Here is a 115,343-nt window from a genome sequence, read left to right as displayed (position 1 = left end):
TGGTCTGCTGACCCGCTGAGACGCGCAGAGCCCGAGGTTCGTCAGGCAGCCGGGAGCGGGCTGCCTGACGGACCTCGGAGTTCACCTGGCACCCGGCGTGCGACTCGTCCCGAGACCGCGGGGTCGACCTGCCGCGAAGTGAGCAGGTGCCCCTGACCCGACCGGATCAGGGGCACCTGCTCACTTCGCGGCCAGGCCGCTCGGCCAGGGGGGCCGCTCAGCCCCGCATCATTCGGCCAGGAGGGGCCGCTCAGCCCCGCATCAGGCGGCGTCGGGGAACGGGATCCCCGTCGTCGCGTGGCAGCGGTAGCCGTTGGGGTTCTTGTCGAGGTACTGCTGGTGGTAGTCCTCGGCGTAGTAGAACGTGCGTCCCTCGGCCGGGGCGACCTCGGTGGTGATGGGGTCGAGGCCTCTCGCGGTCAGGACCTTCTGGTACCGCTCCTCGGTCTCACGGACCGCGGCCTCCTGCTCGGGCGTCGTCCAGTAGACCGCCGAGCGGTACTGGGTGCCGACGTCGTTTCCCTGCCGGTAGCCCTGCGTGGGGTCGTGGCGCTCCCAGAAGATCTTGAGCAGCTCCTCCTCGCTCACGACCGACGGGTCGTACGCGACGAGCGCGGTCTCGGTGTGCCCGGTCCGCGCGGTGCAGACCTCCTCGTACGTGGGGTTGGGCGTGGTGCCGCCCATGTAGCCGACGGCGGTGGAGATCACTCCGGGCACCTGCCAGAAGATCTCCTCGGCGCCCCAGAAACAGCCCATCGCGAGGTACAGCACGCGCGTGCCCTCGGGCCACGGGCCGGTGATCGACGTCCCGAGCACGGTGTGCGGTCGGGCGGCGGGGAGCACGGGCTGGTCCCGCCCGGCGAGCGCCTTCTCGGGCGCGACCATCTGGGTCTTCATCGAGGACCCGAACAACGACTCGAACATCTTTACCTCCACCTGTAGCCGACATCTGGGCAACACCTCGCCGTCGTCGCCTGTTCCCCGGCCGCCTCGGATCCGTCCCGCCCCGACGGTCCGTCCCGCCCCGCCACGACACCTCGCACCGTCCCGCCAGGACCGTCCGCGCGAAATGTCCACATCCGCTCTGCGAGAACCGTCGTGTTCCGCAGGAACACGCGGCCCCCGGGCACGTAGGCTCACAGGATGAGCAGCGCGAGCACTCCCTCCCACCCCGACTGGTCGAGCACCGGCTTCGCGACCCGCGCCATCCACGCGGGACAGGACCCGGACGCGACGACGGGGGCCGTCGTGCCCCCGATCTACCAGGTCTCCACCTACAAGCAGGACGGCGTCGGCGGTCTGCGCGGGGGGTACGAGTACTCCCGGTCCGCGAACCCGACCCGGACGGCGCTCGAGGAGGCGCTCGGCGCCGTCGAGACGCCTGCGGGAGCCGAGCAGGCGCGCGGCTTCGCGTTCGCGTCGGGCCTCGCGGCGGAGGACACGCTGCTGCGTGCGACGCTGCGCCCGGGCGACCACGTCCTGGTGCCCGACGACGCGTACGGCGGCACGTACCGGCTCGTCGCACGGGTGTTCGGCCCGTGGGGCATCGAGCACACGGCCGTGGACCTGACGGACCTGGACGCCGTGCGGGCCGCGGTCCAGCCGGGCCGCACGCGGGTCCTGTGGGTCGAGACCCCGACCAACCCGCTGCTCGGCATCAGCGACATCGCCGCGCTCGCGGAGATCGCGCACGAGCACGGTGCGACCCTCGTGGTCGACAACACGTTCGCGACGCCCTACCTGCAGCAGCCGATCGGCCTGGGCGCCGACGTCGTCGTGCACTCGACGACGAAGTACATCGGTGGGCACAGCGACGTCGTCGGGGGTGCGCTCGTCGTGGCCGACGGCGCCGAGCTCCCGGGCGACCTCGTCTCGCCTGCGGGGACGCGTGGCCTGGCCGACGCGGTCGGGTTCCACCAGAACTCGTCGGGCGCGGTCGCGGGGCCGTTCGACGCGTGGCTCACGCTGCGCGGTCTCAAGACGCTCGCGGTGCGCATGGACCGGCACTCGGCCAACGCGGCCGCGGTCGCGGAGTTCCTCGCGTCGCACCCCGCGGTGTCCGAGGTCGTCTACCCCGGCCTCGCGTCGCACCCCGGGCACGAGCTCGCGAAGCGGCAGATGCGCGGCTTCGGCGGCATGGTGTCCTTCCGTGCGGGGAGCGAGGAGAAGGCGCTCGCAGTCTGCGCGCGCACCCAGGTGTTCACGCTCGCGGAGTCGCTCGGTGGGGTGGAGTCGTTGATCGAGCACCCGGGGCGCATGACGCACGCGTCGGTCGCGGGGTCGGCTCTCGAGGTCCCTGACGACCTCGTGCGGCTGTCGGTCGGCATCGAGGACGCGGCGGACCTGATCGCGGACCTCACCCGGGCTCTCGCGTGAGCGCGGCGTCCCGCAGGGGCCGCGCCCAGAAGGCACAGGGCCCGACGACGTCGCCCGCCCCCGCGGGAGCGGTCGCCACTGCGGTGGAACCGACGCCCGCGGCGAACGCCAAGGCACGCTACGACAGGCCGCAGGGAGCTGACGCCGTCCCGCCCTCGATCCAGACCGCCGCGGCCTGGTCGTGGCGCCTGCTCCTGATCGGCGCGCTCGTCACGGCGAGCCTGTACGTCACGGCGCTCTTCAAGGTGATCGTGGTCCCGGTCGCGATCGCGCTGCTCCTCACGGTCCTGCTCACGCCGGTGCGCCGGTTCCTCGAGAACCGTCTGCGCTTCTCCCGCGGGCTGGCCTCGATCTCGGCGCTGCTGGGGATGCTCCTGGTCGTGGGTGGGCTCATCACGGTCGCGGGCAGCACGATCGTCAGCGGGATCTCGGAGCTCCGCGAGAAGGCCATCGACGGCTTCAACGAGTTCATGGACTGGCTGCAGGCGGGGCCGTTCGGGATCGGTGTGGAGCAGGTCAACGGCTACCTCAAGGAGCTCGAGAAGTTCATCAGCTCGAGCCAGGACAGCATCGTGTCCGGTGCGCTGGGGGCGGCGACGACCGTCGGCCACGTGGCCGCCGGCGCCGTGATCGCGCTGTTCTGCACGTTCTTCTTCCTGCTCGACGGCCGGACGATCTGGTCCTGGTGCGTGGGCCTGTTCCCGGCGCGGTCGCGGGACACGATCCACCAGGCGGGGCGTCGCGGCATCGTCACGCTGTCCGCCTACACGCGGACCCAGATCCTCGTGGCGCTCGTCGACGCGGTCGGTATCGGTGTCGGTGCGGCGTTCTTCGTGCCGTCGCTCGCGCTGCCCCTCGGCATCCTGGTGTTCGTGGGGTCGTTCATCCCGATCGTGGGTGCCGTCGTCACGGGTGCCGTCGCCGTGCTGGTCGTCCTGGTCGCGAACGGGTGGGTCGCGGCGCTCATCATGCTGGGCATCGTGCTCGCCGTCCAGCAGATCGAGAGCCACGCGCTCCAGCCGTTCCTCATGGGGCACGCGGTCTCGCTGCACCCCGTCGCGGTGCTGCTCGTGGTCGCGGCCGGCGGGTTCGCCGCCGGGATCGTGGGCGCCCTGTTCGCGGTGCCGCTCGCCGCCCTGATCAACACCGTGGTCCTGTACTTCAACGGGCACGACAAGTTCCCCGACCTCGGCACCGACGACACGCTCGTGATACGTGGCAAGCCCGCGCTCCCGGTCATGGTCCGGCGCGCCGAGGAGGACCTCGCCGACGACGAGAAGGTGCCCGCCTCGGCGCGCACCACCGGACGCAGGGCGACGCGCCGCGGGGGAGCGGCGTCGTCGGGCAGCGGGGCGAGCACGGGCGGGGACGCGTGACCCTCCCTCAGCCCGCCGTGACGCTCGACAGCATCCGCGACGCCGCCCGCATGCTCGACGGCGTCGCGTACCGGACCCCCGTCCAGACGAGCCGCGCGATCAGCCAGGTCACGGGCGTGCCCGTGGCGCTCAAGTGCGAGAACCTCCAGCGCGCCGGGTCGTTCAAGATCCGCGGTGCGTACATCCGTATGGCCCGGCTCTCGGCCGAGGAGAAGGCGCGCGGCGTCGTCGCGGCGAGCGCCGGGAACCACGCCCAGGGTGTCGCGTTCGCGGCGGGGCTGCTCGGGATCCAGGCGGTCGTCTACATGCCGGTCGACGCCGCGCTGCCCAAGGTCGCCGCGACCCGGGAGTACGGGGCCGAGGTGCGCCTGGTCGGCGTCGACGTCGACGAGACGCTCGCTGCCGCGAAGGCCGAGGCCGAGCGCACGGGGGCGGTGTTCATCCACCCGTTCGACCACCCCGACGTCGTCGCGGGCCAGGGCACGATCGCGCTCGAGATCCTCGAGCAGGTGCCCGACGTCCGCACGGTCGTCATGCCGCTCGGCGGCGGAGGCCTGGTCGCGGGGGTCGCGGCGGCCATGGCCGAGGTCGCGCCGCACGTCAAGGTCGTGGGGGTCCAGGCGGCGCGCGCGGCGGCGTACCCGGGCTCGCTCGCCGCAGGCGTCCCGACGACGTCGCTCGCCCGCTCGACCATGGCCGACGGCATCGCGGTGGGCACCCCGGGCCCGGTGCCGTTCTCGATCGTGTCCACCCTGGGCGCCGAGGTGCGCACCGTGACCGAGGACGAGCTGTCGAGGGCGTTGCTGATGATCACCGAGCGGGCCAAGCTCGTCGTCGAGCCGGCCGGGGCCGCCGGCGTCGCGGCGCTGCTCGCCGACCCGACCGGGTGGGAGGGCCCGGTCGTGGTGATCCTGTCCGGGGGGAACATCGACCCTCTGGTGCTGCTGCGCGTGCTGCGGCACGGGCTCGCGGCTGCGGGCCGGTACATGCAGATGCAGGTCCTGCTCGACGACCGGCCCGGGGCGCTCGCGCAGATGCTCGACGTGATCGCAGGGGTCGGCGGCTCGATCATGCACATCGACCACGACCGCACCGACGTGCACCTCGCGATCGGCGAGGCGTGGGTGCGCCTCCAGGTCGAGACCAAGGGGCAGGAGCACTGCGAGGCGCTCGTCGCTCAGCTGCGGGGCGCGGGGTACCGGGTCCTGACGGGCTAGGGCTGCTGCTCGCCGCGGAGGTGGGTAGCGCGATGTGCGCCGACCGCGACGGGTGGCGAGCGCGACGTCCGACCAGCGCGGCGCCGGCGTGACGTGCGGCGCTGCGACGTGCGGCGACGCCGAGATGCGGCCAGGTGGGGTCCGGGCGCCGTCTCGACCCCCGTTGGCCGCACCTCGTCGATCTCCGGCCCCCTGACCTGGCGACGTCGACGCCCGAGGCGCGCGCCGCCGTCGGGCCGTCACCGCCGAGCCACGACGATGCGGGGGCGCACCGAGGCGTCGGAGGCGTGCGCGACCGAGCCCGGGTCCACGCCCTGGTCCCCGAACGCGGTGAGCAGCCGCCCGCAGGTCGCGTCCCAGGCCGTGAGCACGTCCTGGGAGTAGATCACGATCACCCGCCAGCCCAGGCGCTCCAAGTTCTCCCGCCGAGCGACGTCGCTGCGCATCTGATGCTGGGACGAGTAGTGGTGGGCGCCGTCGTACTCGATCGCGATGCGGGCCTGGGGCCAGCACAGGTCCGGTCGTGCGACCCACTGGTCCTCCGCGAACAGGTCGGCGCCGACCACCGGGCAGGGGAACCCGGCCGCGACCAGCAGGAGCCGGACCCGGGTCTCCATGGGCGAGTCGACGAACGCCCGGGAGGCGGCGAGCGCGGTGCGCAGAGCCGCCCGCCCCCTTCCACCGACGAACCATGCCAGTGCACGCTCCAGCTCGAGCCGAGGCGTAGCCGGGTGGCGCAGGCCGAGGACCGCGTCCGTCAGGACGACGAGGTCCTCCATGGTCAGGACCGCCCCCGCACCGGTACCGGTCGCGTTCCCCAGGTCCAACCAGGTACGAGCCGGGATGGTGACAGGGACCCGGCGATGCTGGAACACATGCCGGGCCACCGCCCCGGAGTGCCCGACGAGCAGCGACGCTTCCCGCGCGCGCACCCCGGCGGTGCTCGAGACGTGCAGCCTGTCGAGCGGTCGATGGCCGCTCGGCAGGGGCAGCCCCAGCAGTGCGGCGGCCGTGAGGTGCGAGAAGGTGTCCCCCGGTCGGAAGGTCAGGGCGACGGCCCGGCAGACCGCCTCGAGGTCGCCCGTCGACCCGGCCGCCATGCGGACCCCACGCACCGGCGTGTGCAGTGCCGGACTGCGGAGCTGGTCCGCCGTGCAGCCCGCGGCGAGGGCGTCGGCCACACGGAACGGGGTGGGCGGGAGCGGGACACGGGTGGTGGGCACGAGGAGAGGGTGGCAGGTCCGCACGCCCACGTGGGGCCCGATGGCGGCACCTGTGGACGACGGGTGCCCAGGGGGCTGCTGGGGCCGCCTGCTGCGGCTCCGGCGAGATGCGGCCAACTGGGGTAGATCGGTTGGCTGGACCCCAGAACGCCGCATCTCGCCGGTGGGCGACGATGGCGCCTGTCCGGGGTGCGGCGGCCCGGCGGTGCGGCAACCCCGCAGCGCGGGCGGCTCCCCGGCCGTCGCACCCCGGACGCACGCAGGCCCGGGAACCCTGAGGTTCCCGGGCCTGCATGGTCGTGACGCGCGTGCCCCGTGCGGGGCGGCCACCGCCGGTGGTGGCCCGGTGCGTCAGCGGTGGGTCACGCCTCGAACGGCTTGGCCGCGAGGATCTCCACCTGGATCTGGTTCCCGTTGGGGGCGGCGTACGAGACCTTGTCGCCGATCGAGGTGCCGTTGATGGCCTCGCCGAGCGGGGACGTCGGGGAGTAGACGCGGATGTCCGTGCCGCCCGCGATCTCGCGCGAGCCGAGCAGGAACGCCATCTCCTCGCCGGCCACGAGGGCCGTGACGACCATGCCGGGCTCGACCTTGCCGTCGTCCGGCGGCGTGCCGATCTGCACGTTGCGGAGCTTCGCGGTCAGCTCGCGGATGCGTGCCTCGTTCTTGGCCTGCTCCTCGCGGGCGGCGTGGTAGCCGCCGTTCTCCTTGAGGTCACCCTCGTCGCGGGCGGCAGCGATGCGCTCGGCGATGTCGGTGCGGCCGGCACCGGACAGGTGAGCCAACTCGGCCTGAAGCCTGTCGTGTGCCTCCTGGGTCAGCCAGGTGACGCTGGTCTCGGTCACGGTTCGCTCCTTCCTTTCCTTGCGTTCCTGCGGTCGACGTCGGTGGACGCGACCGCACAGGGTGAGGCAGTGGGTGCGGGTGAGAGCGACTCCGCTGCCTGCCCGGGGTGGTGACGTCGGCGGGTCGCCGACGCCGCGTGGCGGGTTTCGCTGGACCTGATGCTTCTGGGGCAGCGTGAATCCCTCAGGATACCAAATGTCCGCTGCATCACACCGCCGTCCCCCCGTCGAGGTGCTCGGTCAGGGCAGGGCGCGGCAGCTCTCGACGATGCCGGTCGTGGCGAGCTCGGACGTCGCGACGCTCACGGTGTAGCGCCCCTCGAGCTGGTCGCTCGGTCCGACGACGACGTCGACCGTCCCGACCTGGGCGTAGCTCTCGGCGAGGGCGTCGATCGTGCACTCGGCCTGGGTGCCCGGCTCCATCGAGACCTGGAACGTCACGTCGATCTGCTCGGAGCTGATGACCTTGAACCCGAAGTCGTCGTAGCGCACCGGGGTCGAGGCCTGCCCGAGCCCGATCCAGATCGTGATCCCGACCCCGACGACCGCGGCGGCGACGATGCCCGCGATCGCCAGGCGGCGACGGGCGGGCGTCGGCGCGGGGCCGTAGCGCCCCGCGGGCGGCTGCGGTCCCGGGGTCTGCGGTGCGAGCCCGATCGGGTTCTCGTGCTCGTCGAGCGCGTCGGGGCCGACCTGCGGGGTTGTTCCCGACGGGGGAGTGCTGTTCGTCATGGTGAATCGAGGTCCAGGGGTTGGGTGGACTACCTGCTCATGAGACATCATTGTCTCTGAACTTCTTCGCCCCGGAGTACCCCCTGGAGGACCTGTGACCGAATCGACGGCGCGCCCGCTGACAGCATCGGCGCCCGGGACGGTCGACGGCGCGCCGCTGCGCCTCCTGGCCGTCCACGCGCACCCTGACGACGAGTCGAGCAAGGGCGCCGCGACGTCGGCCCGCTACGCCGCGGAAGGCGTGGAGGTCCTCGTCGTGAGCTGCACGGGCGGCGAGCGCGGCGACGTGCTCAACCCGAGCTTCGGCGAGGTCCCCTCGACCCCCGAGGGCATGGCCGAGCTGCGCCGCGCGGAGATGGTGGCGGCGGCCAGGGCGCTCGGCGTGAGCCACCGCTGGCTGGGGTTCGTGGACTCGGGCCTCCCGGAGGGCGACCCGCTGCCTCCGCTGCCCGAGGGGTGCTTCGCGCTCGTCCCGCTCGAGGAGGCCGCGGCGCCGCTCGTCGAGCTGGTGCGCGAGTTCCGCCCGCACGTCATCACGACGTACGACCCGAGCGGCGGCTACCCGCACCCGGACCACATCATGTGCCACAAGGTCGCGTTCGAGGCGTTCCACGCCGCGGGCGACCCGGAGCGCTACCAGGTCGAGGGCGGTGCGCCCGCGTGGGAGCCCCTCAAGCTGTACTACAACCACGACTTCTCGATGAACCGCATCCGCACGATCCACGAGGCCGTGGTGGACGCCGGTCTCGAGTCGCCGTTCAGCGACTGGGTCGAGTCGCGCGCGGCTCGCGAGATCCCCGAGCGCGAGGTCACGACGCGCGTCGAGGTCGCCCCGTACTTCCCGCAGCGCGACGCGGCGCTGATCGCGCACGCGACGCAGATCGACCCCGACGGCTTCTTCTTCGCGATCCCGCGCGACCTCGAGGTCGCGGTGTGGCCGATCGAGGAGTTCGAGCTCGCCGAGTCGCGCGTCCCGACCACGCTTCCGGAGGACGACCTGTTCGCCGGCATCCGCACCGAGGAAGGCCCCGCATGAGCCCGACGCCGCAGCTCGCGGTCGACCTGTCGTCCCACCTCGCCGGAGGGCCCGGTTGGGCCGCCGGCGTGACGGCCGAGACGACACCGTCCCCCGCTCCGACGGGTGGTGAGCTGCGCCCGGGCCTCGAGCCGACCGACGTGTCTCCTGGCCTGCCGGGGTTCCTCACGATCTTCGCGGTCGCGCTCGCGTGCGTCGCGCTGTTCCTGTCGATGAACAAGCAGCTCCGCAAGGTCCGGCACGACGAGCGGTCGGTCCGCTCCGGCGGCGGGACGGGCGGCTCGTCGGACGGCGGCTCCGCCACCGGCGGCTCGCGCCCGGACGACGGCCCGAGCGACAGCTCGAGCAGCTCGAGCAGCTCGGGCGACTCGGGCAGCTCGGGCGGCGACTCCGGTGGCGGCGGCGACTGACATGACGGGTTCGTCGCGTGGTCCGGTGCGGGTCACGATCGCCCAGGTCGAGGTCTCGAACGACCATGCGGCGAACCTGCTCGTGGTGCGGTCGGCCTTCGCGGAGGCGCAGCGGCTCGGGGCCGACCTCCTGGTCCTGCCCGAGTACGCCTCGGGCTTCGACCCGCGCGGCGTCGGGATCGAGCACGCCGAGCCCCTCGACGGCCCGTTCGTCACGACCCTCCAGCGCTGGGCCGCGGAGACCGGGGTCGCGGTGATCGCGGGCACGACGCTCCCGGCCACGCCTGCGGCCACGGACACGCCCGCAGCCACGGCCACGTCCGCGGAGAGGGTCACGGGCGCGACCCGTGCCGTCAACGCCGTCGTCGCGATCGACGGGGGCGGGCACGTGGTCGGGGTGTACCGCAAGGTGCACCTCTACGACGCGTTCGGGCATCGCGAGTCGGACCGGCTGGTGCCGGGCCCTGCCGACGCCGCCCCGACCACGATGACCGTGGGGGGCCTGACGTTCGGGGTCATGACCTGCTACGACCTGCGGTTCCCCGAGTCGGCGCGCCGGTTGGTCGACGCCGGTGCGGACGTCCTCGTGGTGCCCGCCGCCTGGGCTGCGGGCGACCTCAAGGCCGACCACTGGCGCACGCTGGCCCGTGCCCGGGCGATCGAGAACACGTCGGTGGTGCTCGCCGTCGGGCAGGCAGGGAAGGGCGTGACCGGGAGGTCGCTGCTCGTCGGTCCCGACGGGCAGGTCGGGCTCGAGCTCGACGAGCGGGCGGGTCTGCGGACCGCAGACGTCGACCCTGATGCCCTCGGTGCGGTGCGCGCGGCGAACCCGTCGCTCGCGAACCGTCGTTACGCCGTCGTACCCCTGGAGCAGCAGGAACGCTGAGTGCGGAGCACCTGTCGCGGATCGAGGCGATCGGCGACAGGTACTCCGCACCCAGCGGACGGCAGAGGGGTCAGGCGTTGAGCGCCGCGATCATGATCGCCGCGTAGTGGCACCCGAAACCCACGACCGTCAGCACGTGGAAGATCTCGTGGAAACCGAACCAGCGCGGGCTCGGGTTGGGGCGCTTGAGCCCGTAGACCACCGCGCCGAGCGTGTACGCCAGGCCACCGATCGCGACGAGCCAGACGATCGCGGGGCCGGACGGCGTCGTCCAGAACTGGGGCATGTACCCGACCGCGACCCAGCCGAGCGCGACGTAGATCGGCACGTAGACCCAGCGCGGGGCGCCCAGCCAGATGATGCGCGCCGCGAGCCCCAGCAGGGCGCCGGCCCACACGATCACCAGCAGGATCGTCGCGGTCTGCTGCGGCAGGAGCAGCACCGCGAGCGGCGTGTACGTGCCGGCGATGATGAGGAAGATGTTCGAGTGGTCGGCCCGGCGCAGGATCCCCGCGACCTTCGGTGACCAGGTGCCGCGGTGGTAGACGGCGCTCGTGCCGAACAGCAAGCACGCGCTCAGGCCGAAGATCGCGCACGACACCTTGCCCGCGACAGGGGGAGCGAGGATCACGAGGACGATGCTGGCGACGAGGGCGACGGGGAACGTGCCGGCGTGGATCCAGCCACGCAGCCGGGGCTTGATGGCCTCTGCGACCTTCGCGCTCGCGGTGGACACGGCGTCTGCGGCCGTGTCCAGGGCGTTCTCGACGGCGTCGCCCGAGGTCGGGCGGTTGTCGGAGGGTCGTGCCACGGAGGTGCTCCTACTCGTTCGGCGGTCGGGCGTGGGGACGAGGTGTCCCCGGCCCGGAGGACTGCGCGTGAGTCGACGTGCGTGGCTCAGGAACAACCTACGCCATCGTAAGTTACGTGACCGTAGGTTGCTGCGCGCGACTGTGAAGATCCTGCGCAAAGGCGTCTCCCGGACCGGACCCCGGGACAAATCGACTGTTGCCTCCGGTACCGTTTGGCGAGCGACGCCCCCCGAGCGCTCCTCGGTGCCGTGTCGTCCGTGCGACGCTCCCAGGCCCTGCCCGGCCCCGTCGCCGCTCATCCATTACACACCGCGAAGGACCCCACGTGCGCATGCCCCACCTGCTCTACGGGCTGTACGAACGACGGCTCGCGAACTCCCTGCCCCGCGAGGCGATGCCGCGTCACGTCGGCGTGATCCTCGACGGGAACCGGCGCTGGGCGAAGTCCTTCGGCGAGACGGCCGCCACCGGTCACCGTCGCGGTGCCGACAAGATCGCCGAGTTCCTCACCTGGAGCGAGGACCTCGGGATCGAGGTCGTCACGCTCTGGATGCTCTCCACGGACAACCTCTCGCGCTCGCGCGAGGAGCTCAGCGCCCTGCTCGACATCATCGAGGACGCCGTGTGCGACCTGGCCGAGACCGGTCGCTGGCGCCTGCGCGTCATGGGTCGGCTCGACCTCCTGCCCGAGCGGCTCGCCAAGGCGCTGCGCGACGCGGAGGACCGGACCGCCGGGGTCGACGGCCTCCAGGTCAACGTCGCGATCGGGTACGGCGGCAGGCACGAGATCGCCGACGCCGTGCGCTCCTACCTGAGCGAGCAGGCAGCGAGCGGCGCCTCGCTCCAGGAGCTCGCCGAGAACCTCGACGTCGAGCACATCGAGGAGCACCTCTACACCAAGGGTCAGCCGGACCCCGAGCTCGTGATCCGCACGTCGGGCGAGCAACGCCTGGGCGGGTTCCTGCTGTGGCAGAGCGCGCACGCCGAGTTCTACTTCTGCGAGGCGTACTGGCCGAGCTTCCGCCGGGTCGACTACCTGCGTGCCCTGCGGTCGTACTCGCAGCGCGAGCGGCGGCTCGGCAGGTAGGTCGCTCCCTTGCGCCGAGGGTCGGCGGAGGCGTCCGGAATACACCTCTCGCCCCGCCGGTTGTACCGCTCGAGTTCATACGAACGCATCTACCCGGGTGCTGTGCGCCGACGAGGCGAGCGCCGCCGTCGGGCCGGTGCACCCCGCAGGATCGAGAGACACATGACCAGCAGCACCGCCGCACCCCCCACCGTCCACGAGCGCGCCACCACCCGCGAGGCCGCCGAGACGTGGGAGTCGCTCTTCCGCACCCAGGTCGCCCTCATGCGCCGCTTCCAGGCCGACGACATCTGGGAAGAGCTGACGATGCGCGAGTACGACGTGCTCTTCACGCTCGCCGGCTGCCCCGAGGGCGGCACCCGCCTGCGAGACCTCAACGAGTACGTCCTCATCAGCCAGCCCTCGCTCAGCCGCATGGCCGAGCGCCTCGAGCAGCGCGGCCTCGTCGAGCGCGTCCCCGCGCCCGACGACGCACGCGGCACGATCGTCCGCCTCACCCCCGAGGGAGCGCGGCTGCAGAAGGAGATCGGGCGCAAGCACGTCCGCACCATCGGCGCCTACGTGGGTGGCGCGCTCGACGCTGTCGAGCTCGCGACGCTCAAGGGCTTGCTCGACAAGCTCCGCAGCGCCCAGGGCGACATCCCCGCGCGCGACGGGAGCGCGGCGTGAGCGTCGGCCCGCAGGACGCAGGAACGCCCGCCGCACCCCGCCTGCTGAGCGTCGTCGCCGTGACCGGCGGGGTCAGCTTCCCCTCGACCACGCGCGCCCTGACCGACCTCCTGCTCGACAAGACCGTCGCGCGGCTCGCGGCCACCGGGACCCGGGTCGACGCCCGCACGATCGAGGTCCGCGACCACGCGCAGGACGTCGCGACCGCGACCGTGATCGGCATGCGCAGCGAAGAGCTCGAGCTCGCGCTCAAGACCGTCGAGCAGGCCGACCTGCTGATCGTCGCGAGCCCCGTGTTCCGCGGCTCCTACTCCGGGATCTTCAAGGCCTTCTTCGACCTCGTCGACTCGCTCGCGATGGCCGACAAGCCCGTGCTGCTCGCCGCGACGGGCGGCACCGCCCGGCACACCCTCGTGATCGACCAGGCGCTGCGCCCCCTGTTCGCGTTCATGGGAGACCTGATCGTGCCCACGGGCGTGTTCGCGTCCAAGGAGGACTGGACGATCGAGCTCTTCCCCATGCCGTGGCTGGACGAGCGCGCCGAGCGGGCCGTGGGACAGCTCGTGCGGTTCGCGGACCTGCCCGCGCCGGGCTGAGGGGGCGCCCCCAGCGCCGGCCTGACGCGGCGCGCCCGCGCCGGGCCCTGTCTCGGCGCGTCTCCCCGCGACGCGCTCTGTTCCGGCGCGTCTCACCGCGACGCGCTCTGTCTCGGCGCGTCTCCCCGCGACGCGCCGGCCGGGGCGGACATTTACCCCATCCGCCCTCGCGCGGTCCTTCGCCGTTCACCCCCTCGCCACCTCTGACCGCTTGGCTCTGACGTGCCGGCCGGAACTCGACTCCGGACCGGACTAGACCTCGACAGGGAAGAGACCATGACTTCACGTGTACCGATGAAGTGGCTGCGGGTCGCCGGCACGGGCGTCCTCGCGGCGGGTATCACGATCTCCTCGACCACGCCGGCGCTCGCCGCGCCGTCCGCCGACCCCGGGGCGCCGGGACCGAAGAACATCATCCACCTCATCGGTGACGGGATGGGGTTCAACCAGGTCGACCTCGGCAGCCAGTTCGAGCACGGCCGTACGGCCTACCAGACGACCGTGAAGCCCGGCGGCGTCTCGACCCCCGTCCCCGGGCAGGCGGGCACGCAGGTGTACCAGGAGTTCCCGGTCGCCCTCGCGATGTCGACGTACCAGTTCGGCAACACGTACGACCCGGCCCAGAACTGGAGCAGCTTCGCGGCGCCGCTGAAGAGCTCGACCGACTCGGCGGCGGCCGCCACGACCCTCGCGACGGGCGTCAAGACGCTCAACAACGTGATCGGTCAGGACGAGAACCACGAGGACCTCAGGACGGTCGCCGAGCGCGCGCTCGAGCTGGGCAAGGCCACGGGCGTCGTCACCTCGGTGCCGTGGACCCACGCGACGCCCGCGTCCTACCTGGCGCACAACGAGCACCGCAACAACTACCACGACATCGCGGCCGACATGATGGACTCGGGCGCCAACGTGATCTTCGGCGCGGGCAACCCCTGGTACGACGACAACGGCGACAAGCGCGCGACCCCGAAGTACGACTACATCGGCGAGACCGAGTGGAACGCGCTGGTCGACGGCCAGTCGGCGTTCGACCTGGTCGAGTCGAAGGACGACTTCCTCGCGCTCGCCGAGGGCGACACGCCCACGCACGTGCTCGGCACCGCGCAGGTCGCGGGCACCCTGCAGGCAGACCGCACGGCCCTGAAGCCGGGCGACGTGCCCTTCACCGCCCCGCAGAACGACAACGTGCCCTCGCTCCCGCAGATGACGGACGCTGCGCTCAACGTGCTGTCCAACGCCTCGGACGAGGGCTTCTTCGTCATGATCGAGGGCGGCGCGATCGACTGGGCCTCGCACGACAACAACACCGCGGGCGCGGTCGAGGAGCAGGTCGACTTCAACCGGACCATCGAGACGGTCGTGGACTGGGTCGAGGAGAACTCGAGCTGGGACGAGACCCTCGTCGTCATCACGGCCGACCACGAGTGCGGCTACCTCTCCGGTCCGGCGGCGAACCCGGCCTGGACCCCGGTCCAGGGCGTGCAGGGCGGGGCCCCGCAGGTGAGCTGGAACAGCGGCGGCCACACCAACCACCTCGTGCCGGTGTACGCCAAGGGCCCCGGCTCCGAGCTGCTCGCGGCCGCTGCGACGGGCACCGACCCGGTGCGTGGCGCATACCTCGACAACGCCGACGTGGGCCGCGTCTCGAACGAGCTGTGGGCCGTCACCGACGCGGACGGCATCCCGCTCGTCGCGACCGTGCCCGAGGCCGGCGAGGTGGGTGGCAAGCTCACGCTGTCGGTCGCGGGTGCCGGTGCGGGCGTCGCGCTCACGGGCGGCGAGAACGTGGGCGACCGTCTGCGCTTCGCGGGACGGCTCCCCGAGGTCTCGGTGACCGACTCGCGCGCTGCCGCCACGGTCGGTGCGGGCGGCTGGACGGTGTCCGGCCAGTCGAGCGACCTGACGTCGGGCCCGCGCACGCTGCGCGCCCAGAACCTGGGCTGGACGCCGGGGCTGGTCTCGGCCAAGGACGGCGTGAGCGCGGGTTCGCCGGTCGCGTCGCTCCTGGGGGGAGGCACGGGTCTCGCGGCCCCGGCCACGCTCGCGACCGCGACCGCCGACGGACGCCTGGGCACCACGACGGTCTCGGCCGACCTGGCGCTCGAGGTCCCCGTCGACACGCGTGCGGGCGACTACGCGGGAGCCCTGACGGTCTCGCTCTTCCCGGTCGACTGAACGTCGTCACCTGACGAGCCGTCGGGCCCTGGTGCGCTCTCGTGGCGCGCCGGGGTCCGGCGGCCCTTGTCCGTCCGTGCTCCCGCCCTGCGGGTAGTCCCTTCCGTCCTCCCGCCCGACGGCGTCGCGCGCCCCGTGCGCGCAGTCCCCGACCGGAGCGGGTCGTCCTCCTTCCCTGCTCGGAGCTCCCCGATGACCGTCCTTCCTCGATCCGCGGCCCGTGCCCCTGGCTCGACAGCCTGTCCGACCGCCCGTCCGACCGTCCGTCCGACCGCCCGTCGGACCGCCCGCCGGGCCCCCCGCCGGGCCACGGTGGCCGGTGCCGTCCTGCTCGCGACCACCCTCCTGGCCGGTGTGCTCGCCGTGCCCGCGTCGGCGCTCGCCGCGACGGGACTCCCCACCGCCGCACTCCCAGCCGTGGCGCTCCCCACAGCCGCGCTCCCCACAGCCGCACTCCCCGCCGTCCGGACCCACGCCACGGCCGGACCCGGCTCCGCGACCGGTGCGACGCCGTCGGGCACGGGGCTGGCGGGCGTGGCAGGCGTGGCGGGCGCGCCGGCCACGACGCCAGACCCCGCTCCCGCGAGGACCACGTGGGCCGTCGAGCCCGCGACGGCCGACGGGCCCGACGGGCGCGTGTCGTTCCGCCTGAACGTCGACCCCGGCGGACTGGCGAGCGACCACGTGACCGTGACCAACTTCAGCGACCACCCGGCGACGTTCGACGTGTACGCGAGCGACGGCGTCGTGACCGCGGACGGGCAGTTCGACCTGCTCCCCGCGGGCACGACCCCGGTCGACGGCGGCGCCTGGATCACGCTCGGCGAGGGCGACTCCGCCGGGGCGACCCAGCGCGTCGAGATCGCCGCCGAGTCGTCGGTGACCGTGCCGTTCACGCTCGCGGTCCCCGCCGACGCGACACCGGGGGACCACCCGGCGGGAGTCGTCGCAGCCCTGGCCCACCCTGAGGGTGACGGGTCGGCCGTCACGTTCGACACGCGCGTCGGGGCGCGCGTGCACCTGCGGGTCGCGGGCGACCTGGCGCCGGCACTCGCGCTCACGGGCGTCCGCGCGACCTACGAGCCCAGCTGGAACCCGTTCGCGCCGGGCGCGGTGCGCGTCGACTACACGGTCGCGAACGAGGGCAACGTGCGTCTCGGCGCGGACACCCAGGTCGTGGGATCCGGCCTCTTCGGCTGGAACGCCCGCGACGTCGTGGCCCCCGCCCAGCGCGAGGTGCTGCCCGGCCAGGAGGCGAGCGGGAGCGTCGTGCTCGACGGCGTCTGGCCGCTCGGCAAGGTTGCGGGCGACCTGACCACGACCCCGCTCGTCGTGGGCGACGACGTGGTCGAGGTCGCGCTCGCCCCCGCGACGGGGACCTATGCGGCGTGGACGCTGCCGTGGGTCCAGCTCGGGACGCTCCTCGTCCTGGTCGGTGCGGTGCTCGCGGTCCTGCGCGCACGCCGGCGCCGCGAGGCGCGCACGCAGGCGCGGATCGACGCTGCGGTCGCGGCGCGGACGGGCACCGCGGGTGCCACGGATCCCGCGACGGCGTCCTCCTGACCAGGCGCTCCACCCGGCGCGGGCCGGACCCCCTGGCTACGATCGGGGCGTGCCTCCGACGACGAACGCCGCCCCGACCGTCGACCCCGCGCGCACCGGCCTGCGACCGTTGCGCGTCGTGATCGCACCCGACGCGTTCAAGGGGTCGGCGACCGCCACGGACGTGGCCCGGCACCTCGCGGACGGCGTCCTGGCCGCTGCCCCGGACGCCGAGGTCAGGCTCCTGCCCATGGCCGACGGCGGTGAGGGCACGCTCGACGCACTCCTGTCCGTGTGGGGGGTCGAGGCTCGCGAGGTCGCGACGGTCGACGCGATCGGGCGCCCCCACCGCGCCCGGTACGGGGTGTCGGACGACGGTCGCATCGGCGTGGTCGAGCTCGCGTCGGCGAGCGGGCTGCCCGGCGTGAGCGACGTCGTCCTCCAGCCGCTCCACGCGCACACGCGGGGCACGGGAGCGGCGTGCGCGGCGGTCCTGGACGCCGGGGTCGAGGAAGTCGTCCTGTGCCTCGGCGGGTCCGCCTCGACCGACGGTGGCGCGGGCGTCCTCACGGGCCTCGGGGCCCGGCTCCTCGCACGCTCGCCCGCGACGGTCGCCACGTCGACGGACGGGGAGCTCGCCGGGACCCTCGTGCCCGACGGCGGCGAGGGGCTCGCGCGCGTCGTCGGCCTCGACCTCGGGGGACTGCACCCACGGGCCCGCGAGGTGCGGTGGCGGCTGGCGGTCGACGTCACGAACCCTCTCGTGGGCGAGCGCGGGGCGGCGGCGGTGTTCGGGCCGCAGAAGGGGGCCAGCGAAGCCGACGTCGCCTTCCTCGACGCGGCGCTCGTGCGCTGGGCCGACCTGCTCGAGCGCGAGACCGGGGTCCGCACGCACGACCTCTCGGGGGCCGGCGCCGCCGGTGGGGTTCCCGCGGCCCTCGTCGCGGTGCTCGGCGCCGAGCTCGAGCACGGCGCGACCCTGGTCGCGCAGGCGATCGGGCTGCCCGCTGCCGTCGCGGACGCCGACCTCGTGCTCACGGGCGAGGGCTCGTTCGACTCGCAGTCCGTCAACGGGAAGGTCGCCGACGGGATCGGCGCGCTCGCGGCGGCCGCACCGGGGCACCCGCCCGTCGTGGTGGTCGCCGGACAGGTCCTCCTGCCCGTACGCCAGGCGCGTGCTGCGGGGATCACGGCCGCGTTCTCGATCGCTCCCGGGCCGATCGACCTCGAGGAGCTCGTGGGGCGCACCGCGAGCCGGTTGACGGAGGTCGCCGCGTCGGTCACGAGCCTGTACCTGGGGTCCGTCCACCGCTGATCCCGGCCCGCTGAGTGCATGATCCGGCTGCGACACGCCCGGCGAGTCGCGGCCGGATCATGCGCTCAGCGCTTGGGCCAGTGCCACTGCGGCTCGTCGAGCAGACCCTCGCGGCCCTCGACGGTCGTCTCGCCGAGCTCCTTGACGAGCTCGACGTGCACGAGCCCCGGGGAGGCGACCCGTGAGCCCCGCGCCGCGTCCTCCATGGCCCGGACCAGCGCCCGCGAGTGCGTCACGACCACGACCTGCGTGCGACGCGCCGCCCCGGCGATCAGGGCCCCGAGCGCGGGCAGCAGGTCGGGGTGCAGGCTCGTCTCGGGCTCGTTGAGGACGAGCAGCTCGGGCGGACGGGGCGTGAGCAGGGCAGCGACCCACAGCAGGTAGCGCAGCGTGCCGTCGGACAGCTCGGCGCTGCCCAGCGGGCGCAGCAGGCCGTGCTGGCGCAGCTCGAGCGAGAACCGGCCGTCGTCCGTGACCCGGACGCGCACGCTCGACCCGGGGAACGCGTCCTCGACCGCGGCGTCCAGGTCGTCGGCCAGGCCCAGCTCGCGGATCGTCTCGAGGGCAGCCGCCAGGTCGGCGCCGTCGTGCGCGAGGACCGGCGTGCGGGTACCGACGTGCGAGGCGCGGGCGGGAGCCAGGGCGTCGGTGCGGAACTGGTCGTAGAAGCGCCAGGAGCGCAGGCGCTCGCGCACCAGCACGAGCTCGGGAGCACCCACGGGGTCCACGACCTCCGAGAGCATGCTGTCGAAGGACCGCAGCCGCCGCCCCGACGACCGCCACGCCCCGTCCTCGTCACGCAGCCGGACCGAGGGGCCGTGCCGGTCCGCGACCAGCGTCGCCGGCCGCAGCACAGGTCCCGACCAGACGACCTCGGTCTTGATCTCGGGGTCCAGGCCGAACGACGCGCCGCCGTCCTGCGGCAGCCCCAGGTCGATCGCGTACCCGTAGGCACCGGTGAGAGGCGCACCCGCGGGTGCGGCGCCGTCGGGCAGGGGGTCCGGGCCGCTCGCGAAGCCCAGCCGCAGCGCGACCGGACCGCGGCGCACCGTGCCCTGCACGGGGTGCACGCCCTCGCGCACCGAACGCCCGACGACCTCGGGCCCGGCCCACAGCGTCGAGGGCAGCCCGCCCTCGCGGGCCAGCGCCCCGACGGCGCCGCCCAGCGCGCACTCGGCCAGCAGGCGCAGCGAGCGGTACAGGCTCGACTTGCCCACGCCGTTGGCGCCCGTCACGACCGTGAGGCGGCCCAGGGGCAGGACGAGGTGGCGCAGCGAGCGGTAGCCCTCGATGGCGAGCGTCTCGATCATCCCGCCAGGCTAGGTGCGCCCACCCACGGCGTGCGCCCGCCGGGTGCATGGTTCGGCCGCGACACGCCTGGCGAGTCGCGGCCGAACCATGCACCCAGCGGCAGCGGGCCGTCAGTCCGTGATCGCGAGCCCGTCGATCTCGACCAGCATCTCCTCGCGGGGCAGGCCCGTGAAGACCGTCGTGCGGGCCGGCAGGACGCCACCCGGGCAGTTGGCCTCGACGAACGCGCCGTACGCGTCGTTCATGATCGGGAAGTCCTCGCGCTTGGTGAGGTAGACGCGCAGCATCACGACGTCGTCGAACGTGGCGCCCGCGCCCTCGACGATGGCCTTGACGTTCTCCAGGGTGCGCGTGGTCTGCGCCGCGACGTCCCCGGGGTACAGGTACTCGCTCGTCGCGGGGTCGACCGGGCCCTGACCCGAGACCTGGACGAACGGGCCCTTGCGCACACCCTGGTGGAAGGTGTGGGCCGGTGCCGGTGCGTGCGGGGTGCTGATCGGGGTCTTGGGGGTGCTCATCGTGTCTCTTTCTCTCGGGATGCTGCGGGTGGTCCGGGGACCGGGGTCAGAACTCGGTGCCGACGATGTCGACGACCTGGTCGTCGTCGCCCACGACGGCGGCCACGCGCCACTTGTCGAACAGCGTGCACGGGTGCGAGATCCCGAACCCGACGACGTCGCCGGGCCGGATCCGCGTCGTGACCGGGGCGCTGCCCGCGGGCGTGGGGTCGATCGTGAGGTACAGGTGCTGGTCGTTGAGGCCCGTGACGCGGGCGCCCGCGAGGTCGTGCGCGGGGCGCAGGTCCCCGTTCTCGTCGAGCGTGCGCAGCCACAGGGCCGTGGGCAGGTCGATGTCGTAGGACACGTCGCGCCGCCCGACCCCGCACAGCACGAGCCCGGGCTCGGGGACCGAGAGCACCTGCCCCCACACGACCGCGGCCGCGTGCATGGGCTCGCCGCCGGGGATGCGGTCCCACGGGTCCATGCGGGCGCAGAAGCCGTGGTCGTGCGTGACGTACGCGCCCGAGCGCACCACGACGCGCACGTCGCGCGTGACCGGGGCGCCGTCGGGGCCGTCGGTCCCGGTGCCGCCCGCGACCGTGAGCGGCCCGGGGAGCTCGGCGAGCACGACGTCGAGGAACGAGCTGCCGCCCGCGGTCACGACCACGGGCTCGTCGTCGGGCACGAGGCCCTCGCGGACGAACGCGGCCGCGACGTCGCGCAGGCCCCGGCAGTAGGCCGTGACCTTCGCGAGGTCCTCGGGCGTGGTGCCGCCCGCGGCCGAGCCCTCGTACCCGGCGATGCCCGGCACGCGCAGGCCCGCGGCGCGGACGGCGCGGGCCAGGCCCAGCGCGTCGGCCGTGCTGCGCACGCCCGTGCGCCCGGCCGGGACGCCGACCTCGACGAGCACGCCGAGCCCCGCGACGACCTCCCGGGAGGCCCCCGCGAAGCCGCGCGTGAGGAGCCCGACGCCCTCGATCGAGTCGACGTACACCCACGCCTCGAACGGCGTGCCGCCGGGCGCGACCGACGCCTCGAGCTCGCGGCGCAGCCACGCGATGTCGCGGGGGTCCATGAGCTCGTTCGCGAGGAACACCCGCTCGACCCCCCAGGTACGCACGACACGCAGCTGGGACGGGTTCGCGACGGTCGCGCCCCACGCCCCGGCGCGCGCCTGGCGTGCGTAGAGCGAGCGGGACATCGCGGTCTTGACGTGCGGTGCGTGCTCGACGCCGTGCTCGGCGCACAGGCGCGCCATGAGCGCGACGTTGTGGTCGAGCGCCGCGTCGTCGAGCGTCAGCAGCGGCCAGGAGAAGACGTCGTCGGTGATGCGCGGGGAGTCCGCGAGGACGTCGGCGACGGTCCGTCCGGCGTCGAGCCGCAGGCCCTTCGTCGCAGGCCCGACGACGGCGCTCGCCGCCGCGACGCCGGTCGCGGGGGTGGACGGCTGGGTGGGGTGGGTCATGCGTTCCTCCCGGTGGGTTCGTAGCCGCAGCGCACGGAGCCCATCCCGGCGGAGACCGCACGAGCGGCCTGCACGACGAGCGGGCCCAGCTCGCGCACCCGTGCGGGCGGCATGTGCGAGGCGAGGGCGGAGACGGAGAGCGCGCCGATCGCGGTCTCCGTGTGGTCGACGACGGCGGCCGCGACGCAGCGCACCTCGGCCTCGTTCTCGCGGTCGTCGATCGCGTAGCCGCGCTGGGCGACCGTGCGGATCTCGGCCCGCAGGTGCTCGGGCTCCGTGACGGTGCGTGCGGTGACGGCGGGCATGGGGTGCTCGAGCACGGCGTCGAGGAGGTCGACGTCGCTCGCCGCGAGGATCGCCTTGCCGACGCCCGTGCAGTACAGCGGCATGCGGCGCCCGATGCGCGATGCCATGCGCACGACCGCGGTGTTCTCCTTCTTGTCGATGTAGACGACGTCGAGCCCGTCGTGCACGACGAGGTGGCACGTGGCACCCGAGGCGCGCATGAGCGCCGCGAGGTGCGGCTCGGCGACCGTGCGCAGGTCGAGCCCTTCGAGGTACGCCTGGCCGAGGCGCAGCGTGCCCGCGCCCAGCACGAAGCGCCCGGTCGGTGTGCGCCGGACGAGGTGGACCTCGACGAGCGGCGCGAGCAGGCGCGAGACCGTGCTCTTGTGCGTCCCCAGGACGTCCGCGAGCTCGACGAGGCTCAGTCCGCGCGCCGCGTCGTGGCGCAGCGCGTCGAGGATCCCGAGGGCGCGCCGGAGCGACTGGGACGAGTTCCTGCTCGCGGCGTCGGAGGTCGCGGCGGTGGAGGCGGTGGCCGCGGCGGCCCGCGGGCCGACGGTCACGTGCGGTCCGCCGGGACGGTCGGTCGCAGCGCCCGCCCGGGGGTGGCGCCGGTGGGCAGGCCGCCCGCGAGCACGGGGACGCCGGCGACGAGGACGTCGTCGATCCCGGTCGCGGGGCGGCGCGGGTCCTCGTAGGTCGCGACGTCCTGCACGGTCGCGGGGTCGAGCAGCACGACGTCCGCGCGCACGCCGGGCACCAGGCGGCCCCGGTCGGTGAACCCGAAGCGTTCGGCGGCCGCCGTCGACAGGTGCCGCTCGGCGTCGTGCCACGTCCAGTCCTCGAGCGTGCGCACGTGCTCGGCGAGGAACCGCGCGAACGCCCCCCAGCCACGCGGGTGGGGGCGCCCGCCCTGGTAGATCGCGTCCGACCCGCCCATCTGCGCCGGGTGGCGCAGGAGCGTGCGGACGGAGTCGGGGGAGTTGGTCGGCGGCTGGGCGAACACGCAGCCCGCGCGCAGGTGGGTCGAGACGAGGATGCGCAGCGTCGTGTCCACGGGGTCGAGGCCCAGGCGGTCCGCGACCTCGAGCAGGGCCATGCCCTCGCTCCACCGCAGCTCGCCGGGGACGGCAGCCATGGTCACGCGCTCCCAGAGGTCGGTGAGCCCGGGGAAGTGCTCGGCCTTCAGGCGCGCGACGACGTCGGGGTCCTGGAGCATCGCGACCGTGGCGTCGGGGTCCGCGATGGGCAGCCACGTGGGCAGCGAGACCATCGAGAGGATCGACGCGCCGCGCAGGTACGGGTAGGAGTCGAACGTGACGTCGAGCCCGGCCGCGTGCGCGTCCTCGACGTAGCCCACGAGCTCGGCCGCGGGGCCGTGGTAGTGCGAGACGTGGGTCGCGACGCCCGACGCCCGGGCGACCCGGACGAGCTCGGCCATCGCGGTCCCGGCCTTGTCCTCGTAGCCGCGCATGTGGCTCACGTGGGGCAGGCCGCGCTCGGCGAGGACACGGGCCAGGGCGACGAGCTCGTCGTCGGTCGCGTTCGAGGCCGGGGCGTACTCGAGGCCCGTGGACATGCCGCACGCGCCGTCGTCGAGCGCCTCGCGCAGCAGGGCGACCATGCGGCCGGTCTCCTCGGGCGTCGTGGGGCGGGCCGCCCCGCCCAGGACGCCGTAGCGCAGCGTGCCGTGCGGCACGAGGTAGGCGACGTTGAGCGGCGTGGTGCCCTCGTAGGTCGCGAGCAGGTCCGCGACCGAGCCGCCCCGGAACGTCGGGTGCTCGCCGTTGATCGCGCTGAAGTAGCCCGTGGCCCAGGTGTGCGCGTCGGGGGTCCCGTCCGCGACGGGCAGCGGCGCGGAGGGCGCGTACGACACGCCGTCCTGCCCGACGACGATGCTCGTGACGCCCTGGCGCAGCATCGCGAGCTGCACGTCGGGGTCCAGGACCGCGGCCTCGCCGTGGACGTGGGAGTCGATGAAGCCGGGGAACGCGATGCGCCCCGCGGCCTCGATCAGATGCGCCCCCGCGGGCACGGGCACGGTGCCCGTCGGGACGACGTCGTCGACCAGGTCGCCCGCGACCAGCAGGTCGACCGGCTCCGACAGGCCCTCCGGGGTCGTGAGCCGCGCGCCGCGCACGACGAGGGTCACGCCCGTCGTCCTGCGGGCGCCCGCGTCGCTCGTGCCGTCAGGCTGGTCCGTGGTGCTCATGCCTGTCCCTCCGAGTGCTCGTCGCGTCCCTCGACCCAGCCGCCCACGCCCGCCCAGCCACCGGCCGCCATCTCCTGGTCGAGGTGGCGCAGGAAGCCGTGCACGCCCGGACGCTGCTGCCAGGGCTTCGGCCCGTCGAGCGGGCGGTACTCGACCCCGGCCGCGTCGAGGCGCGGCAGGTGGTCGTGCTCGAGCCGCGCGAGGAACTCGGCCGAGGCCGACCCGCCGGGGGTACGCTCCGCCGTCGGGCTCCAGACGACCTCCGCGAACGCCGCGAGGCGCGGGAACGCCGCGTAGTCGACGCGGCGCGGGGAGTCGAGGTGCTCGGACCAGACCTCGGCCTGCGCGCCCAGCAGGCGGCCCGGCGCGGCATCGAGACCCGGGTGCTGCGCGAGGACCTCGGGCGGGAACGGGTCGAACGCGTAGACGTCCTCGACCGTGCGCAGGAAGCCGACGGGCACGGGCTCGTCCGCGCCGTCGCCCGCGCGGTGGTCCAGGTAGACGACCTGCTCGGGGGCCATGACGACGTCGTTGCCCGCCTCGAGCGCGTCCGCGCCGACCGTGAAGCCCCGCCACGCGGTCACGACGACGTCGCGCGGGAGCTGCTCGCCGAAGCCCTCGTCCCACACGACCGCCCGGCGCCCCCTGGCCGTGACGTGCTCGCTCAGGCGGGCCAGGAACCAGCCCGCGAGGTCGGCGACGTCCGCGAGGCCGCGCTGCTCGGCGAGGGCCACGATCGCTGGGTTCTCGCGCCACAGCGTCGTGGGGACCTCGTCGCCGCCGATCGCGACCCAGGGGGAGTCGAAGACGCTGCACACCTCGTCCAGCACGTTCTTGAAGAACTCGAGCGCCTCGTCCGACGGGTCGAGCACCTCGGTGCTCACGCCCCACGTGGTGCGCACCGCGTGCGGCGCCTTGCGGGTCCCGAGGAACGGGTAGGCCGCGACGGCCGCCTCGACGTGCCCGGGCGCGTCGATCTCCGGCACGACGACGACGCCCCGCTCGCGTGCGTAGGCGACGATCTCGCGCAGGTCGTCCTGGGAGTAGAAGCCGCCGTGCGGGCGACCGTCGAAGACCCCCGTGCGCCACGTCCCGACGTTCGACTCGGTGCGCCACCCGCCGACCTCCGTGAGCAGCGGGTAGCGGTGGACCTGCATGCGCCAGCCCTGGTCGTCCGTGAGGTGGAGCTGCACGACGTTGAGCTTGTGCGCCGCCGCGAGGTCGACGAACCGCAGCACCTCGCGCTTGGGCAGGAAGTGCCGGGCGACGTCGAGCAGGACGCCGCGCCAGCCGAAGCGCGGACGGTCCTCGATCGTGAGGGCGGGCAGGTGGGCGACCGCGGTGCGCCCCTGCAGCTCGCCCGGTCCCGCCGTGACGAGCGGGGAGCCTCGGTAGGCCTGCGGGCCCGCGAGCTGGCGCAGCGTCTGCACGCCCGCGTGGGCGCCGGCCGCGTCGGCGGCCGTGAGCAGCACCGCACCTGGTGTGATCTCGAGGCGGTAGCCGCCCGCGGGGCGCGACGCGTCGAGGGCGAGGGTCACGCCGGCGGGGGCGGCGCCGCCGGGCAGGGCCGTCGGGCTGGGCGCCTGGTTGCCGGGGACCGCCGGGTCGACGGTGCTGGCGGTGCTGGCGGTGCTGCTGGGGCTGACGGGGCTGGCGGTGCTGACGGGGCTGGCGGTGCTGACCGCGAACGGCAGGTCGAGGCCGAACGCGTCCTCGGTGACCCGGCGCCACCAGCGCGCGGCGGCGGCCAGGGCCGGGTCCGTGCGGACCGGGGTGCCGTCGGTCAGCGGGAACGAGCCGGCCGCAGGCTGCAGGCTCACGGGTGCGGGCAGGAGCCCGGGTGTGGGGGTGGGGGCGCTCACGCGTCGAGCCTAACCACGGCCAGACGCTCGGACTGTGCCGCGCACACGAGTTGTTGTGCACTGCACGACACCTGTCCTGGGCGATTCGTGCGTTCCGCGTGTCGGTGGCGCGGCCTAGGCTCGCGGGCATGTCCGCGCAGAAGCTCCGCCTCCTCGACTCGTTCTTCACGCTCGCGCACGAGCCCCACGCGTCCTTCCCCGACGACGACGAGTGGGTCGCGCTCGTCCGTGCACCCGAGGGCCTGACCGTCCTGCGCGAGGCCTCGCCCTTCGGCGGCGGTGGCGACCGGTGGGCCGGTTTCTACGGTGACCCCCACGGGCTCGGCAAGCCCGGCATGCTCGCGGCGATCGTCGGCCCGCTAGCCGAGGCGAGGATCGCGGTCTTCGTCGCGTCGACCTTCCACGCCGACCTGGTGCTGGTCCCCGAGGACTCGGTCGAGTCCGCCGCGGACGTGCTCACCGACGCGGGGCACACGGTCACGCGGGGGCGCTGACGGCGCTGGCGGCGCTGGCGGCCGACGCGGCCGACGCGGCCGACACGGCCGAGGCCGCCCACGCGGCCGACGCCGCAGACGCCGCCGACGCGGCGGACGGGTGGCCCGACGTGCCCCCCCGGGAGGCGCTCAAGATTGCGCAAGCGAACGCAAGCCGCTTGCGCTCTGCGTATAGTCAGGAGCATGTCCAGACGACTTGCCGAGGTGGCCAAGAAGGTCGGCGTCAGCGAGGCCACGGTCAGCCGCGTGCTCAACGGCAAGCCCGGGGTCTCCCAGGCGACGCGCGACTCCGTCCTCACGGCCCTCGACGTGCTCGGGTACGAGCGCCCCACCAAGCTGCGCGGTGAGCGAGGACGGCTCGTCGGCCTCGTGCTCCCCGAGCTCGCCAACCCGATCTTCCCGGCGTTCGCCGAGGTCATCGGCGGTGCGCTCGCGCAGCAGGGGTTCACGCCCGTCCTCTGCACACGGACCGCGGGCGGCATCACCGAGTCCGAGTACATCGACCTGCTGCTCGGCCAGCAGGTCTCGGGCGTGCTCTTCGCCGGTGGCTTCTACGCCCAGCGTGAGGCCGACCACGAGCCGTACCGGCGCCTCGCCGAGCGCAACCTGCCCGTGGTCCTCATGAACGCCTCGATCGAGTCGCTCGACTTCCCGCGGGTCTCGTGCGACGACGTCGTCGCCATGAACCAGGCGCTCGGCCACCTCCTCTCGTTGGGACACCGCCGGATCGGGCTCCTCCTCGGGCCGACCGACCACATCCCGTCCGAGCGCAAGCTCGCCGCGGCCCACACGCTCGCGGCGCGCCACGGCGTGACCATCGACCCCGCGCTCGTCCAGCACAGCCAGTACTCGCTCGAGAGCGGCCAGGCCGCCTCGGTGCGGCTCCTCGAGGCCGGGGCCACGGCGATCGTGTGCGCGAGCGACCCGCTCGCGCTCGGCGCGATCCGGGCGGTGCGCCGGGCCGGCAAGCAGGTGCCGACCGACGTCTCGGTCGTGGGCTACGACGACTCGGCCCTCATGAACTCGACCGACCCCGCGCTCACGACCGTCCGCCAGCCCATCGAGCCCATGGGGCGCGCGGCCGTCGACCTGCTCGCGAGCATGATCGCCGGGGCGGACGTGTCGCGCGACGAGCTGCTGTTCGAGCCCGAGCTCGTGGTGCGCGGCTCCACGGCGCCGCTGCGGAGCGCCGCGACCGACTAGCAGGCGCCGCCGCCGACGAGGGCGCCGTTCCCGGGACTCCGGGGGCGGCGCCCTCTGTGCTGCCCGGGGAGCCGCCCCCGGCCTGGCGCCGGCCCCGCCCCCGGCGCCGGCCCCGCCTGCCCCGCCCGCCCCTGCCCCGACCCCCGCCCCCCGCCTGCCGCTGGGTGCGGAGCAGTTGCCCCGTTCGTGGCCCCACGGGTGCAACTACTCCGCACCCAGCGATGCCCCCATGCAAGGTCGCGTTTTGATAACGCTCCTGTCGAGTTCTTGCGTGATTGCTGTCGACTGATTACGTTGTTGCTCACGACGACGGATCTACGGATCGGGAGTCCAGCGGCACACCCACCCGGGACGCCGCGCTCGACGAGGAGCACCCGTTCATGGCTGAACGGGACGGACGGAAGACGAGGACACGGTGCGCGAGGACGACTCGACCCGAAGGACCGACGCCACCTGGTGGCGCGACGCGGTCATCTACCAGGTGTACGTACGCAGCTTCGCGGACGGCGACGGCGACGGCACCGGCGACCTGGCCGGCGTCCGGCAGCACCTGCCATACCTGCGCGACCTGGGCGTCGACGCCATCTGGTTCACGCCCTGGTACCTGTCCCCGCTCGCCGACGGCGGCTACGACGTCGCGGACTACCGCGAGATCGACCCGCAGTTCGGCACGCTCGCCGAGGCCGAGCAGCTCATCGCGGAGGCCCGCGACCTGGGCATCCGCACCATCGTCGACGTCGTCCCCAACCACGTCTCGGCCGCGCACCGCTGGTTCCAGGCCGCGCTCGCCGCAGGTCCCGGCTCGCCCGAGCGCGAGCGCTTCTGGTTCCACCCCGGCAAGGGCCCGGGCGGCGACGAGATGCCCACGCACTGGGTCTCCGACTTCCAGGGCACCACCTGGACCCGCACCACCAACCCCGACGGCACGCCCGGCGAGTGGTACCTGCACCTGTTCACGCCCGAGCAGCCCGACCTCAACTGGAACCACCCCGACGTCCGGCGCGAGCACGAGGACATCCTGCGGTTCTGGTTCGACCGTGGCGCGGCCGGCATCCGCATCGACTCCGCCGCGCTGCTCGTCAAGGACGCCACGCTCCCCGAGGTCCCCGCCCACCCCGGCCCCGGCGAGCACCCGCACGTCGACCGTGACGAGATCCACGACGTCTACCGCGGCTGGCGCGCCGTCGCCGAGTCCTACGACGAGCCACGCGTCCTCGTCGGGGAGGTCTGGCTCGCCGACCGCGCCCGGTTCGCGCAGTACCTGCGCCGCGACGAGATGCACACCGCGTTCAACTTCGACTTCATGGCCCGCCCCTGGGACGCCAAGGCCCTGCGCGAGTCCGTCCAGACCACGCTCGACGCGCACGCCCCCGTCGGAGCCCCCGCCACCTGGGTCCTGTCCAACCACGACGTGACCCGCCCCGTGACGCGGTACGGCCGCGAGGACAGCGCGTTCGCCTTCCCGACCAAGCGCTTCGGGACGCCGACCGACCTGGCCGCGGGCCGCCGTCGGGCACGGGCCGCCGCCCTGCTCTCCGCCGCCCTGCCCGGCTCGCTGTACGTCTACCAGGGCGACGAGCTCGGCCTGCCAGAGGTCGAGGACCTCCCGCTCGACGTCATCAACGACCCCATGCACTTCCGGTCCGGGGGAGTGGACCCCGGCCGAGACGGCTGCCGCGTCCCCCTGCCGTGGACGCGCGGCGGCAGCAGCCACGGGTTCGGGCCCGACGGCGGCACGCACCCCTGGCTGCCCCAGCCCGCCGGGTGGGGCGATCTGTCCGTCGAGGCGCAGACGGGCGACGACGCGTCGATGCTCAGCCTCTACCGCCGCGTCCTCGCGCTGCGCCACACCGAGCCCGCGTTCCGCGGCGACTTCGCGTGGGCCGACGACGTCCTGGCCGGCGAGGCGACCGAGGTCCTCGCGTTCACGCGGGGAGACCTGCTGTGCGTCGTCAACCTCGGCCCCGCCGTCCCGCTGCCCTCCGGGCACGAGGTGCTCCTCGCGAGCGCCGACCTCGAGCAGGGCCCCACGGGCCCCTGGCTCCCCACCGACACGGCCGCATGGCTCCGGCGCACCCCGCCCGGCCACGCGACCGGCGCCACCCCCGCCTGACAGCACCACCCGACACGCACCACCCGACACGCACGACCCGCACACCCGCCCGACAAGGAGCAGAGACAATGAAGTCCACACGCCGCGCGATCGCCCTCACCCTCGTGGGGGCCCTCACCGCCACCGCCCTCGCCGCCTGCTCGAGCTCCGGCTCGGGCGACGACGAGTCCGCCGACGGGAAGACCACCCTCAAGGTCGTCTCCCTCCTGCCCGGCTCCGAGCCCGAAGCCATCGACGCCTTCAACGAGCAGGTCAAGCAGTTCGAGGACGCCAACCCCGACATCGACGTCGTGCCCGAGGAGTACGAGTGGAAGGCGACCACGTTCGCCGCCCAGCTCGCCGGCGGCACCCTGCCCGACGTGTTCGAGATCCCGTTCACCGACGCCAAGACCCTCGTCGAGAACAAGCAGATCGCCGACCTCGACACCCAGTTCCGCACCCTGCCCTACGCCGACAAGTTCAACCCCGCCATCATCGACGCCGGGACCGGCCCCGACGGCCACGTCTACGCGATCCCCGCCAAGAACGTCTACGGCGTCGGCCTCCACTACAACCGGGCCCTGTTCGAGTCCGCAGGCCTCGACCCCGACTCCCCACCCACCACCTGGGACCAGGTCCGCGAGTACGCCAAGAAGATCGCCGACGCCAACCCCGGCGTCGCGGGCTACGCCCAGATGACCCAGAACAACACGGGCGGCTGGCAGCTCACCGTCAACACCTACTCGCGCGGCGGCCGCGTCCAGGACGTCGCCGACGACGGCAAGGCCACCGAGTCGCTCGACAACGACGGCACCAAGGAAGCCCTCGAGTTCCTCAAGACGCTGCGCTGGGAGGACAACTCCATGGGCAGCAACTTCCTCCTCGACTGGGGCACCATGAACGAGGCCTTCGCCGCCGGACAGGTCGGCATGTACACGTCGGGCTCCGACGTCTACACCTCCATGGTCCAGTCCAACGGTCTCGACCCCGCGACCTACGGCCTCACCGCGCTGCCCCTCGACGGCGGCGAGGCCGGCGTCCTCACGGGCGGCACCCTCGCCGCCATGCCCGCCAAGGCCACCGACGAGAAGAAGGCCGCCGCCGTCAAGTGGATCGACTTCTTCTACCTCAACAAGCTCGTCGACCAGGACGCCGCCGTCAAGGACGCCCAGACGCTCGTCGCGAGCGACCAGCCCGTCGGCACGCCCGTGCTCCCCATGTTCAGCAAGGAGCAGTACCTCGAGAACCAGACGTGGATCAAGGACTACATCAACGTCCCCCTGGACCAGATGACCGGGTACACCGACACCATGTTCGACCTGCCCCTCGTCGGTGAGCCCTCGCAGAAGACCCAGGAGATCTACGCGCTCATGGACCCCGTCGTCCAGGCCGTGCTGACCGACAAGAACGCCGACGTCGACAAGCTGCTGGCGGACGCGAACAAGCAGGCCCAGGCGCTGCTCGACCAGGGGTGATTCCCTTCGTGGGGTGAGGCGGGGGACGGGGCCGGGCCTACCATCCGGCCTCGTTCCTCGGCCTCCCGCCTGGCCCCACCACTGCCCGTCCCCGTCCCCCGCCCCACCCCGGGACCCCGCCCCTGTCTCGCCGGTGCTCGCCCGGTGCTCGTGAGGGCGGGCCGGGGGTCCGTCCCCGTCTCCCTGGCCCTCACCCCGAGCTCGTGAGTGCGGGCAGCCCGGCTCCTCGTTCTCCCGGTCGGTCGCGAGCCCCCTCTGGCGACCGACCGGGGACACCCCTCCTCTCCTCGACCCCGAAGGACCTTCCGTGACCGCCACCAGTGCACCGGCGCGCAGACGCCACGAAGCGCCGGCCGACAAGCCCGCCCGACGACGGTCGCCCGCGACCTGGGTGCGCGGCGGCGGGCTCAGCAACCTGATCTTCATGCTGCCCGTGATCGTGATCTTCGGGGTCTTCTCGTGGTTCCCCATCGTGCGGGCCCTGATCATGAGCGTGCAGGAGACGAACCTCGTCGACACGCAGTTCGTGGGGCTCGACAACTTCCGGTACGTGCTCGCCGACCCGCTGCTGTGGACCGCGGTCAAGAACACGGCCTACTTCGCGTTCCTCGCGCTGCTGTTCGGCTACCCGATCCCGCTCGTGGCCGCGGTGCTGATGAGCGAGGTCCGGCGGTACAAGGGGCTGTACTCGGCCCTCGCGTACCTGCCGGTCGTCGTTCCGCCCGTCGTGGCCGTGCTGCTGTGGAAGTTCTTCTACGACGGCAGCCCCAACGGGGTGTTCAACACGATCCTCGGCTGGGTGGGTCTCGGCCCCTACCCGTGGTTGCAGGACGCGACCACGGCCATGCCGTCGCTCGTGCTCGCGGCCACGTGGGCCGGGGCCGGCGGCACGATCATCATCTACCTCGCGGCGCTCACGAGCGTCCCGCCCGAGCTCTACGACGCCGCCGAGGTCGACGGCGCGGGCGTGTGGCGCAAGGTGTGGCACGTGACCATGCCCCAGCTCCGCGGGGTCCTGTTCATCACCCTGATCCTGCAGATCATCGGGACCGCGCAGGTGTTCCTCGAGCCGTACCTGTTCACGGGCGGCGGCCCCGCGAACTCGACCATCACGATCCTGCTGCTCATCTACAACTACGCGTTCGCGAACAGCCTGGGCGGCAACTACGGCGCGGCGACCGCGCTGTCGCTCATGCTCGCGCTCGCCCTCGCGGCCTTCTCCGCCCTGTACTTCCGCCTGACCCGGTCCTGGAGCACCTCATGACGACCCCGCGCACCGACCGTCCTGCCGCCGTCCCGCCAGGAGCGCCTGGCGGCGCGCCGGACCTCGCCCCGGCCACCGGGCCCGACGGCGCCGCCCGCCCCGGCGGGTACCCCTCGCCCGTGGAGATCTCGGCCCAGGGCGGCGGCTCCATGGCGGGGCTCGCCGAGAGGGCCTACCTGACCCGTCGCGAGGGCGACGCGGCGCGCGAACGCAGGCGGCGCCGTCGGGCCATGGATGCCGTGGCCGACCGCGGCGCCGTGTCCGTCGCGGACTGGCGACGCCCGTCGGTGCGGTTCGGGATGGGTGGGACGCACGTCCTGCTGCTCGTCCTGCTCGTGGTCGCGGGGCTCGGGCCCATGCTGCTGCTCGCGAAGTTCGCGGTCACGCCCACGCAGGACATCCTGCGCACGCCCATGGCGATCTTCCCGAACGGCATCGCGTGGGACAACCTCGACAAGGCGTGGAACGAGGTCCAGGTCAGCAAGTACTTCTTCAACACGATCTGGCTCGCGCTGGGCTCGTGGGCCGTGCAGATGGTCGTCGCGACGACCGCGGGCTACGGGCTGTCGGTGCTGCGCCCGCGCTACGGCAAGGCGGTCCAGGCCGCCGTGCTGTCGACCATGTTCATCCCGGCGGTCGTGCTCCTCGTGCCCCTCTACCTGACGATCCTGGACCCGCCGCTGCTGGGCACCTCGCTCATCAACAGCTTCTGGGCCGTGTGGCTGCCCGCTGGGGCGAGCGCGTTCAACGTGCTGCTGGTGCAGCGGTTCTTCGACAACCTGCCGCGCGAGGTCTTCGAGGCCGCGCGCGTCGACGGCGCCGGCCCCTACCGGCTGTTCTGGTCGATCGTGCTGCCCATGTCCAAGCCCATCCTGGGCGTGGTGTCGGTGTTCGCGATCATCGCGAGCTGGAAGGACTTCCTCTGGCCGCTCCTGGTCCTCAAGGACCCGCTGATCCAGCCGCTGTCGGTGCGCCTGCCCGCGATCGCGGCCACGACCGACAAGGGCGTGTTCCTCGCGGCGCTCGCGATCTCGACCATCATCCCGGTGCTGCTGTTCCTCGTGTTCCAGCGCACGTTCCTGCAGGGCGCGGGGCTCGGGGGAGCGGTCAAGGGGTAGCCGGAGGCGCGGGGTGCGCCAGGTGGGTCACCTGGTGCTGACCGCCGTGCGCTCGCCCGGTCGCACAGCCGAGCCGGCGCACGGGCGGGTCGTTCGCGAGATGCGGCGGACCGGGGTCGGAGGACGCCTTCCACCCCCCCGTCCGCCGCATCTCGTGGACGCTCGGGCGCTCGCACGACCCTTCCCGCACCGTGGGCCGCGCCCTCGCAGACCGCCCGCAGCCGTTCTGACGAACTGTCCCGTCAATGTCACGTCCGCGTCGCAGCCCTCCGGGGATGAACCCCCAGGTGCGGCTGAGATGATGCGGACATGCCCTCGTTCTCGCCCCAGACGACGGCCGCCGGAACCGGTGCACGGACCAGCACCGCTCCTGCCGCTGCCGCAGAAGTCCGCCCCTACGACGCCCTCCTCCTCTACTCGTTCGGAGGGCCCAACAAGCCCGAGGACGTCGTGCCGTTCCTGCGCAACGTCACGGTCGGCAAGGGGATCCCCGACTCGCGCCTCGAGGAGGTCGGCGAGCACTACTACGGGTTCGGTGGCAAGAGCCCCATCAACGAGCAGAACCTCGCCCTCAAGGCCGCGCTCGAGGAAGAGCTCGCGGACCGCGGGATCGACCTGCCCGTCGTGTGGGGCAACCGCAACTGGGAGCCCTACACGCGCGACGCCGTCGAGCAGCTCGCGCAGGACGGCGCCCAGCGGGTCGTCGCCCTCGTGACCTCGGCCTTCTCGTCCTACTCCGGGTGCCGCCAGTACCGCGAGGACCTCGCGCTCACGCTCGACGCGCGCGGCGACCTCGGTCCTGACGGCTCGACCGGCATCGAGTTCGACAAGGTGCGCTCCTACTTCAACCACCCCGGCTTCGCGCAGGCGAACATCGACGCCGTGCTCGAGGGCTACGAGGCCCTCGCCGCCAAGGGGGGCGACGTGCGCGAGGCCCGCCTCGTGTTCGTCACGCACTCGATCCCGCTGACCATGGAGGCCGCGTCGCGCATCTCGCACGCGACCTACTCGCGCCAGCACCTCGACCTGGCCAGGGTCGTCGCCGAGGAGGTCTCGGCGCGCCTCGGTCACGAGGTCGAGTGGAACCTGACGTTCTGCTCGCGCTCGGGCCCGCCCGCGCAGCCGTGGCTCGAGCCGGACGTCAACGACCACCTGGAGTCGCTGGCCGCCGACGACGTCACGAACGTCGTGCTCTCGCCGATCGGCTTCGTGTCGGACCACATGGAGGTCGCGTACGACCTCGACACCGAGGCCATGGAGACGGCGACGCGCCTCGGGATCACCGCGGTGCGCGCCGGGACCGTCGGCACCCGGGCGCCCTTCGTCAAGGGTCTGGTGGACCTGGTCCTCGAGCGGGCGGCCATCGCGCGCGACGAGAAGTTCACCGAGGCCGTGGTCGGAGAGCTCGGCGCGTTCCGCTCGGTGTGCGCACCGGACTGCTGCCTGCGCCGCGACGGGGAGCCCAGCGGCATCCCGGCGCTGTGCAGCACCGACCTGCACCGCTGACCCGCCGACCCGCACGACTCCCGGGACGTCGACGGACCGGGAGCACGCACACCAGAGAGGCACGACGATGAACGACGCGCACCGCGTCCCCGTGGACCACGAGCAGATCAACGACTCGATCCGCTACACGATGTGGTCGGTCTTCGCGCTGGCCGAGTCCCTGCCGGCCGACGCCGCCGAGCGCACCGAGATGGTCGAGGCGGCGCTCGCGGCAGTCGGCGGCGGCGACGACCCGGCGGCCGTCGAGGGCGACCTCGTGGTCCGTGGCTGGTACGACCTGGGCGGCCTCCGCTCCGACGCCGACCTCATGGTCTGGTGGCACGGGCCGACCATCGAATCCGTCCAGGGCGCCTACCAGCGCCTGCGTGCCAGCGAGCTCGGGCGCCACCTCGAGCCCGTCTGGTCGAACGCAGCCCTGCACCGTCCGGCCGAGTTCAACCGCGGTCACGTCCCGGCGTTCCTCATGCACGAGGAGCCGTCGGCGTACCTGTGCGTGTACCCGTTCGTGCGGTCGTACGACTGGTACCTCCTGCCCGACGCCGAGCGCCGCACCATGCTGCGCGACCACGGCCTGGCGGCACGCGACTACCCGGACGTGCGCGCCAACACGGTCGCGTCGTTCGCGCTCGGCGACTACGAGTGGCTGCTGGCGTTCGAGGCCCAGGAGCTGCACCGCATCGTCGACCTGATGCGCGAGCTGCGCGCGACCGAGGCGCGTCGCCACGTGCGCGAGGAGACGCCGTTCTTCACCGGTCCCCGGACCACGCTCATCGAGTGGGCGGGACGCCAGCCCCTGTCCTGACCTCGTGACCTGCCGCTGAGTGCGGAGCAGCTGTCGCCGATCCGCCCGATCCGCGACAGCTACTCCGCACTCGGCGTCTCCGGGGTGCCCGGGGGCCCCGGGGTGCCCGGGGAGGTGGCGGGGGCTCGGGCGTCGAGGACCCGGGCGAAGGCCCCGAACAGGTCGACCGACATCGGCACGTGGCCGTGCTCCCACGCCGGGGCGACGTACTGCTGCTCGGCGAAGGTCCGGTCCGCCGTCGCCACAGGCTCCGCCGTCGCCACAGGCTCCGTCGACGTCGACGTCGACGCCGACGCCGACGCCGACGCCGACGCCGATGCCCTGGTCGACGCCGCCCGGTCGCCGTCCGCCGCGACCCCCGGGGCGAGGACGTGGACGAGTGCGCCGAGCGCCGCTCGCAGCGTGCTGTTCATGTGGTTCTCCGACGGCGGGCCGCGTCGCGGCGATCTGCTGGCGCCGGAGCGTAACCGGTCGAGGGTGTCCGGCGCCAGCGGGGCGTCCACAAGATGCTCAGCATGCTGAGCGTTGGCATGCTGGGGTCATGAGCACCACCCGAGCGACCACCTCTGCCCAGCCCGCCGCAGCCCCCACGACCGCCGACCGGGTCCGCCAGGTCACGGTCCTCGTCGGGGCGGCGGTCGCGATCGTCGGCGCGGCGTTCGGCTCCGGAGCGTTCGGCGGCCAGGCGATCCAGGACGCCGCCGGGGGAGCCCTGGCCGCCGACGCGACCCCCGTCGCGCCCGACGGCCCCGCGTTCTCGATCTGGTCGGTGATCTACCTGGGGCTCGCGGCCTTCGCGATCTACCAGGCCCTCCCGCGCCAGGCCACCGATCCCCGGCTGCGGGCCGTGTCGTGGTGGGTCCTGGCCTCGATGCTGCTCAACGCGGCCTGGATCGGCGTGGTCCAGACGGGCGTTCTGCCGCTCAGCGTCGTCGTGATCGGCGCCCTCGTCGCGGTCCTCGCCGTGATCCTCGTCCGGCTCGTCCGCACGCCGCCCACGAGCGCGCTCCAGGCCGTGGTCCTCGACGGCACGGTCGGCCTCTACCTGGGCTGGGCCAGCGTCGCGACGCTCGCGAACGTCGCCGCCGCGCTCACCGACGCGGGCGTGGGCGACCTGGGCCTCGGGGAGACCGGCTGGGCGGTCGTGGTCGTCGTGGCGGGAGCTGTCCTGGCCGTCGCCTACGCCCTGTTCGCGGCCCGGCGGCCCGTGGTGGCGATCGCGACCGGCGCGGCCATGGCCTGGGGGCTCGGCTGGATCGCCGCCGGCCGGGCGAACGGCCCCCTGCTCGACGGCACCGTCGCGGTAGCGGCCGGCGTCGCCGCAGGCATCGCGCTCCTGGCTCCCGTCGTGACCACGCTGCGCGCACGACGCGGCTGACGCGGCGCCGTCGGGCCGCACCGCGTGGACGCCCCCGACGGCCCTGCCAGGACGCACCGCAGGGCGGCCCTCGCCTCGCGAGGACCGCCCTGCCGCTGCCGAACGAGACCGCTACGGGTAGAGACCCCGGATCTGGTGCGCCTCCGCCGTGCGCTGGATGCCGATGACGAGCGCGGCGTCGCGCAGGCTCAGCTCCTCGCGACGAGCCAGCGACGACACACCCTGGTAGGCCACGTGCATGCGGTGCTCGAGCTTCTCGCCGATCTCCTGCTCGGTCCACCAGTACGCCTGGTTCGCCTGGACCCACTCGAAGTAGGACACGACGACGCCGCCCGCGTTCGCGAGGATGTCCGGCACCACGGTCACGCCGTTCTTCGCGAGGATGCGGTCGCCCGCGGCCGTCGTCGGGCCGTTCGCTCCCTCGACGACCCAGCGGGCCTTGACGGTGTGCGCCGTCTCGTCGTCGAGCACGCCCTCCACCGCCGCCGGGATGAGGACGTCCACGGGCAGCGCGAGCAGCGCGTGGTTGTCGATCGCCTCGGCGTCCTCGAAGCCGACCACCGTCCCGGTCTCGGCGACGTGCCGGAACAGGGCGGCGACGTCGAGCCCGTCCTCGTCGTGGATACCGCCGTACTGGTCGCTCACCGCGACCACGCGGGCACCCTGGCCCGCGAGGATCGCGGCGGCGTGCGAGCCCACCTTGCCGAAGCCCTGGACCGCGACCGACGCGTCCGAGACCTCGAGCCCCGCCTCCGCGAGCGCGGCCTTGGTCGTGTGGACCACGCCCTGCGACGTCGCCGTGGTGCGCCCGAGCGAGCCGCCCACGGGGATCGGCTTGCCCGTCACGACGCCCGGGATCGTGTAGCCCTGGTTGACCGAGTAGGTGTCCATGACCCACGCCATGGTCTGCTCGTTGGTGCCCATGTCGGGGGCCATGATGTCCCGCTCTGGACCGATCACGGGCATGATCTCGCTCGTGTACCGACGGGTCACGCGCTCGAGCTCGGCCTGCGAGTACTGGCGCGGGTCGATCGACACGCCGCCCTTGGCCCCGCCGTACGGCAGGTCCACGACGGCACACTTCCAGGTCATCCACATGGCCAGGGCGCGCACCTCGTCGATGTCGACGCTCGGGTGGTAGCGCAGGCCGCCCTTGCCGGGCCCGCGCGAGACGTTGTGCTGCACGCGGTACCCGCGGAACAGCACGATCTCGCCGCTGTCACGACGCAGCGGGACCGAGACGTTGACCTCGCGGCGCGGGGTCGCGAGCATCTCGTGCAGGCCCGGGTCGTAGCCGAGGATGTCGACCGCGTTCGCGAGCTGGCTGTGGGCCGTCGCGAGGGCCGAGGCCTTCTGGTGAGGGGGCTCGGCCGTGGATTCGGCCTGGGTGGAACCGCTGGTGGGCGGCGTTGACGTCGTCGTCACTCTTCCTCCGGGTGATGAGGGTTTCCCGGTCCCGAGGTGAGGGACCGTGCCCGTCCAACGTACCGCCAGGTGGGGGCCCGTCTCACGTCGCCGGCCGGATCGTCACCCGAGCGTGTCGATGCTCGCGAGCTCGTCGGGGCTCAGCGAGAAGCCCGTGACGTCGAAGTTCTCCTCGATCCGGGCGGCCGTGACCGACTTCGGGATCACGACGAAGCCGTGGTCGAGGTGCCAGCGCACGACGACCTGCGCGGTGCTCACCCCGTGAGCCTTCGCGACGGCCCGCAGCGCGGGCGAGTCGAGGTTCGTGCGCTTGAACGGGCTGTACCCCTCGAGGACCACGCCGCGCTGCGAGTGCTGCTCGACGACCCGGGCGTCGTAGTCGTCGGGGCCCCACGGGATCTGGTTGATCGCGGGCGTCTCGCCCGTCTGCTCGGACAGGACGTCGAGCTGGTCCACCGAGTAGTTCGACACCCCGACCGACCGCACGAGACCGACGTTGCGCGCCGCCAGCATCTCGGCCCACACCCACGGCGAGGCCTCGCCCGACGGCGGCCAGTGGATCAGCCACAGGTCCAGGTAGTCGGTGCCGAGCAGACGCAGCGACTGCGCGAGGGTCTCGTGCTCGCGGCCGACGTCGGCGGGGCGCAGCTTGGTCGTGAGGAACACGTCGCTGCGCGGCACCCCGGACGCGGCGAGCGCACGGCCCACCTGCTCCTCGTTGCCGTACATGGTCGCGGTGTCGATGTGCCGGTAGCCGACGTCGAGCGCGTGACGCACCGCGCGGTAGCAGTCGTCGCCCTCGGACTGCCACGTGCCGAGGCCGAGCAGGGGGATGTCGCCGCCGGGCAGGGCGGCGGTGGGGATCGAGGTCATGGGTCCCAGTCTTGGCACGGGTCGGGCGGGTGCGCGAGCGGGGAGGGGGAAGCGGGTGAGCGGCTCCTACCGCCGCGCCCGCCGCCGGAAGGACGACGGCGTCTCGCCCGTCAGCCGCGCGAAGGTCCGGGTGAACGCCGGCTGGTCGTAGAAGCCCGTGACGACCGCGATCTCGGCGATGGGGGAGCCGGTGCCCGCGAGCAGCTCGGCCGCGCGGTCGACCCGGGCGCGCAGCACGAGCTGGCGCGGGCTGAGCGAGAACACGCGCCGCACCCGCCGGTCGAGCACGGCGGGCGTGCACCCTGCGAGGGCCGCGAGGTCCGCGACCGTGAGCGCCTGCCCCAGACGCTCCTCGATCCCGGCCACGAGCCGAGCCATCGAGTCCATCGAGGCGTCGTCGGCGTCGTCCTCTCTCAGGTCCTGCGAGACCGACACGAGCCCGACGAGGCGACCTGCGCCGTCGTGCACCGGGAGCTTGGACGTGAGGAACCAGCCGGGCGTGCCGCCCAGGCGACGGATCAGCTCGAGCTCGTTGCGCAGCGGGCGGCCCGTCCTCAGGACCTCGGCGTCCTGCTGGTCGTAGCGCTCGGCGAGCTGCGGCACGAACAGGTCGGTGGCGCGCCGGCCGAGGACCGCGCGGCGCGAGCGCTCGTGCGTGCGGGCCACGAAGACGCGGTTGACCAGCACGTACCGGCCCGTGACGTCCTTGGCGCAGAACATGGTCGACGAGAGCTCGTCCATGAGGTCGACCATCGCGGGGCTGAGGGCAGCCAGGAGCGCCTCGCCCTCGGGCCAGGTGCGTGGTGGGGCGGACTTGTCCGGAAGCGATGCCATGACAGCCCGGATCGTACAAGACGAAGCGTCAGCAACGGAGGCACGCTAGGAGGATGAGCAGCCACGACTCGAGCGCCCCCGCGGGCGCGCCACGCGCGGACGACCGGTCACGAGCCGGCGCCTCCTCGCCCCTGACCAGCGTCGACGTCCACACCGGCACCCCGATCGAGGCGCTGACCGACGACGCCGCCCGCCTCGCGCGCAGCTGGATCGCGACCGCGGCCGCAGCCTCCGAGGGCGTGAGCGAGCGCAGGACCGCCGAGCGCCTCGGCGCCCTCGTGTCCGACCCCGCGGGCCTCGAGCTCGCGGTGCGCTTCGTCGACAACGTCGCCCGCCCCCAGGACGTCCAGGTCGCCGCGCACGAGCTCGGCCTCCTGGGCGACCTCGCGGGCGGGGCGAAGGGCTTCCTCGGCACCGTCGACACCGCGCTGCTGCGCCTGGGGGCACGCATGGCCCCCGTGCTGCCGAAGGTCGTCGTGCCCGCCGCGCGGATCCGTCTGCGCCAGCTCGTGGGGCACCTCGTCGCCGACGCCGGCCCCGGGCTCGGCAAGCACCTCGCGCGCACTCGCGCCGAGGGGTACGCGCTCAACGTCAACCTTCTCGGTGAGGCCGTGCTCGGCGAGGACGAGGCGCAGGCCCGCCTCGCACGGACCATCGCGCTCGTCGAGCGTCCCGACGTCGACTACGTCTCGGTCAAGGTGTCCTCGGTGGCGTCGCAGCTCGTCACGTGGGACCTGGAGGGCTCGCGCGACCGCGTCGTCGAGCGCCTCCTGCCGCTGTACCGCGCCGCGCGCGACCACGGGGTGTTCCTCAACCTCGACATGGAGGAGTACCGCGACCTGGCCCTGACGACCGAGGTCTTCCAGGCGATCCTGGGGCGCGAGGAGTTCCACGGCCTCGAGGCCGGGATCGTGCTCCAGGCGTACCTGCCCGACGCGCTCGGCGCGCTCGACGGCATCACGGCGTTCGCGACCGAGCGCGTCGCGGCGGGCGGTGCGCCCGTCAAGGTGCGCCTCGTCAAGGGCGCGAACCTCGCGATGGAGAAGGTCGAGGCCGAGCTCCACGGCTGGGAGCAGGCGCCCTACCCGACCAAGCCCGACGTCGACGCCAACTACGTGCGCCTCGTCGACCACGCGCTGCGCGCCCCCCGCACCGACGCCGTGCGGATCGGGGTCGCGAGCCACAACCTGTTCCACGTCGCGCTCGCGATCCTCGTCGCGCGGGCGCGCGGCGTCAGCCACGCGCTCGACATCGAGATGCTGCAGGGCATGGCGCCGGGCGAGGCCCGGGCGGTGCGGGCCGAGGTCGCCCTGAACGGGGGCCGCGTGGTCCTCTACACGCCGGTCGTGGCGCGCGAGGACTTCGACGTCGCGATCTCCTACCTGGTCCGCCGCCTCGAGGAGAACGCGGCCGAGCAGAACTTCCTGCACGCCATGTTCGCGCCGTCGGACCACCCGTCGGACCACCCCTCGGACACCGCGATGGACCGCCAGGAGGCCGCCTACCGCGCCTCGGTCCGGCTCGGGACGCAGTACACCGCCGCGGACGTGGCGCCGCGTCGCCAGGCGCGAGACGTCGTCGGATCTGCGCAGGGCGGGAGGGCCGCGGCCGGGTTCCGCAACGCGTCCGACACCGACCCTGCCGTCGCGGCCCACCGCGCCTGGGCCGCGCGGATCGTCGGACCGGACTCCGGGTTCGTGCCCGCGCAGTCGCCCGTGGTGACCAGCACGGACGAGGTGGACGACGTCGTCGCGCGCGCCGGCCGGGCCACCGCGGCCTGGGCGCAGGTCGCCCCCGCGGACCGGGCCCGCGCGCTGCGTGCCGTGGCGGCCCGGCTCGAGGAGGCCCGCACCGACCTCGTGACCGCCATGGTGCACGAGCCCGGCAAGACCGTCGCCGAGGCCGACCCCGAGGTCAGCGAGGCCGTCGACTTCGCGAGCTACTACGCGCAGTCCGCCGAGGCCCTCGACCAGGTCCCCGGCGCGACCTTCACACCCGACGGCGTGACCCTCGTGACCCCGCCGTGGAACTTCCCGGTCGCGATCCCCGTGGGCGGGATCGTCGCGGCGCTCGCGGCCGGCTCGGCCGTGATCGCGAAGCCCGCCCCCGCGACGCCGCGCTGCCTCGAGGTCGCGGTCGACGCGATCCGCGCGGGGCTCGCGGACGCCGTGGCGGACGCGCCGGCGGGGAGCGGCCTGACGGCCGAGGCCGTGCGCGACGTCGTGCAGCTCTCGCGCGTGCCCGACGGCGACCTGGGCCGCCACCTCGTGACGCACGAGGGCGTGGCCCGCGTGATCCTCACCGGGGCCATCGAGACCGCGCAGATGTTCGCGTCGTGGCGCCCCGACCTGGACGTGCTCGCCGAGACCTCGGGCAAGAACGCGATCGTCGTGACGCCCTCGGCGGACCTCGACCTCGCGGCGGCCGACGTCGTGCGCTCGGCGTTCGGGCACGCGGGCCAGAAGTGCTCCGCGGCCTCGCTCGTGATCCTCGTGGGTTCGGTCGGTGACCCGCGCACCGAGACCGGACGCCGGTTCCAGGTCCAGCTCGTCGACGCGGTCCGTTCGCTCGCGGTGGGCCCGGCCACGGACGTCTCGACGACCATGGGCCCGCTCACGGAGGCTCCCGGCGACAAGCTGCTGCGCGCCCTGACGACGCTCGAACCGGGCGAGCAGTGGCTCGTCGCGCCGCGCCGCCTCGACGCCGCAGGGCGCCTGTGGACCCCGGGCCTGCGCTCGGGCGTCGCGCCCGGCTCGTTCTTCCACCTCACCGAGGCGTTCGGCCCGGTGCTCGGGATCATGACGGCCGCGACGCTCGACGAGGCGATCGAGCTGCAGAACGCGGTCTCGTTCGGCCTCACGGGCGGCATCCACAGCCTCGACGACACCGAGGTGGACACCTGGCTCGACCGCGTCCAGGTCGGCAACGCCTACGTCAACCGCGTCATCACGGGCGCGATCGTGCAGCGCCAGTCGTTCGGCGGCTGGAAGCGCTCGGCCGTGGGCCCGGGCGCCAAGGCGGGCGGTCCCAACTACGTGGCTGAGCTCGGCACGTGGAGCGACGCGGTCGGTGCGGGTCCGGCCGCGGGCAGCGTGCCCGACGCCGGAGCCGTCCCCGCGCGCGAGGCCTCGCCCGAGGCGTGGCTCGCGTGGGCCCGGGCCGACGACGCCCGCTGGTGGGCGCACGAGTTCGCCGTCGAGCACGACCCGTCGGGCCTGCACGTCGAGTCGAACGTGTTCCGGTACCGGCCGGTCGACGTCCTGACGGTCCGTGTCGGTGCTGACGCCGCGGAGGCCGAGGTCGAGCGTGTGCTGTCGGCGGCACGCACGGCCGGGGTGCCGGTCGTGGTGAGCCGTGCAGACGGCCCGTCGGCAGCGAGCCACGAGGCGTTCGCCGCGGCCGTGGCGCGGGGCGAGGTCACGGGGCGGGTGCGCGTCGTGGGCTCGGCACCCGGGCTGCGTGAGGCCGCGGCCGGCCACGTGGGCGACGTGACCGTGCTGGACCACCCGGTCCTCGCGAGCGGTCGGCGCGAGCTGCTCACGGTCCTGCGCGAGCAGGCGATCAGCCGCACGATGCACCGCTTCGGGCACGTGACGCGCTAGGCCCCCGGACGTGTCGGAACCAGCGTGACCCAGGGGTCACGCTGGTTCTGGCACGAGGTGGTCCGGAGGCGCGATCAGGTGCGCCGCCGGAGCTGGGGGAGGTCCTCGTCGTCCAGCACGTCGGACAGCCGGCGGCCGGCGAGCGCGGCGGCGTACTCCGGGCGGGTGCCGACCGGGCGCGCCTCCTGGAGCACGTGTCCCCGCACCCCCAGCGCCGACAGCTGCCCGCAGAGCTCGAGGACGTCGTCGCGGGAGTGCACGGTCGGGTCCACGGTGGTCCGCACCTCGTGCGCGACTCCGGAGCCCTGCAAGGCCGCCAGCGAGCGGTAGGCGGCCCCGCCCGACGGGGCGGCTCCGGTGACGCGTGCGTACTGGTCGGGCAGGTCCTTGATGTCGAGACCCACCCAGTCGACGAGCGGCAGGACGTGCTCGAGCCGCACGGGCCACGCACCCCCGGTGTGCAGCCCGACGCCGAGGCCCAGCTCCCGCACGTCGGCGATCGCCGCCGGGAGGGCGGCGTGGAGGGTCGGTTCGCCGCCCGAGAAGACGACCCCGTCGAGGAGTCCCCGCCGCTTCCCGAGGAACGCCAGGACGTCGGTCCAGGGGATCGGCCCGTCGGCGTCGCGGGGTGCGTACGTGACGAGGTCCGGGTTGTGGCAGTAGGTGCAGCGCCACGGGCAGCCCTGGAGGAAGACTGTCGCGACGCGCCGGCCCGGCCAGTCGACGGTCGAGAACGTGGTCAGGCCCGCGATCACGAGGGGGAGGAGCGCGCGCTTCTCGGACGAGCCTGCGGTGGCGGTCATGTCGTGTCCTTCCGGCCTGTCGTCAGGGGTCGTGGTGCGGTCCCGGGCAGGCTCGGGTCAGCGGTGGCACGACGTGCCTCGACGGTACGGTGATGTGACGCGCGACTCACCGAGCACAATTGTGAGAACTTTCACAAGCGTGACGGTTCGGCGACGCAGCACGGACGAGGGAGCGGCTCTCCCACGACGCGCGCGGTTCGCCCTAGGCTCGTGGCGTGCCCCCGCGGCCCCCACCGGCCTCGCCCGCCGACCGCGGCGCACTGCAGACCTCGTCGAGGAGGCCCCGTGCTCGCTGTCTGGATCATCGTCGCCGTCGCGCTCCTGGTCGCGTGGCTCGCCTGGCTCGGGGCCACCGACCGGATGACCCGCAACGGCCTGATCGGGATCCGCACGCCCGCGACCCAGCGCAGCGACGCGGCGTGGATCGCGGGGCACCGCGCCGCGCTCACGGTGGTGCTGCCGGGGGCGGCGCTGGTGACGGTCCTCGCGGTCGTCGGGAGCCTCCTGGGCCCCGACGGCGCCACGGACGTCCTGTTCTTCGTCGTCGCCGGGGCGCTCCTCACCGAGGGCATCGCGGCCGCGGCCGTCGCCGAGGTCGCGGCGCGCGGAGCAGACCTCGGGCAGGGGGACGAGCGCGCCGAGCAGTGGGACGTCGACTAGCGGCGCACGGTCAGTCCGACGCCCCGCGGATGAGCTCGGGGGAGAAGACGCGCGGCGACCGCGAGACGGGGTGGCCCGCGATGAGGTCGAGCAGCATCCCGGTCGCGGCCTTGACCATCTCCACGACGGGGTTCTGCACGGTCGTCAGCGCCGGGCTGGTCGCCCCCGCGACGCCGAGGTTGTCGAAGCCGACCACGGCCACGTCTCCCGGCACGGACTTGCCCCGAGCGCGCAGCACGCGCAGCGCGCCCTCGGCCATGAGGTCCGAGGCGGCGAAGACCGCGTCGATGTCGGGGTGGCGGTCCAGGAGCTCCTCCATGGCCGCGGCACCGCCGGCCGCGGCGAAGTCTCCCGAGGCGATCGCGTCGTCGGGCAGGCCCGCCGCACGCAGAGCCTTGCGCCACCCCATGAGGCGGTCCACGCCCGCCGTCATGTCCTGGGGGCCGCTGATCGTCGCGATGCGGCGGTAGCCGCCGTCGATCAGGCGCTGGGTCGCGATGCGCCCGCCCTCGACGTTGTCGACGTCCACGTAGACGAGGTCGTCCATCGCGGTGAAGGGTCGGCCGACGAAGACCGCGGGGAGGGGGGACGCGAGCACGGCGCCCTCGAGGTCGTCCTCGCGGTGGTGCGACGTGATGATCGCGCCGTCCACGTGACCGCTGCGCAGGTACCGCACGATGCGGCCCGCGTGCTCGTCGGGCCGGGCGATGAGCAGCACGAGCTGCAGGTCCGTGGGCGCGAGAGCCGCGCTGACCCCGCGCAGCGTCCCCGACAGGAACGGGTCCGTGAGGATGCGCTCGTCGGGCTCGGGGACGACGAGCGCGATCGAGTCGGTACGCCGTGTCACGAGGGACCGCGCCGCCCTGTTCGGGGTGTACCCGAGCTGGGCGACGGCGGCGTCCACGGCGGCCTGCGCCTCGGGGGAGACGCGCAGACCGCCGTTGATGGCGCGGGACGCCGTCGAGCGGGACACGCCGGCCGTCTGTGCGACCTCGTCCAGGGTCGGCGCGGAACTCAGGGTGCTCATGGTCTCAGTATCCTGCCAGGCCTGGATGAGAGAACTGCCACGTTCGGAGGCTCGCCGTCAGGGGCGGGCCGGGACCGCGTTCTGGGACGCGACCTGGGCGAACCAGCGCCCGCTCGCCTTGACGGTGCGCTCCTGGGTCTCGTAGTCGACCCGGACGATCCCGAACCGCTTGGAGTAGCCCCAGGACCACTCGAAGTTGTCCAGGAGGGACCACGCGAAGTAGCCGCGGACGTCGGCGCCGTCGTCGATCGCGTCCTTGACGGCCCGCAGGTGGGCGTCGAAGAACTCGAGGCGGTTCTGGTCGTCGACCGACCCGTCGGCCTCCACGACGTCGTCGTAGGCGCAGCCGTTCTCGGTGATGTAGAGCGGCACCCCCGCGGGACCCGTGTAGTCCGCCTGGAGGCGGTTGAGCAGGCGCGTGAGGCCCTCGGGCTGGATCTCCCAGCTCTGGTCCGTGACGGGCAGCCCGCGCGGGTGGTTGAACACGCCGTCGGCCGCGGGGTAGGGGCTCGACGTCGGACGCTCGACCGGCGCGGAGCCGTCCAGCGTCGTCGACGCGGGCCTCGAGGAGACGAGCTCGCCGTGGTAGTAGTTCACGCCGAGCGCGTCGATGGGCGACGAGATGATCGCGAGGTCACCGTCCTGGACGTGCTCGGCGAAGCCGTACTCCTCGACGTCCGCGAGGACGTCTGCCGGGTACTCGCCCTTGATGACGGGGTCCAGGAAGATCCGGTTGAACTGTCCGTCGATGCGGCGGGCCGCGTCGACGTCACCCGCGTCGTCGGGGTCGACCGGGTCGGCGACCGTGAAGTTGAGCGTGATCCCGAGGTTCGCCTCGGGGGCACGCTCACGCAGAGCCTGGACCGCGAGACCGTGGCCGAGCAGGAGGTGGTGCGCCGCGGCGAGACCGTCGGGTCGGCTCTGGCGGCCGGGGGCGTGGACACCGCCCGTGTACCCGAGGAACGCTGAGCACCACGGCTCGTTGAGGGTCGTCCAGACCCCGACGCGGTCGCCGAGCGCCTCGTGCATCGTCACGGCGTAGTCCGCGAAGCGGTAGGCCGTGTCGCGGTTCGTCCACCCGCCCTGGTCCTCGATCGCCTGCGGCAGGTCCCAGTGGTAGAGCGTGATCCAGGGCAGCAGGTCCTCGGCGAGCAGCTCGTCGACCAGGCGGGAGTAGAAGTCCAGGCCCTTCTGGTTGACCGCGCCGCCACCCGGCTGGACGCGGGCCCACGACGACGAGAACCGGTAGGTGCCCAGGTTCAGGTCGGACAGGAGCGCGACGTCCTCGCGGTAGCGGTGGTAGTGGTCGCACGCGACCTCGCCGTCGTCGCCGCCCAGGACGGCTCCCGGGACGCGGCAGAACGTGTCCCAGACGGAGTCCTCGCGGCCGTCGGTGTGCGCGGCCCCCTCGATCTGGAACGCGGCGGTCGCGGCGCCCCAGAGGAATCCCTGGGGGAACTCGACGCGGTCGGTGGCGCCCAGGTGGCGGGGGGTGATGATCTCGGTCATCCCTTGACAGCTCCTTGCATGATGCCGGCGACCAGCTGGCGACCGGTGAAGATGAACAGCACGATCAGCGGCAGCGTCACGAGGAACACGCCTGCCATGACGAGCGAGTAGTCCACGAAGTAGTTCGCCTGCAGCGACCGCACCACGAGCGGCAGCGTCGGGTTCTCCTGGTTCAACACGATGGACGGCCAGAAGAAGTTCGTCCACTGCTGGACGAACGTGAACAGGCCGAGCATCGCGGCCGCGGGACGGGCCGCGGGCAGGGCGATCGACCAGAAGGTCCGGAACATCGAGGCACCGTCGACGCGTGCGGCCTCGATGAGCTCGTACGGCAGGGACTCCGACAGGTACTGCGTCATCCAGAACACGCCGAACGCGGTGACGAGCGCGGGCACGATCACGGCCTGCAGCTTGCCGATCCACCCGAGGTCGGACATGAGGATGAACATCGGGATCACGCCGAGCTGGGTCGGCACGGCCATGGTGGCGATGACGAAGACCAGCAGGGGGCCGCGGCCACGGAACCGGAGCTTGGCGAACGAGTAGCCCGCGAGCGTGGAGAACAGGACCACGGAGAGCGACGTGACGACCGCGATGATCACCGAGTTCGCGAACGCCTTCCAGAAGTTGATCGCGCTCGACCCGATGACCTCGGCGAACTGCGTGAACAGGCTCGCGTCGGGCAGGAGCTGCGGGAGCGCGGCCTTGGAGATCTCGGCCGGCGTCGACGAGCCCAGGATGAGCGTGAAGTACAGCGGGAAGATCGAGATCAGCAGCACGAGGCCGAGGAAGGTGTAGGTGACCCAGCCCGGTCGGCGGGTGTGGCCCCCCGTGCCCTTGCGGACGGGGCGGCGGTTCGGGCGGCGGGCGGCCGCGCGGGCGGCACCCGCTCCGGCGGTCTGCGCGACGACGGGGATCGAGCTCATCGCTTCTTCCGATCGTTGGGTGCGCTCGTGGGCGCGCTGGGTCTGCGGGCGGGGGAGTGTCCGCGCGGGCTGGTCGTGTTCTGCGCCCGGACCGCGGCGGCGGCCGCCTTGCGGCGTGCGCGCTGGACGGCTCGTGGCGCCTTCTTGCTGGGGCCCGAGGTCGAGATGCTGCGCGTGATCGCGAAGTTCACGAGGCCGATGAGCAGGATGACGATGAACAGGATCCAGGCGATCGCGGCGGCGCGGCCGAAGTTCTTCTGGTTGCCCCACGCGACGTCGTACAGGTACAGCACCGTCGTCATCCACTGGCGGTCGGCGCCGCCGAGGCCCTGCGCGTCGTACGTGCGCGGCTCGTCGAAGATCTGCAGGCCGCCGATGGTCGAGGTGATGATGACGAAGATGATCGTGGCGCGGATCTGGGGCACGGTCACGGAGAAGAACTGGCGCACGCGGCCCGCGCCGTCGATGATCGCGGCCTCGTAGAGCTCGCGCGGGACGGCCTGCATCGCGGCGAGGAAGATCAGCGCGTTGTAGCCGGTCCAGCGGAAGTTGACCATCGAGGCGATCGCGACGTGGCTCGCGAGGGCGTCGGCGTGCCAGCGGATCGGTTCGATCCCGATCACTCCGAGCAGCCCGTTGATGAGGCCGTACTGGTCGGCGAAGAGGCGGCCGAAGATGAGGCCGACCGCGACGGGGGCCACGACGTAGGGGAGCAGGACGCCCATGCGCCAGAAGGTCGCGGCACGCAGGTTCTGGTCGAGCAGCGCCGCGATGATGATCGCGCACATGACCTGGGGCACGGACGAGAGCAGGAAGATCGAGAAGGTGTTGCGCAGCGACTTCCAGAAGGTGGGCTGCGCGAGCACGTCGGAGAAGTTCTGGAGACCGACGAAGTCCCCTTGTCCGCCCAGCAGGTTCCACTCGTGGACCGACACGAAGGCCGTGTAGACGAGGGGGAAGAGCCCGGTGATCGCGAAGAGGATGAAGAACGGGGAGATGTAGAGGTAGGGGGAGAGCTTGACGTCCCAGCGGCCGAGGCGCTGGGAGAAGCCGACGCGCCGCTGCGGGCGTGGTGCCGGTCCGTCGAGGCCCTGGTTGGGCTGGGTGGGAGTGAGGACGCTCATCCGACTTTCCTTGCTGGGTCGAGCGGGGACGCGATGCCCGACGGCGGGCTGGGGCCTGGGAGCGCGGGGTGACCTCCCGGAGGGGGTCACCCCGCGCGCCGGATCAGCTCAGGCCCAGGTCCTTGAAGGACTGGATGGCCTTGTCCCACGACGCCTTGGCGTCGTCGGTCTTCTCGACGTCGGTGCGCTTGATGGCGTCCTGGACGGTCTGGTGGATCGCGAAGTAGTTCGCGCCCTTGAACGGGGCGCCCTCGATCGCGTTGGCGCGGGCGACGAAGATCGCGCCGACCGGCGCGGAGTTGAAGAACTCGTTCGTGAAGGCCTGGACGGCCTCGGAGTCCTGCGCCTCGACCTGCGAGGGGAACGTGCCGGCCGACTCGAACGCGGCGGTCTGCTGCGCGGGGTCGGTCAACCAGGCGGCGAGCTCCTTGGCGGCGTCGGCGTTCTTGCCGGAGGCGGGCACCGTGAGGAACGAACCGCCCCAGTTGCCACCGCCACCGGGGAAGACGTCAGCGACGTCCCAGCCGGTGATGCCGCCCGAGCGCTCCTCGATCGGGCCCGTCATCCAGGCGGGGCACAGCATGGTCGCGAAGCCGTCGTTCTGGAACGCGGCGTCCCAGTCACCCGACCACTGCTCGAGGTGGGCCGAGAGGTTGTCCGTCACGGACGCGGTCAGCACGGACTCGTACAGGCTCTGGATGTCGGAGTTGGTCGCGAGGTCCTTGGGCGTGCCGTCCGAGTTCTCGTAGGCGTTGTCGAGCTGGTTGACCATGCCCTGGTAGGTGGCCATGCCGCTGTCGAACCAGGCCTTGCCCGTCGCGGTGCTGTACTGCTTGCCCGCGGCGAAGTAGTCGTCCCACGTGGCGTCGGCGCCGCCGAGGAGCTCGGCGACCGCCGCGCGGTCCGTCGGCAGCCCGGCTGCGGCGAACAGGTCGGAGCGGTAGCAGATGGCCTCGGGGCCGATGTCCGTGCCGTAGCCGATGAGCTTGCCCTCGGGGGTCGTGGCCTGCTCGGACTTCCACCCGACCCAGCGGTCCGCGAGCGCGGGGTCCGTGAGGTCGGTGAACAGGTCGGGGTACTGCATGAGCTCGGGGAGCCAGTCGACCTCGATGGCCTCGATGTCGGCCAGGCCGTCGCCGCCTGCGGCGAGCTTGGTCGTCAGGTTGGTGCGCGCGTCCTCCGACTTCGCGGCCTTGGTCTGCTTGACGGTGACGTTCGGGTGGGCGTCGGTGTAGGACTTCAGCATCTCGTCGGTGTAGCCGAAGTCGTTGAACGTCGCGACGGTGAGGGTGATCTTCTCGCCGTCGGACGAGCCGCTGCCCTCGTCCGACGAGCCGGAGCCCGAGGAGCAGGCGGTCAGGGTGAGGGTGAGGGCCGCAACCCCCGCGACGGCGGCTGCTGCTGTGCGGGTGCGGGTCGAACGGGTGCTGCTCAGCACGGTGACTCCCTTGTCGATGATCGGCGTGGCAGCGCTCCCATACTCCTTCGAGTGGTAGCGCTCCCACGAAGTGCCACGATGGTGGCCGGTTGCTTCCGGAGATGTCAACCTCGTGAGGTGACAGAGCGTTGTGGAAACGCTCCCACGCCGACGTCGTCGCAGGTCACAGCGTTTCGGCGCCAGATCCCGTGCTCGAATCGTTATCGATTACCGACCGCTCGTACGGGATTCGTGGCGTGCTCTCGAGGGGCGCCGGGGACCACCGCGAAGGGGAGCGCAAGGGGCTCGTCAGGGGGCGGTGAGCCACTCCACGCCGGCCTGCTCCTCGGACGAGAGCGTGGCCCGGACGGCGCCCGCGGCAGCCTCCTCGACGGCCGCCGCGAACAGCGGGACGGTCGCCTTGAGCTCGCCCTCGTACGACTGGCGCGTGCCGCCGTCGGGCAGGGCCTCGAGGGTGACGGTGCCCGTCATCCGGACAGGGGCTCCCGTGATCTCGAGCGAGACCGTGCCCCGCCGGGAGTCGCCCGCCGCGGGCTCCCAGACCTCGGCCTGACGGATCTCGAGCGCGTTCCCGACGAACGCGCGCAGGTGGCCGGGGATCTGGTCCGTGGGGAGCGTGCGTCGGACGACGACGGAGAAGCCCTCGTCGAGCGAACCGGTCACGTCCGCGAGGTCCACGAGGCTCTGCGGGCCGCCGGTGCGCTGCGCACGCCACCTGACGAACGCCTCGCTCGCGAGCATCCGGGTGACGTCCTCCAGGCCGGCGGGGTAGTGCAGATCGACGCTCAGGTGCACAGGCTCTCCTCGGGACGTGCCGACCGGCGCGCAGGGTGCGCCGGGGAGACCGACTCTACCGAAGGAAGGGCGTCGATCCCGTGAAGGCGCCGGTGCATGCGTACGCTGGAGCCCGTGTCTGCCATGAGTGACTTGATCTCCCGCCATGCCGAGCTGTCGCCTGCCGACAACGAGTGGCTGCACCTGCTCGTCGGGGACTGGCAGGTCATCTCCGACCTGGCGTTCGCCGACCTCGTCCTGTGGCTGCCCACGGGTGACGGGAACTTCGTCGCGGTGTCCCAGTGCCGGCCGAGCACCGGGGCCACCGTGCACTACGACGACATCGTCGGCTCGACGGCCCCCGACGGTCAGCGGCCCCAGCTCGAGCGCGCCCTCTCGGAGGCCCGCTCCCAGCGGTCCCGCGAGCCCCGCTGGTTCGGCGCGTACGCGGTGCGCGAGGAGGCCATCCCGGTCGTGCACAGCGGGCGCGCGATCGCCGTGGTGGCCCGGCAGACGAACCTCGGCAGCGGACGCACGCCCAGCCGGCTCGAGCTGAACTACGTCGAGGCCGCCGACGACCTCATCGCGATGATCTCCCGCGGAGAGTTCCCCGCACCCAACGCGGCGACCGGCCCTCGCCGCGGCGCCCCTCGCGTGGGCGACGGGCTGATCCGGCTCAACTCCGAGGGTGAGGTGCTCTACGCGAGCCCCAACGCCCTGAGCTGCTTCCACCGTCTCGGCGTGATCGGGCCGCTCGTGGGGCGCTCGCTCATCGAGGTCACGACCGACCTCATCGAGCACCAGACCCCGGTCGACGAGTCCCTGCCCCTCGTGGTCATGGGGCGCGCGCCGTGGCGCACCGACATCGAGGCCCGGGGGGTGGCCCTGTCGCTGCGTGCGCTGCCGCTCACCGAGTCGGGGCAGCGCATCGGGGCGGTGCTGCTCTGCCGCGACGTCTCCGAGCTGCGCCGGCGCGAGCGCGAGCTCATCACCAAGGACGCGACGATCCGCGAGATCCACCACCGGGTCAAGAACAACCTGCAGACCGTCGCCGCGCTCCTGCGGCTCCAGGCGAGGCGCATGGACGTGCCGGAGGCACGGGCGGCGCTCGAGGAGGCCATGCGCCGCGTCGCGACCATCGCCCTCGTGCACGAGAGCCTGTCCCAGACGCTCGACGAGGAGGTCGAGTTCGACGACATGGGCGGGCGCGCCCTGCGCCTGGCGGCCGACGTCGCCTCCGCCGACACCAAGGTCCGCACGGTGCAGACGGGGAGCTTCGGGCTGGTCCCGGCCGAGGACGCGACGCCGCTCGCACTCGTCCTGACCGAGCTCGTGACGAACGCGGTCGAGCACGGCCTGGCCGGCCGCACGGACGGGACCGTCGAGATCGACGCGCGGCGCAGCGGATCGGCCCTGCGGATCGTGGTCGCGGACGACGGCGTCGGCATGCCGCTGCCGGGTGCCGAGCCCACCGTCAAGGCCAAGAAGAGCGGTCTGGGATCGCAGATCGTCGCGACGCTCGTGACGAACGAGCTGGGCGGGACGATCGAGTGGTCCACCCGTCCGGGGGGTGGGACGCAGGTGGTCCTGGAGCTCGTGCTGCGCGACGGTGCGGGCTCGCGGCAGGGGTGACGCTCGTCCTCACGGGGAGGATCGGACGGGCCGACAATTCTCTTCCGTGGGCAACATAAAGGGCCGTCACCAGCAGGTGACGGCCCTTTATGAGAAAAGTATGTGAAGCTCAGCCGGCGCGACGGGCGCGAGCGGTGCGGCGCTTGAGCGCGCGGCGCTCGTCCTCCGACAGGCCACCCCAGACGCCCGCGTCCTGACCGGACTCGAGGGCCCACTTGAGGCACGTGTCGACGACGTCGCAGCGGCGGCAGACGGCCTTCGCCTCTTCGATCTGCAGGAGGGCGGGGCCGGTGTTCCCGATCGGGAAGAACAGCTCCGGGTCTTCTTCCAGGCAGGCTGCGCGGTGGCGCCAGTCCATGTGAGGTCTCCTTGGCATGACGAGCAAGGCCGCTTTGTGAATGTGTCGGACGCACGTCCACAATGGGCTTCGGGCTCAGGTGGGGGGGTAATTGATGCTTGAACTAGGTTCACATCTCGTGAAGCCCAGCACAAGGGGTTACCGGAAAGTTTCTGCGGGGTGAACCGTGAGGTCTTGGTCACACTTCGGTGAAGGTGCAGGTCACGCGTACCCTGGGTTGTCGTGGCACCTGTGAGCACCCCGAATCAATCATCCCCCGAGCCTCCCGAGGACGGGGCGGGCCCCTCGGCGACGCTCCCCGCAGGAGCGAGACCTCCCGCGCTGTGGGTCGTGGTCGCGGGCATCGCGCTCGAGGCGCTGGCCCTCGCCGCCGCCGCGGTGGTCGTCCTCGCCGAGCTCCTCGCGGGCGGTTCGTTCTCGGCCGGGGTCTCGATCTTCCTCGCCCTGTTCTGCCTCGGGGTCGCGGTCACCCTCGTGGCCAGCGCGCGTGGTCTGCTCCGCGGCCAGCGGTGGGGACGGTCACCCGTGGCCACGTGGCAGCTCCTCCAGATCGTGGTCGCCTTCAGCTGGCTCCAGTACCAGGTCACGCCCGGCGGGATCGGGACCATGGCGCTCGCCCTGGTCGTGCTCGTGGGTCTCATGCTGCGCCCGGTCGTCGTCGCGACGACGCGCGACGCGGCCCGCACGGACGGCTGAGGCCGCACCGGCGCCTGAGCCCTCACCGGCGCCTGAGCCCTCGGCGCGACCGGTCCCGGCCTCGTCCTGCTCGGCCGCCGGTGCCACCGTGACCGTCCCGGGCGAGGCGACCTGGACGGGGACCAGGTCGTTGCCGCAGATCGCGACCGCTCGACCGGTCGGCGCGATCTCGGGGTCGACCGACCAGCCCAGAGATCTCCCGAAGACCTCGCTGCTGCCGCGTTCCTCGGGGGCCAGGACGAGGCCGCTGCGCGCGCCGCGCAGCTCGGCGACCGGCCCGCGGTGAGCGGTCGCGGCCCCTGCGGTCGAGGTCGACGCGAGGACGGCGACGCCGCTCCTCAGCAGGTCTGTGAGGACGTCCGCCTCGAGAGGCGACGTCCTGACGACGAGGTCCAGGTCGTCGACGACCACCACGTCGCCCGCCTCGAGCCCCGCCCCCGGCAGGGCACCGAGCACGGCCCGCACCTCGGTCGGCGACGGCCCGATGGCCGCGTGCAGGTCGTGCGCACCGCCTCGGACGACGTCCTCGAACCGCCCGTCGGGCGAGAGGACGGCCCGCAGCCTCCCCGCGGCGAGCACCTGGCGTGCCAGGACCAGCAGGGCGCTGCTGCGCCCGCTCCCCGGGGGGCCCACGACGAGGGTGCCGTGCGCGACGTCGAGGTGGACGGGGCCCGCGTGGTCACCCCCGCGTCCTACGACCAGGCGTCCGAGCGGCAGGACCGGGGCCCGGGGCGCGACCGTGCCCGCACCGCTGCCCTGCCCGGCCACCTCGGTGCTCGTGACGTCGCCCTCGGCCACGTACCGGGGCAGCGGGAGCAGCCGCACCGGCCCGTCGCCGCAGGTCGCACCGTCGGGATCACCGACGACCGTGGTCGCGCGGCCGGGGGCGGCGTCGACGAGCACCTGGCACTCGACGGCCTCGCCCGCCCCGAGCCACACCGCTCGACCGGGGCGACCACCGCGCCCGGCGAGCCGTGACGGGACACCGTGCGCGACGTCGTCGGGCACGGCGTCCGACGCCAGCACGAGGCGGGGGCCCGTGCGCTGGGCCAGCCCCGCCAGGCCCGGGGAGCCGCCCGCGAGAGCGACGTGCACCCCGTGCGCGGGCCCCTCGGCGAGCAGGCGACCGAGCTGGTCGGCCCCTGCCCCCGACGCGAGACGGCCCAGGGACGCACGCAGGTCCTCGACGTCGTCGAGCAGCACGAGGGCCGGGCGGCGGCGCGCTCCCCGGAGCAGGAGGTCCACGAGGCGTGCGACCCGCCGCGCGTCGTGCCGTGGCACGACCGTTCCGCACCGTGGGTGCCGCGCGAGCGCGCCGGGGAGCGCCGGAGCGCCGCCGACGACGTGGACGTCCCAGCCGCGGTCGAGGGCCGAGACGGCGAGCGTGTGCAGGGTCGTCGACCGCCCGGACCGCGGGCGTCCGACGACCGCGAGGTGCCCGTCCTCGGGCCGCCAGGAGACCAGGCCGCGCCTCTGCTGGTCCGGCAGGTCGGACAGGGCCAGGGGCAGGTCGCCGGACGGCGCACCCAGGAGCGCACCCCTCAGGTCCGACGGCGTCACGCGAGCGGGCAGGGCGGGGAGCCATGGCGGGGCATGGGTCGGGAGGCGGGCGGCCTCCGCCGCGGCGACCGCGGCCGCGACGAGGTCGGCCACCGGGTCGGTCGCAGGCTCTCGGGCGAGGGCCGTGTCCCGGGGTGCCCACCACCGCCCGACGGTCCGCACCTGGACTCCCGGCGGTGGCGCCGCCGTCCCCGCGTGCGCGCACTGGAGGGCCGACGGTGGCTCGTTGCCGCGTCGCAGGACCGCCCGGCCGGGTCGACCGGCCGGGATATGCGCGGCGTGCGGCGAGTCGATCACGTCCCGTGAGTCGCCCGGGTCGATCTGGCGCAGGGCCAGCCGCAGGGAGATGTTCGCGCGCATGTCTGCCGTCACGGCACCGGCGGGGCGCTGCGTGGCCAGGACGAGGTGCACCCCGAGCGACCGGCCCTGCGACGCGAGACGCGGGAGACCGGGGAGGAAGTCGGGCAGGTCGTCGGCGAGCGCCCGGAACTCGTCGATCACCACGACGAGCCGGGGCAGCGTCCCGGGCGGCAGGTCGTCGACGTCGGACGCCCCGACCTGCGCCAGGGCGTGCTCGCGTCGGCGCAGCTCGGCGCGCAGACCGGTGAGCGCGCGGCCGGCGAGCCCCGGTTCGAGGTCCGTGACCTGCCCGACGACGTGCGGAAGGCCCACGCAGGCGCCGAAGCCCGCGCCGCCCTTGAAGTCCACGAGCGCGATCGCGAGGTCGCGTGGGCCGTACGTGAGGGCCAGTGCCAGCACGAGGGACTGGAGCAGCTCGGACTTGCCCGCGCCCGTGGTCCCGGCGACCAGGGCGTGCGGTCCGTCGCGGACCAGGTCGACACGGACGGTACCGCCCTGCGCGTCGGTGCCGATCGGGACGTCGAGTCCCGGGCGGGGTCGCGCCGCGGCGGCCGACCACCGGGCGGCGACCCAGGTAGACACCGAGCCGGGGTCGTGGGGGAGCGGCGCGTGCAGGAGCCCGGCGAGCGAGACGCTCGCGGCGAGGTCGGGGTGGACCGGGTCGGTGGGGTCGACGGGGCCCGCTGGTTCGGTGTCTGCAGGCCACCGGCCGAGGCGTGCCGCAGCCGCGACGTGCCGCGCGTACCGCTCGGCCAGGTCGACCCCCACCCCGATCTCCGGGGCGGGCTCGACCGTGCCGTCGGCCAGGTGCCAGGTGTGCCGGGCCGTGTCGAGGAGCGTGCGGCACCAGGCCGGGACCGACCGGCGGTCGGCGGCGAGCAGGATCAGCCGCTCGGTCCCCGTCCGCCGTGCCCACCACGTCTCGAGGGCCTCGACCAGGGGGTCGGACGTGGTGCCCCGGCCGACGGGACCGGGACTCGTGGGGACGTCGACCACGACGACCCGGAGCGGTCGCTCGTGGCTCCCGCCCTCGTCCTGGGGGGCGGGCACCACCAGGTCGCTCCGGCGGGCGCCGGGCAGCCAGCGCAGCCACGACCAGTCCGACGCCAGCTCGTCGCGGTGCACGGCGTCGACCTCGGCCCCCGAGGCGACCTGGGCGAGGAGCAGGGATCGCGCGGCCGCCAGGCGCTCGACCCGGGGCCCGACGACCGCCACGCAACCGTCCGGCAGGCGGGCGCCCTGGGCGCTCGCGACGGCGGCCCGGGGTACGGGCGCACCGAGTGGCTGAGTGCCCGCGGCCGCAGGCGTGCCCGGCGGACGGGCCTCGGTCGCGTGGTGGGCGGCGAACGCGGCGGTCAGGAGGTCGGCCGGGTGCGGGTCGGGGTGCCTGGACCGGTCGAGCAGGGCGCCCGGCACAGGGGTGCGACGCTCGCGCCGGGACGACGGCGCTGGCCCGTCACGGCGACCTGCGGTGCGCGGCCCGTCCACGGAGAGCGCAGGGTCGGCCGCTCTCCCGGGGGCCGACCCGTCCTGCCCGGGGCGCCCTCCTGTCATGCCGGGCAGTCCGCTCACGGCGGTGCGACGCCGTCGGGCGAGAAGGGGGATCAGGAGCGTGAGCGGGCCGACCAGCGCGAGGAGCGCGAACAAGGGTTGACGCGTCCCGGCAGCGAGCGCGAGCGACCCGATGGCCGGTGTGATCGCCATCGTGAGGGACGCCGGGTCGAGAAGTCCCCGCGGGGCGGCCGGGGCCGGGTGGGAGAGCCCGCTCGCGACGTCCCACTCGTCGAGGTGGGGACGGGGGCGCAGGTCGTAGGTCGTGGCACCTACCTCGAGCACGTGACCCGGGGGCCACCGCCGGACGGCTCCGTACGGCACGTGCCGCCGCCTGCCCTCGGGCGAGCGACCGTGGACGTGCACGGGCTGCTCGGTGCCGCCCTGGACGACGACGCGGCCCGCCGCACGGACCGGGGTGCACCGGGAGACCCTCAGCCGTACCCGGGCACCCGCTTCGGCTCCCGCCCCCGCGACGGCTCCCGCCCCCGAAGCCCCACCCCGCGACCTCGAGGTCCACCTCCGCGGGCCCCGGCGGCGCGACACCCCGAGCGTGACGACCACGACCGGACCGGTCCCGTGCCGCAGGACGAGCGGGACGCCGGGCTGCAGCGGCAGCAGGCCGCCGCAACCGGGACCCGTGAGCACCGCGACGTGCCAGGGGGCGCGCAACGCGGCAGCGTCCGGGTCCACCGGGACGGCGCTCGCGGCCCGGGGCGCGCGTGCGGGTCGGCCCTCCTGACCGTGCGCCCCGATGTCCGTCGCGCGGAGCGTCGCGCCGGGCAGGAGGGGTCGGGTCCCGACCCGGTGGTCGTCGCCGACCAGGACGCCGTCGACCTCGAGCGGTGAGCTCGCGATCTCGGGGCGGCACGCGACGCGTGCGAGATCCGGGCGGAGGTCTCCCAGGCGGGACCCCAGGGGGACGTCCAGGTCGACGCCCGGATGGAGGGTGATGAGCACCCGCCGATCCTGTCGTCGAGCGCGGGGTTCCCGCAGACGACGACGGCGCGCCTGTGGACGAGGAGACCGTCCACAGGCGCGCCGTCGGGCGTGCTTGCGCGAGGTGCCGGGTCACTCGACCGCGAGCGCCTCCACGGGCGAGGTGCGGGCTGCCGAGCGGCCCGGGATCACCGAGGCGAGCAGACCCGCGACGAGCGCCACGACCATGACCAGGGCGACGTCGCGCCACGGTACGGCGAGGGTCACGTCGCCCATCACGGCGAGGGCCGCGGACGCACCGGCCCAGCCGTACAGGATGCCCAGCAGGATGCCGAGCACCGCGCCGACCCCTGCGATGAGCATGCCCTCGATCGCGAGCATCCACCGCAGCTGGGACCGGCTCAGGCCGATGGCCCGCAGGGTCGCGGACTCGCGTCGGCGCTCGATGACCGACAGCGAGAGCGTGTTCGCGACACCGATGAGGGCGATGACGACCGCGACCGCGAGGAGGCCGACGATGACGCCGAGGATCGTGTCGACGACCTTCTGGTACATCGCCCGCTCGACCGCGGCCCCCGTGACGTCGATCGGGAGGTCGGTCTCCGCGAGCGCGTCCTGGAGGGCCGGCACCACGGAGGCTGCGTCGTTGACGTCGGCCAGCCCGACCCACGCGCTCGTGACGGGTGTCCCGGTCGCGACGCCCTCGAGCGTCTGCGGCGTGACGAGCAGCGCACGACCACCCATGGGGGTCACGAGCGCCTCGAGGGTCGCGGGCGTGCCCTGAGGGTCCGCGTCGTCGGGGAGCGGGGCCGCGGTCAGCACGAGCTGGTCGCCCGACGAGACGTTCCAGTCCTTGGCGACGCCCGCCGGGACGACGACCGTGCCGGGGGCCAGGCCCTCGACGGCCTCCTTGTCGCGCACGAGCGTGCTCGCGGCCTCGGGGTCGACGCCGCGTGCGAGGAACGTGACGTCGTCGCCGTCGAGGTCGACCGTGACGGACGTCGCGGTCAGCGGGACGACGGACTCGACGCCGTCGACCTTCTCGGCCGTGCCGATCGTGGACCGGGGGAGCGCGACGGGCTGGTTGCCGCCGTACTCGTCGAAGCCGTCGGTCGCGAGCGAGACGTCCACAGGGTAGCGGCCGTCGAGCTCGTCGTTCATGCTCATCCGGGCGCTCACGGCCCCGGTCGACATCATGGCCACGAGCGTCACGCCGATGAGGAGCGCGGTGCTCGTCGCGGCCGTGCGGCGCGGGTTGCGCAGCGTGTTCGCGGCCGCGAGCTTGGCCGTGCTGCCCGAACCCGTCAGGACCTTGCCCACGAGGCTCACGACCTTGGGGAGCCAGAAGATCGCTCCCACGAGGACGCCCACGAACGAGGCCGCGCCACCTGCGGTCGCGGCGAGCAGTCCGCCTTCTGCGCTGCCCTGCTGCCCGAGGAGGACCCCCAGGACCAGGAGGCCGGCACCGCCGACGACGAGGATCGACGAGATCGCGAGGCGGATGCGTCCCGCGCCCGACGTGAGGGTCGGTGCGTCGGAGGGGCGCAGCGCGGCGAGCGGGGCGACCCGGGTCGCGGCACGTGCCGGGGAGAACGACGCGACGAGCGTCACGACGGTCCCGACGAGCAGCGGGACGAGGACCGCGACGGCCGTCACCTGGACGACGGACGGCAGCGGGATGCCGAGGTCCATGCGGCCCGCGACGGTCAGCGCGAGCTGGACGAGCCCGATGCCGAACAGGATGCCGGCGACCGACGCGACCAGCCCCAGGATCACGGCCTCGAGCAGGACCGAGCGGGCCAGCTGCTTGCGGTCCGCGCCGACGCAGCGCAGGAGTGCGAGCGTCCGGGTGCGCTGGGCCACGAGCACCTGGAAGGTGTTCGCGATGACGAGGGCGGCGACGAGCAGCGCGATCGCCGCGAACGTGAGGATCACGTAGGTGAAGACGTCCTCGCCGCCCGTCATCTGGGCGGCCTGCTCCTTGGCGTACTCGGCGCTCGTCCAGACCGTGGTGTCGGCGCCGAGCGAGCCGGTGATGGTCGATCGGACGGCTTCGAGGTCGGTGCCGGGTGCCAGGGCGACCAGGACCGCGTTGTACGCGGTCGCGGACTCGCCCGGGACGACGCTGTCGGCCTCCCAGGCGGTCATGTCCTCGGTCGACAGGACGCCCGCGCCGCCCACCTGGGCGTAGGCGCCCATCGGGTCGTCGAGGGTCCCGACGACGGTCAGCTTCTCGTTCGTGTCGACGAAGCTGCCGGCGGCCGACTCCTCGCCGGGCGCGGTCTCGTCGGCGGGGGCGGGCGCGCCCTCGGCCTCGTCGGTCGCGTCGGCCGGTGCGGTCTCGGGCGCGGCGGCGTCCTCGGAGGGGGCGCCGTCCTCGCCGGCTGCGCCGGTCCCGGTCGTCGTGTCCTCGGAACCGGGCGTCCACACCGAGCGCACGACCGTCACCGTGTCGCCGAGCCCGAGCCCGAGCCGCTCGGCGACGTCGGTCGGCAGCGCGATCTCGCCCGAGCGTGCGGGCATCGCACCTTCGACGAGCTCCTGGGCCTCGAAGCGCGGGTCCGAGGCGGTCGGGACGACGACCTGGTAGGTGCGCTTGCCCCCCGAGACGAGCTCGAAGGCGCGCATGACCTGGGGGTCGGCGGCCTCGACGCCGTCGGTCCCGCGGATGTCCTCGAGCCCTGCCGGGTCGATGCCTGCACCGTTCGTGACCACGAGGTCGGAGTCGGCGAACTGCGCGGCGATCGAGTCGGTCGTGATGCTGCTGATGATGGTCCCCGCGAGCAGGGTCGCGGTGAGGAAGGCGGTCCCGATGAGGATCGCGATGCCGGCGGCGCTGAGCCGCCCGACGCTGCGGCGCATCTGCGCCAGGGTGAGCCGGACCATCAGGCGCGCACCGCCGTCGAACCGGTCGAGCCGGCGGCGAGCGCGTCCGCGGGGTCGCCCTCGAGGGTGCGGAGCGCGTCGAGGCCGGCGAGGACGGACTCGGGGGTCGGGTTGTCGATGTCTCCCGCGATGCGGCCGTCGGCGATGAGGATGACGCGGTCGGCGTAGGCGGCGGCCGTGGGGTCGTGCGTGACCATGATGATGGTGCGGCCGAGCTCGCGCACCGAGCGGCGCAGGAAGCTCAGGACCTCGGCGCCCGAGCGCGAGTCCAGGTTCCCGGTGGGCTCGTCGGCGAAGACGACCTCGGGCTTGGCGATGAGGGCGCGGGCGATCGCGACGCGCTGCTGCTGGCCGCCCGAGAGCTCGCTGGGGCGGTGGGTGAGGCGTGCGCCCAGGCCCAGGGTCTGGACGAGGGTCGCGAGCCACTCCTTGGTCTCGGCGTCGACCTTGCGCCCTGCCAGCTCGATGGGGAGCGTGATGTTCTGCTCGGCCGTGAACATGGGCAGCAGGTTGAAGGACTGGAAGACGAAGCCGACGCGGTCGCGGCGGAGCCGGGTCAGCTCGTTGTCGCCCAGCGCGGTGATCTCGGTGTCGCCGATGAACCCCTGGCCGCTGGAGGCTGTGTCGAGCCCTGCGAGCAGGTGCATGAGCGTGGACTTGCCCGACCCCGACGGGCCCATGATCGCGGTGAACGCGCCCTTCTCGAAGTCCACGTCGACGCCGTCGAGCGCGCGCACGGTCGCCTCGCCCTTGCCGTACAGCTTGGTCAGGGACCGGGCGCGCACGGCGGGCGTGCCCGGTGAGGCGGCGGTGCCGGGGATGGGCTGGTACACGGTGGTGTCCACGTCTGCTCCAGGGAGTTCGTCGTCGGTAGGTCCGGTCCGGCGGTGGGGCGCGTGGTGCGTCCGGCGTCGGGGCCGAGGGGGTGCGGGGGAGGGCGGAGGCCCTCGTTCCCACCTGATGACGACACTAGGAGCCGGGACGTGGCGCCCGCGTCCGGCGACGGGCTGGTCCTGGCCGTGGGGGGAGTCATCCCGTGGTCGTACGTGCCTGGTCGAGCGGCTACGCCGCGCGTCGAGCAGGACCGCGTCCGGGCCCCGTCCGGTGCGTGGTGAGGCGACCGGTGCCCGACGCCGTCACGCGCCCGGGCGCACCAGTCCCGTCTCGTAGGCCGTCACCACGGCCTGCACGCGGTCGCGCGCCTCGAGCTTGGCGAGGATGCGCCCGACGTGGGTCTTGACCGTGGCCTCGGCGACGAACAGGTCGCCCGCGATCTCGGTGTTCGACCGCCCCTTGGCCATGAGCACGAGCACCTCGCGCTCGCGCTCGGTGAGCGAGGAGACCTGCTGCTGGGCCCCCGTGTCGACGAGCTGCTCGGCGGGCAGCGCCACGACGAGGTGCTCCAGGAGCCGGCGGGTCGAGGACGGGGCGATCACGGCGTCGCCCGAGTGCACGGTGCGGATCGCCGCGAGCATCTCCTCGGGGGGAGCGTCCTTGAGGAGGAAGCCGCTCGCTCCCGAGCGGATGGCCTCGAGGACGTACTCGTCGAGGTCGAACGTCGTGAGCACGATCACGCGGGGCACGTGCTGCCCGTCCGCGGCCGCAGCCGTGAGCTGGGCCGTCGCGGCGAGCCCGTCGAGGTGCGGCATGCGCACGTCCATGAGCACGACGTCGACGGGGTGGTCGGCGAGCAGGCGCAGCGCCTGGAGCCCGTCGCCGGCCTCGACCGTGACCTGCAGGTCGGGCTGCGAGTCGATCACCATCCGGAAGCCTGCCCGCACGAGCTGCTGGTCGTCGACGAGCGCGACCCGGATCGGGGCACGGTCGGGCAGGTCGGGCGTGAAGAAGGTGGAGGTCATGGGTCCTGACGATCGTCGGGTGCGGGTGCGGGTGCGGGTGCGGGTGCGGGTGCGGGTGCGGGAGCGCTGCGTCGTCCTATCCTGCCCGACGGCAGGTCCGGTGGTGGGGGGACCGGGCCGGGACCCGCCGTCGGGCCCGGGGGCGGGACGGGCGGTCCGGGGACCGGCGGGACGGGGGGCGCGGCGCCGTCGAGCCGGGGGATGGGCATGGTGAACCGGACGCGGAAGCCGCCCCCGGGGCGCGGGCCTGTCGTGACCGAGCCGCCGAAGATCACGGCGCGCTCACGCATGCCGAGCAGTCCGTAGCCGGGAGCGTGCGAGCCGTCGGCGGACGCACCCCGCCCGTCGTCGTCGACCGCGAGCTGGAGCGTGTCGACGCCCCAGGTCACGACCACCGTGACGGTCGGGTCGGGGCCCGCGTGCTTGAGGATGTTCGTCAGCGCCTCCTGGCAGACCCGGTACACGGTCAGGCCCGCACCCGGGGGCAGCGCGCGCGGCGTGCCCATGCGGACGAGGGAGACCCGCATCCCGCTGTCGCGCACCTGGGTCACGAGGGTCTCGAGATCGGCGGAGTCGGGCTGCGGGTTGAGCTCGACGCGGCGGGTCGCGCCCGTGACGGGCGTGGAGCCCGTGCTCGGAGGTCCGCCGGTCGGGGCGGCGCTCGCGGGACCACCCGGGGCGAGCTGCCGGGGTCGGTTGTTGAGGCCGGGGGCGTGCGTGAGCTGGGCGGGTCCGGCGCCGGCCACGGCGTCACGGTCGTCGGTCCGCAGGACCCCGAGCAGCCGGCGCATGTCGGCGAGGGCCGCGCGCCCCGTCTCCGAGACGGTCGTGAGCGCCCGCGTGGCGGCCGCCGGGTCCGTCACCCCTGCGTACCGGCCTCCGTCGGCCTGCGCGATGATGACCGACAGCGAGTGGGCGACGATGTCGTGCATCTCGCGGGCGATGCGGGAGCGTTCCGCGGCGGTCGCGATCTGCGCCTGCTGGTCGCGCTCGACCTCGAGGCGCTCGGCGCGGTCGACCAGCGCGTTGATGGTCTCGCGCCGCGACCGGCGCACGAGCCCGAACGCCCAGACCGCGAGGAACATCATGGTCGTGAACATCGTGGTGAACACGAGCACCCCGGCCGCCTCGCCGGGGCCGCTCGCCTGCATGGCGAGCGACAGGCCCAGCACGAGCGAACCGGCGGCCGAGGAGATCATCGCGGTGCGGTGCGCCCAGCGAGGGCCGTAGACGGTGACGGAGAACAGCGAGATCAGCAGGAGGAAGTCGGCCGGGAGGAACACGATCCCGAAGACCAGGTGGAGCAGCGCGACCGCGTAGACGGTGATCGCCGACGCGACGGGCCGGACCCGGCGCCACGGGAGCGGTGCGAGCATCCCGACCGTGAAGAGCGTCGAGAGCGCGGAGCCGCCCGTGGCGGACGTCCCGAAGGCCATGGCCGCCGGGATGAACGCGAGCGCGACGACGAGCGTCGTGGTCATGTCGACACCGAACCGGTGCCGCTCCCACCACTTGCCCATGTTCTCGTACCAACCCATGCCTGTCAGCCTAGGTGGGCCCCGCCGCCGGTGGGGTCCACCCGTGGACGGACCGGCGGCACGACCCGGCACGACCGGGGCATGACCCGGGCGCCGGAGAGCAGGCCCGGCCCAGGTCGCGGGCGACAGGTCCGGCGGCGGTCCGGCGAGCCGTGGGAGCGGCCTCCCATGACGTCCCGACGGCGTGCGCATGGCGGGCGCTACCGGGTGCAACCGGGCAGACCCGGGCAGAGCAGAAGGCCCCGGCCATCGGCGTCCATCAGGTGTGCCATGGGTGTCCCACAACGCCTGCCGGATAACGCCAAAGTTCTGCGAATGCCCTAGCATGATCGAATGACCCACGTACTGCTAGCGGAGGACGACCCGGCGATTGCCGAACCTTTGGCGCGTGCGCTGACGCGTGAGGGTTACAACGTGGTCGTGCAAGGAACTGGTCAAGGAGCGATCGACGCCGCGAACGGTGTCGACATCGTCGTGCTCGACCTGGGCCTCCCCGACATGGACGGCCTGGACGTCGCACGTGAGATCCGCAACAAGGGCCTGACGACGCCCGTCCTGGTGCTGACCGCACGCGCCGACGAGGTCGACCTCGTCGTCGGTCTCGACGCCGGCGCGGACGACTACGTGACCAAGCCCTTCCGCCTGGCCGAGCTCCTCGCCCGCGTGCGGGCTCTCCTGCGCCGCACCCACGGTGACACCACCGACGAGGAGGAGCTGGTCGCTCAGGACGTCCGTATCGACGTCGCCGCCCACCGCGCGTTCCAGGGCGACCGCGAGCTGCACCTGACGACCAAGGAGTTCGAGCTCCTGCGCGTGCTCATCGCGAGCGCGGGCTCCGTGGTCGTGCGTGACACCCTCATGCGGGACGTGTGGGGCTCGGAGCCCGTGGGCTCCACCAAGACGCTGGACATGCACGTGTCCTGGCTGCGTCGCAAGCTCGGCGACGACGCCAACTCGCCGCGCTACGTCTCGACGGTCCGTGGGCTCGGCTTCCGTTTCGAGACCGGCGAGGGCTGATCGGCCGACAGGCTGGGTGAAGGAGTAGGGCGTGCGTCGACGCGTGCTGCAGGCGACGGTCGCGGCCGTCGCCGTCGCCGTCCTGCTCCTGGGATTCCCCCTGGCCTTCCTGGGCGCGCAGTTCGTGCTCGCCAACGAGAAGGCCCAGCTCCAGGGGCGGGTCGACACGCTCGCCCGGAACATCGACGCCCGGCTCTCGCAGAACGAGCCGGTCCCGCAGTCGGTCCTGGACAACGCGTCCGACGGGCGCCCGGGCGAGCTGCCCGCCTACGTCTTCGTGAACCTGCCCGACGGCGAGCAGATGACCGCCGGCGAGCCCATCTCGGGACGGGTCAACGAGGCGGCGGACCGGACCGACCAGAACGCGACGGTGGCGCTGACCACGTCGTTCGCGGAGAGCTACTGGAACGCCGCGCAGATCGTCCTGCTGGTCGTGGCGGCCTCGGTGGTCGCCTTCGCCGCGGGCATCGCCATGGCCGTGTGGCAGGCCAACCGGCTGTCGGCACCGCTCGTCTACCTCGCGGCATCGGCCGAGCAGCTCGGGTCCGGCCAGGTCCGACCCCGCCTCGAGCTCTCCGGGGTCGAGGAGATCGACCTCGTGGCCGCCGAGCTCGCGCGCAGCTCGGACCGCCTCGCCGGTCGCCTGGCCGCCGAGCGTCAGTTCGCCTCCGACGCCTCGCACCAGCTCCGGACCCCGTTGACCGCGCTGAGCATGCGCCTCGAGGAGATCTCGATGGCCTCGGACGACCCGGCGATCCAGGAGGAGGCGCGCATCTCGCTCGAGCAGGTCGAGCGTCTCGTCACGGTCGTCGACGACCTGCTGACCCAGTCCCGTCGTGCGCAGGGCGGCACGACCGAGGCCGTGCGCCTCATCGAGGTCGTCCGCCAGCAGGAGGAGGAGTGGGTGCCGACGTTCGCCAAGGCGGGACGTCGGCTCGTGGTCGACGTCCCCGAGGGCTACCAGGTCCTGGCGACGCCCGGTGCGCTCGCCCAGGTGCTCGCCACGCTCATCGAGAACTCGCTCAAGCACGGGGCGGGCACCACGACCGTGCGCGCTCGTCCCAGCGGGACCAGCGGTGCCGTCGCGATCGAGGTCGGGGACGAGGGGGACGGCGTCTCGGACGAGATGGCCTCGCGCGTCTTCGAGCGCGGCGCGACCTCGGGCGCCGGGACGGGCCTCGGCCTCGCGCTCGCCCGCGACCTGGCAGCGGCCGACGGTGGGCGGCTCGAGCTGGCCCAGCGTCGCCCACCGATCTTCGCGCTCTTCCTCGCCGGCGTCCCCCGCACCCTCGACCCGCGGATCGTGCTCCCGACCGGGACCACCATCTCGGCGTCCGGCGTGCGCAGGCGGCGCAGGCGGCGCGGGCAGGACACCGAGGGCTAGTCCTTGTCGGGCACGTTGCCGACGAGGTCGTCGGCGAGGCTCCTGTCGGGCGCCGTGCCGACCGACCCGTTCCCGCCGTCCGCGCCCGTGACGTGCCCACCACCTGCCCGTGACGGGCCCGTGAACACGACCCGTCGGTAGGCGACGTAGCGGAACACGTTCGCCAGCGCGAGGCCGACCCCGTTCGCCGCGACGTTCTCCGCGAGCGGGGACGTCAGCCCGAGGACGTCGGTCGTGAACGCGAGCACGCCGAGCGAGATGGCCATGCCGGCGGCGTTGACCAGCAGGAAGGTCAGCAGCTCGCGGCCGTGGCGGCTCGTGCGGCGGTCGGAGAAGGTCCAGTAGCGGCTGCCGAGCCACGACACGACCGTCGCGACGCTCACGGCGATCGCCTTGGCCTCGAGCGGGCTCGCGCTCAGCGCGTCCCAGGGGCCGAAGCGCAGGAGGTTGAACAGGCCGAGGTCCACGAAGAACGCGACGGTCCCCACGAAGCTGAACCGGCCCAGCTCGGCCAGGCGCGCGACGACGCGCGTCCGACGCCGGGCAGCGTCGGACGTCGGGCGCGCGGCGGTCCCGGTGGGGACGGGCGCCCGGACGGGGGCGAGCGCGAGCTCGTCGACCTGGCTGGACATGGTCGGCAGGGTACGCCGTCGACCTGGGAAAGATTGCCAGGAGCAACCGCCGGGTGGGACGGGTCGGCCGAGGGCCGGTCGAGCGACTACCCTCGGTACACGTGTCAGCACCAGTGATCGCCGTTGTCGGAGGCGGGCAGCTCGCCCGCATGATGGCCCCTGCGGCCGGTGAGCTCGGGGTGCACCTGCGGGTGCTCGTCGAGGCTCCCGGCACGTCGGCGGCCCAGGTGGTGACCGACTCCCCGGTGGGAGCGGCCACCGACGAGGGCGCGATCCGCGACCTCATCGCACCGGCGGACGGCAGGGCCCCGGCCGACGTCCTCACGTTCGAGCACGAGCACGTCCCCAACGACCTGCTCACCGACCTCATCGAGCACGGCACCCCCGTGCGGCCCGCGCCGCACGCCCTGGTCCAGGCGCAGGACAAGATCGTGATGCGCCGACGGCTGACCGAGCTCGGCGCCCCGTGCCCGCGCTGGGCCCCGCTGCCCGTCGACCCCGAGCAGGGGCACGCGACGCTCGCCGGGTTCCTCGCCGAGGTCGGCGGCCAGGCCGTCGTCAAGACGTCGCGCGGCGGCTACGACGGCAAGGGCGTGCGCGTCGTGTCCTCCGCCGACGAGGCCGCCGACTGGCTCGCCGCTGCCGCAGCGGGCGGACCCCAGCTCCTCGTCGAGGAGAAGGTCCCGTTCACGCGCGAGCTCGCGGTCCTGGTCGCCCGGCGGCCGAGCGGCGAGGTCCGCACGTGGCCCGTGGTCGAGTCCGTCCAGCGCGACGGAGTGTGCTCCGAGGTGATCGCCCCGGCCCCCGACCTGACCACCGACGAGGCCGAGGAGGCGCGCCGGGTGGCCGTCGCGATCGCCGAGGGGCTCGACGTGACCGGCGTGCTCGCGGTCGAGATGTTCGAGGTCGCCGAAGGCCCTGACGACGCCGTCGGCTCGGCCGACGACCGCCCCGCCCGTCGCGTCCTGGTCAACGAGCTCGCCATGCGACCGCACAACTCCGGCCACTGGACCATCGACGGCTCGGTCACGAGCCAGTTCGAGCAGCACCTGCGTGCCGTCCTCGACCTGCCGCTCGGCGACACCTCGACCACGGCGCCGTGGACCGTCATGGCCAACGTGCTCGGGTCGAGCCTCCCGGCACTCACCGACGCGCTGCCCGACGTCCTGGGGACCTTCCCCGACGCGCGCGTCAACCTGTACGGCAAGGACGTGCGCCCCGGCCGCAAGCTCGCCCACGTGAACGTGAGCGGCCAGGACCTGGGCGAGGTCCGCCGTCGGGCACTGGGCGCCGCCGCGCTGCTGCGCGGAGAGACACTCCCCGAGAACCACGCCACCGACGAGACGAAGGCCTGAGACATGACCGAGAGCACGCCCATGGTGGGCATCGTGATGGGATCCGACTCCGACTGGCCCGTGATGCAGGAGGCCGCGGGCGCGCTGCGCGAGTTCGGCGTGGCCATCGAGATCGACGTCGTCTCGGCCCACCGCATGCCCACCGAGATGATCGACTACGGCCGCGAGGCCGCGGGCCGCGGGATCCGCGTCATCATCGCGGGTGCCGGGGGCGCGGCGCACCTGCCGGGCATGCTCGCGGCCGTCACGCCGCTGCCGGTCATCGGCGTCCCCGTGCCGCTGCGCTACCTCGACGGCATGGACTCGCTCCTGTCGATCGTGCAGATGCCCGCCGGCGTGCCCGTCGCGACCGTCTCGATCGGGGGAGCGCGCAACGCCGGCCTGCTCGCCGCACGCATCCTCGCCTCGGGCGTGGACGACGACGCCGCCCGCCTGCGTGAGCGGATGGTCGCGTTCCAGGAGGGGCTGAGCGAGCAGGCGCACGCCAAGGGGGCCGCGCTGCGCGCCTCGGTCGCCGGCGAGCGCCGCACGGGCTTCGGGGCGTAGCACCCCCGTCCACAGCAGTGCGAGAAGGGCCCGCGCCGGGAACGGTGCGGGCCCTTCTCGCTGCCGCCGGCGACGACCACGGCCGGCGACGACGCTACGACTGCGGCAGGCCACCCACGACGCCTGCGGGCAGGCTGCCGTCACGGATACCGGTCCAGAAGGCCGGGCTCAGGTCGGGGTCGAGCAGCACGGTCGACCCGACGCTGCCAGGACGGTAGTCCGGGTTGGAGATGGGTGGGGTGCCCGTGATGCCGTCGGGACCGTTGGCCGCACGGAACGCCAGAGTGAGCCTCCCGAGGTCGAGCACGCCGGTCTTCTCGTCGACCTCGAGCGCACCGATCCCGGCCCCCAGCAGCGAGACCTGGTCCCCGGGCCGCACGAGCAGGCTCGCGTCGACGGCCTTCTGGCTCACCGCGGCGATGACCTGCCGCTGACGCTCGCCACGGCCGATGTCGCCCTTGGGGTCCGAGTAGCGCATGCGGGCGAACGCCAGGGCGGTCGTGCCGTCGACCTCGTGGCACCCGGCGCTCCAGTAGAGCGCGCTGTTGGGGTCGTTGACGTCGTAGTCGAGGCACAGCTCGACGCCGCCGACAGCGTTGACGACGTTCGTCACCCCGCCCAGGCCGATCTCGACGAAGTGGTCCACGGTCAACCCGGTCAGGCCCTCGACCGTCTGGACGAGGAGCGGGGCGCCGCCCCACGAGTACGCGGCGTTGAGCTTCGCGGGTCCCTTGCCGGGAACCTCGACGAACGTGTCCCGCGGAAGGCTGATGAGGGCCGCGGGGCCGCTCTTCGGCTCGTGCAGGATCATGATGGTGTCCGTGCGGGCCCCCTCCGTGCCGTCCTCGGCGATGCCGTCGCCGCCACGAGCGTCCGACCCCGCCAGGAGGTACGTGGTGCCCGGGGTCCCCGCAGCGCCCGAGAGCGCGTCGACGTGCTGGATCTTGCCGTTCGCCCACACGAGGAGCCCGACGGGCCAGGCGACGAGCAGCACGAGCGCGAGGACTCCCACCATCGCGACGACGCGTCGTCTGCGTCGGCGCCCGCGTGGGGCACCGGTCGCGCCCCGCGGGGGGTTCAGGGGCGGACGGGCGCCCGGCGGTGAGCCGGCGGGGCGGGTCGACGGCCTCGCGCCCCGCGGGGCAGGGACGGCACCCGCCGGGCGCGCTGCCGAGGAGCGCGCGGAGGCTGCGGCCGGACGTCGCGCGGCCGCTCCGGCCTCCTGCTGCGCACCACGGACCGCCTGTACCGGGGACTGCGGACGGGCGGACCTGCCCTGCGCGGGGGGAACGGACGGCGGCGCCGCGCTCCGGGTCGACGCCGGCGCCCGGGGATCGGTGCCACGGGCGCGTCTGGTGTCCGAGGCGCCGACCGGGCGCGCCGGAGGAGCGGGAGGGGGTGTTCCTGGGCGCGCCGTGGCCGGGGCCGAGGTCCGCGACGACTGACGCTTGATCCGCGGTTCCGCGGAGAGAGGGATGTCGGGCGCCAGTGGCTCGACCGGTCGCCCTGTCGTGCGACCCGTGCCGTCGGAACCGACCGCGATCGCGTCGTTCGCGCTGGGCGGTCGGCCCGCGCGTCCCGTCTGGGGTGTGAAGCTCGGAGGCCTGGTCCGGTCGGTGGGGTCGTCGTGAGACATGGTGGGCTCAACCACCCACGCCAGCGACGACGCCGGGCAGGACGCACCGGCGAACCCGGTGAGCGTCCGGACGCGAGACGGACATGGGGACGATGATGCCACCCGTGCCTCGGGTGCTGCGGTAGGCGCGCCCGGACCGCCTGCCCGTCCGAGCACGTCGGCTCGTGGTCGCTCGCTCCTGCGGGACGACGAGCGGGGCCGCGCACACGGAGGCCTTTGCCGTCGAGCCGGGCGAGAGACAGCTACGAGAGGTCACGGGTCAAGAGCATAGGACCTGGTCCGGTCCGCGCGGAGACGCCCGGGAGGTCGCCGCGTGGAGGTCTCGTAGAGACCCCGGCCGGGTGGGACCGCCCGGCCGGGTGGGGGAGGGGAAGACGGACGGGCCTCACGCCGCGGGTGCGGCGTGAGGCCCGTCCGTGTGCCACCAGGATTCGGTGCGCGACGGTCGTGGGCTAGCCCGTGACCGTGACGTCTCCGCTGGGCGACACCGTGATGGTGCCGTTCTGGAACCGTTGGGACGTACCGGAGCCCGAGACGACGGCCGCGGCGACCGGGAAGCCGAGTCGGCCGCCAGGCCCGCCGTTCGCGGCGAACGCCACCTGGACCGCGGCCGGCACGGTCTGGATGCCCGTGGTCCCAGCGATGTAGATCGTGCCGCCCTGGAACGACTGGACGATCGCTCCTGCCTCCACGTGGGGGCTGTTGGTCGGGAACCCGAGGCTGCCCTCCGGCCCCCCGCGGTCACGGTAGATGTCGTGCATCCAGCCCGACGAGTAGTTGAACCCCGTGGATCCGGAGATGTACATCGTCCCGTTCGTGTACCGCTGGACGATCCCGCCGGCTACGCCGTTCTCCGGACCTGCGGGCCAGCCGATGGTCCCGGTCGGACCGCCGAGCGACTGGTAGTACATCTCGGCCAGACCGCCGGCCGGGTTGCTCTGGATGCCTCCCGACCCAGAGATGTACACAACGGCGCTCGTAAAGGCCTGGGTGATCCCGCCGCCCACGAAGCGGGTGCTGCCGGTCGGCAGACCGAGCGAGCCCTTGTAGCCGCCGCGCGAGGCGTACACGTCGCCCATCATGCCTCGCGAGACGAAACCGCCCACCGTGCCGTCCGTGTAGAGCACGCCCGACTGGAACGGCTGGAAGGTCACGGGGCTCGCCGACGTCGCAGGACCTGTGGGGAACCCGAGCGGGCCGGCCGGCCCGTCGTTCTTCGCGTACACGGTCTGGACCGGCGTCGGGACGAGCTGGATACCGGTGGAACCGGCGATGTAGATCGTCCCACCCTCGAAGGACTGGACGATCCCACCTGCCTGGACGCCCTGGCTCCCGGTGGGCACTCCCAACGAGCCCTTGGGCCCGCCGTTGGCCTGGTAGATGTCGTGCATCCACCCGGACACCGAGTGGAGCTCGTCGCCACGGCCTGCGACGACACCGTTCTGGAACGTCTGGACGATCGCTCCGTCCGTCGTGGTCTGCGCGCCCGTGGGGAAGCCGAGGGACCCGGACGGTCCACCCGCGGCGAGATAGGCGCGCTGGACCCCGGCACCGAGGGTGTGGATGCCGGCGCTGCCGGAGATCCAGACCGTCCCCCCCTGGAAGGACTGCGTGAGCCCGCCGGCGTTCACCGAGCCCAGGCTGGTCGGGAAGCCCAAGGCTCCCGCAGGACCGCCCTTGGACTGGTAGACGTCCAGCATCCAGCCCGAGGCATAGGCGAACCCCGTGCTGCCGGAGATGAAGACGGTGCCGTTCTGGAACGGCTGCGACAGCCCGCCTGCCGGGGACGAGTGGGCTCCCCTCGGGAAGCCGAGGACCCCCGGTGGCCCCCCCAGCGAGTCGTAGTACAGCTCGAGCAGCCCCGCCGGAACGAGGTGCACACCGTACGTGCCGGACATGTAGACCGAGCCGCCCTGGAAGCCCTGCCTGATCCCTCCGGCGGTGATGGAGGCCTGCGTCGTGACCTCTCCCGCAGCCGCCTTGTTCGCCGGATCCTGGTACCAGTTCCAGATGTACGGGGAGATGACGTTCCCCGACGAGCCGAACCAGTCACCGAAGTAGAGGAAGAAGTTCCGGTTCCCGTAGCTCGAGCACGAGTCGCCCGACCCGTAGCCCGCCGCGAGCGCCGCGGCGTTGGGGACGTACGGCGTGTAGTTGTAGAGCGCCGCGGTCGCCTGGTTCTGGATGTAGACCTGGGTCGTCCCGCACGCGGTGTTCGGGTGGTACAGGATCGTGTTCGTCCTCCCCGCGACGTACGAGTAGCTCGTGGGGCGGGCCTTGTAGATCTGGAACTGGCGAGCAGCGCGCTGCATCTGGATGAAGAAGCCCGAGTAGCTCGGGTCGCACCAGCCACCTGCGTTGTCCGGGCACCCGTAGCCGAGAGCACGTCGGAAGGTCGCGGCCGGCTTGCCCGCCGTCGAGGTGACCAGCCCCTGCTCCTTCTGGAGCGTGACCAGGAGCACCTGGGGGTTGATCCTGCAGGCGGAGGCCACCTTGGCGATGATCTGTGCGGCCGATTCCGAGGCAGCGCCCTGATAGGCCGCGCAGTAGCTGTCGCCGGGGATCGTGTTGGTCGACTCCCGGTAGCTCTTGAGGCACGTGTTCCCCGCTGCGGGCGTGCAACGAGCACCCTTCGCGTCGATGAACGACTGGATCTGGCTCTCGTTCATCGCCCCGGAGTCGTAGAACACGGCGTCCGAGACGATGAAACCAGGGTTGAAGTCGGAACCGGAGACCGCGGACGCCGGGCCCGCGGAGACGAGCGCCCCGGTGAGGAGCAGCACGAGCGAGGCGAGGGCCGCGACAAGTGCGCGCGGGCGTCGTGCACCCGAGACTCCGCGGATCACGGCACGTTGACGACGACGGGGTCGGAGGTGCCCCACGCGGTCGTCGACTCGTAGGAAAGGACGGCCGTCCACGCGCCGGACGAGAGGTCGCCCGGTCCGACCACCAGCTCACCGCACGACATCGTCTTCGGGCTCTCGAGCGCCTCGGACGTGACGGTCCGGGTCGTGCCCGCCTTCGTCAGCTCGAGGGTGCACGTCGCGGCGGCGTCGACGGTGTCGGCGTACCCGCGCACGATCACCCCGGTCGTCGCGTCCCAGGCCGAGTTGGAGATCAGGACGCCGACGCTCCCGACGACCGGCTTCTCCGACTCGACGGGCGCGGTCGGGGTGGGCGTCGTCGGATCGAGGTCTGGGGGGTCGGTGGCAGCATCGGTGGCCGTCTCCGTCGGGGGGATCTCGGTCGGGACGGTGCCCGTCGACTCCAACGCCCCGGGCGTGCCCTGGTCGTCGACCGCGCACCCGCCGACCGCGAGAGCGAGGACGAGGACGAGGGCGGCGCCTGTGAGTGATGTGTTGCTGGCCATGTTCAGGCCTCTCTGTCGGCGGTGTGCTCAGCGACGGCTCGCGACGCGCGGGGGAGGCGCAAGTCGACGGTCTTGCCGACGACCATGTGAGAACCCCGCGGAGAAGTGCGTTCGAGTGTCGCTTTCTGGCACGTTACGTGGTATCGAGCACGTCGCCTCGCAGGCACGCCGTAGGGCGAAACCGGCCGCGGCCCGTGCTCAGGCGAAGACCCACAAGCGATAGAGCACGTAGTTCCAGCACGTGCTCGCGGCCACGATTGCGGTCTTCGCGACCACTATCGGCACCCCCCAGGACGTCGTGAGGTGGAGGATCCCGAGGGTTGCGACGTAGTTGAACGCGAGAAGCACGCCGTACCGGCTCGTCTGGGTCAGGAGCGAGCTCTTGTCACGGTTCATGACGATCCGGTTGAGCGAGAAGTTGACCAGCACCCCGGCCCAGAAGCCGATCGAGGCCCCGAGCCACACGGCCCACCCGAGGACCGAGGTGCAGACCCACAGGAGGCCCGCGTCGACGACGAAGGACAGCCCGCCGACGATCAGGTACTTCGCCAGCGGGTGCCGCACGATGCGGGGGATCAATGCCCCGGAACCGGAAGAAGGAGGGAGCCCGGCCGCCGCTTCGTCACCCTGACGTTCGTCGGACATCTGGTCCACCTCTCGACTGCCGCTTCCTCGCCCAGGGATGACCGAGAAAGCCGGCTCGGACGTCGTCGGGCCGATCGACCCAGAATAGGGTGAACGCATGACGTCCTCTCGTCCTCACGACCTGCCGGACTTCCCGACGGGTCCCCGACGCCCGCGAGCCTGCTCCGGTCGGTGCGCCGGCATCCGCCGTGCGGTGGCCCTGTGACCCGGCGGACGGGCAGCGCGGCAGCGCTTCGTCTGCGATGGTGCGTCGTCGCCGTCTCGTTCTTCGCCATGTGCGCCCTGTGGGCGGTCGCGACACCGGCGATGTCCTCCCCGGACGAACCCAGCCATACGATCAAGGCCGTCGCCGTGGCGCGTGGACAGCTCTCGGGAACGGTCGGCCCCCGTCCCACTTCGTGGATGGTGCCCGGCGCGCTGACCATGGTCCACGTGCCCGCCGACTACGCCGTCGTCCCTGGGCTCAACTGCTACTCGACCCTCCCCGAGCAGCCGGCCTCCTGCATGCCGGGACTCCCCGACGACCACACCACGATCGTGGAGGCGAACACCGCAGCCGGGCACTACCCGCCGCTGTACTACGCGCTCGTCGGCTGGCCGAGCAGGCTGCTCCCCGCCGACCCGGGGATCCTTGCGATGCGCCTGGTGTCGGCCGCGGTGTCGTCCGCCTTCGTCGTCGCGGGGCTCGTCGCGCTCCGGGCTACGAGGGCGAGCAGGATCGTCCGCTGGGGAGCGGTCACCGCGCTCACGCCCATGGCGCTGTTCCTCTTCGCGACCATCAATCCCAACGGGCTGGAGATTTCGGCCGGCTTCGCGGCCTGGGCGTCGAGCTGGGCGCTCTTCCGAGCCAGAGGACGCCTTCCGCGCCACGTGCTCGCCATCGCCGCGGTGAGCTTCGCCGTCCTGGCCAACGTCCGAGGCCTCTCGCCTCTCTGGGCCCTGGTGATCGTCACGCTCACCCTTCTCGGGAGCGGGCGGACCAGGGCACTGTGGGGCGAACGCCGACGGCTCGTCCTCGGGGCGTTCGTGTACGTGGCCGTCGTGTCCGTCCCCTCGGTCCTGTGGTCCGTGCGGTACGGGACGCTGCTGACCGGGGAAGGGCTGTGGCCCGCCTACGAGGACAAGGTCCTGGCGGTCACCGACATGGTGCTCTCGCTGAGCAAGCAGTACCAGCAGATGATCGGGAACCTGGGGTGGTTCGACTCGCCCGTCCCGCTCCTGACGCTGCTCGTGTGGACCGTGTCGCTCGGGATGCTCGCCGCGCTCGCCCTCCAGCGGCGCGGGCAGGTGTCGGCCAAGGTGGCGTTGGGCGTGCTGTTCGTCGGTGTGGTCGTCGGCCCCATGCTCGTCCAGCTCCCGGGGGTGGCGGACGCCGGTCTGGTCTGGCAGGGGCGCTACACGCTGCCCATCGCGATCGGCCTCCCCCTGCTCGCGGCGTGGATCCTCGCCCCGGGGGCGGAGCGCGAGGATCCGACGGCGGCGCGCCTCGCGCGCGGGATGATCGTGACCCTCGGGTTCGCGGGCGCGCTGGCGTTCTACGGCGCTGCGAGACGGTACGCGGTGGGCGCTGGTGGGCCGTACGTGACGACGGAGCCCGCCTGGTCGTCGAACCTCGGCTTCATGCCGGCGGTCGTCCTCTACGTGATCGCCCTGGCGGTGTTCCTGGTCGCCCTGGACGGGGATCGCGGCTCTCGTGGTCCCGAGGACGGCGAGCCCGGCGACGGGACGGGCGCACCTCGGATCGGCGAGACCGCGCCTGCCGGCGACAGCCAGACCGGCGCCCGGTCGTAGTGTGGGGTTGGGGTAGCATCATGCAGTCCTCGGCGCGGCTCTGCCGAGCGAGTTCGCGATACGGAGGAATCGATTGAAGCGCGTTGCCATCTACCTGTTCTGGGCTGCTGACGGTCATGTGGACGACTACATCCCGTACTGCCTCGAGGACCTGGGGCGCAGCGTCGAGACGATCGTCTTCGTGTCCAACGGGCCGCTCGACGAGGAATCCCGTGCGCGCGTGGCGCCCCTCGTCGCGGAGATCGTCGAACGAGAGAACGTCGGGCTCGACGTCGGCGGGTACCAGGACGCGCTGGCGAGGTTCGGCGCGGACCGGCTCCGCGAGTACGACGAGCTCCTCCTGCTGAACTACACGTTCTTCGGGCCGGTCTACCCGTTCGCCGAGGTCTTCGAACGCTCCGAGAGCTGGAACGTCGACTTCTGGGGCCTCACGGACCACGGCCAGGTCACACCGCACCCGTTCGCCGCGAAGAAGACCATGCACGGCCACATCCAGTCCCACTGGATCGCGGTCCGTCGCTCGCTCTTCGACACCGACGTGTTCCGTGAGTACTGGGACACGATGCCGCCCATCGAGACCTACAACGACTCGGTAGACAACCACGAGGCGCGGTTCACGCACCACTTCGAAGAGCTCGGCTTCGGCAGCATGGTCGCGTTCCCCGAGCGGAACTACCCGACCCGCCACCCGGCGATCGACACGCCGGTCCTGCTGCTCAACGACCGCTGCCCGATCGTCAAGCGCAGGCTCTTCTTCCAGGACCCGCTCTACATGAACGACAACGCGGTCATCGGGCGGGACCTGATCGAGAAGCTGCGGACCACGGACTATCCTCTGCGGCTGGCCTGGCAGAACATCTCGCACTCGGCAGAGCCTCGGGTCGTGTCGACGAACATGACCCTGACGCACGTCCTGCCCGACGTAGCGACCGGCAGCGGGAGCGGCTCCGCGCTCTCCATGGCCGTCCTGGTGCACGTCTTCTACGAGTCGATGATCGACGAGCTCATGGACTCGATCGACCACGTCCCGGTCCCGTACGACCTCTACATCACGACGACGGACACGATCAAAAAGGAGTACATCGAGCGCCGACTGCTCGCCCGCGGGCGAGAGCAGTTCGACGTCCGGGTGCTCGAGTCGAACCGTGGCCGTGACATCACCGCGTTCCTGATCGGGCTGCGAGACGTCCTGCTGGACCCGAAGTACGACGTGATGCTCAAGCTGCACTCCAAGAAGTCTGCTCAGGACGGGTTCACGGTCGGCGAGTGGTTCAAGCGCCACCTGATGGAGAACCTGCTGAGCTCCCCGGGGTACGTCCAGAACCTCCTCGACCTGTTCGGCGACGACGAGTCCGTCGGCATGGTCTTCCCGCCCGTGGTGCAGATCGGCTACGCGACCCTGGGCAAGGCCTGGTACGCCAACAAGAAGCCGGCCATGGCCCTCGCCAAGAGGCTGGGTATCGACGTCGTGTTCGACGCGAACACCCCGCTCTCGCCGTACGGTTCGATGTTCTACTTCCGTCCGGCTGTGCTCCGACCGCTGCTTGACGCGCGGTTCACCTGGGCGGACTTCCCCCTGGAGGGGCAGTATGCCGACGGGTCGCTCGCCCATGTGGTCGAACGTCTCTTCAGCTACTCGGCCTTGTCGGAGAAGTACATGGTGCACACCGTCCTGAACACGACGAACGCCGCCATCAACTACAACTTCCTCGAGTACAAGCTCGGCGCGCTGAGCTCTCGTCTGCCCGGGACCGTCACGGCGCAGAACGAGCACCTGGAGTCGATCACCGGGCTCCCCAACGTGCTGGTCGCGATCAAGCGCTCGGTGGCTCTGCGCCACCCTCGTGTGGCGAGCATGCTTCGGCCGGCGTACCGGGGCGCGCGAGGGGTCCGACGGCTCCCCGGCAACCTGGCACGAGGGATCAAGGGCGGCCCCACCGCTGCGGCGAACCAGGACGAGGACCTCACGTGACCGCAGGTGTGTTCTCCGTCCCCCGCAAGCTGCGCCTGCAAGGGGGGCCGCTCTCGCTCGTCGAGGCGTTCGACCCGCGCGCGAACAGCATCGGTTTCCTTCGCTGGCTCATGGCCTTCCTGGTTATCTTCAGCCACGCCGGCCCGATCGCGGGCTTCTACGGCGGGCACGACCTCGGCGTCCAGATCAGCTCGGAGCAGTCGATCGGAGGCGTCGCGGTCGCAGGCTTCTTCTTCTTCAGCGGCTTCCTGATCGCGCGGTCGCGCATGGGGTCGTCGACGATCTGGCGCTACCTCTGGCGCCGTTGCTTGCGCATCTTCCCGGCGTTCTGGGCCACGCTGCTCCTGGTGGTGCTGGTCTTCGCCCCGATCGCCTGGTGGCACACGACGGGTTCGATCGCCGGCTACTGGGGCGTGAACTACGAGTCCCCGCTCACCTACTTCTTCAACAACATGTGGCTCGACCTGGGGCAGCGCAACATCGCGGGCATGGGTGCCGAGCTCCCCTACTCGCAGCTCCACGGCGGATACGACTGGAACGGCTCCGCCTGGACCCTGAGGTACGAGTTCCTGGCGTACATCGTCGTCGCCGTGCTCGGACTCTTCGGGGCGCTGGCGAACCGGATGATCGGCGGGATCTTCTGCGCGGTGGTCCTCGTGCTCAACGCGATGCAGTGGTCGGGCGCAGGCACCCTGTGGTCGGTCAACCCGATCTTCTCGGACCCCTTCCTCCTGATGTTCCTCGCCCCGTTCTGCTTCGGGGTCCTGTTCACGCTCTTCGGTGACCGCATCCCGGTCGACGACCGACTGGCGATCGGTGCGCTCGCGTTCGGAGCGCTGACCTACGCGTACGGCGGCTGGAACGTCATCGGCCAGTTCGGCTTCCTCTACTTCCTCATGTGGTTCGCGGTCCGCGGCCGGATCACGAACTGGGAGAAGCACGGTGACTTCAGCTACGGCATCTACATCACCGCCTGGCCCGTGATGACGCTGGGGGCCTTCTTCGGCCTCCAGGACTACGGCTGGATGGTCTACCACGTCGTGGTGATCGTGGCGACCCACGTCCTGGCGTACCTGTCCTGGCATCTCATCGAGAGCCCGGCCATGAGCCTCAAGAACTGGACACCACGTCTGCTGGAGCGTGGGCTGAATTTCATGCGGCCGGCCACCACGTTCCTGCGTGAGGAGCTCGTGAATCCCGACTTCTCCTCCACGCCGTACGCCAGTCGCCTGCGCAAGCAGCGGCAGTCAGCAGAAGGACAGTCATGAGCGACACTCAGCAGGGCGCGGGGGAGACCGCGTCCGCACCGAACCCGTCGCCCGCTGGGCAGCCAGGTGTGCGACCTCGCACGCCGCTCCTGCCTCGCCGTTCCTACATCCCGCTCACGGCCCTGGTCGTCCTCTCCGCGGTCATGGCCGGTATCGGTCTCGCGTCGACGAGAGGTTGGCTCGACGCCGACGCAGCCGTGGAGGCGAGCACGCCGGACTCGTGCCGGTCCGACCTCGCTCCCGGTGACCCGACGATCTGGACGGGCCCCAGGACCCCCGAGTCCGAAGCGGTCTTCGCGGAGAACACCACGGATCTCCCGTACCCCGGGATCCCGGGGCGTGACGGGTTCGTGTTCTGGTCGGACATCCAGGCCAACAACTTCTCCGACATGCTAGGTCGGGCCCCTTGGCTCGACGAGCAGCGAGACCAGTGGCGCGACTACTTCGACGACCTTCGCGCGGGACTGGCACGCGAGGGCAGGGACCTGATCGTCGTCGTCGCACCGTCGTCGGGCACCGTCTACCCGCAGATGCTGCCCGACTGGGCGCAGCCCTTGCGTGGACTGACCCACTTCGACCAGCTGCTCGCGGTCTCCGGTGACCTCCCGATCGTGGACGTCCGCGGCGACCTGCGCGACGCGTCCGAGGACGAGTGGGTCTACAGCGCTGTCAACAGCCACTGGACCCCCTACGGTGCGTCGGTGGCCTGGGAGTCGATCGGCGAGTGCCTCCAGGACCTCTACCCGGACTCCGGGTACGACGGTCTCGCGGAGGCCGAGGTCGCCTCCATCGAGACCCAGGCTGCGCCGAACGAGTTCGCCGAGTGGGGCGTCGAGGCGCCGCGCGACGACTGGACCGTTCCCACGCTCGATCCCGGCCCCGTGACCACCACGCGTGTCGCGACCGACGGTACGAAGTCGGAGCTCGCGTGGCCTGGCGGCGTCGACCTGCTCGAGCTTCCCGTGACGACCACGGGTGGCGAGATGGCCAAGAAGGCGCTCGTCGTGGGCGACTCGCAGGGGACTGCGCTGTCAGCGTTCTGGGCCGGTTCCTTCGAGTCGACCTTCCAGATCCGCCATTTCCTGGACGACCCGAGCCAGCGTGCCAACGTCCTGCACGCGGCCCGGACGTCCGACGCCGATCTGGTGGTCTTCGAGCTGACCGAGAGATATCTGAGCCTGCAGCCACCCACGATCCTCAACTGACGTGGGGAGGGTGCCCTGGATGGGCGTGCGCCGGATGTGTGGAGGGAGTACGGATCGATGACCACGTGCGTGGTGACCGGGGGAGCCGGGTTCATCGGCTGCGCCGTCTCGGCGTCGCTCGCAGAACGGTTCGACCGGGTGGTCGCGATGGACAACCTCCATCCGCAGGTCCACGCCGACCAGGCCCGCCCCTCGGGGCTGGACCCGCGGGTCGAGCTGCTGCGAGGCGACGTCACCGTGGCCTCCGACTGGGACCGTCTGCTGGACGACGTCACCCCTGACGTGATCGTCCACCTGGCTGCCGAGACGGGCACTGCACAGTCCCTGACGGAGGCGAGTCGTCACGGACTGGTCAACGTCGTCGGCACGACGCGGATGCTCGACGCGCTCGCGACCCGTGACGTGCGCCCGCGCTCGATCCTGCTGACCTCGTCCCGTGCCGTGTACGGGGAGGGGGCCTGGCGGGACCGGGAGACCGGCGCCATCACCTATCCAGGACAGCGTTCGCACGCGATGCTGGCCGCCGGCCAGTGGGAGTTCCCCGGCCTCGAACCAGTCCCGCACAGCTCCCGTGCGGTGCGACCGGCGCCGTCGAGCATCTACGGCTCGACTAAACTGTGCCAGGAGAACCTCGTCTCGGCGTGGTGCCAGTCGATGGGCGTCGCCTCGGTGCTGTACCGGCTCCAGAACGTCTATGGACCGGGCCAGTCGTTGACCAACCCGTACACGGGCATCGTGCCGCTCTTCGCACGGATCGCCAAGGCGAGGCAGTCCATCCCCGTGTACGAGGACGGCGAGATCATCCGGGACTTCGTCTTCATCGACGACGTCGCCTCGGCGATCGTCGCCGGCACCGGTCTGGGCCTCTCCACCGCGAACCCGTTCGACATCGGCTCCGGTGGCGGGACGACGATCCTGCAGCTCGCGACATGGATCGCCGACCGCTACGGAGCGCCGGCTCCGCACGTGACCGGTGCGTTCCGGGACGGGGACGTGAGATCAGGCGTGGCAGACATTGAAGCGGCGCAGGCCGCCCTGGCATGGCGCCCCGCCGTGCCGGTTGAACACGGGATTGGCCTACTGTGCGATTGGATCGATGGCAGTGAGCAGTACTGAGAGAACGGCGTCCGAACCTACGGGGAGTGAGGAGCTCAGGCACACGATCGGCCTGATCTGGAATCTCGCCAGGAGACAGCTGGGCTCGCAGTACAAGCGCACCGCGCTCGGTCGTCTGTGGTCCTTGCTCAACCCGCTGGCCTCGATCGCGATCTACTCGCTCGTGTTCGGGCTGGTGATGCGCGGCGGGGTCGCACCGGGGACGAACTCGGGGATCAACTCCTTCGCGGTGTGGATCGCCATCGGCGTGATCGCCTGGGGGTACCTCTCCGGGTCGATCATGTCGGGGATGAACTCGTTGACCTCCAACACGGCGTTGCTGACGAAGGTCTACTTCCCGCGCTGGGTCCTGCTCGTCGCGGAGATGGTGGCGAACACGATCAACCATCTGCCCGAGATCGGGATCCTGATCGTCCTCGTGCTGTTCGTCGGCGGACCGGGAGTGCTCCCGCTGGTCCCGCTGCTTCTCGGCGTCGTCCTGCTCACCGGGTTGTTCGCCACCGGAGTCGGCTTGACGCTCTCTCTCGGCATGGTCTACTTCAGGGACCTGTCGTACCTGTGGGGGATCTTCAACCAGATCTGGCTCTACATCTCGGGCATCGTCTTCCCGCTCACCCTCCTGGTCAAGGTCCAGAACGATCTCTACGAGAAGGGGTGGGAGTTCAACGGGGAGCCGATCCCGCTCGCACAGATCGCACGACTCAATCCGGCGCAGCTCTACGTCGAGGCATACCGGAGCATCTTGTACGACTTTTCTGCACCGTCGCTCGGAGTGTGGCTCGGCTGCCTCGCGTGGGCGGTTCTCGCGCTCTTCGTCGGGATCCTGGTGTTCCGCAAGCACAGCGCACGGATCGTGGAGGCACTGTGAGCAACTCAGCCATCTCCGTCACCGACGTCTCCAAGACGTTCCGGATGTACACGAACAGGAGCCAGTCGCTCAAGTCGTTGTTCGTCGACCGCAACCGGACCAAGTACGAGGACTTCTGGGCGCTGCGGGACGTCAACCTGGAGATTCCCGAGGGCAAGACGTTCGGCCTGCTGGGGAACAACGGGTCGGGCAAGTCCACGCTCCTCAAGTGCATCGCGAAGATCCTGACGCCCAACCAGGGCAGCATCGTCAGCCGTGGCCGGATGGCCGCCATGCTCGAGGTGGGGTCCGGGTTCCACCCGGAGCTGACCGGGCGCGAGAACGTCTACCTCAACGGTTCGATCCTCGGGATGAACCGTCAGGAGGTCGACCGGAAGTTCGGTGACATCGTCGACTTCGCGGGCATCGGAGACTTCATCGACCAGCCGGTCAAGAACTACTCCTCGGGAATGTACGTGCGGCTCGGGTTCGCCGTGTCCATCCACGTCGAGCCCGAGATCCTGCTCGTCGACGAGATCCTCGCCGTCGGCGACGCGGAGTTCCAGGAACGTTGCATGAGCAAGTTCGCGGACTTCCGCCGCGAGGGACGCACGGTGGTCGTGGTCAGCCACGGGCTGGAGCAGATGCGCAACTTCTGCGACGAGGCAGCGTGGCTCTCGCACGGCCAGCTCATGGGTACCGGACCGGTCAACGAGGTCATCGAGAACTACTCGGAGGCTTCCCACCTGGCCAAGCCGGTCGAGGGCGGCGGGATGCGGATCGGGTCCGGCGAGGCGAAGATCACCCGGATGGAGTGGCTCCACCCGGACGGCCGGGACGCGCACATCTGCCGTACGGGCGACGAGATCCGGATCCGGCTCCACTACTCGGCGTCCGAGGCGATCGAGCGTCCGGTCTTCGGTGTCTCCGTGCAGACGCTCGACGACAGGCTCATCTGGGGTCACCACGCCCAGGACTCCGACTACGTCCCCGAGAGCATCGAGGCAGGTGAGGGATCGATCGACGTCGTGATCCCCAGCCTTCCGCTGCGTCCCGACACCTACACGCTCTCGGCGTCCATCCAGGCTCCTGGGACGGCGAAGCTGGTCGACGGGCTCCTCCGAGGGGTCACCTTCACGGTCGTGCCGACCGGGCGGACGGAGTCGGGTGGCTACGTCGTGTTCGGATCGCACTTCGAGAAGCTCACGCCCGCACGACCCATGGTCACGTCGCCCAGGGACGACGTCGTCGATGCCGCGAGCTGACGTGCCGCGAGCGGACGTGCCGCGTGTCGCCCTGGTCGTCGAGCAGCTCTGGCAGCCGGTGCCCGGCGGTTCGGGCACGTACGTCCGCGAGCTCGCCAACGGCCTGGCCGCGGCAGGAGCGGTAGACCCTCTCTGCGTCCGTGCGCGCGGCGCGGTCGGGGACCGCCGAGGACTGGCCCCAGGTGTGCCGGTCAGCATGTCACGGCTGCCGCGTCGGGCGCTCTACGAGTCCTGGCGGCGCCTGCGGGCACCACGGGTTCCGGGTTGGCGCACCTCCGACGTCGTCCACGCCACGACGTGGGCGATTCCACCGGCGTCGGCACCGCTCGTGGTGACGGTGCACGATCTCGCCTTCCTCCGTGAGCCCGAGCATTTCACGAAGCATGGCGCGGCCTACTTCCGGGACGCGCTCGCACTCACCCGCGACGAGGCGGCGCTGGTGATCGTGCCGTCCGAGGCGACGGCCGAGGACTGCACGGCAGCCGGGATCGAGCGGAGCCGGGTCCGTGTGATCCCTCACGGCGTCACCTCTGTGCCGGTCTCGGCCGAGGACGTGGCCGACTTCCGACGGCGCCACGAGCTGGACCGACCTTACGTGCTGTGGGTCGGCACCCTGGAACCGCGCAAGAACCTGCCTGCCCTGCTCCACGCCTATGCAGAGCTCCGCTCGGCGGGAGCCGACCTGGATCTGGTGCTGGTCGGACCCACGGGCTGGGGGTCCACCGCCGACGACGTGCGCAAGGCCGTCGACGCGATGGGAACCGATCGTGTGCGCCAGCTCGGAAGGGTCGACCAGGCCGACCTCCACGCCGCCTACGCCGGTGCGCAGGCCTTCTGCTTCCCGTCCGTGTGGGAGGGATTCGGTCTGCCGGTGCTGGAGGCGCAGGCTCACGGAACTCCCGTCGTGACGTCCCGGGGAACCTCGATGGAGGAGATCTGCGGCACGAGCGCCCTGGCGGTCGACCCCGAGGACGTCCACGCCCTGGCTGAGGCGCTCTCGCTCGCGACCGGAGCGCGGCACGAGGAGCTGTCCGCGGCGGGCCGGGACAACAGCGCTCGCTTCACGTGGGAGTCCGCAGTGGCAGCCACGGCCGGCGTCTACCAGGAGGTGCTCTCGTGACGGTTCCTCTGGTGCGGGCCGTGGTGGTCAACTGGAACGGGGAGGATCTTCTGGCGGCCTGCCTCGGGTCGCTCGTGAGGCAGGACCTTCCTCCAGGGGCGCTGGAGATCGTCGTCGTCGACAACGACTCCCACGACGGCTCGGTCGCCCTCGTCCGTCAGGACTTTCCGGCCGTGAGGGTCGTGCAGAACTCGACCAACCGAGGGTTCGCCGGAGGGGTGAACGCGGGGCTCGACGATCTCGACGCCCCCTACGTGGCCCTGCTCAACAACGACGCCCGGTTCGATCCCGAGGCCCTCCGGCGGATGATCGACGTGCTCGAGGCGCCGGGCAACGAGGACGTCGGGGCGGTCACCGCCTTGATCGTGCTGGAGGATCCGGCCCCGGACGGCACGAGGCTGGTCAACTCGACGGGGAACGTCGTCTCACGCACAGGTTCCGCGACGGACCGCGACTGGCTCACGCCGCTCGACCGCCTCGACGCCCCGCCCGACGTCTTCGGGTTCTGTGGTGGCGCTGTGGTCCTGCGGTCGGCCGCGCTCGCGCAGGTGGGGCACTTCGACGAGTCGCTCTTCCTCTACTACGAGGACACTGACCTGTCCTGGCGCCTTCGTGCGGGAGGGTGGCGGATCCTGTTCGAGCGGGATGCCGTCGCTTGGCACCGGCACGCCCAGAGCTCCGACTCGGCGAGCGGGCTGTTCCGCTTCTACAACAACCGCAACGCGCTCCTCGTGCTCGCGCGATACGCACCGTTGTCGGTCGTGGTGCGAGCCTTCGGGCGGCAGGTGCTCGCGCCGGTGCGGCACGTGCTGCGCCGCGACGAGCGGCCCGAGCTGTTGCGGGCACGGCTCCGTGCCCTGGTGCAGGCCGGCCTGCGCCTTCCGGGCGAGCGACGCGCTTCCCGCGCTGCTCGACGGCGACTTGACGCCCTGGGGGGGCTGGCCGCGCCCTTCTCGGACTAGGGGCGGCCAGCTGCCTCCTCGGGTGACGGCGGGGTGGGGCGCCACCATCGTTGCGAGTCGTCGCAGGTGCTGTGGACGCGATGGCCGTGCGGTCCGTCAGACGGTCCGCACGGCCACGTCGGCGAGGTAGGCGAGGTCGACGAGCAGGCGCTTCCGACGGTCCCGACCGGATCAGCGCGTGCGAGCGGCCAGGACCGATCCTGCCGCCTCGGCCCACCGTTCCTGCCACGCACCGATGGGTTCGAGCCCTACCGCACGCAAGGACTCGTGTCCCAGCACGGAGTAGGCCGGACGCGGAGCAGGCCGGACGAAGGCTTCGCTCGTCGTCGGTCGCACCAGGTCTCGGTCCATCCCCGATGCCGCGACGGCCTCTGCCGCGAACTCGAACCAGGAGGCGCTCCCCTGGGACGTCGCGTGGTAGATGCCGCCCGGGACCTCGGCGTCGACCGCACGCAGCACGAGGTCGGCGACGTCGACCGTCCAGGTCGGTTGGCCCAGCTGGTCGTCGACCACGTCGAGCCCGCCCCGCTCGGCCGCGAGCTTCACGATCGTCCGAGGGAAGCACACGCCACCCGCACCGTACAGGTATGCGGTGCGCATGATCAGGTGCTGTTCTCCGTGGGCCGTCACGGCCCACTCCCCGGCCGCCTTGGTACGGCCGTATGCCGTCGCCGGGTTCTGAGGTGCGTCTGCGGCGTAGGGCGTACGAGCGGACCCGTCGAACACGTAGTCGGTCGAGATCTGCACGAGTCGTGCACCGACCGAGGACGCCGCACGCGCCAGGTTCGCGGCGCCTGTGGCGTTGACGGCGAAGGCCTCGGCCTCACGCTCCTCGGCGAGGTCGACCGCCGTCCACGCAGCGCAGTTCACGACCACGTCGGCACCCCGGAGGAGCTGGTCGCACGCGCCGGGGTCGGTGATGTCGAGGTCGGCACGGTCGAGCGCCTCGACCGACCGCCCCTCGCTCGCCAAGCGCGCGACGACGTCCTGGCCGAGCATCCCGGCCGCGCCGATCACGATCCACTGCATGTAGAACTCCTCGTCCTGGCACGGGGCCGGCGATGGTAAGGGATGCTCAGGCCTGGCCGGAGAGCTCGTACTTGGCCTCGGTGGCTGCCTTCACCGGGCGCCACCAGCCCTCGTTCTCGCGGTACCAGGCGACGGTCGCCTCGAGGCCGGCACGGAAGTCCGTGTAGCGAGGCGTCCACCCGAGCTCGGTCCGCAGCCGGCTCGAGTCGATCGCGTACCGCAGGTCGTGACCGGGACGGTCGTTCACGTGGTCGAAGTCGTCGGCGGGTCGACCGAAGATCTCGAGGAGGGTCCGCACGACGTCGAGGTTGTTGACCTCGCCGTCCGCACCGATGAGGTACGTCTGGCCGATCTGTCCTCCGTCGATGATCGCCCACACCGCGGAGTTGTGGTCCTCGACGTGGATCCAGTCCCGGACGTTGAGTCCCGCGCCGTAGAGCTTGGGTCGGACCCCGTCGATCAGGTTCGTGATCTGACGCGGGATGAACTTCTCGACGTGCTGGTACGGACCGTAGTTGTTGGAGCAGTTCGAGATCGTCGCCTGCACTCCGAACGACCTCGCCCAGGCGCGCACCAGCATGTCGCTCGACGCCTTGGTGGACGAGTAGGGGGACGACGGGTTGTACGGGGTGGACTCGGTGAAGCGCTCCGGGTCGTCCAGCTCCAGGTCGCCGTACACCTCGTCGGTCGAGATGTGGTGGTATCGCACGCCGTGCCGGCGTACCGCCTCGAGGAGCGTGTAGGTGCCGATGACGTTCGTCTGCACGAACGGCCACGGGTCGTTGAGCGAGTTGTCGTTGTGCGACTCCGCGGCGAAGTGCACGACGAGGTCCGCGTCGGCGACGAGAGTGTCGACGAGCGTCGCGTCCGAGATGTCGCCCTCGACGAAGGTGATCGCGTCCGCGACCGAGGCCAGGGAGGACTTGTCCCCTGCGTAGGTGAGGGCGTCGAGGACCGTGACCTTGACGTCCGGACGCTCCCGGACCGTCTGGTGGACGAAGTTCGATCCGATGAAGCCGGCTCCGCCGGTGACGAGCAGACGCATAGGGGTGTTCCTCCTGGACGTGGTGTGGCCTGCAAGCCTACCGAACCCCTGGGAGCCCCGGGTGCGCCCGGAGTGTGTGACGTGCGGGGCCCGGACGTGAGTACGCTGGCCAGCAATCGATCGCGCGACCGTCGCCCGACCGGCCGTGCTTCGTGTCCTCTCGTCGAAGGAGCCACCGCATGCCATCGAAGTACGTGTTCGATTTCGACCCCCAGGAGACCAACACGAGCCACAACATCCTCGTCGGTCTGATCCCGCCGCGAAGCAGGGTGCTCGACGTCGGGTGCGCCGCCGGATACCTGGGTGATGCGCTCCAGGGCAAGGAGTGCACGGTCCACGGGGTGGAGCTCGATGCCGTCGCAGCCCAGGAGGCGCGCGCCCGGCTCGCGTCCGTGGTCGTCGCCGACGCGGAGGCGCTCGACTACCGGGCGGAGTACGGCGAGGGCGCCTTCGACGTCGTCGTCCTTGCCGACGTGCTCGAGCACACCCGGAACCCGGCACGTGTGCTCGCCGGCGTGCTGTCGGTGCTCGATACCGACGGGACCGTCGTCGTCTCGATCCCGAACGCCGCGCACGGGGCGCTGAGGCTCGGGCTGCTGCAGGGGCGCTGGAACTACACCCCGCTCGGCCTGCTCGACGAGACCCACGTCCGCTTCTTCACGTGGGCGACGCTGCAGGACCTGCTCTTCGAGGCGGGCCTGGTGATCGACACGGCGTGGATGACGACGGCCGACCCCCTGGCGACCGAGGTCGACGTCGACCCCGCGCTGCTCCCTGCAGGCATCGCCGACTGGGTACGTGGTCAGCCGCTCGCGCTCGGGTACCAGTTCGTGCTGGTCGCACGCCGTGCCGTGCCGGGCGAGGGCAGGCCCGTGATCGAACCTCGTCCTGCCGGGACGGTGGTGACTCCTCCGGAGAGCCCGACGCTCGTCTCGGCGCGCGAAGAGGTCGACGAGCTGCGCCGGAGGATCGCCGATCGGGAGGACGAGCTCCGCCTCGCGAAGGACATCATCGCGTACCACGAGGCCACCGCGGGCGAGGCCGAGCGCAAGCTCCGATCGTCCGCCGCGTGGCGCGTCGGAAACGTCGCGGTGGCGCCCGTGCGGGCCGTGAGGCGGGTGCTCGGAGGGCACCGCGGACCGAGCTGATCAGCGGCGTCCCGTGCCGCGCGGTCTCGCCCGCGGCACGGGACGCGACGACCTCGTCAGTCCGAGGTCGCGTTCTCGAGGACCTGACGGATCTTGGTCGCGTCGCCCCAGACACCGGGGGAGTCGTAGGCGCGATCGGGGAAGGCCCCGTAGGCCAGCGAGATGTCGTAGCCGTGCCGCGCGATGTACGCCTCGACCTCTTCCGCGAGGGACACGGGCTCCCCGGTGCAGCAGTTGATGATCCCCGTGACCTGCGTCTGCAGGGCGACCGCGGCGATCTGCTCGCCGAGCTCGCCGACCTCGATGAAGTCGTACCGGTTCCTTCCGCTGGTGAACGGGAACTCGCGCTGTCCGGCACGGGCAGCGGTCGCGATCTTGCCGAAGATCGAGTTCCCGCGCTCGTCGTCCCCGTGGATGTAGTAGCAGCGCAGCCACTGCACCGTGACGTCCTTGCCGTCCGCCACGACGCCCAGGCTGCGCCGCAGGGCGTCCTTGGCGATGCCGTACAGCGAACGAGGGTTCGTCGGCGTCGACTCGTCGATGGGGCCTTCGTGGTAGCCGACCTCGTGCATCGTCCCGAGGGCCACCAGCTGCGGCACCCCGGCGGCGATCGCCGCCTCGAAGAACCGCAGGTGGTCCGGGAGGCGCTGGATGTGCACCGGGTCGTTGTGGACGAACCCCTTCTCCCAGGCCAGATGCACGACCGTGTCGACGTGGCCCGCCCGTTCGAAGAGCCCTTCAGGGTCCGCGAAGATGTCGCCCTGCACCGCGATCACACCCTCGGGGTACCGCGTGGCGGCATCGGGCGAGCGGTCCGCTGCCAGCACCGTGGCGCCCGCACGAAGCAGGGCCTCGACCACGTGGGCACCGATGTAGCCGTTCGCTCCTGTCACAAGAATCCGAGTCACGCAGTCATTCTGCCGCATGCGGGGAACGGGCTCGACCTCCGTCTGCCATGGTGCTCGCGGAACCGCTCACCGGGAGCCGTCGGGACGGGCCGGTTCGTCAGCAGGTCAGGCGTGGTGCGCGACGGAGCTCACGTGCCGTCCGACCATCCGCCACAGGACCACCAGGGCGACGCAGACTCCGACGAGCGGACCGACCAGCGCGCCGACGACGGTGGACTGGACGATGCCGAACGGGTTGAGGAGGAGCCACAGCGCGGTCGTGCCCGTCGCGGTGGCCCAGACGATCGCCATCCAGCGGTAGCTGCCGAAGGCGATGAGTGCAGCCGAGGCGAGCTGCAGGAGGCCGAGGAAGCACGCGGAGAAGACCAGGACGGCGATCGTCGCGGGACTGACGACGTACTTCTCGCCGAGCGCGATCTGGACGGCCCAGGGGCCGATGAACCATGCGACGACGCCACCGACGAGGCCGATGATCAGTGTGCCCGTCGCTGCCAGCACGAGGAGGCGGTGCGCGTCCTTGACGGTGTTCGAGCCGTCCTGCTGCCAGCGCAGGATCGTCGGTACCGCGAGGGCCTGGAGCGGGGCGACGAAGAGGAGCGGCAGACGGGAGACGGTGAGCGCTGCGAAGACCGCGCCGCCCGCTGCGCCGGGCGTCCCACCGGAGAAGGCTGTGACCATCGTGGTGTACCCGGTGATCAGCGCCGCGGTCAGAGCCGCCCCGAGCATGAGCGATCCTGCACGCCGCAGCGGGTCGAGCCAGGACCGGATACCGAACCCCGCCCGGACCTGGGACCGGCGCAGCAGCCGACGAGCAGGACGCATCCAACCGACCCACGCGAACGCACCGACGGCGACGGCGGCGGCGGCGGAGCCCAGCGTGACTCCCACGGTGAGCCAGACGACGGCCAGGAGGACCAGCCGGGACATGGGTTCGGCGATGACCAGGCCGGCGTAGCCGCGGATGTCGTCGGAGCCGATCAGCAGCCCGCGCACCATGAACTGCGCGGCGAAGCCGAGCGTCGCGATGACCACGAGCACTCCCATGCCGCTCTCGGCGTGGCCGTAGAGGCGGGTGGAGATCGCCGGGAGGAGGGTCAGCGCCGCGACCGTCGTGGCGATGGCTCCCGCCGCGAGAGCGACGCGCAGGATCGGGGCTGAGTGGTCCTTCTCCCCACCGGCCGACTGTCGAGCGGCCTCCTGCTCGACCATCGACATCGAGCTCGCCAGCCCGAAGAGCAGCCCCCAGAAGGACATGAAGAGCGCGAACTCCGACGTGGTCAGGGTGCGCCCGACGACCGCGAGCAGCAGGTACCCCGCGACGCTGGAGACGGCGACGGCCGAACCGACACCGAGGATGCCCGAGGTGCGGGCGCGCTGCAGCAGGCTCACGAGGTGCGAGAGGAGCGCGTGCGCAGGGCTGCACGGGCCGCCAGCCCGTAGCCGCGCAGGACACCCGCGCCGAACAGCGCGACGAAGGGTGGGGTCATGACGGCGGCGGCGAGCACGTGCCGGGGGCGTCCACCGGAGGCGGCCACGGCTGCAGGCACCGCGGCCCACGCCAGCGCGAGGGCTGGCAGGCCGATGGCGGGCTTGACGATGGCCGTCACCGCGAGGGCGAAGCCGACGCCGGTGGCACCCAGGAGTGCGATGGTGAGCGGCCTGGACTGGCCGAGGTAGCTGTCGACGAAGGTCGTGCCACGGAAGTAGGCCTGACGGCGGAAGCCGCGGATCCCGCTCTTGCCGTGGTAGGTGAACGAGAAGTCGGGGGAGAGCCAGATGCGACGCTCTGACGCTGCCCGGCGCAGGAGGCGGGTGTCGTCGCTGGCCAGGTGCTGGACGTCGTAGAGGGACTCGAAGGACTCGGCGAGGTGCGTGAAGTAGTCCCGCTCGATGAGGAGTGCGGTCGTCCCCTTCGGGTACAGGTCGAAGTCGTCGGCACCGAACGAGACCATGCGGGGCGATCGGAGGTAGGTGCGCCAGCCGATGCGGGTCAGGGCGTCCCAGAACGCGGCAGGGAGGTTGCCGCGTGTCTCGACCTCCACGTGGCCGCACCACACCCGCGCCTCGGTGGGAGCATGCTCGACGAGCCAGCGCAGGGCGTCGGGCTCGACGATGACCCGAGCGTCCAGCAGGAGCATCCACGGGTGGTGCGCAGCTCCCGCGCCCGTCAGGCGGGCTGCCATCCGTCCGGCGTTCGCCTGGCTGACCAGGCGGACGCGTGGATCGCTCATGGCGATCTCCTGCACGACCTTGGCGGTGGAGTCCGTGGACCCGTCGTTGACGACGACTGCCTCGATCTGCAACCCAGCACGGTCGCCGGCGTCGAGGACTGCGGCAAGCGAGCGACCGATCCACGTCTCCTCGTTGTACACGGGGATCACGACGCTCAGGGCGGTGGGTGGGAAGGTTGATACAGAGGGCCACGAGGCCGCCGCTGGTGCAGGAGTCGTCACGTTCTCAAGCGTAGCGGCTCCAGAACGGCCTATGACCGTGCTCCCACGCGTGCTCGAGCTGGGCGGGGGGCAGGCCGCGGGAGGGTATGCTTGCGTCCAAAACACGAGGGGAAGTCCTGTTGATCGTCTTCATCGTCGGCACCACCGCTGAACTCATCAAGATCGCACCTGTCTACCACGAGCTGATCTTCCGCGGACGGTCCCCCGAGATCTGGTACACCGGTCAGCACGTCAACGAGCTCCGCGGCATTCTCGACGATCTGGCGCTTCCTGCCCCTGCGCTCTGGTTGGTCCCGCAGGAGGGGGCCGAGAATCTCGCCCGGACCGGGCAGGTCCCCGGTTGGATCTTCCGCCTCTTCCGTACGTTGGTCACTCGGCGTTCGGAGCTGAGGAGGCGCATTCGCTCTGACGGGGGCACCCCGATCGTGCTGGTGCACGGAGACACCTTCACGACCTTGTTCGGCGCGATCATCGGCCGCGCCCTCGGGGCCAAGGTCGGCCACATCGAAGCCGGGCTTCGCAGCGGGCACCTCATGCACCCGTTTCCCGAGGAGATCAATCGCAAGCTCACCGCGAGCCTTGCCCACCTGCACTTTGCGCCGGGGGACGTCGAGGTGAAGAACCTCAGAGGCCGCGACGGTGTTGTCGCGACCGGAGGGAACACGGTGATCGATTCGGTGCGTCGAGCGCTCGAGCAGGGATCTCACGGACTCGACATCAACCTGCCGGACGGATACGCCATCGCGACGCTCCACCGTTTCGAGCTGGTTCGTGACAAGCAGCTCTACGCGGCAGCACTTGCCGCTCTCAAGGACGCGTCAGCTCGAACACCGATCGTGTACTTTGCCGGGGAGTCCGAGAAGGCCCGGCTCGTCGAGTACGACCTGCTGTCCATGTTCGACGAGCGCTTCGTCATCATGGACAAGCTTCGGTATGTTCATTTCCTCCCGGTCCTGTCGGCTGCTCGATTCGTCGTGACCGATTCGGGTGGCGTGCAGGAGGAGTGCGCCCACCTCGGCATTCCTTGTGCAGTGCACCGGGTCAAGACCGAGCGACACCAGGGACTTGGCAAGAATGTCGTGCTGACCGAGATGGATATCGACCGCCTTGTCTCTTTCCTGAACGACGCTGACAGTTTCCGTGCTCAGGACCTGAGCGACGAGGCACGACCGAGCGCCGTCGTCGTCGACACCATCGAACGCCTGGGTGTCTGATCGTGTCGGTTTTCCACCCCCGTTGGAAGGTAGTACGTGGTGCCTGAGGTCAACCCGCGAAGGACCTTGGTGGTCCTGCCTGCGTGGAACGAGCAGGAGGCGTTGCCCGGGGTCCTGGACGACGTGCTGGCCACTCTGCCGGACGCCGACGTGCTGGTAGTCAACGACGGCTCGACCGACCGTACGAGCGCGGTGGCGCGGCGGGGACGGGTCATGGTGCTCGACCTGCCGGTCAACCTCGGCGTGGGCGGCGCGATGCGCGCGGGGTACAAGTTCGCGCAGCGCGAGGGCTACGACGTCGCTGTCCAGCTCGATGCCGACGGGCAGCACGACCCCGCTCAGGTGGCATCTCTGCTGCGGGTCATGGACGAGGAACGGGCAGACGTCGTGATCGGAGCTCGTTTCGCCGGCGAGGGGGCGTACGCGGTGCGTGGACCGCGACGCTGGGCGATGCGGGTCCTGTCGGTCACCATCTCGCGCGTCGCGCACACCCGGTTGACCGACACGACCTCGGGCTTCAAGGCCTCGAACCGGCGTGCGATCGAGCTCTTCTCCAGGGAGTACCCCGCCGAGTATCTCGGGGACACCATCGAGTCGCTCGTCATCTCGGCGAGGTCGGGTCTGAAGGTGCGCCAGGTCGGGGTCTCGATGCGCCCGCGTGCAGGGGGCACGCCCTCGCACAACCCCGTCAAGGCTGCGGTCTTCCTCGCTCGGGCGATCCTCGCACTGCTCATCGCGCTCACGCGCCCGGTCACCATCCCGGCGGACAACCCATGAAGCTCTACCTGCTGGCCCTCGCGACCTGTGTCGTGGTCGTGGTCGTGCTGCTCATGCTCCTGCGCACGCGACGGATCAAGGAGAAGTACGCCGCCGCCTGGCTGCTGCTCGCCGTCCTGATCTGCGTCGTCGGTGCCTTCCCTGAGACGGTGACCTGGTTGGCGTCCCTCGTGGGTGTGGCCACCGCGAGCAACCTCCTGTTCGCCGCGGCGATCGCTGTCCTTCTCGGTGTGTGCATCCAGCTCAGCGTGGAGCTCTCCGCGAACGAGGAGAAGACGCGCACGCTCGCTGAGGAGATCGCGCTCCTGCGGCTGAACGTCGAACGGCTCGCCCAGGAGCACTCTGACTCGGGGGAGGAAGTGGCCCCGCAGGAGCCTGGGCGAGGTGAGGACGCGAACGTGCGGCAGGGCGCCGCGGGCGAGGAAGCAGGGGGACACGATGGCGACTGAGGAGCGGGTGACCGCCGAGAGGGAGAGGCGGCCGGGGCCCGCGACGGGTCGGCGCGCAGCGAGGCTCTCGCGCGGGACGGCGCGCGCCGCGGTGATGCTCCTGGCGTTGTTCGCTTTTCTGGCGACGTGGGCCTTCGCGTCCCCGCTGGGCGCGACCCCTGACGAGAACTTCCACATGGCGAGCATCTGGTGCGCGGAGGGGGAGCGTGACGGAGCCTGCCTGACGAACGCCGACGAGACCGTCTACGCGGTGCCGGAGGCGCTGCCGATCGGTGTCTGCTACGCGTTCGACGCGAAGGTCGCGGCGACGTGCCAGCCTGAGGTGGAGATGGTGGGCGCGGAGCGCTACCAGGTGACCACCGTGGGTAACTTCGGCGAACGCGCAGGAGAGTACCCGGGCCTGTTCTACGCGGTGATGAGCCAGTTCGTGGGTCCCGACGTCCAGCGCAGCATCCTCGTGATGCGCGTGGTGAACGCCGCGATCTTCACCGCGCTCGTCGGCGTGATCTACGCCTTCTCCTCGACGCGTGCACGGCGAGCGCTGGTGGCGACCAGCGCCGTCACGCTGGTTCCCCTGGGCGCATTCCTCATCCCGTCGATCAACCCGAGCGGCTGGACGATCGGCTCGGCGGTGACACTGTTCTTCGCGCTGTACGGCGTCGTGAACGCGCGCTCGAGGACCGTGATCGCGGTCCTTGCCCCGACCGCGGTGATCGCTTTCGCGATGGGTGTGGGGTCGCGTGCCGACGGGAGCGTGTACGCCGGGCTCGCCGTGGTCGTCGCCACGCTGCTGGGACTGCGCTCGCTCCGGCCGACCTGGCGCAACCTGCTGCGGCTGGTGCTTCCCGCCGTGATGCTCGTGGTGGCGCTCAGGGTCTTCCTGTCGGTGGGCAGCTCGGCGGTCCAGGCCCCCCAGGAGGGGAGGACCGGTGGGTGGACGGTCATGCAGATCTTCCTCGAGGTCTTCCAGTACATCCCGGGCTCGCTGGGGTGGTTCGCCCTGGGATGGGGCGACACGACGATGCCGACCATCGTCTGGGTCCTTGTGGGTACCGCTTGCGCGGGGGTCGTGTTCGTCGGCATCGCGCATCTCGGTCGTCGTCGACTGGTCGCCCTGTTCGTGGCGGTCGGAGCGCTCCTCGCCGTCCCGACGTACATCGCGGCGACGTCCTGGGTCGCGGGCGCTGCGCTGCAGGCCCGGTACATCTTCCCGATGGTGATCATCGCCGTCGCCGTGGCCACCCTCGTGACCGAGGCTCAGAGCGCGGCCGCGAGCAGGTCGCGTGGTCTGACGTTCACCGCCCCGCAACGCTGGGTCGTCGTGGGGGCGATCTCGGTCGCCGGCGCAGTGTCGATCTACTTCAACCTCCGCCGCTACGTGACGGGTGTGGACGTGCAGAAGTTCCGTCTGACGCCGGCCGAGTGGTGGTGGCCCGGAGCGCTCGTCTCGCCGGAGATGCTCTGTGTCATCTCCGCCGTGGCGCTCACCACCGTGCTCGTCCTTGCCACACGCGTGCTCGTGCCGACGGCAGTCGAGTCGGTCGCCATCGGTGACGACGAGCCGGAGGGGCGGGGTCCTCTCCCCAGCGGTGCGCAGGCGGCCTCGTCCGTCTCCGAGGGTGTGTCCAGCGGCCCTGAGGTCACCAGACCGCGGCACGTCCGAGCCGTGACCAGGAACTGAACGGAGTCTCTTCTTGCGTGTCCTCCTGGATGCCACCGCTGTCCCCGCCGACCGCGGTGGTGTCGGGCGCTACGTCGACGAGCTGATACCTGAGCTCGCGACCGCAGGGCTCGATCTCGTCCTCGTCGTCCAGACCCGCGACGTGGAGCACTACCGACAGCTCGCGCCCGGAGCGAGGGTCGTCGCGGCTCCCGCCTGGATCGCCCGGCGACCTGCTCGCCTGCTGTGGGAGCAGACAGGTCTGCCGGCGCTCGTCCGAGCGATCAAGCCGGACGTCGTGCACAGCCCGCACTACACGATGCCCTTGCTGACCCGCACCCCGGTGGTCGTGACACTGCACGACGCGACCTTCTTCACGACCCCGGAGCTGCACCTGCGGTCCAAGGCGGTCTTCTTCCGGACGGCGATCCGGATCGCCGCCCGACGCGCGGCACGTCTGGTCGTCCCGTCCCGCGCGACCCGCGACGAGGTCGTTCGTCTCGTCGGCGCTCGCCCCGAGAAGTTCACCGTCGCGTACCACGGCGTCGACCACGGTCTCTTCCGTCTGACGAGCGTCGAGGAGCAGGACCGGGTCAAGGACTCGCTCGGGCTGGCAGCGACCAGCTACGTCGGCTTCCTCGGCACGCTGGAGCCACGCAAGAACGTGCCCGCGCTGATCCGCGGCTGGGTCGCGGCGTGCGAGAACCGGGACGACCCGCCGGCACTGCTGCTCGCGGGCGGGCGCGGGTGGGACGAGGACGTAGACGCCGCGATCGAGGCCGTTCCGTCGCACCTCAGGGTCCGCCGGACCGGGTTCCTGCCGCTCGAGGACCTGCCGGCCTTCCTGGGGGGCGCTGTCGTCGTGGCCTACCCGAGCCTTGGCGAGGGCTTCGGTCTGCCGGTCCTGGAGGCGATGGCCTGCCGTGTGCCCGTCCTGACGACGAGGGAGCTCTCGCTCCCCGAGGTCGGTGGAGACGCGGTCGCGTACTGCGGCACGGACGCGGCGTCGATCGGCCGGGAGCTCGCCGCGCTGCTCGACGACCCCGAGCGGCGCACGGTCCTGGCCGACGCGGGCGCGGAGCGCGCGGCAGGATTCACGTGGGCGGTAGCCGCACGCCTCCACGTGGAGACCTACGAGGCGGCCTCGGTCCGTTGACGGGTGCGCTGCGGGCCGCGGGTGGCCAGACCACCTGCGGCCCGCAGTCGATCAGGACGAGCGCAGCGTCGCGAGGTGCGCGTCGACCTGCTCCAGCGTGGGCAGCAGACCCTGGGCCGCGGCCTCGCTCAGGCCCGGGGCCGCGAGGTCCTTCTCCGAGAGCAGCGGTGTCAGCGGCGAGCCGTCCCTCGCCGTCGTCGGCCACTCGATGCCGACCTCCGGGTCGAGCGGGTGGATGCCGTGCTCACGACCGGGCGAGTAGCCCGTCGAGCACAGGTACACGACGGTCGAGTCGTCCTCGAGCGACAGGAACGCGTGGCCGAGCCCCTCGCCCAGGTAGATCGCCCGTCGGTCGGTGTCGTCGAGGAGCACCGAGTCCCACTGGCCGAAGGTCGGGGAGCCGACACGGATGTCGACCACGACGTCGAGCACCGCACCCTTGGGGCACGTGACGTACTTGGCCTGCCCCGGAGGGGTGTCGGCGAAGTGGATGCCGCGGAGGACTCCCGCCGAGGACACCGACATGTTCGCCTGCTGGAGGGCGAGGCGGTGCCCGAGCGACTCCTCGAACTTCTCCGACTTGAACCACTCGAGGAAGACTCCTCGGGGGTCACCGAACTGCTTCGGGGTGATCTCCCAGGCTCCGGGGACGGACAGTTCGCGATACTCCACGGGACAGCTCCTTCAGGCAGGTGTGCGTGCGGTGGATCGGTATCCACCGCGGCCAAGGGTCGAGTCTAGTGTCGTGCGCCGAACCCGGGAGCGGACGACGAAGGCCCACCGTCGTCCGACGGCGGGCCTTCGGCTCCTGTGGTCAGTCGCGCTCGAGCAGGCCGAGCAGGTAGGTCCCGTAGCCGGACTTGACGAGCTTCTCCGCGCGTTCGCGCAGCTCGTCGTCGCTCAGGAACCCTCGGCGCCAGGCCACCTCCTCGGGGGCCCCGACCTTGAGGCCCTGCCGGTGCTCGATCGTCTTGACGAAGTCCGAGGCCTCGACGAGCGAGTCGAACGTCCCGGTGTCGAGCCAGGCGGTGCCGCGGGGGAGGACCTCGACCTGGAGCCGTCCCTGTTCCAGGTAGGTCCGGTTGACGTCGGTGATCTCGTACTCGCCGCGCGCGGACGGGGCGAGGTCGCGCGCGATCGCGACGACGTCGTTGTCGTAGAAGTAGAGGCCGGGGACCGCGTAGTTCGACTTGGGCGCGGTGGGCTTCTCCTCGAGCGAGAGCGCCCGGCCGGCCGCGTCGAACTCGACGACGCCGTACGCCGTCGGGTCGGCGACGCGGTAGGCGAAGACGGCGCCGCCGTCGAGGTCGGCGTAGCGGGAGAGCGTCGACCCCATCCCGGGACCGTAGAAGATGTTGTCGCCGAGCACCAGGGCCGCCGACTCGGTGCCGATGAAGTCGGCTCCGAGGACGAAGGCCTGGGCGAGCCCGTTCGGCTCGGCCTGGACGGTGTACTCGATCGAGACACCGAACTGCGACCCGTCGCCGAGGAGCCGGCGGAACTGGTCGGCGTCGTGCGGCGTCGTGATGACGAGGATGTCCTTGATGCCCGCGAGGATCAGGGTCGAGAGCGGGTAGTAGATCATCGGCTTGTCGTAGACCGGGACGAGCTGCTTGCTGATGCCGAGAGTGATCGGGTGCAGACGAGTGCCGGATCCGCCGGCCAGGATGATTCCACGCATGCGGGCTATTGTGCCGCATCCGTCGGTCGTCGGCGCCGTGCGCTCCTGATCTCGAGCCGCTCCCGGACGAGCAGGCCTGCTGTGAGCGCCCAGCGCAGTGGGGCCTGGTACCACGCGTCGTACCTGCGGGTCAGGTACCGGTGCGCACTGACGTGGTGCGCACGGATCATCGGCGCGGGGTCCTTCTTCCAGGAGACGCCCTGGACGTGCGTGACCTCTGCAGAGGGGACGAACACGTTGGTCCAGCCGGCCTGGTTCAGCCGGTCACCGAGGTCCAGGTCCTCGAAGAACATGAAGTACCCCTCGTCGAACCCCCCGACCTGCTCGAAGGCGTCCCGGCGCAGCACGAGGCACGCGCCGGAGAGCCAGCCCGCGACCCGTTCCGTGGTGTCACCCGGCGCGTTGGCGTTCCGGTACGCCCGTGAGTACGGGTTCTCGGGCCAGACCTTGCTGAGCAGGGCGTGGCCTGCACCCAGCCGCAGAGACGGGATGGCTCGGGCGGACGGGTACTCGGTGCCGTCGGTGTTGAGGATCCGGGGGCCCAGGGCACCAGCGCGATCGTGCCGGGCGCCCGCAGCCACGAGCGCGTCGAGAGAACCGGGCGCCCAGACGAGGTCGGGGTTGGCGACGACGATCCACTCGCCGTCGGCGCCGCGTGCTCCGAGGTTCGCCGCCCGGCCGTACCCGAGGTTCCCGCCGGACTCGACCAGGCGGGTGCCCGGATCGCGCGCAAGTCCTTCCGCGACGTCGCTCGGGCCGCCGTTGTTGACCAGCACGAGCTCGGTCGGACGGGAGGTCGCGGTCCGGAGCGATGTCGCGAACTCCACGAGCTCCTGCCCGGGGTTGTAGATCACGCAGATGACACGGAGGGCGTTCGGTGCGCCGGCGGAGCTGCTCATGGTGTCGCACAGCCTATCGACCGGAACGGGCTGACCGAACCACTCGTCGACGCAGGAGGGGGCGTACCAGCACGTCAGTCGGTGATCCGCTCGGTCGTGCGGAGACGCTCGAGGCGCGCGGGGTCGTTCGTGAGCGCGGCCGTGGCCCCGACCGAGGTCACGACGACCGATCCGTCGAGCGCCAGGGCCCGGAGCGTCCGGCGCAGCAGCGGGAGCGCGTGCTCCTCGCCGACGAGGGTCCGCGGTGCGGGTGTCGTCGGGAGCGGCGGGCCTGCGAGGGCCCAGGCGACCAGCCCGGCGTGGGAGACCTCGGGGTCGATCGCGGCCCGGTCGGGGTCGGTCTCCTCGACCCAGCCGATCTGGTCGCCGTAGGTCATGACGGCCGAGCCGGCGTCGATCGTCCCGGGAGGCAGGTCGCCGTCGAACCGGCGTGCGAGCGCGGGCAGCGGGACTGCGACGAGCTGCGCGCCCGTCCCTGCCCAGGAGGCTGGCCGGGAGGTCACCACGATGTCCGCGTCCGTGGCCGCGGGGGTCCGCGAGTCCGCGTCGTCGGACCCGGAGGTCTCCTCCTGCCCGACGGCGGTGCTCCCCTCCGCGGCCGGTGGCAGCACGAGCGTTGCTCCCGTCCGCCAGGTGGCGAGCGCCCAGACGACCGTGCGCCAGTGCGGAGGGAGATCGAGCAGCACGCGCGTCCCTGGCCCGGCGTCGAATTCTTCGACGAGGAGGTTCACGGTTTTGTTGACCCAGTTGTGCAGCACCGCGCCCGACAGCTCGACGCGCTCGCCGTCGTCTCCGTACCAGGTCAGGCGTGGCCGACCGGGGTCTCGGGTGATGAGACGCTGCAGGTCAGCGATGTGCATAGGAGGGGGCGTGGATGCGGCCATGCGGCCCAGCCTAGGACGCGCCGAGTCGTCCGACGTCGTGATTTCACCCACCGAATCGCCCGGATAGCACATTTCGGCTTGACGGACGAGGATGACACGCGTGTAATTTCTCTAATGCAGTTTTCATATAACGGCATGAAGGGGCGCATCATGTGGAACGTGCTGGGCGATGATCTGGGGGCCTTTCCCTCGGATGCGGGTCAGCCGGTAGAGACGGTGGCTCCTGTGCTGCCTCTCTTCGGCGAGGTCGTGGACGACGGGCTCATGGGATGGCAGGAGCGCGCACTGTGCGCTCAGACCGATCCTGAGGCGTTCTTCCCCGAGAAGGGGGGATCGACCCGCGAGGCCAAGAAGGTCTGCACGGGCTGCGAGGTGCGGGCCGAGTGCCTCGAGTACGCGCTCGAGCACGACGAGCGCTTCGGCATCTGGGGCGGACTCTCCGAGCGCGAGCGTCGCAAGCTCAAGCGCCGGGTGGTCTGAGCACTCTCCGGCTCTCGGGTCGGGAGCGGGCGAACTGTCGCTCGGGTAGACGACCTGCCGTGTCGAGGTCCCACGATCTGCGCTGGGCACGGGTCATGATGTGGCCAGGATGACTTCTACAGACACGACGACGGTGACCGGTCCCTACCACCAGCCAGGTGCGGCGCAGCAGCGCGCACGTGGTGCGTCGCCCCACGCCGTGGCGGCGGTGACCGGTTCGGTGCCCGCCGTCGTCTCGGTGACCGCAGTGGTCGTCACCCAGGGACACACCCGCTACCTCCCGCACACGCTCGACGCCGTCCGGTCCCAGTCGGTCGTACCGGACGCGGTGATCGTGGTCGACGTCGCCGCGTCGCAGGCGATGAGCGAGTACCAGGAGCTGCAGCTCGGTGGCGCGCGATTCCTCGCAGCCCCTCACGCGCGCACCTTCGGGCAGGCCGTGGACATCGCGCTCGCGTCCCGCGGCGCGCAGGACCCGCCGACCTGGATCTGGCTCCTGCACGACGACTCCACCCCCGAGCCCGGTGCCCTGGCGGAGCAGCTCCGGGCGGTCGAGCACTCGAACGCCGTGGCGATCGCGGGCGCGAAGCAGCGCCGGTGGGACCTGGACGGGGACTCCGACGGGGTGCTCCTCGAGGTCGGGTTCACCGTCTCCCCGCTCGGTCGCAGGATGACCGGGATCGACGAGCACGAGATCGACCAGGGGCAGCACGACGCCCGTGAGGACGTCTTCGCCGTGGGCCTCGCCGGGGCGCTCGTGCGTACCTCGGTCTGGCAGGCGCTGGGGGGGACCGACCCCGAGTACGGGGTGTTCGGCGACGGGCTCGACCTCTGCCGTCGTGCGCGCCTCGCCGGGCACAGGGTCGTGGTCGTCCCACGTGCCGTGGTCCGGCACGCGCAGGCGTCGCTCCTCGACCTGCGCGACGAGGGGCGCCACGAGGACGACGACGAGCCTCGGGTGCCGGACGTCGAGGCGTCGTACGGGCCCCGGCGGCGCAGCCACCTGCACTACCGGCTCGTGAGCGTCGCCTGGCCGATGCTCGTACCGGCCGTCGTCGCGATGATCCTCTGGGCGCCGTTCCAGGCCATGTACCGTCTCGCGATCAAGCGGCCGGCGCAGGCGCGGGACGAGCTCCTCGCTCCGCTCTGGGCCGTCTTCCGGCTCCCCGCGATCGCTCGTTCCCGCCGCTCCGTCCGTCGCACGAGCGTCCTTCCCCGTCGTGCGCTGGCCCCTCTCCAGGGCACCTGGCGTGACGTCCTCGGCGAGCGCAGGGACCACCGACTGGCGAACGCCGAGGAGCACCGGGTCTCGACGGCTCCCACCGATCTCGAGCGGGCCGAGCTCCGTGCGATCGGTCGCAGGCGTCGCACCATGCTCGGGCTCGTGGTGCTGGGTCTCCTCGCGCTGACCGCCGTCGTCTTCGGCTCGGTCCTCGGGAACCTCGCCGCCGGTGGGCGCTTCGTCGGTGGCGAGCTCCTCCCGGCGGACGGCAGCCTCGCGGCCATCTGGCAGGCGGCGACCGGTGGCTGGGTGGCTGACGGGCTGGGATCGCCCGCACCTGCCGATCCCTTCACGACCTTCCTCCTCCCGCTGGCGCTGCTCGGCGGCGGCTCGCTGCAGCCGGCCGTCGGCGTCATGGTGGTGCTGTCGTTCGTGGTGGCGGGGCTGGGCGCCTGGTTCGCAGCGGGCGGGGTCACTCGCTCGGTGTGGCTGCGGGCCTGGGCCGCGATCGTGTGGGTGGCTGCTCCGTCCTTCGTGCTCGCGCTCGGCGAGGGGCGGCTCGGTGCCCTCGTCGCGCACGCCGCACTCCCGTGGGTCGCGCTGGGGATCCTGCGCGCTCTGGGGGTCCAGGCGTACGACGAGCTGAGCCCCGCCCTCGGGGCGACGGGCGGACGGGCGCAGACGGTGGGCCGGCGAGCGCTCCGGCGGCGGCGGCCGGGATCGGTCGGCGCGGCGGCTGCCGCGGGGCTCGCCCTGCTCGTCGCGGTGTGCGGGGCCCCGATCCTCCTCCCGGTCTTCGTCCTGGCGTTGGGCGTGGTCGCGGTGGCGGCGCGGCAGCACCGCCGGTACCTGCTCCTGGTCCTGCTTCCCTCGCTCGTGCTCCTTGCTCCCTTCTGGTATCGCATCGGCACCACCTGGACGGACGGAGGGTGGCGCCTCCTGGCGACCGGGCCCGGCGTGCCGGTCGGTGCAGAAGCGGCGCCGGCGTGGCAGCAGCTCCTCGGCCTGCCGGTGGAGGTGGCGCCGTGGTTCGGTCTCGACGGCGGGGTGCTCGGCGAGGTCGCCCGCTTCGCGCCCCTGGCCACGGGCGCCCTGGTTGCCGTGCTCGCTGTGGTCGCCCTCGTCGGACCCCGCGTGGCAGGCGTGGCCTGCGCCTGGTTCGTCGCCGCGCTGGGGCTCGCCGCCGCGGTGCTGACCGGCGCGGTCGAGGTCGCCGTGTCGGGTGACGGTCCCGTCCACGGCTGGCCGGGTGCGGGGGTCTCGGTCGTGCTGCTGGGTCTGCTCGGGGCGGCGCTGCTCGGGGCTCCCGGGCTGCGGTTCGCACGGCGCGCGACGACGGGGCCCGACGATCTCGCTCCAGCACCTCGCGAGGTCGAGGAGGCACCCGGCGAGACCTCGCCGAGCACCGTGGACGCTCTGCCGCCTGCCGACCCGACGCGCACCGGACCGTCCGGGCCCCGGGGCGACCGCGCGCTCGCCGGGTGGCGGGCCGGCGGGGTCGGCCTGCTCGCGCTGGTCGCGGTCCTGGTCCCCGTCGCATCGGTGACGTCGTGGACCCTGACGGCTACCGACCGTGACGGGGCCGTCGGGGACCTGACCGTCGTGACCGAACCCGTCGTCCCGAAGGTCGGCCAGCAGATGCAGGACTCCGAGCGCGAGGTGCGCGTCCTGTCGCTCGAGCTCGCTCCCGGCGGGGTCCTCGAGTACGAGCTCCTGCGCGGTGACGGGCCGCAGATGATCGACGCGTCCAGCGTGGTGCAGGCGCGGGCCATGACCGACCCGTCGTTCGCGCAGGGAAACCTGCCGACGGTCGTGGCGGGCATGGCCACGGGGAGTGCCGCCGGTGCGGCGCGCGAGCTCGGCGACCTGGGCGTCGGCGCCGTCGTGCTGCCGACCTCGACGACCGAGGACGCGGGCGCGGAGCGTGAGCGTGCCGAGCTCGTGGCGCGTCTCGACATGGTCCCGGGCCTCGAGCGTGTGACCGAGGGGCAGTCGTCGGTGCTGTGGCGGGTCGCCCCCGGGCCGCTGGAGACCGACGCCCCGGCGTGGGCGCGTGTGGTCGAGAGCCTGCCGACCGCGGACCAGGAGGCTGCCGACGAACCCTTCGTGGTCGACGCGCTCCTCCCCGCCGACGACCGGTCCGTCACGACTCGCGTCGAGGCGGGCGGTGCCGAGCGTGCGATCGTGCTCGCCGAGACCGCCGATCCCGGTTGGACCGCGACGCTCGACGGTCGCGTCCTCGAGCGTGCGGAGGTCGACGGTCGTCAGGCCTTCGTCCTCGGCCCCGAGGGGGGCGCGCTGTCGATCGGCTTCGTCTCCGAGCACCGGCTGCCCTGGCTCGCCGTGGCGGGCCTGACCCTGTTGATCTTCGTGCTCCTTGCCGTGCCGGTGGGACGCCGTCGGACCGGAACGAGGTAGTTGTCGTGACCACCAGAACCTCCAGGCCGCACCCTGTGCTGCGCCGTGTGGCGACGATCGGCACCGGTCTGGTGGCCGTCGCCCTCACGGGTGCCGTGGCCGCCGTCGGTCTTCCGGCGGGCTTCGGGGCGGTCGCCGGTGCGGTGCCGGACGTCGAGCAGATCGAGGCGTCGACGCCCGAGCGCACGCTCGTGTGCCCGGCGCCCGTCCGCCTGGCGGACTCGGCACAGGTGGGTGACGCCCAGTTCGGAGCCGCACCCGTCGAGACCGCGACCGTGCTGCGCGCCGGTGTGGTCGGTGCGGGCTCCACGACGGGGGCTCCCGGCGAGACGCCCGTGACGCTGACCGGGCTGGAGGCGCTCGACGCGGCGCCGCTCGAGCAGGACGACGCCGGGGCCACGGTGGTCTCGCTCGCGGACGTGAGCGAGGGACAGGTGCTGCGGGTCGGTGCCGGGATGCCGGTCGACACGCGTGTCGCGGCCGCCGTCGGGTCGACCACGTCCGCGGGTGACCTGCGCGGGCTGGCCGCCGCGAGCTGCGCCACCCCCGACATCGACCACTGGCTCGTCGGGGGGAGCACCGAGGTCGGGAGCAGCGCGCAGCTCGTGCTCCAGAATCCCGGTCGGACCCCCGCGACGGTCCGGATCAGCGTGTGGGGACCTGGGGGCCCGGTCGTCCTGAGCGGCGGTGGCCAGTACCTCGTCCCTCCCGGGGGCGAGGTCGTGACGCTGGTCGAGGCCGCCGCGCCCGAGCAGCGGCGGCTCGCGGTCCGGGTCGAGTCGACCGGAGGGACGGTCGCGGCCTACCTGCAGCACAGCACGCTGGCCGGACTCGTGCCGCTCGGGGTCGACTACGTCGTCCCCGGGGCGGCGCCGTCCGGCAGCACTGCCGTCGGGTTCACGAGCTCGGGGGAGGCCGTCGACGACGCGCTCGCACCGCAGATCAGGCTTCTCGCGCCGGGTGCCGAGGCGGGCACCGCGACCCTGACGGTCTACGGAGCGGACGGCCGTGTCCGGGTGCGGGGAGGCGAGCAGGTCGAGCTGTCCCCGGGGGTCGTGACGGACCAGTCGCTCGGGGGGCTGCCCGCCGGGTCGTACACGGTCGTCGTGGACGCCACCGTGCCCGTCGTGGTCGGAGCGTCCGAGGCCCGGGCAGGCGATGCCGTCGAGGACTCGCCGACGGGTATGGCGCAGGTCGACCGCGCGTGGACCGCATCGACCGCCGTCCTCCCGCCGGCAGACGACGAGAAGCCGGCAGACGACAAGACGCCCGCAGCAGCACGTGGGACGCACGACCGCGGCACCGTCACGCTGGTGCCCGGCACGTCGAGCGTGGTGCGCCTGGGGGCGGTGCCTCCGGAGCGTGCGGAGGACTCGGCCCCGACGGGTGCGTTCCGTGGCACGTTGCGTGCCTACGGGCCGGACGGCGCCCTGCTCGGCGAGAAGGACCTCGACGTTCCCGCGGGCTCGACCGCGACGTTCGACGCCGCGGTGCTGGGCGCGGGGACCGAACCTGCCGTCCTGACCCTCGACGCGAGCGAGGACGGGTCGGGGGCCGAGCCCGTCTGGTCGGTCCTCGCGACCGCGGGAGCCCCGCTCACCGGCGCGCCCGAGGGGTCGCCGGGAACCCTGGTGTCCGTGCTCCTGCCTGTTCCTCCGGCCGAGAGCCAGGGGAGCGTGGCCGTCCGGGCCACGCGGACCGCGGGGCTGCCCGACTGAGTCAGTGGCCGCCCTGGTAGCGGGGGTCGATCTCCTCGGGCGTGCGGGCGAGCATGTGCGCGACCTGCTCGACGACGACGTCGCGCACCAGGTCGGCCAGGTCGTCGTCGTCGAACGCCCGAGACTCGACGGGGCGACGGTAGACGACGATGCGGGCCGGCTGTCCGGCGTCGGCCGGGAAGTAGCGCCCGAGCGGGACGCCCGCGTCCTCCCAGGGGGCGGGGTCCGAGGGCGGGACGTCCTCGACCGCGAACTCGGTCCCGTGGAGCTGGCGGGACCAGCCGCGCTCGAGCAGGCCGATGGTCGCGATGACGTGCTCGTCGAACTTCTCGCCGCGCGTGCGGTTCGCGGGCGCCGACGGCGGCAGCAACGGCCCGCGGATGCCGCGTCCGCGGCGGTCCCGGCGGCGCGGGTGCGGCCCGACGTCGTTGAGGTCCGGCCCGCGCGGGGGGATCTGCAGCGAGGCGACGAGCGGCGCCGGGGCGTCGGGCGAGGCCTTCTCGGGGCGACGGCGCGAACCGTGCGGGGCGGGGGAGGACGAGTGACCGGGCACGTCCCCGAGCCTAGACGAACCGCCGGGAGCCCGCCCCGACCACGAGTCGGCCACGACGTGCGGGACGGGCGTACGGCGTGTATGGCACCGCGACCATCGCCCAAGGCGTAGTGTCAGCCCGTGAGATCCGTCAGACAGTGCTCGCGCACCGCATGCACCCGTGCGTCGGTGGCGACCCTCACCTACGTCTACGCGGACTCGACCGCCGTGCTCGGGCCCCTGGCCCACCTGGCCGAGCCGCACAGCTACGACCTCTGCGCCGAGCACGCCGAGCGCCTCACCGCGCCCCGCGGGTGGGAGGTCGTGCGCCTCGCGCAGCACTTCGTCGAGACCGGCCCCAGCGCCGACGACCTCTCGGCGCTCGCGGAGGCCGTCCGAGAGGCGGGGCGCCCGCGCCCGGGCCCCGAGCCCGACGACGTCACCGAGGTCGGGCGACGAGGTCACCTGCGCGTCCTGCGCGCCGAGGGCGACTGAACCCACGACCCGACGGTCCCGGCTAGGCTGATCGGGTGCCCATCGACCTGACCCAGCTCATCAAGGCCTACGACGTCCGTGGCACCGTCCCGGACCAGTTCAACCCGCAGGTTGCCCGTGCGATCGGCGCGGCCTTCGCACGCGTCGTGGTCCTGCCCGAGGCGACCACCGCAGGGGGGGAGACGCCCGCCCGCCCGAGCGTCGCCGTCGGGCGGGACATGCGTGACAGCGGACCCGGGCTCGTCGACGCGTTCGCGCAGGGCCTCGCCGACGCCGGGGTGGACGTGATCCGGATCGGGCTGTGCTCGACCGACGGTCTCTACTACGCGTCGGGAGCGCTGGACGTCCCGGGTGCCATGTTCACCGCGTCGCACAACCCGGCTGTCTACAACGGCATCAAGCTGTGCCGTGCAGGCGCCCGTCCCGTGGGGCAGGACTCGGGCCTGGTCGCGGTGCGCGAGCTCGCCCAGGAGTACCTCGACGGCGACCTGCCGGCCCCCGCCGAGGACCGTGGCGAGATCACCGACCGCGACATGCTCGCGGACTACGCGTCGTTCCTGCGCTCGCTCGTCGACCTGCGGGGCATCCGCCCGCTCAAGGTCGTGATCGACGCGGGCAACGGCATGGGCGGCCTCACGGCGCCTGCCGTCCTGGGGACCGTGGCAGGGCTCGAGGCGTTGCCGCTCGACGTCGTGCCCCTGTACTTCGAGCTCGACGGGACGTTCCCGAACCACGAGGCGAACCCGCTCGACCCCAAGAACCTGCTGGACCTGCAGGCCGCGGTCGTCGAGCACGACGCCGACCTCGGCCTGGCGTTCGACGGCGACGCCGACCGCTGCTTCGTGATCGACGAGCACGGCGACCCGGTGTCCCCGTCCGCGATCACCGCCCTCGTGGGGCTGCGTGAGGTCGAGCGCGAGAAGGCCGCCGGCCGGGTCCCGACGATCATCCACAACCTCATCACCTCGCGTGCCGTCCCGGACTTCATGACCGCGGCCGGGGCGAAGGTCGTCCGCACGCGCGTGGGCCACTCGTTCATCAAGGCGCAGATGGCCGACAACGACGCCGTGTTCGGCGGCGAGCACAGCGCCCACTACTACTTCCGCGACTTCTTCTTCGCGGACACGGGCATGCTCGCGGCCATGCACGTGCTCGCGGCCCTGGGCGGGCAGGAGCACCCGCTGTCCGCGCTCGGCGAGGTCTACGAGCCGTACACCGCGAGCGGCGAGATCAACTCCCAGGTCGAGGACGTGCCCGCCGCGCGGGCTCGCGTCGTCCAGGCGTACGTGACCGAGGAAGGGGCGGGACCGGTCGTGGTCGACGAGCTCGACGGCCTCACCGTCTCCCACTGGGACTCCCGCCCGCAGTGGTGGTTCAACCTGCGTGCGTCGAACACCGAGCCGCTGCTGCGGCTCAACGTCGAGGCCGCCGACGAGGACATCATGGAGAAGGTGCGAGACGACGTCCTGTCCCTCGTGCGCGCCACCGAGCACCCCACCACCGACGACGAGAGCTGAGACCGAGCACATGAGCAACGACACGACGCCCGGCACCCCCGGCACGGTCACCCTCGACCCGTGGGTCCGCGAGGCGCTGAGGTGCCCCGCGACCGGAGCCACGCTCGTGGACGGCACGGCCCCCGACGGCAGCCCCGAGCTGCGCTCGACGGACCCGGAGCACCCGCTCGCCTACCCTGTCCGCGACGGGATCCCCGTGCTGCTCGAAGGGGACGCACGGGCCCTCTAGGACCCGCGACGTCCTTCGAGGACGACGGGCGCGAGCCCGGCACCCCTGACGGGTGCCGGGCTCGCGGCGTGTCCCACGCTTCGCGTCCCGCCGGGGAGCCCACGGTGCGATGCTGGACCGAGCACGCGCCACGGGCCGGACCCGCGTCGTCCGAGTCGAAGGAGAGCCACGACATGTCAGCTCAGGGCGGCACCAAGGCGGTCGTCGCGGCACTGCTCGCGAACATGGGCATCGCCGTCACCAAGTTCGTCGCGTGGGGGCTGACCGGGGCCTCGTCGATGCTCGCCGAAGGAGTGCACTCGCTCGCCGACTCCGGCAACCAGGCGCTGCTGCTCCTCGGCGGGCGGCGGTCGCGCCGGGCGGCCGACGAGGAGCACCCGTTCGGGTACGGCCGCGAACGCTACGTCTACGCGTTCATCGTCTCGATCGTGTTGTTCACGGTCGGTGGCCTCTTCGCCCTCTACGAGGCGTGGCACAAGTGGCAGGACCCGCACCCCATCACCGAATGGCAGTGGGTCCCCATCGCGGTGCTGCTCGTCGCGATCGGCATGGAAGGGTTCTCTTTCCGCACCGCGATCCGCGAGTCGAACACCGTGCGCGGCGAGCAGTCGTGGCCGTCGTTCGTCCGCAACGCCAAGGCACCCGAGCTTCCCGTGGTGCTGCTCGAGGACTTCGGCGCGCTGATCGGCCTGGTCCTCGCCCTCGGAGGCGTGGGGTTGACCCTGGTCACGGGGGACGGGCGGTGGGACGCGGCAGGGACCGCGTGCATCGGCATCCTGCTGGTCCTCATCGCGATCGTCCTGGCCCTGGAGACCAGCTCGCTGCTGCTCGGCGAGTCCGCGACGAGCGCCGACGTCGCCGCGATCCGCGCGGCCCTCGTGGGCGAGGGCGTCGCGTCCGTCATCCACCTCAAGACGCTCCACCTCGGACCCGAGGAGCTGCTCGTCGCCGCCAAGATCGAGGTCACCGCGACCGCCGACGGGGCGTCGATCGCCCGCGCCATCGACGCCGCGGAGGAACGGGTCCGTGCTGCCGTCCCCATCGCGGGTTCGATCTACCTCGAGCCGGACCTGCGCCGGGCCCCCGTGGCCCCGGAAGATCGGACCCACGACTAAGGCGTTCCTGCCTGGCCGCCCGACGGCGCAGCGGACGTCCCGGGTGAACCCTCCCGCCGCCGTCGGGACGGAACGCCGCAGGCCGGCACCCCCACGGGGGTGCCGGCCTGCGGCGTTCCGTCCGACGAGCCTCAGGCCTCCGCGGCGGCCTTGAGGTCGTCGACGAACGTCGGGTTGGCCTCGAGCCACTCACGCACCGAGGCGTCGTTGTCGGAGCCCTCGTTCTCGTTGAACATGATGTTCTCGAGGGAGAAGAGCTGCTCGTCGCTCAGCGTGAGCGCGGAGATCCACGACGCGACGTCGGGGTGGTCCTCGGTGAAGCCGGTGCGTGCGACCGAGTGGATCTTCTCGGCCTCGCCCATGGCGCCCTCGGTGTCCTCAAGGTCCTTGACGGGGAACGCGTCGTAGGCCCAGTGCGGGCGCCACAGCGTGACGGCGACGTTCTCGCCGGCGTCGGTCGCGCCCTTGAGCTCGGCGAGCATGGCCGGGGTCGAGGAGATGACGAAGTCCATGTCGTCCAGGCCGTAGGTCGGGATGGCCTCGTCCTGCGTGATGCGGGTCAGGCCCGCGCCGGACTCGATGCCGACGATGCGGTTGCCGAACAGGTCGGCGTTCGCGGCGAGCTCGTCGATGCTGTCGATCGGCGCGTCCTCGTTGACCGCGATGGTCAGCTTGGCGTCGTCGTACCAGTAGCCGAGGTCCTCGAGGTCGTCGCCGTACTGCTTCTTGTAGTCGGCGTGCGTGAGGGGCAGCCACATGTCGAAGTTGACGTCGAAGTCGCCCCCGGCCATGCCCGTGTAGACGACGCCCGGGTCGGCGGTCTCGGTGCGGACCGTGTAGCCCTCGTCCTCGAGGATGGCCTTGAACAGGTGCGACACCGCGATGCCCTCGTCCCAGCCCGAGTGGATCGCGATCGTGATGTCCTTGTCGGCCCCGCCTCCGGAGCCGGCGTCGGTGCCCGAGGCGCAGGCCGAGAGGCCGAGCCCGAGGGCGAGCGAGGACGCGACGATCGCTGTGCGACGACGAGCCTGGTGGTGACGTGCGGGAGACATGATGTCCTTCCTTCGGCAGACCGACCGCGGTGCGGCGGGTCGGGCCTGGGTTGGTGGTCGTGCAGAGGAGTGCGAGGGCGCTGGAGAGCGTGGGTCCGGGCGGCAGGCGCCGCCCGGACCGAGCGCCTCAGACCGCGGTGGCCGCGAGGGCCTTGGCGACGGGCGAGCGGGTGCTGAGGGCCGAGGTCACGCGGTCGAGGAAGATCGCGAGGATCACGACGGACAGACCCGCCTCGAAGCCGAGCGAGATGTTGACGCGCTGCAGCGCCGCCACGACGTCGCCCCCCAGGCCGCCGGCGCCGACGAGACCGGCGAGCACGACCATCGAGAGCGAGAGCATGATGACCTGGTTGACGCCGGCCATGATGGTCGGCATGGCGAGCGGCAGCTGGATCTGGCGCAGGATGCGCCCGGGGGTCGAACCGAACGCGTGCCCGGCCTCGACGACCTCCTTGTCCACCTGCCGGATGCCCAGCTCGGTGAAGCGGACGCCAGGGGCGAGGGCGAACACCACGGTCGCGACGATGCCGGGGACGGCGCCCGTCAGGAAGATCATGACCATGGGGATGAGGTACACGAATCCCGGCATGGTCTGCATGAAGTCGAGCACGGGGCGCACGACGCGTGAGACCTTGTCGTTCCGGGCGGCCCAGATGCCCAGCGGGATGCCGATCGCGAGCGAGATCACGCTGGCGACGAGGACGAGCGCCAGGGTGTCCATGGCGTTGTCCCACTGGTCGACGCCCGCGATCACGACGAAGCCGACGAGGGCCGTGACGCCCAGCTTCCAGCCCTTGGCAAAGAACGCCAGGGCCGCGAGCACGAGCGCGACGACGAGGAAGGGCGGACCGTGAAGCACTGCGGCCAGGGCGTCGTAGCAGGTCAGCAGGACGTCCTTGACGACCGCGAAGAACGGCTTGAACGAGGCGATGAGCCAGTCCACGAAGGTGGCGACCCAGTCGCCGAAGGGCAGGCGGGGGACGAACGTGTCGGTGGTGCTCATGCGCCCGCTCCTTCCGTCGTGGGGGCGTCGTGCGGGGCGGTCGCGCCTTCGGCTGCGCCGGTGGGCCGGTCGTCGTCGCTCTCGTCGGGCCCGACGGCGTCGGTCTCCTCGAGCGTGGGCGGCACCATGGCCTCGAGGAGGGTCACGCGCGGGATGACCCCGACCAGCCGGTTCTTGTCGTCCGTCACGGCGACGGGCAGGGGAGACTCGGCCGCCGGGGCGAAGAGCTCCGCCAGGGGGGTGTCGACACTCACGGGAGCGACGCCGTCGTGCACGATCGACTCGATGCTCGTGGCGTGGTCGCCGCTCGACTTGAGCAGCGCGACCGCGTCCGCGTCGCGGACGACGCCGCGCAGGACGCGCTGACGGTCGACGACGTAGGCCGCCGACACCTGCGCCTCGCGCATGGTGCGGCTCGCGACGCGCGGGCCACCACCGAGCGGGACGACCGCGGTCGGGCGGACCATGACCGAGGAGGCGGTCAGGACGC

97 protein-coding genes (2 of these 97 running past the window's edge) are annotated in these 115,343 nt (G+C 72.3%); 51 read left to right on the top strand and 46 right to left on the bottom strand.

The genetic code is table 11. The features are described 5' to 3' along the window. Positions 1-11: the end of a glycoside hydrolase family 19 protein gene (locus ACFVQ3_RS02350; RefSeq protein WP_387634570.1), read on the top strand. It extends 901 nt beyond the left edge of the window; 11 of the gene's 912 nt are visible here — the last part of the coding sequence; its start codon lies beyond the left edge, outside the window; the stop codon is at positions 9-11. Between the two features lie 250 nt (positions 12-261). Here the strand turns inward: ACFVQ3_RS02350 and msrA are convergent, their stop codons facing one another. Further along, a complete protein-coding gene (gene msrA / locus ACFVQ3_RS02345; RefSeq protein WP_387634567.1) occupies positions 262-924 on the bottom strand; it encodes a peptide-methionine (S)-S-oxide reductase MsrA in 663 nt (220 codons plus the stop codon). A 219-nt stretch (positions 925-1,143) separates the two neighbouring features. Here msrA and ACFVQ3_RS02340 point away from each other — a divergent pair, with 219 nt between their 5' ends. From ACFVQ3_RS02340 to ilvA, 3 genes are all read left to right on the top strand, one after another. Next, a complete protein-coding gene (locus tag ACFVQ3_RS02340) occupies positions 1,144-2,376 on the top strand; it encodes a cystathionine gamma-synthase (RefSeq protein ID WP_387634564.1) in 1,233 nt (410 codons plus the stop codon). A gap of 83 nt (positions 2,377-2,459) precedes the next feature. Then, a complete protein-coding gene (locus tag ACFVQ3_RS02335; RefSeq protein WP_387634562.1) occupies positions 2,460-3,752 on the top strand; it encodes an AI-2E family transporter in 1,293 nt (430 codons plus the stop codon). A gap of 50 nt (positions 3,753-3,802) precedes the next feature. Continuing rightward, positions 3,803-4,969, top strand: a complete 1,167-nt coding sequence (gene ilvA, locus ACFVQ3_RS02330; RefSeq protein WP_387634662.1) for a threonine ammonia-lyase — start codon at positions 3,803-3,805, stop codon at positions 4,967-4,969. A 239-nt stretch (positions 4,970-5,208) separates the two neighbouring features. Here ilvA and ACFVQ3_RS02325 read toward each other — a convergent pair whose 3' ends face one another. The 3 genes from ACFVQ3_RS02325 to ACFVQ3_RS02315 all read right to left on the bottom strand — a co-directional run bounded on the left by ACFVQ3_RS02325 (position 5,209) and on the right by ACFVQ3_RS02315 (position 7,769). After that, positions 5,209-6,192, bottom strand: a complete 984-nt coding sequence (locus ACFVQ3_RS02325; protein WP_387634559.1) for a DUF559 domain-containing protein — start codon at positions 6,190-6,192, stop codon at positions 5,209-5,211. A gap of 362 nt (positions 6,193-6,554) precedes the next feature. Continuing rightward, positions 6,555-7,037 (bottom strand): transcription elongation factor GreA, encoded by a 483-nt coding sequence (gene greA / locus ACFVQ3_RS02320; protein ID WP_030150112.1) that lies wholly within the window; start codon positions 7,035-7,037, stop codon positions 6,555-6,557. Between the two features lie 240 nt (positions 7,038-7,277). Then, positions 7,278-7,769, bottom strand: a complete 492-nt coding sequence (locus ACFVQ3_RS02315) for a DUF4307 domain-containing protein (RefSeq protein ID WP_387634556.1) — start codon at positions 7,767-7,769, stop codon at positions 7,278-7,280. A gap of 94 nt (positions 7,770-7,863) precedes the next feature. On the opposite strand from ACFVQ3_RS02315, the gene mca reads away from it, so the two are divergent. The 3 genes from mca to ACFVQ3_RS02300 are packed head-to-tail and all read left to right on the top strand — an operon-like array spanning position 7,864 to position 10,101. Next, positions 7,864-8,805, top strand: a complete 942-nt coding sequence (gene mca / locus ACFVQ3_RS02310) for a mycothiol conjugate amidase Mca (RefSeq protein WP_387634554.1) — start codon at positions 7,864-7,866, stop codon at positions 8,803-8,805. Beyond that, entirely contained in the window at positions 8,802-9,215 is a 414-nt protein-coding gene (locus ACFVQ3_RS02305; protein ID WP_387634551.1) for a hypothetical protein, read from the top strand. Before mca ends, ACFVQ3_RS02305 begins: the two co-directional genes overlap by 4 nt. 1 nt (position 9,216) lies before the next feature. After that, on the top strand, positions 9,217-10,101 hold the full coding sequence (locus ACFVQ3_RS02300) for a carbon-nitrogen hydrolase family protein (RefSeq protein WP_387634548.1): 885 nt from the start codon (positions 9,217-9,219) through the stop codon (positions 10,099-10,101). Positions 10,102-10,171: 70 nt separating this feature from the next. Here ACFVQ3_RS02300 and ACFVQ3_RS02295 read toward each other — a convergent pair whose 3' ends face one another. After that, positions 10,172-10,858 (bottom strand): hemolysin III family protein, encoded by a 687-nt coding sequence (locus tag ACFVQ3_RS02295; protein ID WP_387634660.1) that lies wholly within the window; start codon positions 10,856-10,858, stop codon positions 10,172-10,174. A 380-nt stretch (positions 10,859-11,238) separates the two neighbouring features. On the opposite strand from ACFVQ3_RS02295, the gene ACFVQ3_RS02290 reads away from it, so the two are divergent. The 6 genes from ACFVQ3_RS02290 (at position 11,239) to ACFVQ3_RS02265 (ending at position 18,297) form a co-directional block, all read left to right on the top strand. Beyond that, the gene (locus ACFVQ3_RS02290; RefSeq protein WP_387634545.1) at positions 11,239-12,000 is read left to right on the top strand and encodes an isoprenyl transferase; all 762 of its coding nucleotides are present in this window, start codon (positions 11,239-11,241) and stop codon (positions 11,998-12,000) included. 162 nt (positions 12,001-12,162) lie between these two features. After that, complete coding sequence (locus ACFVQ3_RS02285) at positions 12,163-12,669, top strand: MarR family winged helix-turn-helix transcriptional regulator (RefSeq protein WP_387634542.1); 507 nt, start codon at positions 12,163-12,165, stop codon at positions 12,667-12,669. Beyond that, a complete protein-coding gene (locus ACFVQ3_RS02280; protein WP_387634539.1) occupies positions 12,666-13,265 on the top strand; it encodes a CE1759 family FMN reductase in 600 nt (199 codons plus the stop codon). Before ACFVQ3_RS02285 ends, ACFVQ3_RS02280 begins: the two co-directional genes overlap by 4 nt. Before the next feature lie 276 nt (positions 13,266-13,541). Continuing rightward, positions 13,542-15,440 (top strand): alkaline phosphatase, encoded by a 1,899-nt coding sequence (locus ACFVQ3_RS02275; protein WP_387634537.1) that lies wholly within the window; start codon positions 13,542-13,544, stop codon positions 15,438-15,440. A 312-nt stretch (positions 15,441-15,752) separates the two neighbouring features. Next, the gene (locus ACFVQ3_RS02270; RefSeq protein ID WP_387634535.1) at positions 15,753-17,003 is read left to right on the top strand and encodes a WxL protein peptidoglycan domain-containing protein; all 1,251 of its coding nucleotides are present in this window, start codon (positions 15,753-15,755) and stop codon (positions 17,001-17,003) included. A gap of 100 nt (positions 17,004-17,103) precedes the next feature. Further along, complete coding sequence (locus ACFVQ3_RS02265) at positions 17,104-18,297, top strand: glycerate kinase (protein WP_387634657.1); 1,194 nt, start codon at positions 17,104-17,106, stop codon at positions 18,295-18,297. 65 nt (positions 18,298-18,362) lie between these two features. Here the strand turns inward: ACFVQ3_RS02265 and ACFVQ3_RS02260 are convergent, their stop codons facing one another. The 6 genes from ACFVQ3_RS02260 to ACFVQ3_RS02235 form a co-directional block, all read right to left on the bottom strand. After that, positions 18,363-19,607 (bottom strand): AAA family ATPase, encoded by a 1,245-nt coding sequence (locus ACFVQ3_RS02260; RefSeq protein WP_387634532.1) that lies wholly within the window; start codon positions 19,605-19,607, stop codon positions 18,363-18,365. Positions 19,608-19,718: 111 nt separating this feature from the next. Next, the gene (locus ACFVQ3_RS02255) at positions 19,719-20,126 is read right to left on the bottom strand and encodes a RidA family protein (RefSeq protein ID WP_138823291.1); all 408 of its coding nucleotides are present in this window, start codon (positions 20,124-20,126) and stop codon (positions 19,719-19,721) included. Positions 20,127-20,172: 46 nt separating this feature from the next. Then, positions 20,173-21,573: an alanine racemase gene (locus tag ACFVQ3_RS02250; RefSeq protein ID WP_387634529.1), complete on the bottom strand. Its 1,401-nt coding sequence runs from the start codon at positions 21,571-21,573 to the stop codon at positions 20,173-20,175. Further along, entirely contained in the window at positions 21,570-22,421 is an 852-nt protein-coding gene (locus tag ACFVQ3_RS02245; protein ID WP_387634526.1) for an IclR family transcriptional regulator, read from the bottom strand. Before ACFVQ3_RS02245 ends, ACFVQ3_RS02250 begins: the two co-directional genes overlap by 4 nt. Then, the gene (locus ACFVQ3_RS02240) at positions 22,418-24,070 is read right to left on the bottom strand and encodes an amidohydrolase family protein (protein WP_387634524.1); all 1,653 of its coding nucleotides are present in this window, start codon (positions 24,068-24,070) and stop codon (positions 22,418-22,420) included. Before ACFVQ3_RS02240 ends, ACFVQ3_RS02245 begins: the two co-directional genes overlap by 4 nt. Beyond that, positions 24,067-25,932 carry a beta-N-acetylhexosaminidase gene (locus ACFVQ3_RS02235; protein WP_387634521.1) on the bottom strand — a complete coding sequence of 622 codons (1,866 nt, stop codon included), beginning with the start codon at positions 25,930-25,932 and terminating at the stop codon, positions 24,067-24,069. Before ACFVQ3_RS02235 ends, ACFVQ3_RS02240 begins: the two co-directional genes overlap by 4 nt. A gap of 128 nt (positions 25,933-26,060) precedes the next feature. Here ACFVQ3_RS02235 and ACFVQ3_RS02230 point away from each other — a divergent pair, with 128 nt between their 5' ends. The 8 genes from ACFVQ3_RS02230 to hemQ all read left to right on the top strand — a co-directional run bounded on the left by ACFVQ3_RS02230 (position 26,061) and on the right by hemQ (position 35,886). Beyond that, positions 26,061-26,426: an ACT domain-containing protein gene (locus ACFVQ3_RS02230; RefSeq protein ID WP_387634520.1), complete on the top strand. Its 366-nt coding sequence runs from the start codon at positions 26,061-26,063 to the stop codon at positions 26,424-26,426. A gap of 183 nt (positions 26,427-26,609) precedes the next feature. Then, positions 26,610-27,629, top strand: coding sequence for a LacI family DNA-binding transcriptional regulator (locus tag ACFVQ3_RS02225; RefSeq protein ID WP_387634518.1), 1,020 nt, complete (start codon positions 26,610-26,612; stop codon positions 27,627-27,629). A 415-nt stretch (positions 27,630-28,044) separates the two neighbouring features. Beyond that, the gene (locus ACFVQ3_RS02220; protein WP_387634516.1) at positions 28,045-29,742 is read left to right on the top strand and encodes a glycoside hydrolase family 13 protein; all 1,698 of its coding nucleotides are present in this window, start codon (positions 28,045-28,047) and stop codon (positions 29,740-29,742) included. Positions 29,743-29,810: 68 nt separating this feature from the next. Next, positions 29,811-31,196 (top strand): extracellular solute-binding protein, encoded by a 1,386-nt coding sequence (locus tag ACFVQ3_RS02215; RefSeq protein ID WP_387634514.1) that lies wholly within the window; start codon positions 29,811-29,813, stop codon positions 31,194-31,196. A gap of 391 nt (positions 31,197-31,587) precedes the next feature. Further along, positions 31,588-32,460 (top strand): carbohydrate ABC transporter permease, encoded by an 873-nt coding sequence (locus ACFVQ3_RS02210; RefSeq protein ID WP_387634655.1) that lies wholly within the window; start codon positions 31,588-31,590, stop codon positions 32,458-32,460. 230 nt (positions 32,461-32,690) lie between these two features. Further along, positions 32,691-33,578 carry a carbohydrate ABC transporter permease gene (locus ACFVQ3_RS02205; RefSeq protein WP_387634653.1) on the top strand — a complete coding sequence of 296 codons (888 nt, stop codon included), beginning with the start codon at positions 32,691-32,693 and terminating at the stop codon, positions 33,576-33,578. 309 nt (positions 33,579-33,887) lie between these two features. Then, complete coding sequence (locus ACFVQ3_RS02200; RefSeq protein ID WP_387634512.1) at positions 33,888-35,084, top strand: ferrochelatase; 1,197 nt, start codon at positions 33,888-33,890, stop codon at positions 35,082-35,084. A 67-nt stretch (positions 35,085-35,151) separates the two neighbouring features. Then, positions 35,152-35,886 (top strand): hydrogen peroxide-dependent heme synthase, encoded by a 735-nt coding sequence (gene hemQ / locus ACFVQ3_RS02195; protein WP_387634510.1) that lies wholly within the window; start codon positions 35,152-35,154, stop codon positions 35,884-35,886. A gap of 59 nt (positions 35,887-35,945) precedes the next feature. On the opposite strand, the gene ACFVQ3_RS02190 is transcribed toward hemQ, so the two are convergent. Next, positions 35,946-36,299: a hypothetical protein gene (locus tag ACFVQ3_RS02190; RefSeq protein WP_387634507.1), complete on the bottom strand. Its 354-nt coding sequence runs from the start codon at positions 36,297-36,299 to the stop codon at positions 35,946-35,948. Positions 36,300-36,427: 128 nt separating this feature from the next. Here ACFVQ3_RS02190 and ACFVQ3_RS02185 point away from each other — a divergent pair, with 128 nt between their 5' ends. Next, positions 36,428-37,264 carry a tryptophan-rich sensory protein gene (locus tag ACFVQ3_RS02185; protein ID WP_387634505.1) on the top strand — a complete coding sequence of 279 codons (837 nt, stop codon included), beginning with the start codon at positions 36,428-36,430 and terminating at the stop codon, positions 37,262-37,264. Between the two features lie 111 nt (positions 37,265-37,375). Here ACFVQ3_RS02185 and ACFVQ3_RS02180 read toward each other — a convergent pair whose 3' ends face one another. The 3 genes from ACFVQ3_RS02180 to ACFVQ3_RS02170 form a co-directional block, all read right to left on the bottom strand. Beyond that, a complete protein-coding gene (locus ACFVQ3_RS02180; protein ID WP_387634503.1) occupies positions 37,376-38,689 on the bottom strand; it encodes a Glu/Leu/Phe/Val dehydrogenase in 1,314 nt (437 codons plus the stop codon). Positions 38,690-38,791: 102 nt separating this feature from the next. Beyond that, positions 38,792-39,562 (bottom strand): aldo/keto reductase, encoded by a 771-nt coding sequence (locus tag ACFVQ3_RS02175; protein WP_387634501.1) that lies wholly within the window; start codon positions 39,560-39,562, stop codon positions 38,792-38,794. 66 nt (positions 39,563-39,628) lie between these two features. Continuing rightward, complete coding sequence (locus ACFVQ3_RS02170; RefSeq protein ID WP_387634498.1) at positions 39,629-40,396, bottom strand: helix-turn-helix domain-containing protein; 768 nt, start codon at positions 40,394-40,396, stop codon at positions 39,629-39,631. A gap of 53 nt (positions 40,397-40,449) precedes the next feature. On the opposite strand from ACFVQ3_RS02170, the gene ACFVQ3_RS02165 reads away from it, so the two are divergent. Continuing rightward, a complete protein-coding gene (locus ACFVQ3_RS02165; protein WP_387634496.1) occupies positions 40,450-43,998 on the top strand; it encodes a proline dehydrogenase family protein in 3,549 nt (1,182 codons plus the stop codon). Positions 43,999-44,072: 74 nt separating this feature from the next. Here the strand turns inward: ACFVQ3_RS02165 and ACFVQ3_RS02160 are convergent, their stop codons facing one another. After that, on the bottom strand, positions 44,073-44,801 hold the full coding sequence (locus ACFVQ3_RS02160; protein WP_387634493.1) for an anaerobic ribonucleoside-triphosphate reductase activating protein: 729 nt from the start codon (positions 44,799-44,801) through the stop codon (positions 44,073-44,075). A gap of 285 nt (positions 44,802-45,086) precedes the next feature. On the opposite strand from ACFVQ3_RS02160, the gene ACFVQ3_RS02155 reads away from it, so the two are divergent. Beyond that, positions 45,087-45,461: an SdpI family protein gene (locus tag ACFVQ3_RS02155; RefSeq protein ID WP_387634490.1), complete on the top strand. Its 375-nt coding sequence runs from the start codon at positions 45,087-45,089 to the stop codon at positions 45,459-45,461. A 10-nt stretch (positions 45,462-45,471) separates the two neighbouring features. On the opposite strand, the gene ACFVQ3_RS02150 is transcribed toward ACFVQ3_RS02155, so the two are convergent. The 6 genes from ACFVQ3_RS02150 to ACFVQ3_RS02125 all read right to left on the bottom strand — a co-directional run bounded on the left by ACFVQ3_RS02150 (position 45,472) and on the right by ACFVQ3_RS02125 (position 52,280). After that, a complete protein-coding gene (locus tag ACFVQ3_RS02150) occupies positions 45,472-46,488 on the bottom strand; it encodes a LacI family DNA-binding transcriptional regulator (RefSeq protein ID WP_387634487.1) in 1,017 nt (338 codons plus the stop codon). 57 nt (positions 46,489-46,545) lie between these two features. Then, positions 46,546-47,997 carry a GH1 family beta-glucosidase gene (locus tag ACFVQ3_RS02145; RefSeq protein ID WP_387634484.1) on the bottom strand — a complete coding sequence of 484 codons (1,452 nt, stop codon included), beginning with the start codon at positions 47,995-47,997 and terminating at the stop codon, positions 46,546-46,548. Beyond that, positions 47,994-48,923: a carbohydrate ABC transporter permease gene (locus ACFVQ3_RS02140; protein WP_377678818.1), complete on the bottom strand. Its 930-nt coding sequence runs from the start codon at positions 48,921-48,923 to the stop codon at positions 47,994-47,996. Before ACFVQ3_RS02140 ends, ACFVQ3_RS02145 begins: the two co-directional genes overlap by 4 nt. Next, a complete protein-coding gene (locus ACFVQ3_RS02135; protein ID WP_387634481.1) occupies positions 48,920-50,047 on the bottom strand; it encodes a carbohydrate ABC transporter permease in 1,128 nt (375 codons plus the stop codon). The genes ACFVQ3_RS02140 and ACFVQ3_RS02135 overlap by 4 nt, the downstream gene beginning before the upstream one ends. A gap of 103 nt (positions 50,048-50,150) precedes the next feature. Beyond that, a complete protein-coding gene (locus ACFVQ3_RS02130) occupies positions 50,151-51,485 on the bottom strand; it encodes an ABC transporter substrate-binding protein (protein ID WP_387634478.1) in 1,335 nt (444 codons plus the stop codon). A gap of 288 nt (positions 51,486-51,773) precedes the next feature. Continuing rightward, positions 51,774-52,280 (bottom strand): DUF2505 domain-containing protein, encoded by a 507-nt coding sequence (locus tag ACFVQ3_RS02125; RefSeq protein WP_387634476.1) that lies wholly within the window; start codon positions 52,278-52,280, stop codon positions 51,774-51,776. 123 nt (positions 52,281-52,403) lie between these two features. Here ACFVQ3_RS02125 and ACFVQ3_RS02120 point away from each other — a divergent pair, with 123 nt between their 5' ends. Further along, a complete protein-coding gene (locus ACFVQ3_RS02120) occupies positions 52,404-53,891 on the top strand; it encodes a sensor histidine kinase (protein WP_387634651.1) in 1,488 nt (495 codons plus the stop codon). 109 nt (positions 53,892-54,000) lie between these two features. On the opposite strand, the gene ACFVQ3_RS02115 is transcribed toward ACFVQ3_RS02120, so the two are convergent. The 6 genes from ACFVQ3_RS02115 to ACFVQ3_RS02090 all read right to left on the bottom strand — a co-directional run bounded on the left by ACFVQ3_RS02115 (position 54,001) and on the right by ACFVQ3_RS02090 (position 65,638). Continuing rightward, positions 54,001-54,249: a WhiB family transcriptional regulator gene (locus ACFVQ3_RS02115; protein ID WP_030150075.1), complete on the bottom strand. Its 249-nt coding sequence runs from the start codon at positions 54,247-54,249 to the stop codon at positions 54,001-54,003. A 519-nt stretch (positions 54,250-54,768) separates the two neighbouring features. After that, positions 54,769-59,376 (bottom strand): FtsK/SpoIIIE domain-containing protein, encoded by a 4,608-nt coding sequence (locus ACFVQ3_RS02110; RefSeq protein ID WP_387634473.1) that lies wholly within the window; start codon positions 59,374-59,376, stop codon positions 54,769-54,771. 111 nt (positions 59,377-59,487) lie between these two features. Then, entirely contained in the window at positions 59,488-62,217 is a 2,730-nt protein-coding gene (locus tag ACFVQ3_RS02105; protein ID WP_387634471.1) for an ABC transporter permease, read from the bottom strand. A gap of 23 nt (positions 62,218-62,240) precedes the next feature. Continuing rightward, positions 62,241-63,086 carry an ABC transporter ATP-binding protein gene (locus tag ACFVQ3_RS02100; protein ID WP_387634468.1) on the bottom strand — a complete coding sequence of 282 codons (846 nt, stop codon included), beginning with the start codon at positions 63,084-63,086 and terminating at the stop codon, positions 62,241-62,243. A gap of 291 nt (positions 63,087-63,377) precedes the next feature. Beyond that, complete coding sequence (locus ACFVQ3_RS02095; RefSeq protein ID WP_387634466.1) at positions 63,378-64,100, bottom strand: response regulator; 723 nt, start codon at positions 64,098-64,100, stop codon at positions 63,378-63,380. Beyond that, positions 64,097-65,638: a sensor histidine kinase gene (locus ACFVQ3_RS02090; protein ID WP_387634463.1), complete on the bottom strand. Its 1,542-nt coding sequence runs from the start codon at positions 65,636-65,638 to the stop codon at positions 64,097-64,099. Before ACFVQ3_RS02090 ends, ACFVQ3_RS02095 begins: the two co-directional genes overlap by 4 nt. Positions 65,639-65,971: 333 nt before the next feature. Between ACFVQ3_RS02090 and ACFVQ3_RS02085 the strand changes: the two genes are divergently transcribed. Beyond that, complete coding sequence (locus tag ACFVQ3_RS02085; RefSeq protein WP_030150069.1) at positions 65,972-66,655, top strand: response regulator transcription factor; 684 nt, start codon at positions 65,972-65,974, stop codon at positions 66,653-66,655. A 31-nt stretch (positions 66,656-66,686) separates the two neighbouring features. After that, positions 66,687-68,039 (top strand): ATP-binding protein, encoded by a 1,353-nt coding sequence (locus ACFVQ3_RS02080; RefSeq protein ID WP_387634460.1) that lies wholly within the window; start codon positions 66,687-66,689, stop codon positions 68,037-68,039. Here ACFVQ3_RS02080 and ACFVQ3_RS02075 read toward each other — a convergent pair. Continuing rightward, a complete protein-coding gene (locus tag ACFVQ3_RS02075) occupies positions 68,036-68,671 on the bottom strand; it encodes a GtrA family protein (protein WP_387634457.1) in 636 nt (211 codons plus the stop codon). The two genes, ACFVQ3_RS02080 and ACFVQ3_RS02075, sit on opposite strands and share 4 nt — an antisense overlap. 101 nt (positions 68,672-68,772) lie before the next feature. Between ACFVQ3_RS02075 and ACFVQ3_RS02070 the strand changes: the two genes are divergently transcribed. Then, positions 68,773-70,026 (top strand): 5-(carboxyamino)imidazole ribonucleotide synthase, encoded by a 1,254-nt coding sequence (locus ACFVQ3_RS02070; protein ID WP_387634454.1) that lies wholly within the window; start codon positions 68,773-68,775, stop codon positions 70,024-70,026. Between the two features lie 3 nt (positions 70,027-70,029). Next, positions 70,030-70,572 carry a 5-(carboxyamino)imidazole ribonucleotide mutase gene (purE, locus tag ACFVQ3_RS02065; RefSeq protein WP_387634452.1) on the top strand — a complete coding sequence of 181 codons (543 nt, stop codon included), beginning with the start codon at positions 70,030-70,032 and terminating at the stop codon, positions 70,570-70,572. 94 nt (positions 70,573-70,666) lie between these two features. On the opposite strand, the gene ACFVQ3_RS02060 is transcribed toward purE, so the two are convergent. The 4 genes from ACFVQ3_RS02060 to ACFVQ3_RS02045 all read right to left on the bottom strand — a co-directional run bounded on the left by ACFVQ3_RS02060 (position 70,667) and on the right by ACFVQ3_RS02045 (position 76,223). Further along, the gene (locus tag ACFVQ3_RS02060) at positions 70,667-71,587 is read right to left on the bottom strand and encodes an LCP family protein (RefSeq protein ID WP_387634449.1); all 921 of its coding nucleotides are present in this window, start codon (positions 71,585-71,587) and stop codon (positions 70,667-70,669) included. 1,073 nt (positions 71,588-72,660) lie between these two features. After that, positions 72,661-75,054 carry an LGFP repeat-containing protein gene (locus ACFVQ3_RS02055; RefSeq protein ID WP_387634447.1) on the bottom strand — a complete coding sequence of 798 codons (2,394 nt, stop codon included), beginning with the start codon at positions 75,052-75,054 and terminating at the stop codon, positions 72,661-72,663. Then, on the bottom strand, positions 75,051-75,578 hold the full coding sequence (locus ACFVQ3_RS02050; protein WP_387634445.1) for a hypothetical protein: 528 nt from the start codon (positions 75,576-75,578) through the stop codon (positions 75,051-75,053). The genes ACFVQ3_RS02055 and ACFVQ3_RS02050 overlap by 4 nt, the downstream gene beginning before the upstream one ends. Positions 75,579-75,776: 198 nt before the next feature. After that, positions 75,777-76,223, bottom strand: coding sequence for a GtrA family protein (locus tag ACFVQ3_RS02045; RefSeq protein ID WP_387634442.1), 447 nt, complete (start codon positions 76,221-76,223; stop codon positions 75,777-75,779). A 201-nt stretch (positions 76,224-76,424) separates the two neighbouring features. Between ACFVQ3_RS02045 and ACFVQ3_RS02040 the strand changes: the two genes are divergently transcribed. The 9 genes from ACFVQ3_RS02040 to ACFVQ3_RS02000 all read left to right on the top strand — a co-directional run bounded on the left by ACFVQ3_RS02040 (position 76,425) and on the right by ACFVQ3_RS02000 (position 87,769). Further along, a complete protein-coding gene (locus ACFVQ3_RS02040) occupies positions 76,425-78,014 on the top strand; it encodes a DUF2142 domain-containing protein (RefSeq protein WP_387634439.1) in 1,590 nt (529 codons plus the stop codon). Positions 78,015-78,087: 73 nt separating this feature from the next. Beyond that, complete coding sequence (locus ACFVQ3_RS02035; protein ID WP_387634436.1) at positions 78,088-79,986, top strand: rhamnan synthesis F family protein; 1,899 nt, start codon at positions 78,088-78,090, stop codon at positions 79,984-79,986. Then, a complete protein-coding gene (locus ACFVQ3_RS02030; RefSeq protein ID WP_387634434.1) occupies positions 79,983-81,254 on the top strand; it encodes an acyltransferase family protein in 1,272 nt (423 codons plus the stop codon). Before ACFVQ3_RS02035 ends, ACFVQ3_RS02030 begins: the two co-directional genes overlap by 4 nt. Beyond that, the gene (locus ACFVQ3_RS02025) at positions 81,251-82,459 is read left to right on the top strand and encodes a hypothetical protein (protein WP_387634432.1); all 1,209 of its coding nucleotides are present in this window, start codon (positions 81,251-81,253) and stop codon (positions 82,457-82,459) included. The genes ACFVQ3_RS02030 and ACFVQ3_RS02025 overlap by 4 nt, the downstream gene beginning before the upstream one ends. A 57-nt stretch (positions 82,460-82,516) precedes the next feature. Beyond that, positions 82,517-83,575 (top strand): NAD-dependent epimerase/dehydratase family protein, encoded by a 1,059-nt coding sequence (locus tag ACFVQ3_RS02020; protein ID WP_387634429.1) that lies wholly within the window; start codon positions 82,517-82,519, stop codon positions 83,573-83,575. Continuing rightward, positions 83,556-84,443: an ABC transporter permease gene (locus tag ACFVQ3_RS02015; RefSeq protein WP_387634426.1), complete on the top strand. Its 888-nt coding sequence runs from the start codon at positions 83,556-83,558 to the stop codon at positions 84,441-84,443. Before ACFVQ3_RS02020 ends, ACFVQ3_RS02015 begins: the two co-directional genes overlap by 20 nt. Continuing rightward, complete coding sequence (locus ACFVQ3_RS02010) at positions 84,440-85,687, top strand: ABC transporter ATP-binding protein (RefSeq protein WP_387634424.1); 1,248 nt, start codon at positions 84,440-84,442, stop codon at positions 85,685-85,687. Before ACFVQ3_RS02015 ends, ACFVQ3_RS02010 begins: the two co-directional genes overlap by 4 nt. Then, on the top strand, positions 85,674-86,807 hold the full coding sequence (locus tag ACFVQ3_RS02005; protein WP_387634421.1) for a glycosyltransferase family 4 protein: 1,134 nt from the start codon (positions 85,674-85,676) through the stop codon (positions 86,805-86,807). The genes ACFVQ3_RS02010 and ACFVQ3_RS02005 overlap by 14 nt, the downstream gene beginning before the upstream one ends. Continuing rightward, positions 86,804-87,769 (top strand): glycosyltransferase family 2 protein, encoded by a 966-nt coding sequence (locus ACFVQ3_RS02000; protein ID WP_387634420.1) that lies wholly within the window; start codon positions 86,804-86,806, stop codon positions 87,767-87,769. Before ACFVQ3_RS02005 ends, ACFVQ3_RS02000 begins: the two co-directional genes overlap by 4 nt. Positions 87,770-87,940: 171 nt before the next feature. Here ACFVQ3_RS02000 and rfbD read toward each other — a convergent pair whose 3' ends face one another. Continuing rightward, positions 87,941-88,798 (bottom strand): dTDP-4-dehydrorhamnose reductase, encoded by an 858-nt coding sequence (rfbD, locus tag ACFVQ3_RS01995; RefSeq protein ID WP_387634418.1) that lies wholly within the window; start codon positions 88,796-88,798, stop codon positions 87,941-87,943. A gap of 46 nt (positions 88,799-88,844) precedes the next feature. After that, positions 88,845-89,843, bottom strand: coding sequence for a dTDP-glucose 4,6-dehydratase (gene rfbB, locus ACFVQ3_RS01990; RefSeq protein WP_387634415.1), 999 nt, complete (start codon positions 89,841-89,843; stop codon positions 88,845-88,847). Between the two features lie 179 nt (positions 89,844-90,022). Here rfbB and ACFVQ3_RS01985 point away from each other — a divergent pair, with 179 nt between their 5' ends. Then, complete coding sequence (locus ACFVQ3_RS01985; protein ID WP_387634412.1) at positions 90,023-90,991, top strand: class I SAM-dependent methyltransferase; 969 nt, start codon at positions 90,023-90,025, stop codon at positions 90,989-90,991. A 56-nt stretch (positions 90,992-91,047) separates the two neighbouring features. Here ACFVQ3_RS01985 and ACFVQ3_RS01980 read toward each other — a convergent pair whose 3' ends face one another. From ACFVQ3_RS01980 to ACFVQ3_RS01970, 3 genes are all read right to left on the bottom strand, one after another. After that, positions 91,048-91,899, bottom strand: a complete 852-nt coding sequence (locus ACFVQ3_RS01980; protein ID WP_387634410.1) for an NAD-dependent epimerase/dehydratase family protein — start codon at positions 91,897-91,899, stop codon at positions 91,048-91,050. 105 nt (positions 91,900-92,004) lie between these two features. Continuing rightward, complete coding sequence (locus ACFVQ3_RS01975) at positions 92,005-93,288, bottom strand: lipopolysaccharide biosynthesis protein (protein ID WP_387634408.1); 1,284 nt, start codon at positions 93,286-93,288, stop codon at positions 92,005-92,007. Then, the gene (locus ACFVQ3_RS01970) at positions 93,285-94,352 is read right to left on the bottom strand and encodes a glycosyltransferase family 2 protein (RefSeq protein ID WP_387634405.1); all 1,068 of its coding nucleotides are present in this window, start codon (positions 94,350-94,352) and stop codon (positions 93,285-93,287) included. The genes ACFVQ3_RS01975 and ACFVQ3_RS01970 overlap by 4 nt, the downstream gene beginning before the upstream one ends. A gap of 119 nt (positions 94,353-94,471) precedes the next feature. Between ACFVQ3_RS01970 and ACFVQ3_RS01965 the strand changes: the two genes are divergently transcribed. The 5 genes from ACFVQ3_RS01965 (at position 94,472) to ACFVQ3_RS01945 (ending at position 99,608) form a co-directional block, all read left to right on the top strand. Further along, entirely contained in the window at positions 94,472-95,566 is a 1,095-nt protein-coding gene (locus ACFVQ3_RS01965; protein ID WP_387634402.1) for a UDP-N-acetylglucosamine 2-epimerase, read from the top strand. A gap of 69 nt (positions 95,567-95,635) precedes the next feature. Beyond that, positions 95,636-96,343: a glycosyltransferase family 2 protein gene (locus ACFVQ3_RS01960; protein WP_387634399.1), complete on the top strand. Its 708-nt coding sequence runs from the start codon at positions 95,636-95,638 to the stop codon at positions 96,341-96,343. Further along, positions 96,340-96,792, top strand: coding sequence for a DUF2304 domain-containing protein (locus tag ACFVQ3_RS01955; protein ID WP_387634396.1), 453 nt, complete (start codon positions 96,340-96,342; stop codon positions 96,790-96,792). Before ACFVQ3_RS01960 ends, ACFVQ3_RS01955 begins: the two co-directional genes overlap by 4 nt. A gap of 106 nt (positions 96,793-96,898) precedes the next feature. Then, positions 96,899-98,473: a DUF2142 domain-containing protein gene (locus ACFVQ3_RS01950; protein ID WP_387634393.1), complete on the top strand. Its 1,575-nt coding sequence runs from the start codon at positions 96,899-96,901 to the stop codon at positions 98,471-98,473. A 13-nt stretch (positions 98,474-98,486) separates the two neighbouring features. Beyond that, the gene (locus tag ACFVQ3_RS01945; RefSeq protein WP_387634390.1) at positions 98,487-99,608 is read left to right on the top strand and encodes a glycosyltransferase family 4 protein; all 1,122 of its coding nucleotides are present in this window, start codon (positions 98,487-98,489) and stop codon (positions 99,606-99,608) included. A 51-nt stretch (positions 99,609-99,659) separates the two neighbouring features. On the opposite strand, the gene ACFVQ3_RS01940 is transcribed toward ACFVQ3_RS01945, so the two are convergent. The 4 genes from ACFVQ3_RS01940 to ACFVQ3_RS01925 form a co-directional block, all read right to left on the bottom strand. After that, positions 99,660-100,280: a dTDP-4-dehydrorhamnose 3,5-epimerase family protein gene (locus ACFVQ3_RS01940; protein WP_387634387.1), complete on the bottom strand. Its 621-nt coding sequence runs from the start codon at positions 100,278-100,280 to the stop codon at positions 99,660-99,662. Between the two features lie 142 nt (positions 100,281-100,422). Beyond that, positions 100,423-101,289: a glucose-1-phosphate thymidylyltransferase RfbA gene (gene rfbA, locus ACFVQ3_RS01935; protein ID WP_387634384.1), complete on the bottom strand. Its 867-nt coding sequence runs from the start codon at positions 101,287-101,289 to the stop codon at positions 100,423-100,425. A gap of 5 nt (positions 101,290-101,294) precedes the next feature. Continuing rightward, entirely contained in the window at positions 101,295-102,188 is an 894-nt protein-coding gene (locus tag ACFVQ3_RS01930) for a glycosyltransferase family 2 protein (protein WP_387634381.1), read from the bottom strand. Between the two features lie 74 nt (positions 102,189-102,262). Next, on the bottom strand, positions 102,263-103,072 hold the full coding sequence (locus ACFVQ3_RS01925; RefSeq protein ID WP_387634378.1) for a TIGR03089 family protein: 810 nt from the start codon (positions 103,070-103,072) through the stop codon (positions 102,263-102,265). A gap of 150 nt (positions 103,073-103,222) precedes the next feature. On the opposite strand from ACFVQ3_RS01925, the gene ACFVQ3_RS01920 reads away from it, so the two are divergent. From ACFVQ3_RS01920 to ACFVQ3_RS01910, 3 genes are all read left to right on the top strand, one after another. Further along, positions 103,223-103,552: a WhiB family transcriptional regulator gene (locus tag ACFVQ3_RS01920; RefSeq protein WP_036570549.1), complete on the top strand. Its 330-nt coding sequence runs from the start codon at positions 103,223-103,225 to the stop codon at positions 103,550-103,552. Positions 103,553-103,661: 109 nt separating this feature from the next. Then, the gene (locus ACFVQ3_RS01915; protein ID WP_387634375.1) at positions 103,662-107,192 is read left to right on the top strand and encodes a glycosyltransferase family 2 protein; all 3,531 of its coding nucleotides are present in this window, start codon (positions 103,662-103,664) and stop codon (positions 107,190-107,192) included. Between the two features lie 5 nt (positions 107,193-107,197). After that, positions 107,198-108,910, top strand: coding sequence for a DUF5719 family protein (locus ACFVQ3_RS01910; protein ID WP_387634372.1), 1,713 nt, complete (start codon positions 107,198-107,200; stop codon positions 108,908-108,910). A gap of 1 nt (position 108,911) precedes the next feature. Here ACFVQ3_RS01910 and ACFVQ3_RS01905 read toward each other — a convergent pair whose 3' ends face one another. Next, complete coding sequence (locus tag ACFVQ3_RS01905) at positions 108,912-109,463, bottom strand: metallopeptidase family protein (RefSeq protein WP_387634370.1); 552 nt, start codon at positions 109,461-109,463, stop codon at positions 108,912-108,914. A gap of 120 nt (positions 109,464-109,583) precedes the next feature. On the opposite strand from ACFVQ3_RS01905, the gene ACFVQ3_RS01900 reads away from it, so the two are divergent. From ACFVQ3_RS01900 to ACFVQ3_RS01885, 4 genes are all read left to right on the top strand, one after another. Then, on the top strand, positions 109,584-109,937 hold the full coding sequence (locus ACFVQ3_RS01900; protein WP_030150032.1) for a DUF3499 domain-containing protein: 354 nt from the start codon (positions 109,584-109,586) through the stop codon (positions 109,935-109,937). A gap of 35 nt (positions 109,938-109,972) precedes the next feature. Beyond that, positions 109,973-111,454 (top strand): phosphomannomutase/phosphoglucomutase, encoded by a 1,482-nt coding sequence (locus ACFVQ3_RS01895; RefSeq protein ID WP_387634366.1) that lies wholly within the window; start codon positions 109,973-109,975, stop codon positions 111,452-111,454. A 10-nt stretch (positions 111,455-111,464) separates the two neighbouring features. Continuing rightward, the gene (locus tag ACFVQ3_RS01890) at positions 111,465-111,683 is read left to right on the top strand and encodes a Trm112 family protein (protein ID WP_387634363.1); all 219 of its coding nucleotides are present in this window, start codon (positions 111,465-111,467) and stop codon (positions 111,681-111,683) included. A 173-nt stretch (positions 111,684-111,856) separates the two neighbouring features. Further along, the gene (locus ACFVQ3_RS01885) at positions 111,857-112,798 is read left to right on the top strand and encodes a cation diffusion facilitator family transporter (RefSeq protein WP_387634361.1); all 942 of its coding nucleotides are present in this window, start codon (positions 111,857-111,859) and stop codon (positions 112,796-112,798) included. A gap of 131 nt (positions 112,799-112,929) precedes the next feature. Here the strand turns inward: ACFVQ3_RS01885 and ACFVQ3_RS01880 are convergent, their stop codons facing one another. The 3 genes from ACFVQ3_RS01880 to ACFVQ3_RS01870 form a co-directional block, all read right to left on the bottom strand. Next, entirely contained in the window at positions 112,930-113,850 is a 921-nt protein-coding gene (locus tag ACFVQ3_RS01880; protein ID WP_387634359.1) for a glycine betaine ABC transporter substrate-binding protein, read from the bottom strand. A 127-nt stretch (positions 113,851-113,977) separates the two neighbouring features. After that, positions 113,978-114,853: an ABC transporter permease gene (locus ACFVQ3_RS01875; RefSeq protein ID WP_387634356.1), complete on the bottom strand. Its 876-nt coding sequence runs from the start codon at positions 114,851-114,853 to the stop codon at positions 113,978-113,980. Continuing rightward, a protein-coding gene (locus tag ACFVQ3_RS01870; RefSeq protein ID WP_387634354.1) for a glycine betaine/L-proline ABC transporter ATP-binding protein crosses the window boundary here: on the bottom strand, positions 114,850-115,343 show its 3' end. The gene runs 934 nt beyond the window's last position; 494 of the gene's 1,428 nt are visible here — the last part of the coding sequence; its start codon lies off the right edge, out of view — the gene reads right to left on this strand; it ends in the stop codon at positions 114,850-114,852. Before ACFVQ3_RS01870 ends, ACFVQ3_RS01875 begins: the two co-directional genes overlap by 4 nt.

Source organism: Oerskovia sp. NPDC057915, assembly GCF_042887685.1.
Lineage (GTDB): Bacteria > Actinomycetota > Actinomycetes > Actinomycetales > Cellulomonadaceae > Oerskovia.
The sequence above is the reverse complement of the archived record's forward strand: the minus strand, read 5'-3'. Positions and strand labels throughout refer to the sequence as shown.

Excerpts from the sequence above, each read along its gene's own strand:
- msrA (WP_387634567.1), bottom strand. The coding sequence starts at position 924 with ATGTTCGAGTCGTTGTTCGGGTCCTCGATGAAGACCCAGATGGTCGCG.
- ACFVQ3_RS02340 (WP_387634564.1), top strand. The coding sequence starts at position 1,144 with ATGAGCAGCGCGAGCACTCCCTCCCACCCCGACTGGTCGAGCACCGGC.
- ilvA (WP_387634662.1), top strand. The coding sequence starts at position 3,803 with ATGCTCGACGGCGTCGCGTACCGGACCCCCGTCCAGACGAGCCGCGCG.
- ACFVQ3_RS02315 (WP_387634556.1), bottom strand. The coding sequence starts at position 7,769 with ATGACGAACAGCACTCCCCCGTCGGGAACAACCCCGCAGGTCGGCCCC.
- ACFVQ3_RS02305 (WP_387634551.1), top strand. The coding sequence starts at position 8,802 with ATGAGCCCGACGCCGCAGCTCGCGGTCGACCTGTCGTCCCACCTCGCC.
- ACFVQ3_RS02300 (WP_387634548.1), top strand. The coding sequence starts at position 9,217 with ATGACGGGTTCGTCGCGTGGTCCGGTGCGGGTCACGATCGCCCAGGTC.
- ACFVQ3_RS02285 (WP_387634542.1), top strand. The coding sequence starts at position 12,163 with ATGACCAGCAGCACCGCCGCACCCCCCACCGTCCACGAGCGCGCCACC.
- ACFVQ3_RS02275 (WP_387634537.1), top strand. The coding sequence starts at position 13,542 with ATGACTTCACGTGTACCGATGAAGTGGCTGCGGGTCGCCGGCACGGGC.
- ACFVQ3_RS02260 (WP_387634532.1), bottom strand. The coding sequence starts at position 19,607 with ATGATCGAGACGCTCGCCATCGAGGGCTACCGCTCGCTGCGCCACCTC.
- ACFVQ3_RS02255 (WP_138823291.1), bottom strand. The coding sequence starts at position 20,126 with ATGAGCACCCCCAAGACCCCGATCAGCACCCCGCACGCACCGGCACCG.
- ACFVQ3_RS02250 (WP_387634529.1), bottom strand. The coding sequence starts at position 21,573 with ATGACCCACCCCACCCAGCCGTCCACCCCCGCGACCGGCGTCGCGGCG.
- ACFVQ3_RS02240 (WP_387634524.1), bottom strand. The coding sequence starts at position 24,070 with ATGAGCACCACGGACCAGCCTGACGGCACGAGCGACGCGGGCGCCCGC.
- ACFVQ3_RS02230 (WP_387634520.1), top strand. The coding sequence starts at position 26,061 with ATGTCCGCGCAGAAGCTCCGCCTCCTCGACTCGTTCTTCACGCTCGCG.
- ACFVQ3_RS02225 (WP_387634518.1), top strand. The coding sequence starts at position 26,610 with ATGTCCAGACGACTTGCCGAGGTGGCCAAGAAGGTCGGCGTCAGCGAG.
- ACFVQ3_RS02215 (WP_387634514.1), top strand. The coding sequence starts at position 29,811 with ATGAAGTCCACACGCCGCGCGATCGCCCTCACCCTCGTGGGGGCCCTC.
- ACFVQ3_RS02205 (WP_387634653.1), top strand. The coding sequence starts at position 32,691 with ATGGATGCCGTGGCCGACCGCGGCGCCGTGTCCGTCGCGGACTGGCGA.
- ACFVQ3_RS02200 (WP_387634512.1), top strand. The coding sequence starts at position 33,888 with ATGCCCTCGTTCTCGCCCCAGACGACGGCCGCCGGAACCGGTGCACGG.
- hemQ (WP_387634510.1), top strand. The coding sequence starts at position 35,152 with ATGAACGACGCGCACCGCGTCCCCGTGGACCACGAGCAGATCAACGAC.
- ACFVQ3_RS02190 (WP_387634507.1), bottom strand. The coding sequence starts at position 36,299 with ATGAACAGCACGCTGCGAGCGGCGCTCGGCGCACTCGTCCACGTCCTC.
- ACFVQ3_RS02185 (WP_387634505.1), top strand. The coding sequence starts at position 36,428 with ATGAGCACCACCCGAGCGACCACCTCTGCCCAGCCCGCCGCAGCCCCC.
- ACFVQ3_RS02175 (WP_387634501.1), bottom strand. The coding sequence starts at position 39,562 with ATGACCTCGATCCCCACCGCCGCCCTGCCCGGCGGCGACATCCCCCTG.
- ACFVQ3_RS02170 (WP_387634498.1), bottom strand. The coding sequence starts at position 40,396 with ATGGCATCGCTTCCGGACAAGTCCGCCCCACCACGCACCTGGCCCGAG.
- ACFVQ3_RS02165 (WP_387634496.1), top strand. The coding sequence starts at position 40,450 with ATGAGCAGCCACGACTCGAGCGCCCCCGCGGGCGCGCCACGCGCGGAC.
- ACFVQ3_RS02160 (WP_387634493.1), bottom strand. The coding sequence starts at position 44,801 with ATGACCGCCACCGCAGGCTCGTCCGAGAAGCGCGCGCTCCTCCCCCTC.
- ACFVQ3_RS02150 (WP_387634487.1), bottom strand. The coding sequence starts at position 46,488 with ATGAGCACCCTGAGTTCCGCGCCGACCCTGGACGAGGTCGCACAGACG.
- ACFVQ3_RS02145 (WP_387634484.1), bottom strand. The coding sequence starts at position 47,997 with ATGACCGAGATCATCACCCCCCGCCACCTGGGCGCCACCGACCGCGTC.
- ACFVQ3_RS02140 (WP_377678818.1), bottom strand. The coding sequence starts at position 48,923 with ATGAGCTCGATCCCCGTCGTCGCGCAGACCGCCGGAGCGGGTGCCGCC.
- ACFVQ3_RS02135 (WP_387634481.1), bottom strand. The coding sequence starts at position 50,047 with ATGAGCGTCCTCACTCCCACCCAGCCCAACCAGGGCCTCGACGGACCG.
- ACFVQ3_RS02120 (WP_387634651.1), top strand. The coding sequence starts at position 52,404 with ATGAGTGACTTGATCTCCCGCCATGCCGAGCTGTCGCCTGCCGACAAC.
- ACFVQ3_RS02115 (WP_030150075.1), bottom strand. The coding sequence starts at position 54,249 with ATGGACTGGCGCCACCGCGCAGCCTGCCTGGAAGAAGACCCGGAGCTG.
- ACFVQ3_RS02105 (WP_387634471.1), bottom strand. The coding sequence starts at position 62,217 with ATGCGCCGCAGCGTCGGGCGGCTCAGCGCCGCCGGCATCGCGATCCTC.
- ACFVQ3_RS02095 (WP_387634466.1), bottom strand. The coding sequence starts at position 64,100 with ATGACCTCCACCTTCTTCACGCCCGACCTGCCCGACCGTGCCCCGATC.
- ACFVQ3_RS02090 (WP_387634463.1), bottom strand. The coding sequence starts at position 65,638 with ATGGGTTGGTACGAGAACATGGGCAAGTGGTGGGAGCGGCACCGGTTC.
- ACFVQ3_RS02085 (WP_030150069.1), top strand. The coding sequence starts at position 65,972 with ATGACCCACGTACTGCTAGCGGAGGACGACCCGGCGATTGCCGAACCT.
- ACFVQ3_RS02075 (WP_387634457.1), bottom strand. The coding sequence starts at position 68,671 with ATGTCCAGCCAGGTCGACGAGCTCGCGCTCGCCCCCGTCCGGGCGCCC.
- purE (WP_387634452.1), top strand. The coding sequence starts at position 70,030 with ATGACCGAGAGCACGCCCATGGTGGGCATCGTGATGGGATCCGACTCC.
- ACFVQ3_RS02060 (WP_387634449.1), bottom strand. The coding sequence starts at position 71,587 with ATGGTGGGAGTCCTCGCGCTCGTGCTGCTCGTCGCCTGGCCCGTCGGG.
- ACFVQ3_RS02050 (WP_387634445.1), bottom strand. The coding sequence starts at position 75,578 with ATGGCCAGCAACACATCACTCACAGGCGCCGCCCTCGTCCTCGTCCTC.
- ACFVQ3_RS02045 (WP_387634442.1), bottom strand. The coding sequence starts at position 76,223 with ATGTCCGACGAACGTCAGGGTGACGAAGCGGCGGCCGGGCTCCCTCCT.
- ACFVQ3_RS02025 (WP_387634432.1), top strand. The coding sequence starts at position 81,251 with ATGAGCGACACTCAGCAGGGCGCGGGGGAGACCGCGTCCGCACCGAAC.
- ACFVQ3_RS02020 (WP_387634429.1), top strand. The coding sequence starts at position 82,517 with ATGACCACGTGCGTGGTGACCGGGGGAGCCGGGTTCATCGGCTGCGCC.
- ACFVQ3_RS02015 (WP_387634426.1), top strand. The coding sequence starts at position 83,556 with ATGGCAGTGAGCAGTACTGAGAGAACGGCGTCCGAACCTACGGGGAGT.
- ACFVQ3_RS02005 (WP_387634421.1), top strand. The coding sequence starts at position 85,674 with ATGCCGCGAGCTGACGTGCCGCGAGCGGACGTGCCGCGTGTCGCCCTG.
- rfbD (WP_387634418.1), bottom strand. The coding sequence starts at position 88,798 with ATGCAGTGGATCGTGATCGGCGCGGCCGGGATGCTCGGCCAGGACGTC.
- rfbB (WP_387634415.1), bottom strand. The coding sequence starts at position 89,843 with ATGCGTCTGCTCGTCACCGGCGGAGCCGGCTTCATCGGATCGAACTTC.
- ACFVQ3_RS01985 (WP_387634412.1), top strand. The coding sequence starts at position 90,023 with ATGCCATCGAAGTACGTGTTCGATTTCGACCCCCAGGAGACCAACACG.
- ACFVQ3_RS01955 (WP_387634396.1), top strand. The coding sequence starts at position 96,340 with ATGAAGCTCTACCTGCTGGCCCTCGCGACCTGTGTCGTGGTCGTGGTC.
- rfbA (WP_387634384.1), bottom strand. The coding sequence starts at position 101,289 with ATGCGTGGAATCATCCTGGCCGGCGGATCCGGCACTCGTCTGCACCCG.
- ACFVQ3_RS01930 (WP_387634381.1), bottom strand. The coding sequence starts at position 102,188 with ATGAGCAGCTCCGCCGGCGCACCGAACGCCCTCCGTGTCATCTGCGTG.
- ACFVQ3_RS01925 (WP_387634378.1), bottom strand. The coding sequence starts at position 103,072 with ATGGCCGCATCCACGCCCCCTCCTATGCACATCGCTGACCTGCAGCGT.
- ACFVQ3_RS01920 (WP_036570549.1), top strand. The coding sequence starts at position 103,223 with ATGTGGAACGTGCTGGGCGATGATCTGGGGGCCTTTCCCTCGGATGCG.
- ACFVQ3_RS01915 (WP_387634375.1), top strand. The coding sequence starts at position 103,662 with ATGACTTCTACAGACACGACGACGGTGACCGGTCCCTACCACCAGCCA.
- ACFVQ3_RS01890 (WP_387634363.1), top strand. The coding sequence starts at position 111,465 with ATGAGCAACGACACGACGCCCGGCACCCCCGGCACGGTCACCCTCGAC.
- ACFVQ3_RS01885 (WP_387634361.1), top strand. The coding sequence starts at position 111,857 with ATGTCAGCTCAGGGCGGCACCAAGGCGGTCGTCGCGGCACTGCTCGCG.
- ACFVQ3_RS01880 (WP_387634359.1), bottom strand. The coding sequence starts at position 113,850 with ATGTCTCCCGCACGTCACCACCAGGCTCGTCGTCGCACAGCGATCGTC.
- ACFVQ3_RS01875 (WP_387634356.1), bottom strand. The coding sequence starts at position 114,853 with ATGAGCACCACCGACACGTTCGTCCCCCGCCTGCCCTTCGGCGACTGG.